The sequence below is a fragment of the Peribacillus sp. NPDC055009 genome (assembly GCF_053608705.1).
In genome coordinates this window covers 1-115,343 of record NZ_JBSGVZ010000011.1, presented here as the reverse complement: position 1 = coordinate 115,343, position 115,343 = coordinate 1, and the positions used below count along the sequence as shown (strand labels likewise).

General features: G+C 41.4%; 113 protein-coding genes, 2 pseudogenes and 1 other annotated feature. Of the genes and pseudogenes, 68 read left to right on the top strand and 47 right to left on the bottom strand.

Annotated elements, in window-relative coordinates:
* Positions 1 to 91: 91 nt before the first annotated feature.
* Entirely contained in the window at positions 92 to 610 is a 519-nt protein-coding gene (locus ACWF5P_RS17315; protein WP_063234974.1) for a gamma carbonic anhydrase, read from the bottom strand.
* 210 nt (positions 611 to 820) lie between these two features.
* On the opposite strand from ACWF5P_RS17315, the gene ACWF5P_RS17310 reads away from it, so the two are divergent.
* The gene (locus tag ACWF5P_RS17310) at positions 821 to 1,624 is read left to right on the top strand and encodes an alpha/beta hydrolase (protein ID WP_101225561.1); all 804 of its coding nucleotides are present in this window, start codon (positions 821 to 823) and stop codon (positions 1,622 to 1,624) included.
* A gap of 68 nt (positions 1,625 to 1,692) precedes the next feature.
* On the opposite strand, the gene ACWF5P_RS17305 is transcribed toward ACWF5P_RS17310, so the two are convergent.
* From ACWF5P_RS17305 to ACWF5P_RS17295, 3 genes are all read right to left on the bottom strand, one after another.
* Entirely contained in the window at positions 1,693 to 2,088 is a 396-nt protein-coding gene (locus ACWF5P_RS17305) for a hypothetical protein (RefSeq protein ID WP_434167966.1), read from the bottom strand.
* A gap of 135 nt (positions 2,089 to 2,223) precedes the next feature.
* Positions 2,224 to 2,796, bottom strand: coding sequence for a class I SAM-dependent methyltransferase (locus tag ACWF5P_RS17300; RefSeq protein ID WP_434167965.1), 573 nt, complete (start codon positions 2,794 to 2,796; stop codon positions 2,224 to 2,226).
* The gene (locus ACWF5P_RS17295) at positions 2,793 to 3,752 is read right to left on the bottom strand and encodes a TIGR01212 family radical SAM protein (RefSeq protein WP_101225558.1); all 960 of its coding nucleotides are present in this window, start codon (positions 3,750 to 3,752) and stop codon (positions 2,793 to 2,795) included. Before ACWF5P_RS17295 ends, ACWF5P_RS17300 begins: the two co-directional genes overlap by 4 nt.
* A 168-nt stretch (positions 3,753 to 3,920) precedes the next feature.
* Here ACWF5P_RS17295 and ACWF5P_RS17290 point away from each other — a divergent pair, with 168 nt between their 5' ends.
* The 10 genes from ACWF5P_RS17290 to ACWF5P_RS17245 all read left to right on the top strand — a co-directional run bounded on the left by ACWF5P_RS17290 (position 3,921) and on the right by ACWF5P_RS17245 (position 15,443).
* A complete protein-coding gene (locus ACWF5P_RS17290) occupies positions 3,921 to 4,427 on the top strand; it encodes an SMI1/KNR4 family protein (protein ID WP_063234889.1) in 507 nt (168 codons plus the stop codon).
* Positions 4,428 to 4,522: 95 nt separating this feature from the next.
* Positions 4,523 to 4,786 (top strand): DUF2524 family protein, encoded by a 264-nt coding sequence (locus ACWF5P_RS17285; RefSeq protein WP_101225556.1) that lies wholly within the window; start codon positions 4,523 to 4,525, stop codon positions 4,784 to 4,786.
* A gap of 153 nt (positions 4,787 to 4,939) precedes the next feature.
* Positions 4,940 to 5,170 (top strand) — a binding site (T-box leader).
* A gap of 53 nt (positions 5,171 to 5,223) precedes the next feature.
* Positions 5,224 to 7,638 (top strand): leucine--tRNA ligase, encoded by a 2,415-nt coding sequence (gene leuS, locus ACWF5P_RS17280; protein WP_434167963.1) that lies wholly within the window; start codon positions 5,224 to 5,226, stop codon positions 7,636 to 7,638.
* Between the two features lie 334 nt (positions 7,639 to 7,972).
* Positions 7,973 to 11,140 carry an Ig-like domain-containing protein gene (locus tag ACWF5P_RS17275; protein WP_434167961.1) on the top strand — a complete coding sequence of 1,056 codons (3,168 nt, stop codon included), beginning with the start codon at positions 7,973 to 7,975 and terminating at the stop codon, positions 11,138 to 11,140.
* A 256-nt stretch (positions 11,141 to 11,396) separates the two neighbouring features.
* Positions 11,397 to 11,888, top strand: a complete 492-nt coding sequence (locus tag ACWF5P_RS17270) for a DUF2712 domain-containing protein (RefSeq protein WP_434167960.1) — start codon at positions 11,397 to 11,399, stop codon at positions 11,886 to 11,888.
* A 70-nt stretch (positions 11,889 to 11,958) separates the two neighbouring features.
* On the top strand, positions 11,959 to 12,723 hold the full coding sequence (locus ACWF5P_RS17265; protein ID WP_434167959.1) for a DUF2705 family protein: 765 nt from the start codon (positions 11,959 to 11,961) through the stop codon (positions 12,721 to 12,723).
* A complete protein-coding gene (locus ACWF5P_RS17260) occupies positions 12,713 to 13,444 on the top strand; it encodes a WxPxxD family membrane protein (RefSeq protein ID WP_452445105.1) in 732 nt (243 codons plus the stop codon). Before ACWF5P_RS17265 ends, ACWF5P_RS17260 begins: the two co-directional genes overlap by 11 nt.
* The gene (locus ACWF5P_RS17255) at positions 13,437 to 14,159 is read left to right on the top strand and encodes a DUF2705 family protein (protein WP_434167957.1); all 723 of its coding nucleotides are present in this window, start codon (positions 13,437 to 13,439) and stop codon (positions 14,157 to 14,159) included. The genes ACWF5P_RS17260 and ACWF5P_RS17255 overlap by 8 nt, the downstream gene beginning before the upstream one ends.
* An 11-nt stretch (positions 14,160 to 14,170) precedes the next feature.
* Entirely contained in the window at positions 14,171 to 14,809 is a 639-nt protein-coding gene (locus ACWF5P_RS17250; RefSeq protein WP_434167956.1) for an ATP-binding cassette domain-containing protein, read from the top strand.
* On the top strand, positions 14,796 to 15,443 hold the full coding sequence (locus tag ACWF5P_RS17245) for a hypothetical protein (RefSeq protein WP_434167955.1): 648 nt from the start codon (positions 14,796 to 14,798) through the stop codon (positions 15,441 to 15,443). Before ACWF5P_RS17250 ends, ACWF5P_RS17245 begins: the two co-directional genes overlap by 14 nt.
* A gap of 652 nt (positions 15,444 to 16,095) precedes the next feature.
* On the opposite strand, the gene ACWF5P_RS17240 is transcribed toward ACWF5P_RS17245, so the two are convergent.
* The 3 genes from ACWF5P_RS17240 to ACWF5P_RS17230 form a co-directional block, all read right to left on the bottom strand.
* Positions 16,096 to 16,695, bottom strand: coding sequence for a hypothetical protein (locus ACWF5P_RS17240; RefSeq protein ID WP_434167954.1), 600 nt, complete (start codon positions 16,693 to 16,695; stop codon positions 16,096 to 16,098).
* Between the two features lie 128 nt (positions 16,696 to 16,823).
* Positions 16,824 to 17,318, bottom strand: a complete 495-nt coding sequence (locus ACWF5P_RS17235; protein ID WP_434167953.1) for a spore coat protein — start codon at positions 17,316 to 17,318, stop codon at positions 16,824 to 16,826.
* 131 nt (positions 17,319 to 17,449) lie between these two features.
* Positions 17,450 to 18,352: a LysR family transcriptional regulator gene (locus ACWF5P_RS17230; RefSeq protein ID WP_076370054.1), complete on the bottom strand. Its 903-nt coding sequence runs from the start codon at positions 18,350 to 18,352 to the stop codon at positions 17,450 to 17,452.
* Between the two features lie 133 nt (positions 18,353 to 18,485).
* Between ACWF5P_RS17230 and gltB the strand changes: the two genes are divergently transcribed.
* A complete protein-coding gene (gene gltB, locus ACWF5P_RS17225; protein WP_434167952.1) occupies positions 18,486 to 23,036 on the top strand; it encodes a glutamate synthase large subunit in 4,551 nt (1,516 codons plus the stop codon).
* Between the two features lie 16 nt (positions 23,037 to 23,052).
* Complete coding sequence (gene gltD, locus ACWF5P_RS17220; RefSeq protein WP_452445104.1) at positions 23,053 to 24,534, top strand: glutamate synthase small subunit; 1,482 nt, start codon at positions 23,053 to 23,055, stop codon at positions 24,532 to 24,534.
* Positions 24,535 to 24,778: 244 nt separating this feature from the next.
* Here gltD and ACWF5P_RS17215 read toward each other — a convergent pair whose 3' ends face one another.
* The 3 genes from ACWF5P_RS17215 to ACWF5P_RS17205 all read right to left on the bottom strand — a co-directional run bounded on the left by ACWF5P_RS17215 (position 24,779) and on the right by ACWF5P_RS17205 (position 26,516).
* On the bottom strand, positions 24,779 to 25,348 hold the full coding sequence (locus tag ACWF5P_RS17215; RefSeq protein ID WP_434167950.1) for an MEDS domain-containing protein: 570 nt from the start codon (positions 25,346 to 25,348) through the stop codon (positions 24,779 to 24,781).
* A 123-nt stretch (positions 25,349 to 25,471) separates the two neighbouring features.
* Positions 25,472 to 26,107, bottom strand: coding sequence for a FusB/FusC family EF-G-binding protein (locus tag ACWF5P_RS17210; protein WP_230178470.1), 636 nt, complete (start codon positions 26,105 to 26,107; stop codon positions 25,472 to 25,474).
* A gap of 145 nt (positions 26,108 to 26,252) precedes the next feature.
* Positions 26,253 to 26,516 carry a CD3324 family protein gene (locus tag ACWF5P_RS17205; RefSeq protein ID WP_452445103.1) on the bottom strand — a complete coding sequence of 88 codons (264 nt, stop codon included), beginning with the start codon at positions 26,514 to 26,516 and terminating at the stop codon, positions 26,253 to 26,255.
* Between the two features lie 359 nt (positions 26,517 to 26,875).
* Between ACWF5P_RS17205 and ACWF5P_RS17200 the strand changes: the two genes are divergently transcribed.
* The gene (locus ACWF5P_RS17200) at positions 26,876 to 27,520 is read left to right on the top strand and encodes an SDR family oxidoreductase (protein WP_101225542.1); all 645 of its coding nucleotides are present in this window, start codon (positions 26,876 to 26,878) and stop codon (positions 27,518 to 27,520) included.
* A 43-nt stretch (positions 27,521 to 27,563) separates the two neighbouring features.
* Here the strand turns inward: ACWF5P_RS17200 and ACWF5P_RS17195 are convergent, their stop codons facing one another.
* Positions 27,564 to 28,130, bottom strand: coding sequence for a maltose acetyltransferase domain-containing protein (locus ACWF5P_RS17195; RefSeq protein ID WP_434167947.1), 567 nt, complete (start codon positions 28,128 to 28,130; stop codon positions 27,564 to 27,566).
* A 348-nt stretch (positions 28,131 to 28,478) separates the two neighbouring features.
* Here ACWF5P_RS17195 and brnQ point away from each other — a divergent pair.
* The 4 genes and pseudogenes from brnQ to ACWF5P_RS17175 all read left to right on the top strand — a co-directional run bounded on the left by brnQ (position 28,479) and on the right by ACWF5P_RS17175 (position 33,953).
* Positions 28,479 to 29,809 (top strand): annotated as a pseudogene (gene brnQ / locus ACWF5P_RS17190) (branched-chain amino acid transport system II carrier protein).
* Positions 29,810 to 30,209: 400 nt separating this feature from the next.
* A complete protein-coding gene (locus ACWF5P_RS17185) occupies positions 30,210 to 31,103 on the top strand; it encodes an AAA family ATPase (protein WP_452445102.1) in 894 nt (297 codons plus the stop codon).
* A 15-nt stretch (positions 31,104 to 31,118) separates the two neighbouring features.
* Positions 31,119 to 33,035 carry a vWA domain-containing protein gene (locus ACWF5P_RS17180; RefSeq protein WP_434167945.1) on the top strand — a complete coding sequence of 639 codons (1,917 nt, stop codon included), beginning with the start codon at positions 31,119 to 31,121 and terminating at the stop codon, positions 33,033 to 33,035.
* A gap of 216 nt (positions 33,036 to 33,251) precedes the next feature.
* Positions 33,252 to 33,953 (top strand): hypothetical protein, encoded by a 702-nt coding sequence (locus ACWF5P_RS17175; protein ID WP_232783026.1) that lies wholly within the window; start codon positions 33,252 to 33,254, stop codon positions 33,951 to 33,953.
* Positions 33,954 to 34,005: 52 nt separating this feature from the next.
* Here the strand turns inward: ACWF5P_RS17175 and ACWF5P_RS17170 are convergent, their stop codons facing one another.
* The gene (locus ACWF5P_RS17170; protein ID WP_048686276.1) at positions 34,006 to 34,125 is read right to left on the bottom strand and encodes a DUF4023 family protein; all 120 of its coding nucleotides are present in this window, start codon (positions 34,123 to 34,125) and stop codon (positions 34,006 to 34,008) included.
* Between the two features lie 286 nt (positions 34,126 to 34,411).
* On the opposite strand from ACWF5P_RS17170, the gene ACWF5P_RS17165 reads away from it, so the two are divergent.
* The 7 genes and pseudogenes from ACWF5P_RS17165 (at position 34,412) to ACWF5P_RS17135 (ending at position 41,803) form a co-directional block, all read left to right on the top strand.
* Complete coding sequence (locus ACWF5P_RS17165; protein WP_434167944.1) at positions 34,412 to 35,785, top strand: histidine kinase N-terminal domain-containing protein; 1,374 nt, start codon at positions 34,412 to 34,414, stop codon at positions 35,783 to 35,785.
* A gap of 9 nt (positions 35,786 to 35,794) precedes the next feature.
* Complete coding sequence (locus ACWF5P_RS17160) at positions 35,795 to 36,379, top strand: ANTAR domain-containing response regulator (protein ID WP_230178460.1); 585 nt, start codon at positions 35,795 to 35,797, stop codon at positions 36,377 to 36,379.
* Between the two features lie 146 nt (positions 36,380 to 36,525).
* A complete protein-coding gene (gene eutH, locus ACWF5P_RS17155; RefSeq protein WP_427575111.1) occupies positions 36,526 to 37,797 on the top strand; it encodes an ethanolamine utilization protein EutH in 1,272 nt (423 codons plus the stop codon).
* 18 nt (positions 37,798 to 37,815) lie between these two features.
* Entirely contained in the window at positions 37,816 to 39,222 is a 1,407-nt protein-coding gene (locus ACWF5P_RS17150; protein ID WP_434167943.1) for an ethanolamine ammonia-lyase reactivating factor EutA, read from the top strand.
* 18 nt (positions 39,223 to 39,240) lie between these two features.
* Positions 39,241 to 40,605, top strand: coding sequence for an ethanolamine ammonia-lyase subunit EutB (locus ACWF5P_RS17145; protein ID WP_101225534.1), 1,365 nt, complete (start codon positions 39,241 to 39,243; stop codon positions 40,603 to 40,605).
* A gap of 32 nt (positions 40,606 to 40,637) precedes the next feature.
* Positions 40,638 to 41,363: pseudogene (gene eutC, locus ACWF5P_RS17140) on the top strand (ethanolamine ammonia-lyase subunit EutC); the annotation flags it as partial.
* A 302-nt stretch (positions 41,364 to 41,665) separates the two neighbouring features.
* On the top strand, positions 41,666 to 41,803 hold the full coding sequence (locus tag ACWF5P_RS17135; protein WP_434167941.1) for a hypothetical protein: 138 nt from the start codon (positions 41,666 to 41,668) through the stop codon (positions 41,801 to 41,803).
* Positions 41,804 to 41,866: 63 nt separating this feature from the next.
* On the opposite strand, the gene ACWF5P_RS17130 is transcribed toward ACWF5P_RS17135, so the two are convergent.
* Positions 41,867 to 42,592: a DUF4261 domain-containing protein gene (locus ACWF5P_RS17130; RefSeq protein WP_101225531.1), complete on the bottom strand. Its 726-nt coding sequence runs from the start codon at positions 42,590 to 42,592 to the stop codon at positions 41,867 to 41,869.
* 262 nt (positions 42,593 to 42,854) lie between these two features.
* On the opposite strand from ACWF5P_RS17130, the gene ACWF5P_RS17125 reads away from it, so the two are divergent.
* A complete protein-coding gene (locus ACWF5P_RS17125) occupies positions 42,855 to 43,574 on the top strand; it encodes a YebC/PmpR family DNA-binding transcriptional regulator (RefSeq protein WP_434167940.1) in 720 nt (239 codons plus the stop codon).
* 100 nt (positions 43,575 to 43,674) lie between these two features.
* On the opposite strand, the gene ACWF5P_RS17120 is transcribed toward ACWF5P_RS17125, so the two are convergent.
* A complete protein-coding gene (locus tag ACWF5P_RS17120; RefSeq protein WP_101225529.1) occupies positions 43,675 to 45,081 on the bottom strand; it encodes a polysaccharide deacetylase family protein in 1,407 nt (468 codons plus the stop codon).
* 185 nt (positions 45,082 to 45,266) lie between these two features.
* Here ACWF5P_RS17120 and ACWF5P_RS17115 point away from each other — a divergent pair, with 185 nt between their 5' ends.
* Both ACWF5P_RS17115 and ACWF5P_RS17110 read left to right on the top strand, forming a co-directional pair.
* Positions 45,267 to 45,782 carry a sigma-70 family RNA polymerase sigma factor gene (locus tag ACWF5P_RS17115; protein ID WP_434167939.1) on the top strand — a complete coding sequence of 172 codons (516 nt, stop codon included), beginning with the start codon at positions 45,267 to 45,269 and terminating at the stop codon, positions 45,780 to 45,782.
* On the top strand, positions 45,767 to 46,636 hold the full coding sequence (locus ACWF5P_RS17110) for an anti-sigma-V factor rsiV (protein WP_260359113.1): 870 nt from the start codon (positions 45,767 to 45,769) through the stop codon (positions 46,634 to 46,636). Before ACWF5P_RS17115 ends, ACWF5P_RS17110 begins: the two co-directional genes overlap by 16 nt.
* Positions 46,637 to 46,723: 87 nt before the next feature.
* Here ACWF5P_RS17110 and ACWF5P_RS17105 read toward each other — a convergent pair whose 3' ends face one another.
* The gene (locus ACWF5P_RS17105) at positions 46,724 to 46,948 is read right to left on the bottom strand and encodes a hypothetical protein (protein WP_434167938.1); all 225 of its coding nucleotides are present in this window, start codon (positions 46,946 to 46,948) and stop codon (positions 46,724 to 46,726) included.
* Between the two features lie 324 nt (positions 46,949 to 47,272).
* Here ACWF5P_RS17105 and ACWF5P_RS17100 point away from each other — a divergent pair, with 324 nt between their 5' ends.
* The gene (locus ACWF5P_RS17100) at positions 47,273 to 48,766 is read left to right on the top strand and encodes an oligopeptide:H+ symporter (RefSeq protein ID WP_434167937.1); all 1,494 of its coding nucleotides are present in this window, start codon (positions 47,273 to 47,275) and stop codon (positions 48,764 to 48,766) included.
* A 395-nt stretch (positions 48,767 to 49,161) separates the two neighbouring features.
* Here the strand turns inward: ACWF5P_RS17100 and ACWF5P_RS17095 are convergent, their stop codons facing one another.
* Both ACWF5P_RS17095 and ACWF5P_RS17090 read right to left on the bottom strand, forming a co-directional pair.
* Positions 49,162 to 49,947: a glucose-1-dehydrogenase gene (locus ACWF5P_RS17095; RefSeq protein WP_434169735.1), complete on the bottom strand. Its 786-nt coding sequence runs from the start codon at positions 49,945 to 49,947 to the stop codon at positions 49,162 to 49,164.
* Between the two features lie 18 nt (positions 49,948 to 49,965).
* Positions 49,966 to 50,826, bottom strand: coding sequence for a GRP family sugar transporter (locus ACWF5P_RS17090; RefSeq protein WP_434167936.1), 861 nt, complete (start codon positions 50,824 to 50,826; stop codon positions 49,966 to 49,968).
* A 203-nt stretch (positions 50,827 to 51,029) separates the two neighbouring features.
* On the opposite strand from ACWF5P_RS17090, the gene ACWF5P_RS17085 reads away from it, so the two are divergent.
* On the top strand, positions 51,030 to 51,590 hold the full coding sequence (locus ACWF5P_RS17085; RefSeq protein ID WP_434167935.1) for a thioredoxin family protein: 561 nt from the start codon (positions 51,030 to 51,032) through the stop codon (positions 51,588 to 51,590).
* Positions 51,591 to 51,734: 144 nt separating this feature from the next.
* Here the strand turns inward: ACWF5P_RS17085 and ACWF5P_RS17080 are convergent, their stop codons facing one another.
* Positions 51,735 to 52,280, bottom strand: coding sequence for a helix-turn-helix domain-containing protein (locus ACWF5P_RS17080; protein ID WP_434167934.1), 546 nt, complete (start codon positions 52,278 to 52,280; stop codon positions 51,735 to 51,737).
* 222 nt (positions 52,281 to 52,502) lie between these two features.
* Between ACWF5P_RS17080 and ACWF5P_RS17075 the strand changes: the two genes are divergently transcribed.
* The 3 genes from ACWF5P_RS17075 to ACWF5P_RS17065 are packed head-to-tail and all read left to right on the top strand — an operon-like array spanning position 52,503 to position 54,429.
* A complete protein-coding gene (locus ACWF5P_RS17075; protein WP_434167933.1) occupies positions 52,503 to 52,742 on the top strand; it encodes a PLDc N-terminal domain-containing protein in 240 nt (79 codons plus the stop codon).
* On the top strand, positions 52,739 to 53,644 hold the full coding sequence (locus ACWF5P_RS17070; RefSeq protein WP_434167932.1) for an ATP-binding cassette domain-containing protein: 906 nt from the start codon (positions 52,739 to 52,741) through the stop codon (positions 53,642 to 53,644). The genes ACWF5P_RS17075 and ACWF5P_RS17070 overlap by 4 nt, the downstream gene beginning before the upstream one ends.
* Positions 53,641 to 54,429, top strand: a complete 789-nt coding sequence (locus tag ACWF5P_RS17065; RefSeq protein WP_434167931.1) for an ABC transporter permease subunit — start codon at positions 53,641 to 53,643, stop codon at positions 54,427 to 54,429. Before ACWF5P_RS17070 ends, ACWF5P_RS17065 begins: the two co-directional genes overlap by 4 nt.
* Before the next feature lie 167 nt (positions 54,430 to 54,596).
* Here ACWF5P_RS17065 and ACWF5P_RS17060 read toward each other — a convergent pair whose 3' ends face one another.
* Entirely contained in the window at positions 54,597 to 55,988 is a 1,392-nt protein-coding gene (locus tag ACWF5P_RS17060) for a hypothetical protein (RefSeq protein ID WP_452445101.1), read from the bottom strand.
* Positions 55,989 to 56,145: 157 nt separating this feature from the next.
* Here ACWF5P_RS17060 and ACWF5P_RS17055 point away from each other — a divergent pair, with 157 nt between their 5' ends.
* The 5 genes from ACWF5P_RS17055 to ACWF5P_RS17035 all read left to right on the top strand — a co-directional run bounded on the left by ACWF5P_RS17055 (position 56,146) and on the right by ACWF5P_RS17035 (position 60,897).
* Positions 56,146 to 57,210: a C45 family autoproteolytic acyltransferase/hydolase gene (locus tag ACWF5P_RS17055; RefSeq protein ID WP_434167929.1), complete on the top strand. Its 1,065-nt coding sequence runs from the start codon at positions 56,146 to 56,148 to the stop codon at positions 57,208 to 57,210.
* A 205-nt stretch (positions 57,211 to 57,415) separates the two neighbouring features.
* Complete coding sequence (locus ACWF5P_RS17050; RefSeq protein WP_034305497.1) at positions 57,416 to 57,706, top strand: DUF3817 domain-containing protein; 291 nt, start codon at positions 57,416 to 57,418, stop codon at positions 57,704 to 57,706.
* A 158-nt stretch (positions 57,707 to 57,864) separates the two neighbouring features.
* Positions 57,865 to 58,632, top strand: a complete 768-nt coding sequence (locus ACWF5P_RS17045) for an ABC transporter ATP-binding protein (RefSeq protein ID WP_260359104.1) — start codon at positions 57,865 to 57,867, stop codon at positions 58,630 to 58,632.
* A complete protein-coding gene (locus tag ACWF5P_RS17040; protein ID WP_434167928.1) occupies positions 58,619 to 60,538 on the top strand; it encodes an FtsX-like permease family protein in 1,920 nt (639 codons plus the stop codon). Before ACWF5P_RS17045 ends, ACWF5P_RS17040 begins: the two co-directional genes overlap by 14 nt.
* 5 nt (positions 60,539 to 60,543) lie before the next feature.
* Complete coding sequence (locus ACWF5P_RS17035) at positions 60,544 to 60,897, top strand: YxeA family protein (protein ID WP_101225513.1); 354 nt, start codon at positions 60,544 to 60,546, stop codon at positions 60,895 to 60,897.
* A gap of 45 nt (positions 60,898 to 60,942) precedes the next feature.
* Here the strand turns inward: ACWF5P_RS17035 and ACWF5P_RS17030 are convergent, their stop codons facing one another.
* A complete protein-coding gene (locus ACWF5P_RS17030; RefSeq protein ID WP_452445100.1) occupies positions 60,943 to 62,331 on the bottom strand; it encodes a sensor histidine kinase in 1,389 nt (462 codons plus the stop codon).
* Complete coding sequence (locus tag ACWF5P_RS17025; protein ID WP_434167926.1) at positions 62,328 to 63,038, bottom strand: winged helix-turn-helix domain-containing protein; 711 nt, start codon at positions 63,036 to 63,038, stop codon at positions 62,328 to 62,330. The genes ACWF5P_RS17030 and ACWF5P_RS17025 overlap by 4 nt, the downstream gene beginning before the upstream one ends.
* A gap of 329 nt (positions 63,039 to 63,367) precedes the next feature.
* Here ACWF5P_RS17025 and ACWF5P_RS17020 point away from each other — a divergent pair, with 329 nt between their 5' ends.
* Positions 63,368 to 64,543 carry an MFS transporter gene (locus ACWF5P_RS17020; RefSeq protein ID WP_434167925.1) on the top strand — a complete coding sequence of 392 codons (1,176 nt, stop codon included), beginning with the start codon at positions 63,368 to 63,370 and terminating at the stop codon, positions 64,541 to 64,543.
* 74 nt (positions 64,544 to 64,617) lie between these two features.
* On the opposite strand, the gene ACWF5P_RS17015 is transcribed toward ACWF5P_RS17020, so the two are convergent.
* From ACWF5P_RS17015 to ACWF5P_RS16980, 8 genes are all read right to left on the bottom strand, one after another.
* Positions 64,618 to 65,355 carry an ATP-binding cassette domain-containing protein gene (locus tag ACWF5P_RS17015; protein ID WP_434167924.1) on the bottom strand — a complete coding sequence of 246 codons (738 nt, stop codon included), beginning with the start codon at positions 65,353 to 65,355 and terminating at the stop codon, positions 64,618 to 64,620.
* A 29-nt stretch (positions 65,356 to 65,384) separates the two neighbouring features.
* Positions 65,385 to 66,089 (bottom strand): amino acid ABC transporter permease, encoded by a 705-nt coding sequence (locus tag ACWF5P_RS17010; protein WP_101225507.1) that lies wholly within the window; start codon positions 66,087 to 66,089, stop codon positions 65,385 to 65,387.
* Entirely contained in the window at positions 66,073 to 66,897 is an 825-nt protein-coding gene (locus ACWF5P_RS17005; protein ID WP_101225506.1) for an amino acid ABC transporter substrate-binding protein, read from the bottom strand. Before ACWF5P_RS17005 ends, ACWF5P_RS17010 begins: the two co-directional genes overlap by 17 nt.
* A gap of 299 nt (positions 66,898 to 67,196) precedes the next feature.
* On the bottom strand, positions 67,197 to 68,786 hold the full coding sequence (locus tag ACWF5P_RS17000; RefSeq protein WP_452445099.1) for an S-layer protein: 1,590 nt from the start codon (positions 68,784 to 68,786) through the stop codon (positions 67,197 to 67,199).
* A gap of 231 nt (positions 68,787 to 69,017) precedes the next feature.
* A complete protein-coding gene (locus ACWF5P_RS16995; RefSeq protein ID WP_452445098.1) occupies positions 69,018 to 69,602 on the bottom strand; it encodes a YjgB family protein in 585 nt (194 codons plus the stop codon).
* A 396-nt stretch (positions 69,603 to 69,998) separates the two neighbouring features.
* Positions 69,999 to 70,469 (bottom strand): DinB family protein, encoded by a 471-nt coding sequence (locus ACWF5P_RS16990; RefSeq protein ID WP_434167921.1) that lies wholly within the window; start codon positions 70,467 to 70,469, stop codon positions 69,999 to 70,001.
* A gap of 280 nt (positions 70,470 to 70,749) precedes the next feature.
* The gene (locus ACWF5P_RS16985) at positions 70,750 to 71,160 is read right to left on the bottom strand and encodes an N-acetyltransferase family protein (RefSeq protein WP_452445097.1); all 411 of its coding nucleotides are present in this window, start codon (positions 71,158 to 71,160) and stop codon (positions 70,750 to 70,752) included.
* Positions 71,161 to 71,280: 120 nt separating this feature from the next.
* Complete coding sequence (locus ACWF5P_RS16980; protein WP_434167918.1) at positions 71,281 to 71,481, bottom strand: hypothetical protein; 201 nt, start codon at positions 71,479 to 71,481, stop codon at positions 71,281 to 71,283.
* A 219-nt stretch (positions 71,482 to 71,700) separates the two neighbouring features.
* Here ACWF5P_RS16980 and ACWF5P_RS16975 point away from each other — a divergent pair, with 219 nt between their 5' ends.
* The 4 genes from ACWF5P_RS16975 to ACWF5P_RS16960 all read left to right on the top strand — a co-directional run bounded on the left by ACWF5P_RS16975 (position 71,701) and on the right by ACWF5P_RS16960 (position 75,211).
* Positions 71,701 to 72,591 (top strand): TIGR01777 family oxidoreductase, encoded by an 891-nt coding sequence (locus ACWF5P_RS16975; protein WP_434167917.1) that lies wholly within the window; start codon positions 71,701 to 71,703, stop codon positions 72,589 to 72,591.
* A 61-nt stretch (positions 72,592 to 72,652) separates the two neighbouring features.
* Entirely contained in the window at positions 72,653 to 73,831 is a 1,179-nt protein-coding gene (locus ACWF5P_RS16970; protein WP_434167916.1) for an LL-diaminopimelate aminotransferase, read from the top strand.
* Between the two features lie 430 nt (positions 73,832 to 74,261).
* Entirely contained in the window at positions 74,262 to 74,534 is a 273-nt protein-coding gene (locus ACWF5P_RS16965; RefSeq protein WP_101225499.1) for a phage holin, read from the top strand.
* Positions 74,535 to 74,731: 197 nt separating this feature from the next.
* Complete coding sequence (locus ACWF5P_RS16960) at positions 74,732 to 75,211, top strand: C40 family peptidase (protein WP_101225498.1); 480 nt, start codon at positions 74,732 to 74,734, stop codon at positions 75,209 to 75,211.
* A gap of 84 nt (positions 75,212 to 75,295) precedes the next feature.
* Here ACWF5P_RS16960 and ACWF5P_RS16955 read toward each other — a convergent pair whose 3' ends face one another.
* Positions 75,296 to 75,832, bottom strand: a complete 537-nt coding sequence (locus ACWF5P_RS16955) for a GDYXXLXY domain-containing protein (RefSeq protein ID WP_434167915.1) — start codon at positions 75,830 to 75,832, stop codon at positions 75,296 to 75,298.
* Positions 75,825 to 76,883 (bottom strand): DUF2157 domain-containing protein, encoded by a 1,059-nt coding sequence (locus ACWF5P_RS16950; protein ID WP_101225496.1) that lies wholly within the window; start codon positions 76,881 to 76,883, stop codon positions 75,825 to 75,827. Before ACWF5P_RS16950 ends, ACWF5P_RS16955 begins: the two co-directional genes overlap by 8 nt.
* A gap of 233 nt (positions 76,884 to 77,116) precedes the next feature.
* Between ACWF5P_RS16950 and ACWF5P_RS16945 the strand changes: the two genes are divergently transcribed.
* From ACWF5P_RS16945 to ACWF5P_RS16920, 6 genes are all read left to right on the top strand, one after another.
* Positions 77,117 to 77,437 (top strand): PadR family transcriptional regulator, encoded by a 321-nt coding sequence (locus tag ACWF5P_RS16945; RefSeq protein WP_101225495.1) that lies wholly within the window; start codon positions 77,117 to 77,119, stop codon positions 77,435 to 77,437.
* Positions 77,434 to 77,988 (top strand): HAAS signaling domain-containing protein, encoded by a 555-nt coding sequence (locus ACWF5P_RS16940; protein ID WP_101225494.1) that lies wholly within the window; start codon positions 77,434 to 77,436, stop codon positions 77,986 to 77,988. Before ACWF5P_RS16945 ends, ACWF5P_RS16940 begins: the two co-directional genes overlap by 4 nt.
* Complete coding sequence (locus tag ACWF5P_RS16935; protein WP_452445096.1) at positions 77,981 to 78,775, top strand: DUF4097 family beta strand repeat-containing protein; 795 nt, start codon at positions 77,981 to 77,983, stop codon at positions 78,773 to 78,775. The genes ACWF5P_RS16940 and ACWF5P_RS16935 overlap by 8 nt, the downstream gene beginning before the upstream one ends.
* Positions 78,776 to 79,015: 240 nt before the next feature.
* Positions 79,016 to 79,978: a diguanylate cyclase domain-containing protein gene (locus tag ACWF5P_RS16930; RefSeq protein ID WP_434167913.1), complete on the top strand. Its 963-nt coding sequence runs from the start codon at positions 79,016 to 79,018 to the stop codon at positions 79,976 to 79,978.
* 138 nt (positions 79,979 to 80,116) lie between these two features.
* Complete coding sequence (locus ACWF5P_RS16925) at positions 80,117 to 81,313, top strand: MFS transporter (RefSeq protein WP_434167912.1); 1,197 nt, start codon at positions 80,117 to 80,119, stop codon at positions 81,311 to 81,313.
* A 168-nt stretch (positions 81,314 to 81,481) separates the two neighbouring features.
* Positions 81,482 to 86,152: a hypothetical protein gene (locus ACWF5P_RS16920; protein WP_452445095.1), complete on the top strand. Its 4,671-nt coding sequence runs from the start codon at positions 81,482 to 81,484 to the stop codon at positions 86,150 to 86,152.
* A gap of 126 nt (positions 86,153 to 86,278) precedes the next feature.
* Here ACWF5P_RS16920 and ACWF5P_RS16915 read toward each other — a convergent pair whose 3' ends face one another.
* Together ACWF5P_RS16915 and ACWF5P_RS16910 are read right to left on the bottom strand one after the other, a co-directional pair.
* Positions 86,279 to 86,527 (bottom strand): hypothetical protein, encoded by a 249-nt coding sequence (locus ACWF5P_RS16915; RefSeq protein WP_434167910.1) that lies wholly within the window; start codon positions 86,525 to 86,527, stop codon positions 86,279 to 86,281.
* 106 nt (positions 86,528 to 86,633) lie between these two features.
* Positions 86,634 to 87,560 carry a glycine-rich domain-containing protein gene (locus ACWF5P_RS16910; protein WP_402944883.1) on the bottom strand — a complete coding sequence of 309 codons (927 nt, stop codon included), beginning with the start codon at positions 87,558 to 87,560 and terminating at the stop codon, positions 86,634 to 86,636.
* Positions 87,561 to 87,809: 249 nt separating this feature from the next.
* Here ACWF5P_RS16910 and ACWF5P_RS16905 point away from each other — a divergent pair, with 249 nt between their 5' ends.
* The 5 genes from ACWF5P_RS16905 to ACWF5P_RS16885 all read left to right on the top strand — a co-directional run bounded on the left by ACWF5P_RS16905 (position 87,810) and on the right by ACWF5P_RS16885 (position 92,396).
* Complete coding sequence (locus tag ACWF5P_RS16905) at positions 87,810 to 88,040, top strand: excisionase family DNA-binding protein (protein WP_048687214.1); 231 nt, start codon at positions 87,810 to 87,812, stop codon at positions 88,038 to 88,040.
* Between the two features lie 721 nt (positions 88,041 to 88,761).
* Positions 88,762 to 89,781, top strand: a complete 1,020-nt coding sequence (locus tag ACWF5P_RS16900) for an AI-2E family transporter (RefSeq protein ID WP_230178816.1) — start codon at positions 88,762 to 88,764, stop codon at positions 89,779 to 89,781.
* Between the two features lie 338 nt (positions 89,782 to 90,119).
* Positions 90,120 to 90,941: a basic amino acid ABC transporter substrate-binding protein gene (locus ACWF5P_RS16895; protein ID WP_101225941.1), complete on the top strand. Its 822-nt coding sequence runs from the start codon at positions 90,120 to 90,122 to the stop codon at positions 90,939 to 90,941.
* Between the two features lie 79 nt (positions 90,942 to 91,020).
* The gene (locus ACWF5P_RS16890) at positions 91,021 to 91,677 is read left to right on the top strand and encodes an amino acid ABC transporter permease (RefSeq protein ID WP_452445094.1); all 657 of its coding nucleotides are present in this window, start codon (positions 91,021 to 91,023) and stop codon (positions 91,675 to 91,677) included.
* Positions 91,674 to 92,396: an amino acid ABC transporter ATP-binding protein gene (locus tag ACWF5P_RS16885; RefSeq protein WP_076371113.1), complete on the top strand. Its 723-nt coding sequence runs from the start codon at positions 91,674 to 91,676 to the stop codon at positions 92,394 to 92,396. Before ACWF5P_RS16890 ends, ACWF5P_RS16885 begins: the two co-directional genes overlap by 4 nt.
* Positions 92,397 to 92,459: 63 nt before the next feature.
* Here ACWF5P_RS16885 and ACWF5P_RS16880 read toward each other — a convergent pair whose 3' ends face one another.
* The 3 genes from ACWF5P_RS16880 to ACWF5P_RS16870 form a co-directional block, all read right to left on the bottom strand.
* The gene (locus ACWF5P_RS16880) at positions 92,460 to 92,831 is read right to left on the bottom strand and encodes a hypothetical protein (RefSeq protein ID WP_101225943.1); all 372 of its coding nucleotides are present in this window, start codon (positions 92,829 to 92,831) and stop codon (positions 92,460 to 92,462) included.
* 158 nt (positions 92,832 to 92,989) lie between these two features.
* Entirely contained in the window at positions 92,990 to 93,874 is an 885-nt protein-coding gene (gene cidR, locus ACWF5P_RS16875) for a cidABC operon transcriptional activator CidR (protein ID WP_434167909.1), read from the bottom strand.
* A 163-nt stretch (positions 93,875 to 94,037) separates the two neighbouring features.
* Positions 94,038 to 94,463: a universal stress protein gene (locus ACWF5P_RS16870; protein ID WP_101225945.1), complete on the bottom strand. Its 426-nt coding sequence runs from the start codon at positions 94,461 to 94,463 to the stop codon at positions 94,038 to 94,040.
* A gap of 164 nt (positions 94,464 to 94,627) precedes the next feature.
* Here ACWF5P_RS16870 and ACWF5P_RS16865 point away from each other — a divergent pair, with 164 nt between their 5' ends.
* From ACWF5P_RS16865 to ACWF5P_RS16845, 5 genes are all read left to right on the top strand, one after another.
* Positions 94,628 to 95,023, top strand: coding sequence for a MerR family transcriptional regulator (locus tag ACWF5P_RS16865; RefSeq protein ID WP_101225946.1), 396 nt, complete (start codon positions 94,628 to 94,630; stop codon positions 95,021 to 95,023).
* 73 nt (positions 95,024 to 95,096) lie between these two features.
* Complete coding sequence (locus tag ACWF5P_RS16860) at positions 95,097 to 95,864, top strand: 3-hydroxyacyl-CoA dehydrogenase (RefSeq protein WP_101225947.1); 768 nt, start codon at positions 95,097 to 95,099, stop codon at positions 95,862 to 95,864.
* Between the two features lie 80 nt (positions 95,865 to 95,944).
* Positions 95,945 to 97,090, top strand: a complete 1,146-nt coding sequence (locus ACWF5P_RS16855; protein ID WP_452445092.1) for an acyl-CoA dehydrogenase family protein — start codon at positions 95,945 to 95,947, stop codon at positions 97,088 to 97,090.
* Between the two features lie 33 nt (positions 97,091 to 97,123).
* Positions 97,124 to 98,275, top strand: coding sequence for a thiolase family protein (locus tag ACWF5P_RS16850; RefSeq protein ID WP_452445091.1), 1,152 nt, complete (start codon positions 97,124 to 97,126; stop codon positions 98,273 to 98,275).
* Between the two features lie 132 nt (positions 98,276 to 98,407).
* Complete coding sequence (locus tag ACWF5P_RS16845; RefSeq protein WP_434167906.1) at positions 98,408 to 99,988, top strand: fatty acid--CoA ligase; 1,581 nt, start codon at positions 98,408 to 98,410, stop codon at positions 99,986 to 99,988.
* Between the two features lie 386 nt (positions 99,989 to 100,374).
* Here the strand turns inward: ACWF5P_RS16845 and ACWF5P_RS16840 are convergent, their stop codons facing one another.
* From ACWF5P_RS16840 to ACWF5P_RS16830, 3 genes are all read right to left on the bottom strand, one after another.
* Entirely contained in the window at positions 100,375 to 100,560 is a 186-nt protein-coding gene (locus tag ACWF5P_RS16840; RefSeq protein WP_101225951.1) for a YfhD family protein, read from the bottom strand.
* Between the two features lie 108 nt (positions 100,561 to 100,668).
* Positions 100,669 to 100,791 carry a YfhE family protein gene (locus ACWF5P_RS16835; RefSeq protein WP_081088510.1) on the bottom strand — a complete coding sequence of 41 codons (123 nt, stop codon included), beginning with the start codon at positions 100,789 to 100,791 and terminating at the stop codon, positions 100,669 to 100,671.
* 53 nt (positions 100,792 to 100,844) lie between these two features.
* Positions 100,845 to 101,765, bottom strand: coding sequence for a TIGR01777 family oxidoreductase (locus tag ACWF5P_RS16830; protein WP_452445112.1), 921 nt, complete (start codon positions 101,763 to 101,765; stop codon positions 100,845 to 100,847).
* Between the two features lie 125 nt (positions 101,766 to 101,890).
* Between ACWF5P_RS16830 and recX the strand changes: the two genes are divergently transcribed.
* Complete coding sequence (recX, locus tag ACWF5P_RS16825) at positions 101,891 to 102,688, top strand: recombination regulator RecX (protein ID WP_452445090.1); 798 nt, start codon at positions 101,891 to 101,893, stop codon at positions 102,686 to 102,688.
* Between the two features lie 75 nt (positions 102,689 to 102,763).
* Positions 102,764 to 103,075, top strand: a complete 312-nt coding sequence (locus ACWF5P_RS16820) for a YfhH family protein (protein WP_063234815.1) — start codon at positions 102,764 to 102,766, stop codon at positions 103,073 to 103,075.
* A gap of 41 nt (positions 103,076 to 103,116) precedes the next feature.
* Here the strand turns inward: ACWF5P_RS16820 and ACWF5P_RS16815 are convergent, their stop codons facing one another.
* Positions 103,117 to 103,272 carry a small, acid-soluble spore protein K gene (locus ACWF5P_RS16815; protein ID WP_034305387.1) on the bottom strand — a complete coding sequence of 52 codons (156 nt, stop codon included), beginning with the start codon at positions 103,270 to 103,272 and terminating at the stop codon, positions 103,117 to 103,119.
* A gap of 113 nt (positions 103,273 to 103,385) precedes the next feature.
* Between ACWF5P_RS16815 and ACWF5P_RS16810 the strand changes: the two genes are divergently transcribed.
* The gene (locus ACWF5P_RS16810) at positions 103,386 to 103,652 is read left to right on the top strand and encodes a YfhJ family protein (RefSeq protein WP_101225953.1); all 267 of its coding nucleotides are present in this window, start codon (positions 103,386 to 103,388) and stop codon (positions 103,650 to 103,652) included.
* 55 nt (positions 103,653 to 103,707) lie between these two features.
* On the opposite strand, the gene ACWF5P_RS16805 is transcribed toward ACWF5P_RS16810, so the two are convergent.
* Positions 103,708 to 104,685 carry a metal-dependent hydrolase gene (locus ACWF5P_RS16805; protein ID WP_260359074.1) on the bottom strand — a complete coding sequence of 326 codons (978 nt, stop codon included), beginning with the start codon at positions 104,683 to 104,685 and terminating at the stop codon, positions 103,708 to 103,710.
* 207 nt (positions 104,686 to 104,892) lie between these two features.
* Between ACWF5P_RS16805 and mutY the strand changes: the two genes are divergently transcribed.
* On the top strand, positions 104,893 to 106,011 hold the full coding sequence (gene mutY, locus ACWF5P_RS16800; protein WP_434167904.1) for an A/G-specific adenine glycosylase: 1,119 nt from the start codon (positions 104,893 to 104,895) through the stop codon (positions 106,009 to 106,011).
* A gap of 163 nt (positions 106,012 to 106,174) precedes the next feature.
* Here mutY and ACWF5P_RS16795 read toward each other — a convergent pair whose 3' ends face one another.
* Positions 106,175 to 106,399: a hypothetical protein gene (locus ACWF5P_RS16795; RefSeq protein ID WP_101225956.1), complete on the bottom strand. Its 225-nt coding sequence runs from the start codon at positions 106,397 to 106,399 to the stop codon at positions 106,175 to 106,177.
* Positions 106,400 to 106,466: 67 nt separating this feature from the next.
* Here ACWF5P_RS16795 and fabL point away from each other — a divergent pair, with 67 nt between their 5' ends.
* The 5 genes from fabL to ACWF5P_RS16770 all read left to right on the top strand — a co-directional run bounded on the left by fabL (position 106,467) and on the right by ACWF5P_RS16770 (position 110,753).
* Positions 106,467 to 107,216, top strand: coding sequence for an enoyl-[acyl-carrier-protein] reductase FabL (gene fabL / locus ACWF5P_RS16790; protein ID WP_230178804.1), 750 nt, complete (start codon positions 106,467 to 106,469; stop codon positions 107,214 to 107,216).
* A gap of 81 nt (positions 107,217 to 107,297) precedes the next feature.
* A complete protein-coding gene (locus ACWF5P_RS16785; protein ID WP_434167903.1) occupies positions 107,298 to 107,573 on the top strand; it encodes a gamma-type small acid-soluble spore protein in 276 nt (91 codons plus the stop codon).
* Positions 107,574 to 107,735: 162 nt separating this feature from the next.
* Positions 107,736 to 107,990, top strand: coding sequence for a YgaB family protein (locus ACWF5P_RS16780; RefSeq protein ID WP_452445089.1), 255 nt, complete (start codon positions 107,736 to 107,738; stop codon positions 107,988 to 107,990).
* Between the two features lie 233 nt (positions 107,991 to 108,223).
* Positions 108,224 to 108,754, top strand: a complete 531-nt coding sequence (gene ntdP, locus ACWF5P_RS16775; protein ID WP_048685440.1) for a nucleoside tri-diphosphate phosphatase — start codon at positions 108,224 to 108,226, stop codon at positions 108,752 to 108,754.
* Positions 108,755 to 109,004: 250 nt separating this feature from the next.
* The gene (locus ACWF5P_RS16770) at positions 109,005 to 110,753 is read left to right on the top strand and encodes an ABC transporter transmembrane domain-containing protein (protein WP_434167902.1); all 1,749 of its coding nucleotides are present in this window, start codon (positions 109,005 to 109,007) and stop codon (positions 110,751 to 110,753) included.
* Between the two features lie 74 nt (positions 110,754 to 110,827).
* Here ACWF5P_RS16770 and ACWF5P_RS16765 read toward each other — a convergent pair whose 3' ends face one another.
* The 5 genes from ACWF5P_RS16765 to ACWF5P_RS16745 all read right to left on the bottom strand — a co-directional run bounded on the left by ACWF5P_RS16765 (position 110,828) and on the right by ACWF5P_RS16745 (position 115,216).
* Complete coding sequence (locus tag ACWF5P_RS16765) at positions 110,828 to 111,748, bottom strand: EamA family transporter (RefSeq protein ID WP_230178800.1); 921 nt, start codon at positions 111,746 to 111,748, stop codon at positions 110,828 to 110,830.
* A 259-nt stretch (positions 111,749 to 112,007) separates the two neighbouring features.
* Entirely contained in the window at positions 112,008 to 112,355 is a 348-nt protein-coding gene (locus ACWF5P_RS16760; protein ID WP_434167901.1) for a hypothetical protein, read from the bottom strand.
* A gap of 13 nt (positions 112,356 to 112,368) precedes the next feature.
* Entirely contained in the window at positions 112,369 to 112,899 is a 531-nt protein-coding gene (locus ACWF5P_RS16755) for an NAD(P)H-dependent oxidoreductase (protein WP_434167900.1), read from the bottom strand.
* A gap of 18 nt (positions 112,900 to 112,917) precedes the next feature.
* Positions 112,918 to 114,537: a DHA2 family efflux MFS transporter permease subunit gene (locus ACWF5P_RS16750; RefSeq protein ID WP_101225962.1), complete on the bottom strand. Its 1,620-nt coding sequence runs from the start codon at positions 114,535 to 114,537 to the stop codon at positions 112,918 to 112,920.
* 40 nt (positions 114,538 to 114,577) lie between these two features.
* Positions 114,578 to 115,216, bottom strand: coding sequence for an HlyD family efflux transporter periplasmic adaptor subunit (locus ACWF5P_RS16745; protein WP_434167899.1), 639 nt, complete (start codon positions 115,214 to 115,216; stop codon positions 114,578 to 114,580).
* Between the last annotated feature and the right edge of the window lie 127 nt (positions 115,217 to 115,343).

The following is a 115,343-nucleotide window of genomic DNA, read 5'->3' as shown; positions in this document are numbered from 1 at the left end:
GAGCGTATACTCGTGAGTTTGGAGTAAATACTCGTGAATTTGTAGCAAATACTCGAGAGTTTGAGTACAATACTCGTAACTTTCAGTCAATTCACTTTATGCGTTCCGCGGTTTTATAGTATTGTCCTTTTTCGGCATATTCGCGAACGATGCGTTCCATATCCTGGCGATCTTCTTCGTTGATTTCGCGAATGACTTTAGCTGGGCGTCCGAATGCCAGCATGTTCGGTGGAATGACTTTACCTTGTGGAACGAGGCTGCCGGCACCGATGAAGGCTCCTTCGCCGATTTCAGCTTCATCAAGTACAATCGATCCCATGCCGATCAGAGCTCCTTTACGGATTTTACAGCTATGTAAAATGACCTGATGGCCAATGGTTACTTCATCCTCGATGATTAATGGATTATTTGGGCTTTGGTGCAGGACGCTGTTATCCTGTATACTGACTTTTTTCCCGATGATGGTTGGGGATACATCACCGCGAATGACGGAATTGAACCAAATTGATGTTTCGTCGCCAATTTTGACATCACCTGTCACGACAGCATTCTCAGCAATATAAGCGCTTTCGGCGATTTCAGGTTCTTTGCCTTTATACGGATAAATAATCATTTTTAATCATTTCCTTTCCGAAGTGAATGTTTTTATGTATTATTTTAATATACCGTATGCAAATACACTTGGCTATTTATAATAGCAATGTACAACTTGTTAGATTTCTTTTTTGTCGAAAATCACGAATATGGTTATAATTTATATATATTATTTTAACTATCATGGATCGTACACAACAAGTTAAAAGTGAAAGGGGGATTTCGAATGTGGAAATGGGAGACAGAAGGAGACGCAAAGGGCGTCATTGTCATCATTCATGGGGCAATGGAACATCACGGACGTTATAAGTGGGTAACACAAATGTGGCTTTCGGCTGGATACCATGTCGTCATGGGCGACCTTCCTGGGCAGGGTATGACAACTCGCGCCTACCGGGGACATATCGATTCCTTTGATGAGTATTTGGACGAAGTGAAAAGCTGGATAGAAGAGGCTTACGAATATTCGTTGCCGGTCTTTTTACTTGGACACAGCATGGGCGGTTTGATTTCGATACGCCTTCTTCAGGAAGAGGAATGGGACATTGCAGGGGTGATTCTTTCTTCTCCATGCTTGGGCCTCGTGACGAAACCGCCGAAGTTCCTGACAACCATCTCGCATGGTTTGAATATCGTGATGCCTAAGTTCAGGGTTGAATCCGGATTGACACCTGAAATGGCGACGAGAAGTGCGGAAATTCGTGAATCCGATAGAAATGATACATTATATATCACAAAGGTTTCGGTTCGCTGGTATCGCGAGCTTGCACAGGCTATGAAGGATGCTTTTGAAGAAATTCCTGATTTCCAGGATGTGCCGCTTTTGGTCATGCAGGGCGGAGATGACCGAGTCGTGAACAAGAAGGCGGTTCGTGAGTGGTTTAATTATAACTTGGCCAGTGAAAAGCAATATAAGGAATGGCCTAAGCTATATCATGAAATCTTCAATGAACCAGAACGTGATGATGTATTTCAATATGCGCTGAGTTTTGTTGAGAACCGTTTAAAAATATTAGGGTATGTCGTTTGATCAGTACATACTTCAGGATAAATAAAAAACTGCCGAGGTTAGACCTTTGGCAGTTTTTTTTATTTGAATCAGCCTGCGCTTTTAAGCAATTCGTTTGACTTGATCACCGGGGCCCAGTAAGTAACCGGGTACATAAATTGGTTCAAGTGTGTAAGTTCTTTTTTATTCGATAATGCGGTGGATAGAAGATAGATGGATTTGAAGGTTAAGTCATTGGCGAATAGGTCCAAAAGCGTCGCTTTCATATTCATGATCGCTTCATGGTTTTGAGTGGAAATCATTAAATCGAGCTGTGGCAGGAACCTATCAAAATGGTGATCGAATTGTTTGAGGTCCTCCATGGTTTTTTGGTTTTCTGTCAACGAGTTAAGCGAGCTGACAAACTCCCCGTATTGTTCACTTGAATCCCTTTTGATTTTTTCAGTTAATATATCCGTCAGTAATGAAGTAGGCAAATGTTCCATTTTCTGCACCCTCTTATCTATTTTCTATCATTATAATCATTATAGACGAAAAATTCAAAATGTTGTGATTGGTAATTCTGCTTCTGCGAGTTGGGATTGAAAAAACACCGTTCGTTCGAACGGTGTCAAAAGTCATCATCTTTTTTCAATCGCGACAATGAATGGCGGATTGTTTGATTGGTTGATGAACCCGTATTTCAGGATATGGGCTTTCTGTTGAGGGAAGTTCTGTACATAATCCATCAATGCATCCCGTTCTGCCGATCCCCCTGGATGACCATGGTAAATGACGAGGATGATGATGCCTTCAGGTGCCAGCAATTCGAATAGCTGTTCAATGGCTGATATCGTCGTATCGGCTTGGGTGATGATTAATTTGTCACCACCAGGAAGGTAGCCCAGGTTGAATATGGCACCCGTGACCTTTCCGGAATGCTCTTTCCTGATGTATTTGCTCAAATGTTGATGCCCATCGTGAATGAGGGTGCAGCACTCTTGTAAATTCTCGGCCTTTAGTTTCGCCGCTGTGGTTTGAATTGCTTCTTTTTGAATATCAAAACTATAGACATGCCCGTTTTCACCTGTAAGTCCTGCAAGAAAGACCGTATCAAAACCGTTGCCCATCGTGCAATCAATGGTTATATCCCCGGGATGGACCGCTTTTTCCAGCAGAATCCTGGCGAATGGCAAAATTCGATCAAGCTTCATGATTGTACCTCCGTGTGATGATTTTTTCCCTGCCAGCTGTTGCGGCGTTTCAATTCGGCGTCAATGGCATTCAAGACATCCCATTTATTGACGCTCCACATTGGACCGATCATCAAATCGATCGGACCGTCACCCGTAATGCGGTGAACGATCATTTCTGGAGGGATTATTTCCAGCTGGTCGCATACCAGGCTGACATAATCGTCACGGTCAAGAAACTCGAGCAGGCCTTTTTCGTATTGTTTGACCATCGGTGTCCCTTTTAATAAATGAAGTAAATGGATCTTTATCCCCTGCACATCGAGTTTGGCAACTTCCCGGGCTGTTTCCAGCATCATGCCGTAATCTTCCTGAGGAAGGCCATTGATGATATGGGAGCATATGCGGATGCCGTGTTTCCGCAGTTTATCGACGCCTTCTTTGTAGCAATCGAAATCATGGGCACGGTTAATCATCGTCGCGGTCTTTTCATGGACCGTCTGGAGACCCAACTCCACCCAAAGGTAGGTCCGTTCGTTCAATTCGGCTAAATACTCGACTACATCATCTGGAAGGCAATCCGGACGTGTCGCAATGGAGAGCCCGACGACACCCTCCTGGGTCAATACACTTTCATATTTTTCGCGAAGTTCTTCCACTGGGGCATGCGTATTCGTGAACGCTTGGAAATAGGCCATATATTTTCCATCTTTCCATTTATGATGCATCCGTTCGCTGATCTTCTGAAACTGAACGTCGAGGGGTTCAACCCTGCTGCCCGCAAAGTCACCAGAGCCTGAGGCACTGCAGAAGGTACAGCCGCCATGCGCGACGGTGCCATCACGGTTCGGGCAGTCAAAACCGCCATCCAGGGCAACTTTAAAAACCTTATGTCCAAAATGTTCCCTCAGGTGGTAATTCCATGTATGATATCGTTTGTTATCCGTTGCATATATAAACGGGTTTGCCTGATTCAAATCAGCAACCTCCTAAATAAATTAAATCGCAACATATATTATACAACATTCTCGCAGCTAGGTCTTTTTTTGAAAAATAAGCGTATACTGTATACTTGAGGGCTAAACATTTTGCTGCTATTTCCAGTATATCTTTGAATGACTATATCCAATCGGGAGCTGATGGACATGACCGGTCAAGTTGAAGAAGCGATTAATCAAATGAAAAAGAAATTAGCCGAAAATAATCAGGTGATCGAAGTAAATGAAGATGGATTCATATACAAAGCCACTTGCACCTTCAATTCACCTGCTTCGGATGAACAAATTCATTCCTTTGAAAAGAAAACCGGACTGCTTCTGCCCGAGGATTATAAGGAGTTTTTAAAAATAACCAATGGATGCCGTCTGTTCGATAATGTGGAATCGGGCGGGGAAAATGATTTATACAGCCTGGATGATATTATTAATTACACATATGAAAATTCCTATGAGGGATGCTATAAAGTGGCCTGCATTTATCAAGATAATATCGTCATTGATGGGGAAGCCGTTGCTAAAGGCGATAAAGAGTATTTAATGGTAAAAGGCCATATAGATGATTTTGAAGAAGGCGAGAAACTCCACATGGGTTTTGCCGAATGGATTGAGCAATTCATTTCCCATCAAGGTGAGAAGTTTTGGGATAAAGGTTGATTGCTCAAAAAAAATGATAATCCACCCGTTATTTGCTCAAACTAGACAAGATGATTCCGAATCATCCAAATGAGACGCGAAGGAGAGGGTTTGAAATGGCAACCAGACAATCCGTCGATCATTTTTTAGAGCAATGTGAAGGTGCTCTCCATTTTGCAGAGTTTGAATTTAACGAGGCTTCACGGCAGGAGCATTATGATGATGAACAATTTCAAAATTCGCAAAGGTATATCGAAGAGGCTTTGACGGACATGGAACGATTGTATGCCAGTTCGAATGACCAGCAACGAGAAATGCTTTCGCGGATGAAGCAGCAGTTGAATCAATTGAGGAATGAAATGACTTTACTGCGACATTAAATGGAAGCAAGGGAGCTATGAATGAATAGCTCCCTTTTTTGCACGAATTTTCCTGAATTCGCATATATAATGAAAAACCTGTCGATAATGTTTATGTACGGCTATTGCAATTATCGGTGAAATTGACTAGAATGAAATAAAATCAATATTCTCATAAAGACTATGATGAGGAATAGTAGCGGTTTAAACCAGTAAAGAGAGTTGACGGGTGGTGCAAGTCAACCTGGGACGGTCGCGAACTCGCCTTGGAGTCCCGGGTGTGAATTAATAAGTAATGCCTGGCGTTTTAATCCATGTTACGGATGTTTTAAGCTGGGCGGATTTTAGCTATCGCCAATGTGGGTGGTACCGCGGGAAGATATACATAATCCTCTCGTCCCTATTTTGGGATGAGGGGTTTTTTATTGTTTTTTATACGGAAATTAGGAGGAAATCATATGAGTTTTGACCATAGAAGCATAGAAACGAAATGGCAAAAGTATTGGGAAGGCAATAAGACATTCAAAACGGGTGAAGAAAGCGGCAAACGCAAATTCTACGCGCTGGATATGTTCCCATATCCTTCAGGGGCAGGTCTTCATGTGGGGCACCCGGAAGGTTATACGGCAAGCGATATCCTGGCACGGATGAAACGGGCGCAGGGGTATAATGTATTGCATCCGATCGGCTGGGACGCTTTTGGACTTCCGGCAGAGCAATATGCGATCGATACGGGAAATGATCCAGCCGAATTCACGGAGCACAACATCAACACGTTCCGCCGCCAAATCAAAGCCCTAGGTTTTTCTTATGACTGGGATCGCGAAATAAACACGACAGATCCCGACTATTACAAATGGACGCAATGGATTTTCTTGAAATTATATGAAAAGGGCCTTGCATATATTGATGAAGTTGCAGTTAACTGGTGTCCGGCACTTGGCACGGTATTGGCTAATGAAGAAGTCATCGATGGGAAAAGTGAGCGTGGGGGCCATCCGGTTGAGCGTCGCCCGATGAAACAGTGGATGCTTCGTATCACTGCGTATGCAGACCGCTTGATCGACGATCTGAACGATGTGGATTGGCCGGAAAACATCAAGGATATGCAGCGTAACTGGATTGGCCGTTCCGAGGGAGCGGAGGTTACTTTCGATATTGATGGCTTTGATGATACATTCACGGTGTTCACGACTCGTCCGGATACGTTATTTGGTGCAACATATGCCGTATTGGCACCTGAACATCCGTTTGTCGATAAAATTACCACGGCTGATCAAAGGGCGGCAGTTGAAGCCTACTTAGATGAAGTGAAACATAAAAGCGACTTAGAAAGAACAGACTTGGCCAAGGATAAATCAGGCGTGTTCACGGGGGCTTATGCCATTAACCCGGTAAACGGCGAAAAAATGCCGATCTGGATAGCCGATTACGTGTTGATCAGCTATGGAACGGGTGCGATCATGGCGGTTCCTGCCCATGATGAGCGTGATTATGAATTTGCAGTCAAGTTCGACTTGCCGATCAAGGAAGTCGTAGCTGGCGGAGATGTGACAAGTGAAGCATATACAGGCGATGGACTTCATGTGAATTCGGAATTCCTTGATGGATTGAATAAAGAAGAAGGCATTTCGACGATGATCAAATGGCTGGAAGAAAAAGAAATCGGTACGAAGAAAATAACATACCGTCTTCGCGACTGGTTATTCAGCCGTCAGCGTTACTGGGGTGAACCGATTCCGATCATCCATTGGGAAGACGGCACGATGTCTGCAGTGAAGGAAGAAGATCTTCCATTGATTTTACCGAAAGCTACGGACATCAAGCCTTCAGGTACAGGCGAATCACCACTTGCAAACATATCGGAATGGGTGAATGTAACGGATGAAAATGGACGAAAAGGGCGCCGTGAGACAAACACGATGCCACAGTGGGCAGGCAGCAGCTGGTACTTCCTTCGTTATATCGATCCGGACAACAAGGAAGCACTTGCAGATCCTGAAAAATTAAAAGAATGGATGCCGGTCGACATTTATATTGGCGGCGCTGAGCATGCGGTGCTTCACTTGCTTTACGCTCGTTTCTGGCATAAATTCCTGTACGATATCGGTGTCGTGCCAACGAAGGAGCCATTCCAAAACCTATTTAACCAAGGAATGATCCTTGGCGAGAATAATGAAAAAATGAGTAAATCAAAAGGGAATGTCGTGAACCCGGATGATATCGTTGAAAGCCATGGTGCCGATACACTTCGCATGTACGAAATGTTCATGGGGCCATTGGATGCTTCGATTGCCTGGTCCACAAACGGATTGGACGGTTCCCGCCGATTCCTTGACCGTATCTGGCGTTTATTAGTCAACGATGATGGTACGATCACAGATAAGATGACCGAAACGGATGACACGGGCAAGCTTGAAAAAGTCTATCATCAAACGGTTAAAAAAGTGACCGAGAACTATGAGGAATTGAAATTCAATACGGCGATATCACAATTGATGGTATTCATTAATGATGCTTATAAAGCGGATTCGCTTCCTAAAGTATATATCGAAGGCTTCGTAAAGCTGCTTGCACCAGTTGCACCTCACATTGCCGAGGAGCTTTGGTCTAAACTGGGCCATTCCGAGAGCATCACGTACGGTACATGGCCGGCGTTCGACGAAGCTAAGTTAGTGGATAACGAAGTCGAAATCGTCATCCAAATCAACGGAAAAGTCAAAGCGAAATTAATGGTGCCGACTGACACTACGAGAGAAAAACTGGAAGAAATCGCGATGGGTGATGATTCCATCAAAGAACAAATCGATGGGAAAACCATTCGTAAAGTGATTGCCGTACCAGGCAAATTAGTCAATATCGTCGCAAACTAAATAAAAATGATTGGAAGCTGTCCCGCATATTTTTCTGCTGGGACAGCTTTTTTTCGTGGCATTGGCTGACCATAGGAATTAGGTCATGTTAGGATTCTCACCGATTTAAATCTAATAGCGATCAATCTACCAATTAGGCATACTATCGTCATGAGAGGAACATCGGAACGCAAATATCTTGCTTAATTGGTTCATGCGAATCATTTTTCAGCTCTATGGCCAAATAAATTAAGCATTTGACATAAAAAAGGGAAAAAATTGGTTGATAAAATTTTACAGTGTGATAGTTTGGTATAGTACTGTTATTTTTTAACCAATTATTGGAGGGAAAACCGTGAAATTTAAGAATGTGAGTCGAATTACGGCGTGTGCACTTATTTTTGCACTGATATTCAGCTTGATGGTTCCACTGAATTCTCAAGCTGCAGCTGCAACACCCATTGAAAATGTAAAAGCGATTAAAAATGGGGACACTCTGGACGGAAAGTTTGAAAAACCGGATGTTCAATGGTACCAAATCAGTCCCACAACAGAAGAAGTACAAAAGTTCTCCCATATTGAGTTCGAAGTCAATTCGGACAAAATCTTGAATATCTCCGTTTATCAAGATAAAGAAAAAGCAGAAAAAGATGAGAGCAATTATATTGTCTCTTCTTATCCTGATGAAAAAGCCGTAGTCGATTTCCCATATGCTTGGGAAGGCACATATTATGTTAAAGTTGAATATTTCGGCGATACGGATGATGAGGGAAATCCCATCCCGGATGCGGAAAATGTAGCTGAATACTCCATCAATGCGCATTCAGTGACATTGCCGCCATCTGCCGGGGACGAAGGGGAGGAGCTAGAATCTTGCCCGGTTGAAGTGAGTGTAAATGATAAGAAAACGGGAGAATCCATGTTGAAAACACTCCGCGTGTTTAGAGATGAAGTTCTCACGAAGTCGTCTGAGGGACGTACCCTTTCCTCTTTATATTATAAAGCTTCGCCATTCCTGGCCCTTCATCTGGCTGGTAATAAAACGGCAAGGGAAGCCGTTTATAATCACTTAGTCGAGATTAAGCCCCTTATCGAGGATCTTAATGAAAATGGAGCAAGCAGTACGGCAGTCATTAGCAACAAGCAGCAAGAGGCGATTAAGGCCTTATTCAATAAATCGGCAGACGTTGCTCCGGCCGGATTGAAAAAGGATATGGACGCCATTGCAAAGAAAATCAATCTTGATAAACTTGCGGGTGAGAGAATCGTCGATATCGCAAGCAAAGCGGGAATCGAACTTCCTGCTTCGAAAAATGTAAAGAATAAATATATCGTCAAACTTAAACCAGGGAAGTCATTAAGCGCTGTCCAATCCAAGATAAGCGGAAAAGGATATGGAACATTATCGGCGCCTAAGCAACAAGAGGTTCTGTATGATGATATGTATGTTGTAGAGTTAAAGAACCAAGCTAAAATGAGCACAGCAGCTCTATCCGGTATCGAAAAACTTCCAGAAGTGGAATATATCGAAGCGGTAAAAACGTACAAAGCACTTTCTGCCGACATTCAATCTCCGTATCAATGGTCTTTAGATAACGCCGGCGGGGAAGAAGGCATTAAGGGAGCGGACATTGATAACGAAAAACTGCAGAACCTTATTAAGAAACGTAATTTAAAAGATACGTTGGTAGCGGTTATCGACACAGGTGTCGATGATTCACTGGCGGATCTACAGAGTGTCGTTGAAATGGAGTCCGGTAAGAATTTCATCGATAAGAAAGAAAAAGCAATCGATGACAATGGTCATGGTACACATGTATCCGGAATCATCGCTGCCAAAGCAGATAACGGTTATTCTATGCAAGGAATCAATCCAGTAGCTAAAATCATGCCTGTGAAGGTATTGGATTCTTCAGGTTATGGAGACAATGAGAAAATTGCTCTAGGCATTAAATATGCCGTGGATCATGGTGCAAAGGTCATAAACCTTAGCTTGGGCGGAGAATATAGCAGGACGATTGAATATGCCTTGAAACATGCCGCTGCCAAGAATGTAATGGTTGTCGTAGCAAGCGGTAATGATGGTATGGAAGGTCTTTCTTATCCTGCATCATCAAAATATGCCATATCAGTCGGTGCAACCAATGCCCTTGATTTAGTATCCGACTATTCCAATTATGGATCGAAGTTGGACATGGTCGCTCCGGGAACAGCCATTCCGAGTCTTGTGCCTAACGGGAATGTTACTTACATGGATGGTACATCAATGGCAGCTCCCCATGTTGCGGCAGCCACGGCCTTATTATTATCCGGAAACCCTGGGTTGAAAGTGAATGAAGTAAGGGAAATCCTTCATGAGACATCGGAATATGTCGCTTTTGAAGAAGAAGATAATGTAGACCCTTATGAGGGCTATGAACCAGAAGATGGAGAAATCATCATACCGGAAGAAGAACTTCCTGTCGGGAAAGATTTAGTCTCCGGATATGGAAGGCTGAATGCTTACAGTGCTCTTAGTGCAGTGGATTTACAAGCTAAAGTCAATCTTGTGATGGATACGCAAACAAAACTGACTGGTTCAGCTAAAAAAGGTTCAATAATCGAAGTGAAAAGCGGAAGCAAAACGCTCGGTAAAGGAACGGCGTCATCCAACGGAACGTTCAGCGTTACGATTCCGGTTCAAAAAGCTGCGCAGCAACTTACTGTGAATATCTCTGACTCTTCAAAACTAGCAGTATCATCAATCAAAGTATTCGTGAATAAGGGTGCAACCCCTAACAAGCCAACTGTTAAAGCTTTAAGTGACAAAGATACGTATGTAACGGGTCAATCGCAAGCGGACATGAAAATCTCGATCAAAAATAGTGCCAAAAAAGTGATTGGTTCAGGTAACACGGACAGCAAAGGGAATTTCAAAGTGAAAATCAGCAAGCAAAAGGCCGGCACTAAACTTTCAGTCACGGCTACAGACTTAGCGAAACGTGAAAGCAAGGCGGCAACCGTGACGGTTCTCGATAAAACCGCCCCGGATGCACCGAAAGTGAATGAAGTAAGCGATAAAGCTACTTCAGTAACTGGTAAAGCGGAAATCGGTTCAACCGTTACCGTGAAGCACAGCAATAAAAACATCGGAACGGCAAAAGCTGATAGTAAGGGGAACTTCTCCATCAAGATCAGCAAGAAAAAAGCAGGCTCCGCATTATACGTCTCAGCAAAAGACAAAGCGGGCAATACAGGAAAAGCAGCAAAAGTAACGGTTAAAGATAAAACCGCTCCAGGTACACCGAAAGTGAATGAAGTAAACGATAAAGCAACAAAAGTAACTGGTAAAGCTGAAATCGGTTCAACGGTTACCGTGAAGTACAGCAATAAAAACATCGGAACGGCAAAAGCTGATAGTAAGGGGAATTTCTCCATCAAAATCAGCAAGAAAAAAGCAGGCTCCGCATTATACGTCTCAGCAAAAGACAAAGCGGGCAATACAGGAAAAGCAGCAAAAGTAACCGTAAAGAAAGCTAAATAGCAACAGGGGAAGGCCGTTTAACTACATGTTAAACGGCCTTTTTTTGTGTGAAAACGAATCAAAACACTGCTCCTCATCGGCGGTGTTTTTGCTATGAGCGTGCCTTTTCCGAGCTGTGATGCTAGAAAATGATTTATCATGTGCATTTTCTTCATGATGTCAGATTTGGGATGTCCCATTTTAATTCTGAAACTTCACATACTTGCCGTTCATATATCATTAATCTGTTCAAAAATAAATTCCAGGAGAAAATATGATGAAAAAAAGAAAGGGAAGAGTAATAGCATTAGGTACTATTTTAGCTTGCTCAATCGGGTTAGGAACGCTTTCAGTTGAAGCTGGGAATGAGAATTCGGAATATTCCTTTAAGATTAAGAAAGAGCAAGGCAACGAATATACACGTACAAAGTATCGCCAAACGACTACGGAACGGAATACATGGAAGGTGAGAATGTATCATTCACAAGAAGGTACGAATACTTATACGACTTATTGGTTGGAAAGAAGCGATGGCACGAACGTATCTCCTTCAGTGAAAGTTACAGCAGGTAGCGGCGGTGAAAAAAGTGGGCGCAACCATTATGTTAAAGGCAATGCAGGTGCGAATGCCGCTAAGGTAAGATTAACGGCAGAAAATAATAATTATAGCTCTAGTACCTATACTGTAGACGGATATTGGGATGAAGAGACAGGGAGAATACTACCTGGACAATATAAGACTTATTACACCACTGAATATAATAAATAAAAAATGATGAATATAGTGAAACCACCTTGGATGATTGTTGATACAAGGTGGCGTCCTAAAGGGAGACAAAATGAATAGTTATTATTATCGATTAACAAATAATAAAAAAACAAAGTTCATCGTGTTATGTATTGTGGCGATTGTTATTATTGACATATTTATCTTGATTGGCAATGTTTTAGAGTCATGGATCATGCCCCATCTAGCCACTTTTTTAGCGGGAAGTTCATTAGGTCATATGATGCAAATACTACTTATTTGGTTTTTGCCTATTTTTCTATTAATTATGTGTGCTGACAGCTATATCCAAGACTATAAAACAGGCTATCGATATATCGTAGCGACCAAAAAAGGGCGATACTCTTATTATAAAACGATGTTATTGGGAAATATGTCATTTTCCTTTTTAGTGATGGTTGGTTGCTTGCTATTAAACATGATTATTGCATATTTTGTATTCATGAATGGTGAATTTGATACAGGGTTGACACCAGATTTATCCCCGGAAAATCCTTTATATACACTCGCCAACAAAATGCCTGCTGTCACCAATGTGGTTTATATCATCATTTTTGGGTTTTACACTAGTTTATGCGCAGGGATGGCGACTGTCCTTAGTTGGTGTTTCCCGGATATAAAGTATACGTATCCGTTAAGCTTTGTTATTTGGTTTTCACAAATTTTAGGACTGAATTATTCATTAGCAATGATTATCCAACCGTTTAACGAAGTGACCTTGGAAGCTTTCGTTTTTATCTTCTTTAGATCGACCATCCTATTTTTAGCGATCATCACGGTCGGGTTCATTTATAAGGTGAAAACTGATGAAGTCTAATCCAAAAAAAGTATATGTATCACTGCTGCTTGTTCTGTTATTTGGATGTTTATGGATGACCTATAATATTCATTATTTAAAAATAAAGCAGCTAGACCCAGCGTATCCATTGATCGGTGATGTAAGTGCGAGTGTAGAAGGCTATCTCTCGGTTAAAAATTTACTGATCACATATATGGTTCCTTTGTTACTATTTTATCGTTTTTTTATTGAAGATGAGCATCCACACATTATCGTTCGCTTAACATCAAGAATCGACATGTATCGGAGACGGACCATCCAAGTTTTTATAAGTTCGTTTATCTTTGCGTTCATCATTTTATTGATTAATTTCGCAGCTGTTTTCATATTCGATAGATTTCACTTTATATCATCAAATTATTGGAACTTATCTCTTCTTAATTTAGCCCTATTGACGTGTATATATTTCTCGATTGGCCTGCTTTATTATTTCATTTTTGATTATTCCAATTCAATCATAGCGACGGCAGCAACCTTTTGTATCTGTTTTCTTTTATATGTGATGAAGAGTCAGCTGAATATTGATTGGGGTCCTGCCAGCTCCGCAAATGTTATCGATCCTTTATTAAGCAGCGGAATTACAGGATATTATTCGCTAATCATGATTGGAAAAGAATTATTTCTATCTCTCGTGATGGTTTTACTTGGGCTATTTGCGATCGAGAAAAAAGATTTCATATTTGGTGTTTCTGATGACTAAACGAATCTTCTTAACGATGTTGATCGTCATTTTGTTGCAAATTTTACTATTTGATTATTTCGATGGCTCTAAAGCCGATTTAACGGGATATATGATCGTTAGCGGAGTTCCGATCAGTAATAAGTTTGTTGTATTGGGAACATGGTATATGTTCTTTTCTGGATTGAGTTTTTTATCGTTAGGTTATTTGCGGCAATATATTTCCGGTTATGGGGTCTACCTCATGATCAGGGAAAAAAGCAGGGTGAAACTTGGGTTTAGAAGAATCGGGAACTTAATAATCCTTATATCTGGATTATCGTTAATTCAACTTCTTTTCTCGATCGTTTTCGCTTTTATAAATAATGAGGATCAGGTTTTTTTTTATGATGATTTTCAATCATTGATTTGTATAGCAGGTCTTTATATGATGTCCAATATTGTCCTGATTTTCATTCAAATGGCACTCGAACTTCATTTTACGGAGGAAGTATCTTTATTGCTGATAAATGTTTATGTGCTTTTTTCGGTTACATTAGGCGGAGTTCTATTATCTACACAAAAGCTGACGTGGATTTTATATTTTTTGCTTCCCAATTTCGGCATGTATGTAAGAAGTGTTGTACTTGAAACTGGCGGAATATCAACAGTAAATGCTTATATCGTTTTAACCGTAATGACGATCATTTTAACTGTTTTAACCTATAGACGATTAAAGAAAATCGATTTAATTTAACGAGGTGCACAATGACAAAAATACGAATTAGCTCTTTACATAAAAAGATGAAGAAGACACTTTTGCATGATATCAATTATGAGTTTAACAGCGGGAAAATTTATGGTTTGTATGGAAGGAATGGCTCCGGTAAAACGATGCTGCTTAGAGCGATTGCAGGATTAATCATGCCAAGCTCAGGAGAAATTGCCATAGACGAAAAAATCCTTCATAAAGATATTTCCTTTCCTGCTAATATTAGTGTCATTATTGAAAACACTTCGCTACTGCACCAATATGACGCTTATACAAATCTGAAGATATTATCAAAAATCAGGAATATCGCCACTGATGAGGATATTGAATTGGCAATAAAAAGAGTCGGTCTTGATCCTGATTCAAAAATGAAGGTCGGAAAGTTTTCGTTAGGGATGAAACAACGTTTAAGTGTCGCCCAAGCTATATTTGAAAAACCGGATATTTTATTATTGGATGAACCAACAAATGCAATCGATGAAGAAGGAGTCACTCAAGTTTATCAAATCTTGAAAGAGGAGAAAGAACGCGGGGCACTCATCATTTTGACAAGTCATCATAAACAGGACCTGGAGGAATTAGCCGATGAGTATGTAAATATGGATAATGGAGGAATCGTTCTTGACTCTAAATAAAAGCATAGCCGCGTTAACTTTACTCGTATTGATAAGCGGATTCCTTATCTATAAAGTGTACATTGTTCCATCAGCGATGAGTGCCGCTAATAGAAATACGGAAAATAATGCTGCTTCCTATAAGGTGTTGGAATCACAAAACATCATTGTCGGGAGAGATATCGATCAGGGTTATTATGATATTAAAGCTCTCGATAGTGAAGCTGTAGTTGCTGGCAATAAAATGCACAAAAATGCTGTACTGCATGCAGAGCCTTCATATATGAATGAAAATTTCTCGATTAAAGGGAAGATTGAATTCAAGCCTTCTGAATTTGAAAAAGTCGTGAAAAAAAATCAAAAAATCATCATGAAAGATCCTGGTCATTATGTGGTCGGTACAGAGATCCCAGCGGGGAATTATGTACTATCAAGAACAAGCGATAAAATTGGAGTGTTTGTCGATATAAAAGATGAAACGGAAACCGAAAGCTTGCAAACGATTCAATGGGATATCGACGAAAAAGTGAAAAAGCCAATCGTGATCGAACTGAAAAAGGGCTATAACGTATATATCGATAAAACGGGAAAAGATGGTTATATATCAAATGAGAGTGACCTGTTATTGGAGAGAAATAATGAGGATAGTGAGTAATTTAATGGGATTAAATACTTCCGAAAATATTAGGAATCCAGCTCAAAAATGGCGGATTCCTTATTTTAAATGTAAATACCTAGGGCGGGATTTTCGAGGGTCCATATATCCGCCGTTTATTTGATGTCCGAGAGAGCTCGCAATGACTACTGCTGCGAAGAGGAGGATGATTTTCTTCAATTAAATATCTTCTTTCCGTTTTTTTATTTTTAAAGATTACACCCAAATGCCTCTTCTTTCAACCCCCTTTTTATGGATGTCGAATTAATTGTGACAAACATTAAATGACCTTTTTTAACTAATGTATCAAAGATAAAGTAGCTGGTATTAATTTAGAAGTGAAAGACTTTAAATAATTCACTAATAGAGATGAGAATAATAAGAGATTGTCAATTTATGGGGGTCAACTCTTAGCGGACTCTCATTTGCTTTTGGATCGCCAAATCCACCACTTCGATCTTGAATTGCTCTTAAAGCATGAGTTTTTCTCTAGCTTGATACAGGATATATGTAATTCGTCGGGCGGCTAATTGGGATTACTATAAGGCTAGGGAGATGACTGAAAGGGGAGGTCTTGATGCGGTAAATAGGGCGGAATGAAAAAAACAATGCAGGTGCAAGTTCGATTCAACTTGCACCTGCATTTGTCAGTTCATTTAGTGAATTCACTTCTCAGGAGGTAGACAACATCGTATTCCTTCAACTCTTCCATATGGCCATCCATATCACCATAAAAATCAGTGGAAAGTGAACGTATGCCTTCATTTCCGCTTGAGTAGCATATACTTGCCAATGCAAGCTTCTTTGTACTGTTTATATTGAGTTGGCCAGCACTGCCCGAAACCATCGAATCCTTTTCATCAATGGTTTCAGGATAAGTAGCTGTAGTCATTCCACCATCGTTTTGAATGCTGATATTGAACATCGATTGATCTTGTTCCTCATCCGTTTTGGAGGTGGTGAAGAGGATTGTCCCATTCTTTTCAACCCCAGTTGTCATGCGGCCTTTTTCATCTTCAACAAGTTTACCAAATTCATATTTTTCGACCCAGACGGACATCTCCTTGTATGTATCGTCAACGTTGAAATCGATAAGAAAGGAATGTTCAGCTGTATTCTCCAGGATGGCTTTTTCCCTTGCTGTCAGCTCAGGAACTGAAAGGTTATTCTCGGATTTTGGATCATTATCCTTACAGGCGACTAAAGAAAGTGAGAGCAGGGATATGATGATGGATAAAATGATCTTTTTCATGATTTTCACCTCTTGAATAATTTCAACCTAATTAAAACCAATTCTTATATATTATAACATTATAATGAAAACTGGAATCGAAACACGGCAAAAAGGCAAGCAATCGTATGCTTGCCTTTTTTTTGCATTTAGAACGGTTGGGAAAGAGCCTTATTAGCAACATCGACGTCACTTTGAAGCAATTGGTTCAAGTCGTAAGCAGGATAGAGGTTTCTTTCATAAAGGTAGTTGAATATCTTGGCATGGGTATCGATGGCTCCATTTAAATGTTTCTTAAATACCTTTCGAAGGGAAGGGGTGGCTGTTTCCGTAATCGCCATTGCGTAATTTTTGATGGATGATTTGGCAAAGCCCAGCAATTCCCCGGCAGCAGCTGCCGATGCGTCATCCCTTAATACATCGTCATCCTGGCCCGTCTTAGGCGTCAATGGGTAAAATTGCAGCAGTTCCATGATGTTTTGGGTAAGGGTATCGATCGTTTGCTTATAAATCGTTTTTAGAATTGGGTCTTTTATTTTTGGGTAAGCTTTTTTAAATTTCATAAGGGCATTGGACTGAGCGGCAACCAACTCATGAAGCTCGAGTGTTTCATGCCAAGCAAGATGTGGATAGGTGGGTTGCATTTAAATTCCTCCTGAACGAATAATCTTGATACATTATTCGTTCAGTGGGCTATAGGCAAGTTGTCTAGAAATATTTATGGGAAGAACTGGTCCCATCTACGATTACCATTAACCGTTTAGAAGGCCATATTTTATTGATATTGCTCGAGAACAGAGAAGAACTTTTTGGCAAATTGGTAAAAAAGTTTTTCTGATGGAGCCAAGTCCCTGTTTTTAGGAGTGATGATGCCGACAGTCCGTTTGACTTCGGGTGTATCGATCGGGATCTTGACAGTCAGTCTTGGAATGACTTCATAAAAAGTACTGTCAGGGAGCAGACTGACTCCGATTCCGGCAGAAACGAGCCCTTTTATGGAATCCATGTCTTCACCTTCCGAGGCGATATTCGGTGCGAAACCGGCTGCTTTGCACGCCTCGAGTGCAATAGTGTGAAAGATGTATCCTTTGGGAAACAAGACGAAGGGATCATTTCTTAAATCACTTAGGCGCAGACTCTTTCTTTCAGCCAAAGGGTGAGTGATGGGAAGTAAGGCCGATATGTTTTCCGTGAACAGGATATGACCTTCAATATCTGGATCGTTTGTCGGAATCGGCCCAAGAAAGGCTAATCCGATTTCGCGATTTTTGACAGCTTCCTTTAAAGAGGAATAAGATCCCTGTCTTAAGTGGAAGCCGATATTTGGCTGCTCATCTTTAAAAGCGGAAATGACGGTAGGAAGTAAATGGGTGGAAAGGCTGGTCGGGAACCCGATTTTAATGCTTCCGTGTTCAGGGTCCAAAAACTCCTCAATTTGATATTTAGCATATTCAATCGCCTGTATCGCCGTTTTGGCATGGATTAAGAAAATTTTACCAATTGGAGTTAATTGGATATTCCGGCCGATTTTCTCGAATAACAGAACGCCAAGTTCATCTTCCAATCTGGATATTTGCCGGCTGATTGCAGATTGTGCGATATGCAGGTGCTCTGCGGCTTCTGAGACGTGTTCTCTCTCGGCGACTTCAACAAAATAACGTAATTGTCGTAGTTCCATTTATTCATCCTCCTGCCATTCATCTCAAATTGAGATGGATTCTACTAGAATTATATATTGTTTATATCGATTTGAAAACCTAGAATAAATGTAAGTGACATAACGGTGTAAGAATACGATGGGGGCGATTAATATGACATACAATCAAATACCAAAAGCACAAGGGCTCTACCATCCTGAATTTGAACATGATGCATGTGGGATCGGTTTATATGCTCATTTAAAAGGGCTTGCTACACATGACATCGTCAAACAAGGACTGAATATGCTGTGCCAATTAGATCATCGCGGCGGACAAGGCAGCGATCCGCTTACAGGAGATGGCGCAGGATTAATGGTACAGATTCCTGATGAATATTTCAGGCTGGCATGCCCGGAAATGAATTTGCCGGCAAAAGGACGCTATGGTGTAGGCATGCTCTTTTTCTCTAACAATGATGATGAACGGAATGAAATAGAAGCTCGTTTGAATGCATTTATCGAACAAGAAGGCCAAACGTTATTAGGCTGGAGAACGGTTCCTGTTGATGCAACGAAAATCGGAGAGGTCGGCAAGGAGACATGTCCGACGATTCGCCAAGTATTCATCGGGGCAAGCGAAGGGATGACTGATGATTTAGCTTTTGAGCGTAAATTGTTCATTATCAGAAAACAAGCTGAAAACTGGGCTCGTGAACGCGGCAATCGTTTTTATTTTGCCAGCCTTTCAAGTGCTACGATCGTATACAAAGGATTGTTGACGCCTGAGCAGGTGGATGCTTTTTATCTTGACCTTCAACAGGAGTCCTTCGTTTCGGCTTTCGCTTTAGTGCATTCCCGCTTCAGCACGAATACATTTCCTAGTTGGGAACGGGCACATCCAAACCGTTACCTGATCCATAATGGCGAAATCAATACGCTTAGAGGTAATGTGAATTGGATGAAAGCTCGTGAGCAGCAGTTTGTTTCGGAAGCATTCGGGGATGACCTGCAAAAGGTGCTGCCTATTCTTGATATAGACGGCAGTGATTCCTCGATTCTTGATAATGCACTTGAATTCTTCGTGCTTGCCGGGCGTAAACCGGCACATGCGGCGATGATGCTGATCCCTGAACCGTGGACGGAAAATCCGCATATGACGAAGGAAAAGAAGGCATTTTACGAATATCATAGCATGCTCATGGAGCCATGGGATGGGCCGACGGCCATATCCTTTACGAATGGCAAGCAGATCGGTGCCATCCTGGATCGAAATGGTTTAAGGCCTGCAAGGTATTATGTGACAAAAGATGATTACATCATTTTCTCCTCTGAAGTCGGCGTGATCGATGTGGAGCCGGAGAATGTATTATATAAAGATCGTTTAAGCCCAGGCAGAATGCTTTTAATAGATTTAGAGGAAGGCCGTATTGTTTCCGATGAAGAGATCAAGTCGGAAATGGCTCAGGAAAACCCATACCAGCAATGGTTGGACGAACAGCTTGTACAATTAAGTGACGAAGAACCTGTGCTCGAAGGGGAGCCATTGAGTGATTTGTTATTCAGGCAAAAAGCGTTTGGATACACGTATGAAGATGTCCAAAAATATTTACTGCCGGTCATTAACGAAGGCAAAGATCCACTGGGCAGCATGGGGAATGACATTCCGTTAGCGGTCTTATCAGATCGCCCGCAATCGCTATTCAACTATTTCAAGCAATCCTTTGCACAGGTAACCAACCCGCCAATCGATTCGCTTCGTGAACAGATCGTCACGTCAACGATGACATTCCTCGGTGCGGAAGGAGATTTGCTGAAACCGGATGAAACGAACAGCCGCCGCATTCAATTGGATTCACCTGTTTTGACGCCAGGTCAAATGCAGCAGTTGAAAGGAAACGCCTATCCTGAATTCAGGAGCAAAGTCATTCACACTTTATTTTCAGAAGATTTAGAGAGTGAACTTGATCGCATCTGTCGTGAAGCGGAACAAGCAATCGCTGATGGAGTAAGCCTTTTGATTTTATCTGACAAGGATATGAGCAAGGAAAAGGCTGCGATACCTTCCCTGCTGGCTGCGAGCGCCCTTCATCAGGAGCTGATCCGTCATGGGAACCGTACAAAAGTGAGCATTATCGTTGAATCCGGGGAAGCGAGGGAAGTCCATCATTATGCGTCCCTGATCGGGTATGGAGTGGATGCGATTTACCCGTACCTTGCTTATGAAACATATAAGCAGGCCGTATTGGAAGGCAGTTTGGCCATCAGCTACGAAGAAACGGTGAGGAAATATGTACGCTCGTTGACGGAAGGCATCGTAAAAGTAATGTCGAAAATGGGGATTTCAACGATTCAAAGTTATCGCGGAGCGCAAATTTTCGAAGCGGTCGGAATCGGTGCTGATGTGATTGAACGCTATTTCAGCGGTACGGCATCGCAGCTTAGTGGGATCGATTTGGAAACGATCGCAGATGAAGCGTTGATTCGTCATAGAAAAGCTGCAGCTGATTCCCTTGACCAAACACTTGAAAGCGGAAGTGATTTTCAATGGAGAAAAACAGGGGAACATCATGCTTTTAATCCGAAAACGATCCATACACTGCAATGGGCCTGCCGGAAAGGCGATTATAATTTATTTAAGCAATATTCAAACTTGGCAAATGAGGAGAGACTCGGTTTTTTACGGAATTTATTCTCGTTCGACCAAAAACGCCAAAGCATTTCTATAGATGAAGTTGAATCCGTGGAATCCATCGTCAGCCGATTCAAAACGGGCGCGATGTCATTCGGTTCATTGAGTCAGGAAGCACATGAAACATTAGCGATTGCGATGAACCGTTTAGGCGGAAAAAGCAATAGCGGTGAAGGCGGGGAGCACCCTAGCCGTTACCAACTGGATGAAAACGGCGATGACCGCCGCAGCGGAATTAAACAAATTGCGTCCGGTCGTTTTGGAGTGAAAAGCCATTACCTTGTTAATGCCGATGAACTTCAGATCAAAATGGCGCAAGGTGCAAAGCCGGGTGAAGGCGGCCAACTGCCTGGAAACAAAGTATACCCTTGGGTCGCAGAGGTCCGTGGTTCCACACCGGGTGTCGGCCTTATTTCACCGCCTCCGCATCATGATATCTATTCGATTGAAGATCTGGCACAGCTGATCCATGATTTGAAAAATGCGAACCGTGATGCCAGAATCAGCGTCAAGCTTGTGTCAAAAGCAGGAGTAGGCACGATTGCAGCCGGTGTGGCCAAAGGAGCCGCAGATGTCATCGTTATCAGCGGGTATGATGGCGGTACGGGCGCATCACCAAAAACGAGTATCAAACATACTGGTCTTCCTTGGGAGCTGGGCCTTGCCGAAGCACACCAAACATTGATGCTGAATGGCCTGCGCAGCCGTGTAGTCCTTGAAACGGATGGAAAATTAATGACGGGACGCGATGTGGTCATGGCAGCTATCCTTGGAGCGGAAGAATTCGGCTTCGCTACAGCACCGCTTGTGGTCCTTGGCTGTGTCATGATGCGTGCTTGCCATTTGGATACATGTCCTGTCGGGGTAGCTACTCAAAACCCTGAGCTTCGCAGCAAATTCACAGGAGATCCGGATCATGTCGTGAATTTCATGCGCTTCATCGCTGAGGAAGTCCGGGAAACGATGGCTGAGCTTGGTTTTAGAACATTGGAAGAAATGGTCGGCCGCACTGATGTTTTACAAGTGAGCGAGCGGGCGCAAAACCATTGGAAAGCGAAGCATCTGGACTTGACGACACTTCTTTTCCAACCGGAGGGGATTCGTACGTATCAACTTCCTCAAAACCATAAAATAGAAGAATCCTTGGATATCCGTGAGATTTTACCTGTTGTGGAGCCTGCTTTAAATGACCAAACCCAGGTGGATGTCAGCTTCCCGATTACAAACGTGAACCGTGTGGTCGGAACGATTGTCGGCAGTGAAGTATCCAAACGCTATGGTGAAGAAGGGTTGCCTGAAGATACGATCACACTTCGTTTTACGGGATCGGCGGGCCAGAGCTTCGGTGCGTTCATTCCAAAAGGGATGTCGATGTATTTGACAGGTGATGTCAATGACTATGTTGGGAAAGGCTTATCTGGCGGAAAGATCATTGTCACGGCACCTTCTGGCAATCAGATCGAGGCCGGGGACAATGTAATTGCCGGAAATATCGCCTTATATGGTGCAACAAGCGGGGAGGCCTACATTAATGGCCGTGCAGGGGAACGATTTGCCGTACGGAACAGTGGAGTCAATGTCGTCGTTGAAGGAATTGGAGACCATGGCTGTGAGTATATGACAGGCGGACGCGTGGTCATCCTGGGCGACGTCGGCAAAAACTTTGCGGCAGGCATGTCAGGCGGCATCGCTTATGTACTTGCTGATGATGCAGAAGAATTCAAGGCATTATGCAATGGTGAAATGATAGAATTCGAGACGCTTGATAATATGGATGATGCCAACGAGGTAAAAGAAATGCTTTACAGCCACCTTCATTATACAGAAAGTGCCAAAGCATCGTATGTACTGGAGAACTGGGAGGATTTCGCTAAGAAATTCGTAAAAGTCATTCCGAAAGATTACAAACGGATGATCAAAAGCATCAATGAGCAGAAGCGTGCAGGGCTGACGGATGAAGAAGCGATCATGAGTGCATTTCAAGCAAATGCCGTTCAAGATAAAAAAATCACTAAACAAGCTGTGATGCAGTAAGGAAGGGGAGAGAAAGATGGGAAAAGCAACAGGATTTATGGATTATCCGCGAGAAAAACCAAAAGACCGGAATCCTCTCACTCGTTTAAACGACTGGAGAGAGTATACAGCTCCTTTCTCTGATGAAAAGTTAAGTACACAGGGAGCTCGGTGTATGGACTGCGCCACCCCTTTCTGCCATATGGGCATGGAATTGAACCGAGTCACAACGGGCTGTCCGATTCATAATCTGATTCCGGAGTGGAATGATTTGGTGTATCGCGGCAGATGGAAAGAAGCATTGGACCGTTTATCGAAAACGAATAATTTCCCTGAATTCACCGGGCGCGTCTGCCCGGCCCCTTGTGAAGGGTCATGTACGGTAGCGATAAGCGATCCTGCCGTTACCATCAAGAACATTGAACGGACCATCATCGATAAAGGATTTGAAAATGGCTGGATCACGCCTCGCATCCCTGAAAGCAGGACCGGCAAGAAAATTGCCATCATCGGTTCAGGGCCGGCAGGATTGGCGAGTGCCGACCAGTTGAATCAAGCAGGTCATTCGGTCACGGTTTATGAGCGTTCAGACCGTGCAGGCGGGCTGTTGACATACGGCATCCCGAACATGAAGCTTGAAAAAGATGTCGTTGCACGCCGGATCAAATTATTGACCCAGGAAGGCATCGATTTCATTACCAATACAGAAGTAGGCAAAGATATAACAGCCGAAGAACTGCAAGATCAGTATGATGCAGTCATCCTTTGCACAGGTGCCCAAAAGCAGCGTGACCTGGAAATTGAAGGACGTGAAGCAACAGGCATTCACCTTGCAATGGATTACTTGACGACTTCGACTAAAAGCCTGCTGGACTCCAATTTTGAAGACGGCAAGTTTTTAGACACTAAGGGGAAGGACGTCATCGTCATCGGCGGCGGGGATACAGGGGCTGACTGTGTCGCGACTGCCCTTCGCCAGGAATGTAAGAGCGTCGTACAATTCGGGAAGCATCCAATCCTTCCGACGGCCCGTACATCTGATAATATGTGGCCAGCCTACCCGAATGTCTTTTCCCTTGATTATGCGTATGAAGAAGCGGAAGCGAAATTTGGTGCAGATCCGCGTCAATATTCAATCCAAACAAAAAAAATCGTCGCCGATGAAAATGGCAACGTAAAAGAACTGCACACAATCTCCATGGAAAAAATCAAAGGCGATGACGGAATGTACATTTTCAGGGAAGTTCCTGGAACTGAAAAAGTATGGCCTGCACAATTCGTTTTCATCGCAATCGGATTTGAAGGAACGGAAATGCCGCTATTAACTCAATTTGGCGTAGAAACAGTCAATCAAAAAATTGATGCCGTCTATGGCGAATACAGAACCAATGTCGAAGGGGTTTTCGCTGCCGGAGATGCAAGGAGAGGGCAAAGCCTCATCGTTTGGGCCATCAATGAAGGCCGTGAAGTAGCTCGAGAAGTGGACCGCTACTTGATGGGCGCATCGGTATTGCCTTAATTTCAAAAAAAGAAGTGCCATTATGGCGCTTCTTTTTTTGTGTGGTGGGAAAAATGTGCTTACGAGTAAAAGCGCCGAATTCACGAGTAAAGCGCCGAAACTCACGAGTAAATGCCCTGATTTCACGAGTAAAGCGCCGAAACTCGCATGTAAAGCACAAAACCCAAAGAGTAGCTAACCCAAAAATTTTCAATAATGTACGGAAACAACACGCTTAGGAGATTCCTAAGCGTGTTGTGTATTATTATTTCAAACTAGGTGGCAAGTATTGTTCACAGATGATGATATCATCGTCTTTTAGGACATAAGGATGTGTTTCCAACAATATGGTTTTAAGGTAGTCTGGCATCCTTTCACCTTTGTACGCACAAATTAATGGAAACGACAGTAGATTTACAGCTTCATCTACTGTTCTCTCAAATTCCTCTATGATGTGCAGCGGCTCTTCCAGGGTTGCCCATTCCACATGTGCCCATGATCGGAAAGAGATTTTATTTTCCACATAGGGCTGTACCATTTTATTAAAGTATTCTTCGATTGCAGGAGGATGATAACTGCCGCTTGAACAATAGAAATCGAAGTTGTTCACAAAATGAAGGAACTCCATTTGATCTTCCGTTAGCCGAGTGCTCAGCTCTTTTTGAATAATGGGGTAAATACGGTCATTTTCAACAAGAATGACGTAATCTCCCGCCATGATGCCATCTTGGATATAACTTAAAACTTGTTTAATGTAATTTTCCATTTCATTATAGGAATACAGCACATGAATGTTTTTTTGATCTTCGAACAACTGATTCATTTTGCTTTTCAATATATCATTCCTTCTTTCATGTATCGCTTCCATTATACTAGAGTTCCATAGGCAGGACAAAATGAGAATTTTTTAACAAGGACAAAAAGCAATCCTTCGCCATTGAAGGATTGCTTTTCAGTATTATTTCAGCCGCTCGATGAGGTCGGTCATTTTATCCAAATTGCTTATGTTCTGGTTGCATTTCATACTGTCCAGGCAAATGTAATTCCCTTTTTTAATGAATGTACCTTGGACGGTTCCTTTTGTTTCAGACATGAACATCCCTACTTCTTCAAAGCGGCTGCATATGGCACAGATCCCTTTTTTGTTGGCAGGTTTAATGGTTCCATGCAATCCGGTGAGTTTATGATGATGGGGGGCAATGATGAATTTCTTTCCGGATCCGACATCATCCCATCCTAGGTATGAGATCTCTCTCAAGTCGATGTTTTCCAACAAAGGGGTTTTTAATTTCTTTGCTTTAGGAAATAGTTTTTTTATCGTTTTTTCGGTTACTTCTTTAAATGGGATCACAAATGGCTTCACCTGTAAGAGAAAGGCTTCGGCTTGTGCGGGATCTTTGATGGTATCCACTGGGTCCAGCAGTTGTTTTTGCTCTTCGTTCAAGTCACTGAATAAGCTTAATACTCTTTCTTTGGCGACTGTTTTCAGGGTGTTGATCACATCCTTATCGTTGGCAGTCGCGTGTCCATTTATGAGAATTTGTGTTTGGGATTTTATGAAGTTATACTGCTCGCTCCTGATAAAAGGTTCCATTTTCTTCACTCCTGTTTCTGCAAGTGTTACCGTTTCTCTTTACTTTACATAAATTGCATCTGCTTTAAAAGGGGGAAAACGGCTAAGAAACATACTCTGCATACAAATAGCACTGATATCATTATCAGTGCTACCCGTGTAATCCTTATTTAGAATATACGATTTTCTTGATGGTTTCCGCGGAGAGAAAATGTTCCTCTGCTAATTGATGGATGGTATGCCCGTCCTTGAATGCATATTTTATACAGGCATTCCGGTCATCGATCAATTCCCTTGATCCCGAACGGGTTCCCCATTTGTGATGGGCCTTTTCGGGTTTAGGGATATATATGGTTTCACCTTGCACATACTTTTGAATTTCAACGATCAGCTTTTCAGGTAAAACGGCCGTCGCTTTTACATATTTCATTTCTGCCAGCCCCTTATTCTTTATTAAGAATGAAATAAGGTGCAAAGCCGAATATTAGAAATGATAAGGCGGGCGATTAAGTTTAGCTTAATTCAACCCCATGCAAAGTATCGCCTCCAATACTAGGCTTTGCATGAGACGCTCCAGAAGGTGGCATTAACATTCTTATTGCCATCTTTACACCTCCCCTTTGTGTTTCCGAAGAACACGTATTGTTCTTATTATAAAATATATAAGGGTGGTTGCCAAACTTTTTCCAATGTTAAAGCAGAATCGGCGGGCTGATTGTTTGATAATGCTCTGAGTCCATGAAATAATTTTAATGGAAACCAAACTAACCATTATGGGAGCTGACCTTTATGAAAGTATTCGTAGTTGGGGCAAACGGGCAGATCGGTAAACAGCTTGTAGATTTATTAAAAGATAGCCGGGATCATAGTGTACGGGCGATGGTTCGCAAAGAAGAGCAAAGTAAGCATTTAGAGAGAAGTGGAATTGAATCTGCGGTCGTCAGTTTAACTGGATCAGTGGATGAGATTGCGAATGCGGCAAAAGGCTGTGATGCCGTCGTGTTTACAGCAGGGTCCGGAGGAAGCACCGGTGCTGATCAAACGCTGTTGATTGATCTGGATGGTGCAGTTAAAACGATTGAAGCGGCAGAAAGCTTGGGAATCGACCGATTCATTATGGTGAGTGCTTTTCAGGCCAATAATCGCGAAAACTGGAATGAAGCGATCAAACCGTATTATGTGGCAAAGCACTATGCGGATAGGGCATTGTTACAAAGCGATTTAAATTATACGATCATTCGGCCTGGCGGTCTGGTCAATGAACCGGGAACGGGAAAAGTGACAGCCGCCGAGGAATTGGAAAGAGGTTCGATTGCCCGTGAAGATGTGGCTCGAACGATTCTTGCGTCATTGACTGAAGAAAATACCTACAAGCGTTCTTTTGATTTAATCTCTGGCGATATTGCAATCGCGGAAGCATTGAAGAAAATTTAACGAAAAAAAGGAGGCAGAGCCACTCAGGGGGAGTGGGCTCTGCTTATTTAATTCCTTCAATATGCTTGATGACCTTCGCTGGGTTTCCACCGACAACAACGCCTTCAGGAACATCCTTTGTTACGACGGCCCCTGAAGCGACGACGGAATGACTCCCTATTGTAACGCCGGGATTGATGATGGCCCTTCCGCCAATCCATACATGATCCCCTATCGTAACCGGCTTTCCGTATTCCACTCCAGAACTGCGTACAAAGGGATCCAGCGGATGTGTGGCTGTATAGATATGCACTCCGGGAGCCAACATGCAGTCCCTGCCAATTTTCACTTCACAAACATCCAAAATGACACAATCAAAGTTAGCATAAAAGTTTTCCCCGACAGAAATGTTGTATCCATAGTCACAACGGAAAGTGGGTTCAATATATACATTTAGCCCAGTGGAACCTAAAAGCTGTTTCAGCAGTGCAGTTCGTTCGTCCCCTTCGCTTTCCGTTGTCTGATTGTATAACCGGGTCAACTTTCTGGCATTTTCCCTATCTGTGATTAATTCCGGATCAGCGGCCATGTAAGGTTTCCCGCTCACCATCTTTTCTTTTTCAGTATTCATGTTTACCTCCTATATTCTTGTTTTTTATAGTTTGGTTAAATATTAAAACATTTTTCCTGCAAAATAAATTGCGGTACTTTTTACTCAAATTTCCTGTTGAATCTAAATGCCTCTCTCGTTTTCTTGGAAAGAAGTAAGAAAAGAAAGATTTTTCCGAATAATGAATGAAATAGCTTTGACAAACGTTCCGCCGAATTTTATAGTAAGAAGAGTTATGGATGATTCATAGTTTCATGAAGGTCCATTTTAACAGATAAGTAGAATGGTTCGAAGTTCATGTCACTTTTTACCGGAAATTGATGGACAACTTTTCTTCGTTAAGATAATCAAATCAATGGAGGGCTCTATATGTCACAGAAAGCACCGCTATCTTTTGTCATTGTAACAGGATTAATGCTTTTTGCTTTATTTTTTGGTGCAGGAAACTTAATTTTCCCTGCCATGCTCGGTCAATCCGCGGGGACCAATTTGTGGTCGGCCAGTTTAGGGTTCATCATTACTGGTGTTGGATTGCCATTCATTACAATATTGGCATTTGGTTTTTCGGGGAAAAATGATGTTCAATCGCTTGCAAGCAGGGCACACCCGTTATTCGGTATCATTTTCACAGTCGTTCTTTATTTATCTTTGGGACCGCTTTTCGCGCTTCCAAGAACGGGGAGTGTGTCCTACGAAATAGGGATTAAACCTTTCCTATCTAATGATGTCGGTTTTTTACCATTGCTGATATTCACGATCATATACTTTGGAATTGCCTGTTTGTTATCCATCAATCCATCAAAAATGCTCGATATCGTCGGAAAAATATTAACACCTTTATTATTGATTTTCATCGGGATTCTCATTGTGGTCGCCATTATTAACCCAATGGGTGAAATCCAGTCACCAGCGGCGGAATATTCAGATAATTCTTTCTTCAAGGGGTTTAAAGAAGGATATTTGACCATGGATACGCTGGCCGGATTTGCATTTGGGATCATCGTCATCAACGCGATCAAAGATAGAGGGATAACATCAAGAAAAGAAGTGTTAGGCTTCTGTTTGAAAGCCGGCTTAATTGCTGCCACCTTGTTGGTGATCGTTTATGCGTCCATAACTTATGTCGGGGCAACAAGTGTGGAAAAACTCGGTCAACTGGGTAATGGCGGAGACGTTTTGGCTCAAGCCTCGAATCATTTTTTCGGACCGGCTGGTGCCGTGTTGTTAGGGTTGATTGTGATCGCTGCTTGCCTGACGACAAGCATCGGTTTGATAACGGCTTGTGCTACGTATTTCAATAAAATACTGCCTGCTGTATCGTATAAATCATATGTCGTCATCTTCTCCGTTTTCAGTGCGGCTGTTGCCAATGTAGGTTTGACAAAGCTCATTTCCATTACAGTGCCTGTGTTAACGGCGCTTTATCCCGTGGCGATCGTTTTGATTGTCCTAACGTTCTTCCATTCCTTATTCAAAGGGAAATCGGAGGTATATTTAGGAAGCTTATTATTAACGGCCATCATCAGCATAATGGATGGAATAGTGGCATCAGGCATTAAAATGGATGCCGTTTCGGACCTTTTCACTCAATACCTTCCACTATATAGTGTAGGGTGGGATGGATAATTCCTGCCATCATCGGCGGTGTATTGGGCTACATGGTATACCTATTGAAAGGTGACCCTAAGGAAGCCTATTAAGGGATATCATTCACTAACATCGATTCTTGAAAGGAGCTGTCTTGCTGACAGCTCCTTAGTTTGTCTACAAAAGTGATACCCCGCCCCTATTTTGATGAGGCTGGGCATCCGCGGAAAGGGAGTGGATTTCAGAAATCAGGCAGGAACGTATTTTACATAAAAAACTGCAGCGAACTAGTTCTATGGTTTTTTATTGTTTTATGAAACTCTTATTGGATTGAAGAAATCTGTGACACGCAATTTGCTTTGATGAGTCTTGGTATCGGAGTAAGGGAGCGGATTTCAGAATGAAAAACTGCAGGGGAAACTCGTTTTATTCCGAGTTTATCCACAGTTTGGGAGCTGTCTTGATGACAGCTCCTTTTCTTAGTGTTTGTTTTTAATGGGAAAGAGCCTTAAAATGTTCAGAAAGGGGTGTATGAACATAATGATCAATCGACTACCAATAGAAATAGCAAATATATTACAAGCAAGCAAAAAGAATCCTTCTCAATTTGAGGAATTGATCAGGAGCGGCGGATATCTGCCTCCCGAGATGGAGTTGATGGTGGATGCCATCACGGCCTTGAGCATGGGAAAGAATATCCTTTTGAAGGGTCCGACAGGGGCTGGAAAGACAAAGTTTGCCGAGACATTATCGAACTTATTCAACCAGCCGATGTTCAGCGTCAACTGCTCAGTCGACTTGGATGCAGAAAGCTTATTGGGCTTCAAGACGCTGGCTTACAAAGAGGAAAAACAAGTGATAGAATTCGTACCTGGACCAGTGACCAATTCGATGAATCACGGTCACTTCCTATATATAGATGAAATCAACATGGCAAAACCGGAAACTCTGCCGCTTATCAATGGCGTGCTTGATTACAGAAGGACGATAACGAATCCGTTCACGAATGAAGTCATAACGGCAAAAGAAGGCTTTAATGTGATTGCTGCAATCAACGAAGGGTATGTCGGAACAGTGCCGCTGAATGAAGCGCTAAAAAATAGGTTTGTCGTCATTGAAGTTCCTTATATCGAAGGGGAGCAGTTAAAGCAATTGATAGAAACCAATACAAAGCTGGAGGACCCAAAAAGTATTGATTTGTTCGTTAAACTGTCGAGTGATTTGATAAATGCCGTGAATCAAGGGAAGGTGGCTGAAGATGCGGCATCGATCAGGGCTTTGCTTGATGCTTGCGATCTGAGTGTGTTGATCCCGGCGAAACGGGCGATTCTTCGTTCCATTGTGGATAAGTTGGACGAGGAACGGGAGCGTGAGTTCGTGAAGAACTTGGCTGACACATTATTCTAACTAGGAGAATGCCTCATGAAGTATATCCGGTTCAATGATTCAATAATAGATACGGCTCTTTTTTTACAGCTTCAGGATCTCTCGACTGTTTTATCCGGCATTCCTGAGCTGGAATTCGAATACAATTATGGCTCCTTCATTGATCTGATCGAGAATAAGGTCACAGCTAGCCATTTTTGGGAAAATGGCAATAAGGAAGTGAAGGAAGCGGGATTGAAAACGGACGTGCTCCTTAGAACGATAGGCACGCTGCATCATACGACAATCCAGAGCATGAAGGAGTACCAGGACAGCATCGGGGAAAGTTCACTTCCGAAGTTTGCAGCCCAATTATTCGCTTTGCTGGAAGATTTGCGATTGGAAGAATTGGTGAAGAAAGAAAGGCCAGGCACGAAAAAATGGTTTTCGGTAAGGGGGGCTTACCTTAAACAATATTTCGAAAGCCAATTGGCGACGAATGTCACAAGAAGTTTTGCACTGGATGAATTATACTGCCTCATATATTTACTGCTTCAATCTGACAGGCCGGATCCGATTTTTCCAAGAGCCAATGAAAGGCAGCTGGAAGAACTGGAGAAGCTCAAACCGTTCATCCATTCGGTCTTTGAAGCTACTAAAACCAGTGATATCACAAGGATTTGCGAGCAAATCGTTTTCCGTATCAATGATGGATACGAGGATACGATGAATGAATATTTCATTTTCCCCATTGCAAGTGTGGAAAAGTATAAAGCAAATACCTTATTTGATGAACTGACTAGAAATGATGAACTGTTGAACGATGATACAGATGATGCAGACGAAGAAAAAAGTGAGTTCATTGATGAAAAATTTTCGACTTGGCATCGGGAGAACAAGAACGGCGAGAGTAATTCGACGTTTCTCCAATTTGAATTGGAGCAGGGAACGAAAACAAGCCTGATGGGCGGAGGTGCCCGGGAAGCGGAAGATGCCGACCAAGCACTGGCTTCGATCCAGGGTTCATCGGGTGAAAGTCAACAAAAGGAATACAATCAGCAAGAAACGCTGGAGAAGAAACAAACCAATATGGGTAAAAGCGGTGAACATCCATTTGGTGAAGAAAATAAAGACGTGGTTCAGGTAATCAAGGAAGCAAAAGTACCAACACTTACGGAAGAGAAGCGCTACCGTGAGTTTGTTGCGGATATCGAACCGTTTAAGAGAAAACTCTCCAGTACAATTGAAAAAACACTGGAAAATAAAAAGAACGCACCTAGAAAAGATTTGGTTTTTGGCCGTTTATCAAAGAAATTACTGCCGCTTGTATTTGAAGAGAATCCTCGGGTTTTTTATAAAAAGAACCAGGATTCAAATGAAATGGATGCCGTATTCACATTGCTTATCGATTGCTCGGCATCCATGCATAACAAGATGGATGAAACGAAACGAGGGGTGGTCCTGTTTCATGAAGTACTGAAGAAATTAAGGATCCCCCACTCGATAGTAGGCTTTTGGGAAGATGCAAATGAAGTGAGAGAAGGATATCAGCCAAACTACTTCCATGTGATTCAATCCCATTCTGATTCTCTTTATCTAAACTCAGGAGCTAAAATCATGCAGCTTGAACCTGAGGAAGATAACCGGGACGGATACAGTATCAGGGTTGCCGCAATGGAATTGGAAAAAAGACGCGAAAAAAACCGTTTCTTGCTCGTGTTTTCCGATGGTGAGCCGGCAGCTGCCGATTATGATCAAAATGGCATTGTCGATACACATCTTGCTGTTTCGGAAGCCAGAAAAAAAGGCATCGAAGTCATCGGCCTGTTTTTAGCCGATGGAGGCATCGATGAAAGTGAAGAGATGACGATGAAAAACATCTATGGCAAAGAACGCCTAATGATTCCGAGTGTAGCTGAATTGCCAGAGCAATTTACACCGCTGTTAAAAAAATTGCTGCTGAAGACCATTTGAGAAATCGGGTTTCCCCTGAAAAGCAAGATTAGAACAGAAATAGGAATCCGATTAGAATAAAGGAATAAAACACAGTAAGATTCAATGGGATCTTACTGTGTTTTTTGTTTTCGTGTCAGTTATTTGCATTAAGTGAATATATTGGTGGAGACTTGAAGAGACAACGAATGCTTTCTTTTGACGGGATTGGGGTAAACCATAGATGAGGAAGTGATCATGTTGATGAATTTACTTTTTATGCTGCTTTATTTTATAATCATTGTTCTTGTTATTGAAATATCGGTCACCTTGATGAAATTGACTGGATTAAAAAGCACAGTGGCAAGATTTCAGGTTATTTCCATGCTGACGGGCACTGGTTTTACAACTGACGAGTCAAAATCCATTATCGATCACCCCGTTCGAAGGAAAATAAGCATGTTCTTAATTTTATTTGGTGCATTCTCGCTTGCTGTCATCATTTCATCGATCAGTACATTGCTTACAGATGATTTACGCTTGATGGAGTTAAGCATCATTATTGGAATACTGCTGGTTTTAACCGTTTTAGTGAAAGTTCCATTCCTGAATAATAGATTATCGAATAAGATGAAAAGTGAAATGTACAATCATTATGAATTATGGGAACACCCGATAGAAGAGGTCCTATTTTTAGAAGATGAAGACGTGGTCATGGAGATCGATATTTATGAGGACTCGGAGTTCATCGACGTCAAAGCCTATGATGTCATATCACATGGAGCCGACATCAATATTTTATTTATTGAAAGCGGAGAAGTGAAAATCAGAAAAGAGCTATATGAGTATAAAATCAAATTAGGGGATAACCTCTTTTTATATGGAAATAAAAATGAGATAGAAGAAACATTTTCTAAAGAAATCGAAGAGATGAAGAAGAAAAAAAGTGCATCGGAGTGAAAGGAATCCCAGCCTGAAATTTAAGGCTGGGATCTTTTGAAGAAGGACTTGATTAATGTTTTTTATTCGGTAATTTCTGAGCGGGATTCCCATTACCTTGACGGCGCATATTGCCTTCTTCCTTTTTTTGCTGCTCTTGAATGCTTTCAACAAACTCCTTTGAACTTTTCATGGAATGTACCTCCTTCGTTATTTTCTTTTTTACTATAACCAGAAGAGGTAGAATTCATGAGGGATCTGAATACCTTGCAAAAAGCAAATGTAGTAATATATGGACTTAAGATGGTAACTATGTTCCACAAGTGAGTTGATAAGAATGTGGATCAATCTTCTTAAATATCGTTATCTATGTTAGAATACATTACATTAGAATATTTTGAATATTGACAAAAATAGGGTCGATATCTATAATAATCAATAATAATATCCATGAATAAACGTTTATTGGAGTTTTGCCTATGGAACGGACAATGACTGTCCGAGATTTATGTGAGTTGCATACTCTTTTACTGGACAGTGATATTCAAATTCTTGAAAACCTATCAACGAATTTATCGTTGATAGCCAATTTGAATAAAGCGAATGTGTTTATTGATTGTCCGGTGCGTGAAGGGAAGCATGCCATTGTCGTGGCAGAGGCATGCGGGCATTCCGTGAATTCGGTTTACGATCATCCGGTTGTCGGAAAATTTGCCTATGAGGCTTTTGAACCGGCCGTATTTTATGTATTGCGTACCGGAAAGGACATGTTCGTGAATCGGGCATTGACTCAAGAGGGAGCAATGGTCCAGCAAAGTGTCGTTCCAATCAAGGGGGAATGCAATCGGGTCATCGCCGTTTTGATCATGGAAAAGGTGATGGATGAAGAACCTGAAACTTCAAATCAGTTTGATAGGCAAGATCAGCAGAATTCCTTAGTTCCTGAATTTATCGAGGAGTCCATTTTCCTGATTAATAATCAAAATCGACTTGTCTATACGAATCCTTCTGCCATTAATCTAGTATCGGAAATATGCATGACGGAATGTGTCTTAGGTGAATCCATTTTCGAATATTTTCCTGGCTTTGCCGATGTTCTTGCTTCAAAAGAGGACATTTTAATGAAGGAAATGAACATTGGTAAAAAGATTTTCCAAATAAAGAAATTCCATTTGGGCAATAAGAATTCCAATGAAACGTTCATCATCATCCGGGACCTGACTGAACTGCGGGATAAAGAGAGAGAGCTGATTAGCAAATCAGTAGCCATTCGTGAAATTCATCATAGGGTGAAGAATAATTTGCAGACAGTGGCCAGTTTACTTCGGCTGCAAATGAGGATAGGGGCCCCTGAAGAAATCAAGCCCCATTTATTGGTCAGTCTGAACCGGGTGTTAAGCATCTCGTCGGTTTATGAAATCATTTTGGCAAGCAGTGAGGTCGAACATGTGGATCTGCTGGAGCTTATTAGGAAAATAGGCGATATGATTGTTCATACGGAGGGTCATGCCCGTCAATGCCTAAGCATTGAATATAATGGTGAGCTTCATTCCATTGATTCCGACATTGGCATATCTGTCGCGCTGGTAGTGAATGAGCTCATCCATAATTGTGTGAAGCATGCTTTCAAGGAAGGGTCGGAAGGGAAGATTACCGTATGCTTGCAAAAGGATGAACCTGTATTGGAAATTCAAGTAAGAGATGATGGCATCGGGTATACACCTGCTATGAAACCTTCTTTGGGGCTGGATATCATCCGAATGACGGTGGAAAACGATTTGGATGGGGAGTTTTCGATTCATCGGATTAAAGAAGGTACCCTGGCTTCTGTAAGATTTCCATACAAGAGGTAGGTGGGAGAAGTGGTCAAGAGGATTTTGGTCGTGGAGGATGAATCGATACTTCTGCTTGATATAACGATCATGCTCAAGGATGCAGGCTTCGATGTGGTTGGACATGCACGTAATGGCGAGAAGGCAATTGAATTGGCACATGCACTACAGCCGGATCTGGTTTTGATGGATATCAAAATGCCTAAAATGAATGGGCTCAAGGCTAGCGATGTGATATCCAATACTTTTCAGATTCCAGTCCTGCTTTTAACCGCATTCAGTCAGCGTGAATATATCGATGAGGCGAAGCGGGCGAATATCGTAGGTTATCTTGTAAAGCCAATTACGGAGGCGAATCTGATTCCGGCAGTGGAGATAGCTTTGCTGCAAGCAGCCAATACAAAGAAGTATCAGGAACGAAATGCTCAATTGGATGAAACTCTCACAAATCGTAAAGTCATTGAAAAGGCAAAAGGTATCATCATGAAAAGGAAGAATGTAACGGAAGAAGTCGCTTACAATAAGCTGAGAAGGCTAAGCATGGATAAGCAGCTTTCCATGGAGACGGTGGCACGACGAATCATTGCAAATGATCAAAAACAAGTAAATAGATGAAGCAATGGCGCTTTGATGGACCAAATTGGTTGTAGGCAGGCATTTCTGCCGGGTAACCTAAGTTTGGGCTATAAGAGGCGTCTTTTTTATACCCTTTTTTTAAAAGTCGATAGGCCAAATCAAATCGGAATTCAGGGGGAATATGTATGGAGATGGTAGGTAAATTCGTTATTTATATCATTATGGTGTGTGCCGTTGTCGGTGCTATTGCATCGATTAAAGACAGTGAGCAAGGCTTGGGGAAACATTTCATGGAAGGTTTGCATACCGTTGGCCATATATTTATCCCGGCAGCTGGAATCATGGCCTCGATCCCTTATTTATCATGGTTCATCAATACAGTATGCGGCCCGGTTTTCGCTGCGATCGGTGCAGATCCCGCCCTCGCCGCAACAACGATTTTGGCGACGGATATGGGGGGCTACCAATTAGCGGCCGAGCTGAAGGAATCGTATGAAGGCTGGATTATGGCGATGATTGTCGGCTTCATGTCTGGGGCAACGATTGTATTCTCAATTCCAATGGGGCTTGCGATGCTGGAGAAGCGTGATCATAAATACATGGCACTTGGTGTCATGTCAGGAATCCTGACGATTCCCATTGGCGCTTTTATCTCAAGCGTGCTGGTGGTGGCAACGAATTCGAAAATCCGCGAAGTGATTTCCACGAATGCGGATTCTACATACGAATTCGCGTTGAGCTATTTGAAAATTGCCCTGAATCTTTCCCCTCTTCTTATTTTTGTGGTCTTGCTCGCGTTAGGCCTTTATTTCCTACCGGATTTGATGATCAAAGGTTTCATGTGGTTTGGAAAAATATTGGACGCCGCGATTAAACTAGTACTCGTGTTTTCGATCGTTGAAATTTTCACGGGATTGTTTTCCAAAGTATTTGGTGCTTGGGGTTTCCATCCGATCATGGCCGATAAGGCAGACCAGTTCCGTGCCCTGGAAACGGCGGGGTATATCGGGATAATGCTGGCAGGTGCATTTCCAATGATTTACCTGATTCAAAAATATGCAGGCAAGCCTTTGGAAGCGATGGGAGGGAAAATTGGGTTGAGTAAAGCTGGGAGTGCAGGGATATTAGCCACGGTAGCCAATATATTAGCAATGTTCAAGCTTGTTAAAGATATGCCGCCGAAGGATAAGGTCATAAACATCTCCTTCGCTGTGTGTGCGGCCTTCCTATTGGGCGATCATTTATCATTCACAGCCAACTTTCAGCCCTCCTTAATATTACCGATCATTGTCGGTAAGCTATCTGCCGGAGCGATTGGAATCGGTCTTGCTTACTGGCTGTCCGTTCCGAAAGCTTTGGAATTAGAAGAAAAGGATCGTGCAGCAGGAGTTATCGGCATTAATGAATATAAAACGAAAAACGAAGAAGAAAACAGTAATGAAATCCAAGTGGTGTAAAACTGGGGTGTGATTTTAATGAATGAACAGGTGGAACGAATCATCAGTGCAGGAATTGATATTGGCACCAGTACGACGAAACTTATTATCAGCGAGCTCTCGCTTAGGAATGTGGCGGGTGGCGGACAGGTGCCAAAAATCGAAATTACCGATAAGGAAATTCTGTATCGAAGTCCCATTTTCAGGACCCCGCTTTTATCCGAGACGGTAATTGACATACCTGCTGTTCAAAGAATGGTGGAAAGTGAATACCAAAAAGCAGGAATCACGATTGAAAACATACAAACAGGGGCTGTCATCATCACTGGGGAAACGGCAACCAAACAAAATGCAGAAGAAATGGTGCACCGGTTATCTAAAGCGGCGGGGGAATTCCTTGTAGCGGCAGCCGGTCCGGATTTGGAGGGAATCATTGCCGCCAAGGGATCCGGTGCCTATCAACATTCCATCAAGACAAGAAAGACTGTAGCGAACATAGACATTGGCGGGGGGACCGCGAATATTGCCGTATACCATTCAGGCATGCTTTGCGGAACTTGCACACTGCATATAGGAGGCCGTTTGGTGGAGTGGGACGGAGCGAAGGTGAAGGTTGCTCCTTCAATAGGAAAATGGCTGAAATCAAAAGGGCACTCTCCTTTGAATGGTGAAGGGTCAATCATCGCAAATGAAATGGCGAAGGTGCTTTCGAGGTTTTTGGCTGGCTCCTTCACAAAAGAAGATGAACTTCTATTAGTTGGGAAGGTGCCATCTTGGACAGAACGAATAGAAGTGTTGATGTTCTCGGGCGGTGTCAGTGATTGCATTTATCATGAAGAACGGGAGGACAAAAGCTTCCGGGATATCGGCATGATGCTTGCGGCCTCTATCAAGGAAAGTGAAGAATTGGCCGCATGGGAGTGGGAACAGCCCGTTGAAACGGTTCGGGCGACTGTACTTGGAGCAGGCGCACATACAACTGAAATCAGCGGAGCAACCATCGAGGTGAATGATTCTCATCTGCCAGTTCGTAATATTCCAGTCTATCGGGTCGATTTTCATGGCGGGCTTGATGATGTAACCGCGAAAATGGCACAAGCTGTTCAGGATGCGATCACAATATACGACGCCTTGCAGGAGGGGCTGAATTTTGCCTTTTATTTAACGAATTTACCTTATCAATCATTTCGGGACATTCACCGGCTCGCAGTCGCTTTCACCGAGGCACTGAAGCAAAAACCGAATCGGCAGCAGCCTCTGATCGTTGTCATGGATAGTGATTATGGGAAGGCACTTGGTCAAACCATTCTAGCGAACCAACCGGATCTGCCGGTCATCTGCATTGATCAGACAGAAGTGGAACATGGTGATTATTTGGATATAGGAAGGCTGCTTCGGACAGGAGTCGTTCCGGTTGTAGTAAAAACGCTAACCTTTCACAGTTAGGAAAAGGAGGATTATACGATGAAATTATCCACTCAATACTTTGGGGAAATCCATCAATTCAAATCGTTGAAAGAAGTCCTGGCCAAAGCGAATGAAGAGAAATCAGGAGATAGACTTGCGGGAATTGCAGCAGATTCTGTCCAAGAACGGATTGCTGCGAAAGCGGTGCTTAGCGAATTGACTTTGGCGGACATTAGGAACTATCCCCTGCTCTCCCCGGAAGAGGATGAGGTGTCGCGGATCATAGATGGTCTCATCAATGGAACCATCTATCAATCTGTGAAGAATTGGAGCGTTGCCGAGCTGCGAGAATATATTTTGAGTGACGACACGACCGGCGAGGATTTAAAGCGATTAAGCAGGGGATTGAATAGTGAAATGATTGCTGCGGCAGCCAAATTGATGTCGAACCTCGACCTTATCCATGCAGCCAATAAAATCGAAGTGCTCACCAAGAATAATAGCACGATCGGATACAAAGGAACGCTTGCTTCGCGCCTTCAGCCTAACCACCCGACTGACAATGTGGATGGCATGCTGGCTTCTTTAAAAGAAGGCCTCTCCTATGGAATCGGGGATGCACTCATTGGAATCAACCCTGTCGATGATTCGGTCGAAAGCGTAAAGCGGCTGCTTCATGCGACACAGGATGTCATCCAGAAATGGAACATTCCGACCCAAAATTGTGTACTTGCGCATGTGACCACGCAAATGAAGGCCGTACAGCAAGGTGCGCCTGCTGATATGATCTTTCAAAGCATAGCCGGAACGGAAACGGCCAATCGCTCTTTTGGAATTAACGTACAATTGCTCGAAGAAGCTAATGAGATCGCGAAGGCCTATGGGACCGGCACAGGCCCGCAGCATCTTTATTTTGAAACGGGGCAAGGCTCCGAGTTATCGGCTGAAGCGCATTTCGGAATCGATCAGGTGACGCTTGAAGCCAGGAACTATGGATTTGCCCGCTATTTTGATCCGTACATTGTCAATACGGTCGTCGGATTCATCGGACCTGAATATCTATATAATAGCAAGCAGGTCATCCGAGCCGGGTTAGAAGACCATTTCATGGGAAAAATGCATGGACTGCCGATGGGTGTGGATATTTGCTATACGAATCATATGAAGGCTGATCAAAATGATATCGAGGACTTGGGTGTACTTTTAACGGCTGCTGGTGTGAATTTCATCATCGCAACTCCGATGGGGGATGACTGCATGTTAAACTATCAGTCTTTGAGTTACCACGATATAGCGACTTTGAGGCAAACGATGGATAAACGGCCTGCCCCATTATATGAAGCTTGGCTGGAGAAGATGGAGATTATGGAGAATGGAAAATTAACGAAGCGTGCCGGTGATCCAACTATATTTAACCATTAGGAGTGGATGATATGGGAATGAATAATAAGGAAGATTTGGATGCCTTGATAGCGAAAACCCCTGCACGCATAGGTGTAGGCAGGTCAGGCACCCGGCCGAAAACGGATTCTTGGCTGAAATTTCGTTTTGACCATGCGGCGGCCGTTGATGCTGTATATGGTGAAGTCAGTGATATTCTTTTGAAGCGCTTGGATTTATTCAAGGTGAAAACGAAGGCCGATGATAAGGAAGTCTATTTACGGCGTCCGGATTATGGCAGAAAGCTTTCGGATGAAGCAAAGCGGGTGATAGAAGCCAAATGCATAAAGGCCCCAACGGTTCAAATCATCATTTCCGATGGCTTAAGTGCCAAGGCGATCGAAGAAAATGTGGAGGACGTCTATTTATCTTTCAAACAATCTTTGGCAGTGGCAGGTCTGGATACGGGTACACCTTTTTATATTGAAAAGGGCCGGGTTGCCGTGATGGATGATATCGGTGAAATCCTAGGACCTGAAGTCATTGTCCTGTTGATCGGTGAACGGCCTGGTCTGGTCAGTGCTGAATCATTGAGCGCTTATATATGCTATAAACCACGTTTGGGCACCATTGAAGCGGAGAGGATGGTCATTTCCAACATCCATAAAGGAGGGATTCCTCCTGTTGAAGCTGGGGCACATCTTGGCACGGTCATTCAAAAGATCCTCAAATACCAAGCGAGCGGCATGTCCCTCGTGAAAAAGGAACATGAAGAAGAAAAGCGTGAAAAACTCGGTTGAAAAAATAAAAATGGAGAAGCGAATCAATTCTCTTAATAGGCAAAGGAGGGTTCGGAATGTTTTCATCCCGAACCTTGATTAAAACAAGGATATACTTTATTGTTTTCAACGTTGATTTCCACTACAGGCACTCGCTTTCCGCGGGCGTTCCGGGAGCCTCCTCGGCGCTCTTTGCGCCTGTGGGGTCTCCCTTAGACGCGCTTTTCCCGCAGGAGTCTCGTACCTTCCGTTCCAATCAAATGAGACGTTTTTTAAAATGAAAACTGCAGGATGGTCTATTCCGAACCAAGCTGGTATTCTTGATGTTTTTTACTGTAATCCTTATTGGATTGAAGAAATTTGCGACACTCCTGCCGAATAACTGGCTAGCAGAGATGCGTCGAGGAGACTTGGCAGACAGGGAGCAGATTCTGAAAACGACTGGAACGTCTTTTAAATAAAAACTGCAGGCATACCCGATCTATTCGAATTTGCCTGCAGTCTGGGGGGAGCGAATCGCTCCTCTATTTACTTGTCCCTAAATTCCATAATCCAAACGGGTTGTAGAAGGGATGGTCTTCTTCATATCTAAAGTCCTGAAGGCCCGTCAATATAAAGTCTGGTGCATCTTGCTGAATGCTAAACGTTTCGCCATTCTTAAAGAGAGGCCGTTCACCTACATGGTAATAATTAAATGTGTTAAGCAGAGCAGCCGCCTCTTTCGGACTCATTGTGTTAAGTGTCACGGCATCCGGAAGACCAAAGGCTTTCATTCCGAATGAACAATAATAGTCTTCCTCTCCGATGATCGTGACAAAATGGGCATATACCGAAAGAATATCCGGGCTATGATGAAGATGCTGCCAATCTTCCTTTGAATGGGCAATTCCAGCTGTTTCTATTTTCACTGCCATTCCGCCTGCCTTTAGGATCGCTGCCCCGGCATCGATCAAATCGATAACAGTTCCGGTATCGGATACATCGGCTATTATATAAACGGTAAAGGTATGGTCATTGATTTCCTCTAATGCATTCTCTGAAAAGGCGTCTTTACTGGCGTAAGAAAAGCTCTCTTTTAAAGTGGGTTCATAATCATGGACCTCCGCCTGAAACGTAATGTTCTTATCACTGTTATGAAAAACATTCCCGGCTAACAGATACCCTTCGCTTTGGGAAGCGACCGTTTGAATCAATTCTGTCCGGTCCTTCCATTTACCGGGTATCCCGATGATGATTTGGTTGTCCTTCATGGATCATCTCTCCTTTCCGATCACTTCATACTATACCACTGCTGATGTTTTCCATAGTATTTCATAAAAAATAGCGCAAAGTACCGATAAATGCCAGTGAGGGATGTGCAGGACTTTTTCAAAATTATACAATTGATGTATAATATAATCTAGTAAACGTATAGCCTATCTTCAAAGGAATTCCCCCTTTGTGGGTTTTCTCCTAGGGCCGTATCTTAATAATCTATTCATATATATCAATGATGAAAGAGAGTGGAATATAATGGGTCGTAAGTGGAATAACATTAAAGAAAAAAAAGCGTCAAAAGATGCTAATACTAGTCGGATTTATGCTAAATTCGGACGGGAAATATATGTAGTGGCAAAACAAGGTGAACCAGATCCAGAATCCAATCAGGCATTAAGGGTCGTACTTGAGCGTGCGAAAACGTACAATGTCCCAAGAGCGATCATTGACCGTGCGATTGAAAAAGCAAAAGGCGGTTCGGAAGAAAACTATGACGAACTCCGTTATGAAGGATTCGGTCCAAATGGTTCAATGGTCATCGTGGATGCATTGACAAACAACGTGAACCGGACGGCATCTGATGTACGTGCCGCATTTGGGAAAAATGGCGGGAATATGGGTGTCAGCGGATCTGTTGCTTATATGTTCGATGCAACGGCTGTCATCGGGATTGAAGGTAAAACGGCTGATGATGTTCTTGAACTGTTAATGGAAGCGGATGTTGATGTACGTGACATCATGGAAGAAGAAGAAAGTGTCATCGTTTATGCCGAGCCTGAACAATTCCATGCTGTACAACAAGCATTCAAGGATGCAGGAATCAGCGATTTTACAGTGGCAGAGCTGACGATGCTTGCACAAAATGACCTAACCCTTCCAGAAGATGCACAAACACAATTCGAAAAAATGATTGATGCATTGGAAGATTTGGAAGATGTTCAACAAGTTTATCATAATGTAGATCTTGGTGAATGAAATAATAAGCAGACCTTTGCTATATGATCAAAGGCCTGCTTTATTTTATTTGAAAGAAAAGAGCCTGTTCCGAATCACGGAACAGGCTCTTTTCTTTTGATTATTCACTTATGGTGATTCCGGAAAGTTCACGATCCTTCTTTACCTTTTCCAATTCCGAGATTGTTACCAGTTGATAGCCTTGGTCATGCAGTTGTTTGATGATTTTTCCTGCAGCCTGGGCGCTAGTTTGGTAGATATCATGCATTAATATGATTCTGCCATCTTTGGCTTTACTCATCACTTTGTTTACGATTTTCTTTTCATTGCGTTCTTTCCAATCTTCGGGATCGACATCCCAAAGTGTGACTTTCATATCCTCCATGTATTCACGCACATTATTGTTAATCGCTCCATATGGGGGACGGACGAGATTTGGCTCAGCACCTGTAGCTTTTTCTACAGCGTCTTGGGTCTTTTCGATTTGATCTTCGATTTTGTTCTTGCTTAAGCGCGTCAGCTGCGGATGATCCCATGAATGGTTGCCGATCTCATTTCCTTGCTGCAGCATTTTTTGAAGAACTTCCGGATAGTGCTGAACGCGGCTTCCAAGCACGAAAAACGTCGCGTGACCATCATACTTTTTCAGGTTCTCAAGAATGGACATGGTATGACTTGGATGCGGCCCGTCATCGAACGTCAAGGCAATGACCTTTTTTGAAGGGTCGATCCATTCATTTTGCACGGGCAGTTTGGCAACGATATGTTTCGGCTGCCATTCCTTTACACGATCCTCATTCAAATCTTGACTTTGATATGAATCTAGCAAACTATCTTTAAAAAGTTCCTTCTTGATGGCTATTGTATGGGTCTTGGTTGAATCATCAGTCTTAACGTAGAATACAAGCGTATTTTTCAAGACTGAAAAAGAATTGAAGTTGGCTGCCTTCAGTTTGTTTTCCTTTTTAATGAGACTGTTTGAAATGCCTTCTTCTTCCTTCTCCGTTAACTCTTCAAAAACAATATCGGATAAAACGGATAAATAATCAGTATCCGTGGCAAAGATGTCTTCTATGGAGAGCTTTTGCTGAGATGGAATATCATAAGTGAAGATCTGGGTTCCAGACTGCTTCTTTCCTTCCACTTGCTCATATTTATCGAAGGAAATCGTAATGGTCTGTTTGCTGAAATGGAGGATCGTATAGGTGAGGTTAAGCTCGGAAGCTTTTCCGTCGGATGCTTTCCATTTCTTTTCATAATCCTTAATTTCTTTCTTTATGTAGGCTTCTAGCTGCTTGTCGATATTTTCTAAATTCAGAACGGGCCTGCTGGCTGAATATCCGCCTTTCGTATTATCTTTCACATACGTTTGAATATCGGCTTCTGGGTAATTCTTATCGGTTGTATAGGCCGAAACGGTTCTTTTCTTATCAAAAGCAAGGCTTTTGATGGCTAACCCCAATGTTCCCACAGCAGCTGTTAGACAAAATAGAAAAATAAAGACTTTTTTATAATTTAATTTTCTCATGATGCACTCCACCTCGATAATCATTCTACTATATAGACGCGCCAAAAGTCTTAAAAGTTTGTAAAAAATTTCATTTTTTTATATTTATATATTTCCTTGCTCATTTTCAAACTTTTATGGCTCCACCAACGTCTATTCTATGTACCTAGGATACGGAATTTAAATGTAAGGAGCTCTATCATGCAATGAAAAATCCAGATATGAATCAATTACTCGCGGCCCGGATAACCGAACGGCAAGATAATTTGTACAGACTTGCTTTTTACTATGTCAAAAACCAAGATGATGCCCTTGATATCGTGCAGGAATCGATCAGGAAAGCGCTAGCCTCCAGCAGCAAAATCAAAGACGCTGCTTCTATAGATAGTTGGTTATATAAGATCATCGTCCGAACGGCACTGGATGTATTGCGGAAGGAAAAGAAACTGACCATCGCCGATGACGAAACAATAGAATACTTACGCAGCGGTGAGGAAGATCACTATCCTGACCTGGATTTGCAAAAGGCCCTGGAAGGACTTTCAGTCAAGTACAAAACGGTAGTCGTCCTCCGTTTCTTTGAGGACCTGAAGTTGGACGAGATAGCGGAAGTGCTGGAAGAGAACGTAAGCACGGTTAAAACGAGATTATATAAGGCGCTGCAACTATTGCGGATCAACATGACTGAACGGGAGGAAACGAAAAGATGGAAAAAAAATTAAAAGATCTGCGGGAAGAATATCTTAAAATACCGATACCAAAGGAATTGAATGATGTCGTTCAAGCAGCCTTGAATGAAAAGCCAAGGAAGAAGCCGAGGGTTGGCAGGAATATCCTCGTGTCAGCGGCTGCAGTCCTTCTGATCGTGACAGCTTCCGTAAACATCAGCCCGGCAGCGGCGAAAGCCATGAGTGATATTCCAATAGTCGAGAAGGTCATCAAAGTGATTACCTTCGTCGAATGGAAAGAAGAAGCGAATAATTCCTCGGCAGTAATCAAAACACCTGCTATATCCGGTCTGGAGAATAAACAGCTCGAAGATAGCTTGAATGATAAATACTTATCGGAAAGCAAACAGCTATATAAGGAATTCACGGACTCCATGTCAAAACTGAAGGATGGGGAAAAGGGCAATATCTCGGTGGAAAGCGGATATGTGATATTGACGGATAATGAAACGATATTATCGGTACAGCGTTATACGGATACGATTCAGGCCTCTAGTTCCACGGAAAGTCAATTCGATACAGTCGACAAGAAGAACGAAGTGCTTTTAACGTTAAATAGCTTATTTAAAGATGATCGTTATCTTCGGGTGATCAGTGAAAACATCAAGGAACAGATGAAGCGGCAGATGGCTGAAGATCCGGAAAAGATATATTGGGTCGAAGATGATGATCTTACTGCATTTAAAGGAATCGATGAAAACCAAAACTTTTATATTAACGAAGATGGCAAGCTAGTCATTGCCTTTAACAGCTACGAAGCTGCGCCGGGATATATGGGGGCAGTCGAGTTCATCATCCCGACAAAGGTGCTGTCAGACCTTCTTGTTGGCGATCAATATATCCATTAAAATGGCTCTATTGTAATTCTTATGACGGGCGGAGGGTTTTTAAAACGGTACAAAACTCATTAAAAAAGACGAACCAACGTTACTTGATTACAGTAACCTTGGCTCGTCTCTTTTTTGTTCGAATTTCATCTGATCCAGTTCCAACCTCATTTTTTCCGTCTCCATAAGAAAGTTTTCATGTTTAAGTTTTTCAAGTTCCAATTCAACTTGCAGTATCTTGTGCTTGGTTTTTGACTGTTTTTCAAAATGGGTTGTCAGTATTCCAAGTATAGGGATGGAAAAAATCATCACGACGGTTATGATCCCGAACATTAAGGTGCCTCCTCGTTTTTATATCTATTATACGGTGTATATAACGGTAATGGTTTGATTATTCAAAATTTGCCATTTTGATTCTCGTTAATATGTGCATGGCTACCAAAGTAATACCATTAGTGAAGTTAGGGTAATATATCATTGATGGCCGCTTTCTATTAGATTATATGGACTGTTTTTTAGTACAAAATTCGGACTTTGGCTTGTCTGGTGGAAGGACACTTCTATTTACTTTGAAATTAATTATTTAAATATACTAAATATTTGTTTACAATAGAGAAAATAAAATGTTATTATACAATAATAAAAGGAGGACTAGGTATGGCAACGATAAATAAACAGAAAATTGTGGATAGTGTACCTCAAAAAGGTTTTTTTGGAAACCCTAAAGGACTATTCACCCTTTTCTTTACTGAGTTCTGGGAGCGTTTCTCCTATTATGGCATGAAGGCCATTCTTGTTTACTATATGTATTACGAAGTTTCTAAAGGGGGACTAGGTCTTGATGAACCCACAGCCCTTGCCCTTGTATCCATATACGGATCTTTAGTATATATGTCAGGTATAATTGGCGGATGGCTCGCCGATAGGATTTTCGGGACTTCAAAATCCGTATTTTACGGTGGTATCTTGATCATGCTCGGGCATATTGTCCTTGCTGTACCAGGCAGTCTCTCCATGTTCTTTGTTTCCATGGTACTTATCGTTCTGGGTACTGGTTTATTAAAACCGAATGTTTCCAGCATTGTCGGTGAAATTTACGCAGAAAATGACGAACGCAGGGATTCCGGTTTCAGTATATTCTATATGGGTATCAACATGGGTGCCTTCCTTTCACCGTTTGTTGTCGGTACAGTCGGAATGGACTATAGCTTCCATCTTGGTTTTGGACTTGCGGCAATTGGTATGTTAATTGGACTCATCGTCTTTGTTACAACAAAGAAAAAGAACCTGGGCCTGGCTGGAACTCTTCCTGCTAACCCATTATCACAGAATGAAAAGAAAAAAGTATTCACTAAATTGGGGATAGCTGCACTAATCATAGCTGCCATTATCGGCGTCACGGCTTCTGCAGGCATCTTAACGATTGAAACCTTCATTAATCTTGTAGGTATCCTAGGGATCGTTATTCCGACACTTTATTTCATTTTCATGTATCGCAGCCCGAAAACGACTTCTGTTGAACGTTCACGCTTGATTGCCTATATTCCTTTGTTTATAGCAGCCGTCATGTTCTGGGCGATTCAAGAGCAAGGTGCAACTATATTAGCAAGCTATGCAGACAAACGGACACAGTTGAATTTTGCTGGAATAGAAATAAACCCGGCATGGTTCCAATCTTTGAACCCTTTGTTCATCATTACCCTTGCACCAGTATTCGCATGGTTATGGATTAAACTAGGAAAGCGTCAGCCGACCATTCCTCAAAAGTTCTCAATCGGTTTACTGTTCGCCGGTTTATCATTCCTGGTGATCCTGCTTCCTGTTTATTTCGGTGGATCGGACGCATTAGTCAATCCGCTATGGCTTGTACTTAGTTATTTCCTTGTAGTACTTGGAGAACTTTGTTTATCTCCTGTAGGACTCTCAGCTACTACAAAATTGGCTCCGGCCGCATTCTCGGCACAAACGATGAGCCTGTGGTTCCTGGCAAGTGCAGCAGCACAAGCACTGAACGCACAAATCGTCAGATTCTACACACCTCAAACCGAAATGGCTTATTTTGGAGTGATCGGTGTTGCCTCAATGGTCCTTGGACTTGTCCTGATGGCCTTATCACCAAAGATTCAAGGCTACATGAAAGGCATTCGCTAACACTTAGCCAGCAGTAAAGGAAAGATGATCTCAGATTAAATGGGATCATCTTTTTTTATTTCGTCCTTGAAATATGATCGATTTTTTTCACGGTTATGATTCAATCCTTTAAATTCTTTTTAATATGATTCATAGTGAACAACTAAGCTTGGGAAGGGCCCGATATCCGTGATAAAGAAAATACAATATCCTAAAATGAAATAAAACGAAATATGATACTGTTGCCAGGTAAAAATAAGCGAATATGAAAAAAAGAGCATCCTTTATAGGATTGCTCTTTTTTCCGGTTGTAAGAACCTTTTCCTTTATTGGGTCAAACGCGTCATTTCACCATTGGTTTTCTTATTGGTTTTATTCTTTTTAGTCATTGCAAGGGTTCTTTTCTTTAGCTAAGTTCAGCCTTTTCCAGCTTGGAATCCTGGGTATTTGGTCATTCCGCCATCAGCATATAAGGTCATTCCCGTTACGTAGCTAGATTCGGAGGAAGCTAGCCAAGCGGCACAAGCCGCAATTTGTTCCGGTTTTCCGATATACCCCATCGGTATCAGGTCGATGACTTCTTGCTTAGCTTTTGGGTCATTGAATTTTTCGGCATTGATGGGTGTGTCGATCGCACCGGGTGAAATATTATTAATGCGAATCCCTTTAGGAGCATATTCAAGTGCAAGGGTTTCTGTCATCATCTTGACTCCGCCCTTACTTGCTGCATAGTGGACAAAATGAGGCCAAGGGATACGGTCATGAACGGAAGACATGTTAATGATATTCCCCCTAATGCCATGATCGAGCATATAACTGATTGCTTCCCTGCTTGCCAGGAACATCCCGGTTAGATTTACATCGATGACTTTCTGCCAATCTTCTAGAGTCAATTTTTCGCTGGGCACTTCATTTTCAATGCCAGCATTGTTGATCATGATGTCGATTGTGCCAAAGGTTTCCACGGCGAATGAAAGCAATTTCTTCACATCCACCTCCTTTGAAACGTCGCCTTGAATGGCTGCGGCTTTCCCGCCTGCCGCTTCAATCGTTTTGATGATTTCCTTATGGTCGCCATTTTCAGTGTGATAATTTAATACGACATGCGCTTTTTCTTTACCGAACCTTTCGGCCATGGCTTTTCCTAACCCTTTTGCCGCCCCAGTGATCACTACCACTTTTTTCTCTAAATCGTCATACATCATTTATCGCTCCTTTGACTATTCTTTTGTAAAGCCGATCATGATTCCGCCAGCAATTACGAGTACACACCCGGTGATGACGAAGACCATTTGCTTTTTGGATTTTTTCTCGCCTAAAAGAAAGATGCCGCCTAAAGTGGAAATGACGATCCCCATTTGGGAAAATGAGAATGCGATGGCAACGCCCACTTTTGGATTGGCGAGCAGGAGGCCGATATTACCGACTGCCCACATCATTCCGGTTAGAATATTGCGCCTAGCATATTTATTAAACGGTTTATGTTTGATGGATAGGAGCAGGGCAGCCAGGAACATGCCAATTGCTTGCGGCAGGATCGCCGACCATCCGTCAACTTCATTCCATCTGACGACAATGACATATGTAACATAACCCACCGTTGATATGGCAAGATAAAAAACCCCTTTTTTCATGCTTCCTGCTTTTTTGTTATCACCATCGCCGTAGCTCGTCAGCAAGACACCTGTAATCAAACAGATTATTGCAACAATGCCGATGATGATTGTCAACTTGTCATTCCATTCCCTGAAAATGATCACTGCAAAAAACGTATTTCCGAGAATTTGCAGTCCTGTTGAGATTGGAACGGTTTTCGATACCCCGATTTCCTTGACGCTGTTGAATTGAAATAACTGCCCGAATGCCCAGCCTATTCCGGAAATGATACCGACAATCCACACTGTACTGCTCCATTCCGGCGGATTGATGAAAGACATCATGATGGCGAACAGTAATGAACCGATTGTAATGCCTAGTGTTTGATTATAAGAGTTGCCTCCGAGCTTTTCGGAAACAAGCACTAAGCTGCCCCATGTCAATGCAGGGAGTAGCGCAAAGAGAAAACCTTCCACAAATTTCATCTCCTAAACTAGAAAACAATGTTCTAATGACTATAAAATAGTTAGTTAGTAAGCTATTGAATGTATTTAGAGTTTTCCCTTTACACGGGAAAGAAAACATGGTTTTAATTTACCAAATTGGAATTTTATTTTTCAGGGTGGAAACAATGAAAAAATAAGGGGTTTATGGTATTTTTAACTTAAAAATAGATAGGAGAAAAAGAATGACGACACTGAATGAATGGTTTGAAAAGGGGATTCCCGCTAAAGAATTTGTATCTTCGATGAAGGTTCATAAAGAAAACTTACAATCGATTCAGGAGGGTTTTTCCGTTTCTGCAGAGGACCAAGGCTTTTTCGATGAATTAATGACGAAGGAACTTCGGGCCATTGTCATTACCGAAGACTGGTGCGGAGATGCAATGATGAACATTCCAATACTGCTGAATATAGCTGAAGCGGCAAATATTGAAACTCGGATGGTTTTACGAGATCAAAATCTTGAACTGATGGATCAATACTTAACGAATGGAACAGCGCGTTCAATTCCCATTTTTATATTCATTGATAAGAATGGTGAAGAAAAAGCTATTTGGGGACCACGTGCACCAAAGGTACAAGAGTATGTAATGGAGTTAAGGTCAGACCTGCCGGCCAAGGATGATGAACGTTTCGAGGCAGCGCAAAAAGCAGTCATCAAAAAGATTACTGCGGCTTTTGCTGAAGAAAAACACCTGTGGGATGAAGTATACAGCAGTATCAAGGAAGCATTGGGAAGCTGCTGACAGCGGGTATATCCCTTTTTAACCTTGGAGTTACTTCCATAATGAAGGGCTGTTTCAAAACGGAGACTACAACCATTTTGGTTGGTGAATCTATAGTATTCATGGTTCTTTTAGTCCTGGTTTGAGAACAGCCTTCCCATTTACTTATGATTCCGGAATGATTGTAACGCCGATTGTTCGAATAGGAGAATCTTGTTTAGCACTCTGATTTGTAGAGTTGTAGTATTTTACCATTAAATCGTTCAATTCATTTTGAAAGTTAATAAAGCTTTCATCATCAAGCTTTAGTTCTAAAAGTGAAAAGGTTGAACCATCTTCTGCGCAGTCTCTTTCTTCCAATTTAGTAAGATAGTTTTGATATTGGGTCATAAGGGATAATTGATAATAAGAAAAATAGTTCACCTTTTTTTCATTAGAGGATTTTTTCCATTCTTCCCCGCTAAGTCGTGCTTCTTCTTCATTTAAAACGTAGTATTTTTCGGAAACGGATCTCACTTTTTTCTCTTTTACAATGCGAATGACACCTGAATCAAATAGAACCTGTATATGTCTATATAATGTTGCTTGGGGTACATCTTTAATGATTTTTAACATTTCTAATGGTGTTAAACCATTTTCCCTGTTTCTCATTAAAGCTTGGGTAATCTTCATTCTTACAGGATGCATTAAAATTTCGCCTTTATTAATCATCTTATTCTCCTCACATTGGAAATTAAATAATTTCAATTGTAAATAATTAATGTCTTCATGCAACAAATCTTAAATGTTATTTATAATGATAATATTATCATTATAAATAACAATAAAACCTCATACAATATTTTATCAAGAAAAAACAGGTGAAAAATCCCAATTCAAATGTTATCATTACTGATAATGATAATAATATTTTGCTATTAAGGAGTGGTATATATGGAATTGCATTACGGATGGAACGAATTGAAAGATATTGATTTCATGTCTATTTTGCCGATTATTTTACCGGTAATTGCTATTGGGATGATTTTAATCCTTATTGCATTAATTGATTTATACAGAAATCGAAAGACGCGGAAAAATGTATTATTGTGGACACTCATCATTATTTTTGCAAATACTATCGGTCCAATTCTGTACTTCGTTATTGGTAGAAAGGACAGTGACAGAATATGAAATTAGAGATTAAAAATGTTACAAAAAAATTCAAAGAAAAAACAGCGGTCAATAATTTTTCAATGAAACTGCAATCTGGGGAATGTGTTGGATTGATTGGGCCCAATGGGGCTGGTAAGTCGACACTAATAAAAGTCATTGCAGATATTATTGATCCAACTAGGGGAGAAGTATTGCTTGATGGTAAGGGAATTTCAAAAATGAAAAAGGAAATAGGCTACTTACCACAATATCCTAACTTCTTTCAATGGATGACTGCCAAAGAAACCCTTACATTCATGGGGCAGCTCTCGGGTATCAAGAGGGAAGAATTATTAAGCGGCATTCCAGAGATATTGTCGAAAGTGGGGTTGAGCGGGGAAGAGAATTCAAAGGTGCGGACTTTTTCAGGCGGAATGAAACAAAGGCTTGGAATTGCACAGGCATTGTTACATAAACCAGCTTTGATTGTCATGGATGAACCGGTTTCGGCATTAGATCCAATCGGCCGGAGAGAAGTGTTGAATATCATAAAAGAGATAAAGAAAGATACGACAATTTTATTATCGACGCATATATTAAGCGATGCAGAAGAAATATGTGAGAGGTTTGTCATTATAAAAAGCGGTAAAAAAATTGAGGACACAACAATATCAGAATTATTAAACAGGGATAGTGGAAATAAAATCAATGTCCACATAACCTCTAAAAGTCAAAAATGGATTGAAAACGTTAAAAGCTTGAACTTTGTCAAAGGTGTAGAGGTAATGGGAAATAAATTGAAGATAGAAGTGGAAGATATTGAATTAAACAAGAATATGTTACTGGCGAATGCTCTGGAGCATAATGTTGATCTTATAAGGTTCGAAATAGATAACGATACATTGGAAGAGATTTTCTTAAAATTGGTGGTGGGAAAATGAGTGATTTTACCGTTTTGGCTAAAAAGGAATTTGTTCAGATGGTACGTGAATATAAAGTGATATGGCTGCCGCTTGTATTTATATTTTTAGGAATAACTCAACCAGTCGTAAGTTATTATTTACCTTCAATATTAGAGGCACTGGGCGGGGCCCAAGGGATCACCATTGATCCAAGCATGGCAGCCCAAAAAGGCGGCGAAGTTCTTGCCAGTACCTTAGGGTCTCAATTTGATCAGCTAGGGGTCATGATCATCATCGTTTCCATGATGGGAGTCGTACAATCCGATAAAGCAAATGGTATGCTGGCTTTCATTCTTACAAGGCCCGTGACGGTTGGATCTTACATAAGCGGGAAGATCATTTCCAATTATCTGTTTGTTGCCTTCAGTGTAGCATTGGGATATTTGGTTTCATATCTGTATGCAGTTTTCTTGTTTACGAGCGTTGACTTTGCGGATTTAATAGTGGCCTTGCTGTTCTATCTGCTGTGGATCCTATTTATCGTTTCATTCACGACGATGATCAGTACCATTTTTAATAGTCAGGGTGTTATTGCATTAATTTCGATAGTATTTCTCCTTGGCTGTAGAATCATAGTTGGATTAAGTCCGGTAATAGACAATGTGAATCCGGCAAGCATGAGTAAACATGCCATGGAAGTACTGATTTTAGGCACAGTCAATTCACAAGCGATTTGGGGTGCATTAGCGGCACTTGAGTTGACGGCAGTAGCGATATTGGTAACGAACATATGGATTTCAAAAAAGAAATTCAATAACGAATAAGTTGGGTATGAAGGAAAAATATATCGACGAAATCTACAGTTATACCTCCGAAAATAGGAATATATCGACGGACTTCCACAGTTATATCGATGATTGAAATGAAAAAGGACTGATTTTTTACTCAGTCCTTTTTCAATGTAAAGTCCACACAAATCGGCGCAAATCGATTAAATGAGAAACATCGCGACAATTGTAGTCACTGCTAAACCAATGGTTACCGGAAGCAGATTCCGGCGGGCAAGTTCAAAGGGACTGACGTTACATATGGCAGCTGCTGGTATCAGTGCCCATGGAATCAGGGTACCTCCGCCAACCCAAATCGCGGTTATTTGCCCGAGTGCAGTCAAGGTGGCGGTTCCTCCACCGATTGCCGTGCCAAAAAGTTTGGCGACAGATCCCGCTAAAGAAATGCCTGAGAAGCCCGATCCATCCAAGCCAGTGATGGCACCGATGCCCGTTAATGTGACGGCGGCTATTTCTTTCGTTAAAGGAACGGAGGCTGCCAAGGCGGCACCAAGGTCATTGACGATGCCGAGGGATGTTTTTGGTAAGTAGTCACCGATGATCTGATTGAATCCAGAATCACCTAGATAGAAGAATGCGGCGATCGGAATGACGGGTCCGAATACTTTAAAGCCAAATTGAAAACCCTGAATCAAATAGGCCGTTGATTTTTCAAGACCTTGTTGTTTATGTGCGACAAGGGATAAAATCAGCAAAATGAAAACGGCAGTACCCCCAACCAATGCCGTTGCATCTCCGCCTTGCAACTTCAAAATCGACAATGCCACAACATCCAACAGAAAGGCAATCGGAATGAAAATGGCAAAAAACCTCTTTTGTCTCAATGTAAGCAAATCTTCATTCATTGTCTGATCTTGGACGATCCCCTCATTATCCGCCGCATTGATTTTTCCCAGTTTCATATCCCGCTTTAAAAGGATAAAGGCGGAGAGGGTGGTGACGACCCCCATTGTAATGACAAGTGGGATGCTCGCAGCGATGACATCACCGACTGGTATGGAAGCCGCATCGCCCGTTAGTTTAGGGGCAGCCTGAATGATGAAATCCCCTGATAATGCTATTCCGTGACCAAATAGGTTCATCGCCATCGCCACACCAAGAGCAGGTAAACCAGCCCGTAAAGCAACAGGGAGCAGAACAGCCCCAAGTAAGGCAACGGCAGGTGATGGCCAGAAAAACCAGGATATCATCATCATGACGATTCCGATTACCCAAAAGGCAAGTGTAGGATTTTTAATGAATTTCGCAAACGGTGCAATCATGACATCATTAATGCCCGACTTCGTTAAAACCGTGCTCATGGCAACTATGATTGAAATGATTAATATCGTGGACATTAATTCCGTGATTGCGAAAATGAAGCTGTTGAATATCCCGCTTATGGAAGAGGCTAAACTGCCTGTAGCCACTAAAGTCAAAAGGAAAATACCAATTATGCAGATGAGGGTAGTATCACGACGTTTTACCATAAACCCGATTATCAATGCAATGAATACAACATAAATCCAATGGAGTGCCGTTAATTCCATCTCCATGATCCGTCCCCCTCATAAATGTGCCTAGTTACAGATTATGAGGGAGGTACTGGGTGGTGAGTTGTTTCATAAATTTAAAGGCTTATCTTCTTTATTTTCAACAATACTTCAAGTATTCTTAACTTGAATAGCAACTACTGTAAATGAGGGATAAGCCGTGAAGCAAATATATAGTGATGTCATACAATTTCGGGGTACACATTATAAGTTTGGATACATGCAAGGGGAGGAATTAAAAGATTCACTAACGGTAAAAAATCGTGAAGATCAGTGGAAGATCAGGCAGCCTCGGTTTACGGTTGAAGAAGAAGAGGTCAAGAAAGCCATTACACAATTCGCCCCTGGAGTTTGGGAAGAATTACTGGGGTTGCAAGAAGCGCTGAAATGGCCAATTGACCGCGTGCTGCAAGAGTTTGGTGGATACCGTTTGGATTATGTTCGGTCGGGCTGTTCCATCATGACAGGCGATGATTATCTCATTCGCAATTATGATTACCACCCAAAGACCTATGAAGGACGCTATGTCTTATTCCAGCCAACCGATCAAGGGTATTCAAGCATCGGCCCGAGTCAGCGAGGGACTGGTCGAATGGATGGAATGAATGAAAAAGGTTTGGTGATAGGCTATAACTTCATGAATCGCAAGAACCCTGGAGATGGTTTCATCTGTTGCATGATTGGCAGACTGATTGTTGAATCTTGTGCGAACGTTCAGGAAGCGGTCGCGATGTTGAAGGAAATCCCGCATCGTCATTCTTTCACTTACGTCGTCTATGATAAAAGCGGAAGTACCTATATCGTTGAAACCTCCCCGAGAAATGTAGAGGTGCGCACGTCAAATGCCTGTACAAATCACTTTGAAATCATGAAAAATGAAAACCGTAACCATCTTATCGATTCAAAACGCCGATTGGAGATCATCCAAGATCAGGAGGGAAGACTTTCATCTGCCTACGATGCTTATAGGTTGTTTAATGATACCAATCAAGGTGTCTTCTCGGATTTATATAGCAGCTGGGCAGGAACGATTCATACATCCGCTTATTTACCTAAGGAGATGAAAGCTTGGATTGCCTTGGGAGGGAACCAGGAGCCGACTTCAATAGATTTTGCAAAATGGCTCGAAGGGGAAGATGTTGAGTTAAAACGAATCAACGGTGTAATTGATACGGATATTCCCTTCGTGCATATGGATGAGGGAGCGAATTGGTTTCGAAATTGAACGTCTTTAAGTAAATTTGAACCTTGCGTTGTTAACAGGCCCAATCCTTGGATTGGGCTTTTGTTGTTCTATTTTTAGGCAAACCTGGTACTATTTATTAGTGGATGTCACAGTAATATAATATGATGAAGTAACAGATTTTGGATTGGGGACAAGAAGCTGGATTTGTGTGCCGTACTTGTACAATGAATAAGGGGATGAGCGAATGTTTTCGACAGCTATTGGTTGGTTTCGGTTTATTACAATAATTGAGGGAATCTCATATGTTTTATTGCTTGCCATTGGTATGCCCATTAAGTACATATTGGATATTGGGGAAGCAACACTCATTTTAGGCAGCATCCATGGTTTCTTATTTGTTGTATTTGGACTTTTATTACTTTATGTGAGCATCATATCAAAATGGTCCTTTTTAAAAATGGCGATGATTTTCATCGTTTCATTCATTCCATTTGGTAATTTTGTAATCGATCGCAGGCTTCTGAAGCAAAGTTAAATACTTTTACTTTCAAAAAATCCATAAAAAAACGTCTTCCTATTTAAATGGCAGGCGTTTTTTTTATGGATTTAAGCTTGCTGTAAGGTTGGCACAAAGATGCTGTAAGAATGGGCATGTAAAGTATAAGTATCAACAATACTGAAGAGGTGAAACAAATGGAACCATTATTAAAAGTGGAAAATATAAAAAAAACATATGGTAAATCAAGCGCTGCCTTCACAGCGTTGGAAAATATATCTTTTGAGATTCATGAAGGGGAGTTTGTAGGAATCATGGGACCTTCTGGAGCGGGGAAATCGACGTTGCTCAATATGTTGGCAACCATTGATTCGCCGACTGAAGGGAAAATTTTCATGAATGATACGAGCATTCACGATATGAAAGGGGCAGACTTAACGGATTTCAGACGTGATAATCTTGGTTTCATCTTCCAGGATTACAATTTGCTTGACTCATTGACTGTTAAGGAAAATATATTATTACCACTGGCGATTGCAAAAATTCCAGCGAAAGAAATTACTAACTTGGTGAATCGTATTGCTAAAGTATTTGGGATTGAAGGCTTATTAGCTAAATATCCATACCAAATCTCCGGCGGGCAAAAGCAAAGGACAGCTGCAGCCAGGGCGCTTGTGACAGAGCCTGCATTGATCCTGGCAGATGAGCCCACAGGTGCACTTGATTCAAAATCAGCAACAGGTCTGCTGGAAAGCTTAAGTGAACTAAATGAAAATAATAATTCCACCATCATGTTGGTGACACATGATGCATATGCCGCAAGCTTCTGCCGGCGGATCATTTTCATCAAGGATGGTACGCTTTCAACAGAAATATATCGTCGTGGCCAATCACGTAAAGCTTTCTTCCAAGAAATTATGGATGTCCTTGCAACAATTGGAGGTGAGGTAGATGACGTTATTTAGTCTGGCGAGAAAGAATATTGCTCGAAATCTCTCCCAATATTTTTTATATATCGCATCCATGGTATTTAGCATTATCATCTATTTTACATTTGTAACATTAAAATATAGTGACACAGTTGCAGAACAAACGGCTTCATCACAGAAATTGGATTCATTAATGAGTGGTGCGGCTGTCATCCTGATTTTCTTCGTTGCCATTTTTATTGCCTATTCCAATTCATTCTTCATGAAAAAACGTAAAAAAGAAGTGGCATTATATGCATTGCTTGGCGTACGTAATCGTCAGATCGGTTTTATGCTCTTCTTTGAAAACCTATTGCTAGGCTTGGTTTCATTGGTTGTGGGGATTTTACTTGGATTTCTTTGTTCAAAAGGGTTCATGACGATTTTGATCTATTTAATGGGCTATGATGTCATAGCACCATTTACATTTTCGGAATCTGCTGCTTTGAACACCTCAATCGTATTTCTGATTATTTTCTTGGTGACATCATTTCAGGGCTATCGGTTGATTTATCAATTTAAACTAATCGATCTCTTCCATGCAACGAAAAAAGGGGAAGCGGCTCCGAAGCCATCGATGATTGTAGCCATTCTGGGAATTTTTCTGATTGTCATGGGTTATTGGTTGGCGATGCAAGATTTATTTACTTCTAAAGTATGGGAAAAAGTCGGCTTTTTGATGACGGCACTCATCATTTTGACAACTGTTATTGCCGGTACGTTTTTATTGTTTCATAGCGTGACAGGCTATGTGTTAGCGGTGATTAAGAAAAATGAAAAATGGCTATGGAAAGGCCTGCATCTGATGACGATCTCACAGCTGCTATATCGTATTCGGGGTAATGCACGGACATTGACCGTAATTGCAGTGTTAAGTGCTACAACGGTAACGGCTGGCGGTGCGGTTTATGGCCTTTATTATAACGCGAATGACCAAGTTATGACCGTTGATCCGAACACCTTCATGTATCAGCAAACGGATGCAAAAAGCGATCAGCAAGTCAGCGCTATATTGCCAGATACAAAGTATGATGAAAATGTCGTAGCACTATCTGTCACATTTAATACAAAAGAACTTAGCGAGGGATCAGCATTCGATAGCTCTGATAAAAGGATTTACACGATAATCGATGAAAGAACATATAACAAATTAGCAGAAGTACAAGGTAAGGATGCATTGCTTGTGAATAATGGCAAAGCAGTCATTTTAGATATTGGATATGACAAAAGATTTTCACCTGAATACAGGGACAAGACTATCAGGACAGAAAACAACACGGCAATCACATTCCAAAGCTTTAAAACACAAACAGTTTTAAATGCCAAAACAGCAGGCATTGCAGTGGTTGTATCGAATGATCAATTTAAATCATTGCAAAAAGAAGGGGAAGCCCTAAACTATCGTGTTATCGGAGTTGATCAAGCTTCCACTGATTTATCGGGGGAAATTGCAAAACAATTGCCTGAAGAAGCGCTATTTTCCAGTGCCCCTCAAGATTTTCAAACAAGCATTGAAGGTGTAGGCTCATTGCTCTTTATCGGAAGTTTCCTTGGTCTTGTTTTTTTAGCGGCAACAGGCAGTATCATTTACTTTAAAGTTCTAACGGAAGCTGAGGAAGATAAATCACAATACAATATGCTCCATAAGATGGGCGTTAACGCAAAAGAAATGCGGAAATCCATTGCATCACAAGTGCTTGTAATCTTTTTCGTTCCACTGGCAGTGGGGTTATTACACAGTGCGGTTGCTTTAAAAGCCTTCTCGGGCTTATTGATGATGGACCTGGAAAAACCTGTGTTGATCTGGATGATCGCCTATACGGTCATTTACGGTCTGTATTATATCTTAACGGTAGCTTCCTATAATCGTATTATCACACAAAATAATAAAACAGAAGGATGATCGAGATGAAGAAATTTATTATGGTAGTTGGCATTTTGTTTATATTGGGAGCGGCAGGTGTCTTCGCACTTACTAAAATGGACTTTAACCGCATGAATGCCGATAATTATTATTTGCAAATTACAGAGGATGGGGTACAACATGAAACCAAACTGGATGATGGTTCAGTGATGACTTACTATTCTTATAAACTGGACGCCAAAAATGCAGATGGTGAAACGATACCACTTGAATTCACGGCACAAAAAAATCTTCGAAAAGACGCTTACTTAAAGATGTACGTGAAAAATGGTGATGAGGTTTCGTCATATGATGAAGTGAAATTTGAGGATATTCCAAAAAAAGCACGAACAAAATAAATGAAAGAAGGGCTGTCTGTAAATTATGGACAGCCCTTTAAATAATTATAAAAGTATCGTAATTGTGGTTCCCTTATTTTCAACGCTAGTCAAATCAAGTTTACCTTTATGAGCCAGAATAATGTCTCTTGCAATGGCCATTCCTAAACCGGTCCCATGTGTACTGGCAGTATTCGTGCCTCGATAGTAGCGTTCAAAAACCTGTTCCAAGTCTTTGTCGGGAATACCGCGGCCATTATCGGCAATGGTAATTTTGGTATGAAGTTCCGATTGTGGACCAATATCATCAATTTGTATTTTCACGACGACATTTTCATCATTATGTACGAGCGCATTGTAGATAAAGTTAAAAATCGCCCGTTTCAGTAATTTTTTATCCACTTTACGTGTTGTTTTATCCACATTTGCCACAAACTCAACCTGTTTATCACCAAATTGTGAATCATTTAAAAGCTCGATCGTCATTTCTCTTATAAACCCAACGATATCAACAACTTCAAATTGCAAAGGAAGTCGTTGGTTGCGCAAACGCATCGTTAAATTGAGGTCATCCAATAAATCTTTCATATATACGGACTGTCTATTAATAATGGATGTAAACTCATACAATTCCTGTGGTGTTAATTCAGTGGCATTATCTTTCATCAATTCTGTATATCCATGGATGGAAGCAAGTGGCGTCTTCATGTCATGAGAAACATTGCTAATCCATTCCTCACGCATTTGGTCGAGTTGATCACGTTCCTTTTCATACTGATCCAACTTTATAGATAGTTCATTCATATTGTGAAATACATCTTCATAAACGCCTTTTGGTATACTCATCTTTTTGAAACGTCTTTCGCGAAGCTGCTGTATTCCTTCTATTAAAGTGTTAAGTGGTGTCGTTAATCTTTTACCAAATAATAGTCCAATGACTAGGGCGATAATAATATCCACGGTTAAAAACAGTAAAAGTATGATGTTGATGTACTTTAAAATGTGAACATAATTATAGGACATTACATATCGGCCTATTCCTCGATCTTTAACCCCTACAAAATAGCTGAAATCTTGAGCTTCGCCGACGAAAACAGTCGTCTCTGCATCAATTTCTTTATACTTATACATTTGGACGATTTCAACAGGAGAATATACGGTTTGCAATTTTTGAGGTGTGTAATAGGCAGAAACTTGTTCACCCTTATCATTCAAAAATTGTATCCAGGCGTTATTGTTCCGCAGTTTTTCCAGCCCATCTTCATTAACCATTGGTTTGTCATCTATCAGTTCTACATATTGTGAAAAAAATCGGCTAAAGTTTTCCGCAGATTCCTCTTCCGTGTCGAAATGAACAAAGAGTAAGCATAAAAGTAAAATTGTATTTACGATCCCTACGATTACAACAATTGTCACAACGGATCCTAAAAAGCGCCGTGTCAATTTCCACTTCATCTTGTTTCACCCTTGGTTTGTAATTTATAACCAAGTCCTTTAACGGTTATTAAAAAAGAAGGGTTTGAAGGATCTGCCTCGATTTTTTCGCGTAAACGGCGAATATGAACCATAACTGTATTATCAGAGCCAAAGTAATCATCGCCCCACACATGTTCAAATAAAGTTTCTTTGCTCAAAATCTGATTTGGATGATGCATAAAACAGCTCATCAGTCCGATTTCTTTAGCTGTGAGCTCTAGCGTTTTGCCATCCTTTTTCACTTCATTTTCATTTGCACTAAGCTCAAAAGGACCAACTTGAAATTTTTTCGGAGCAGCTTTTTCCTCTGAAAAGCCTGCACGCCTCAGCTGCGCCTTTACCCGATATGCCACTTCCTTCGGACTGAATGGCTTGGTAATATAATCATCCCCGCCAATCGCCAAACCTAAAAGCTTATCAATTTCCTCATCCTTTGCCGACAAAAATAGAATGGGCACATTCGACACTTCCCGAATTTGCTTGCATAAATCATAGCCTTCACCATCTGGCAGCATAATATCTAGCAAGACTAGTGATGGATTGAACTTCTGAAACTTTGCCCACCCATCCGCAATCGTCCCCGCCGTAACAATATTCGGGATACCTTCTTTATGTAAAACCGTCTCCATGAGACGTGCCAAATCTTCTTCATCGTCAATAATTAAAATCCACTGATCATTAGACATTCTTTTACCTCCTACACATCAATCATACCCTACAGTATAGAGTACCCTTTAACAAAAAATAAGGGGAGGGAAAGTTTTTCAACGAACCCATCCATTATTTTCACGAAAGTGCGATTACATGAAAAATTTATGTTCAGATCAGGAATCCTGTTATCTGTTCTGTATTTAGTTAAGGTGGTTTGGGTAAGAAGATCGTGCTTCATACTGATTTGGTAAAGGTTGTATGATAAACTGTTTAAAGTATTGTCAGGAAGATTATGCTAAGTAATGTGATTCAGGAATTCATTGCTTATGCAGCGAATGTGGAAGAGTAAAAGGAGAAAAAAATAATGGAAACAAAAAAAGTGTTACCCGTTCTTTTTTTAGTGATGTTTTTAGTCATGGTCGGATTTGGGATCATTATTCCCGTCATTCCGTTTCTTGCAGAAAAGGTTGGTGGCAGTCCTACTGAGCTTGGACTTTTAATGGCTGTTTATTCATTAATGCAATTATTTTTTGCCCCGGTGTGGGGACGTATATCTGACCGGATAGGACGTAAGCCTGTCATGATAATCGGGATTGCTGGCTTGGCTCTTTCGTTTTTTATCACGGCCTCGGCAGATTCCTTATGGGTATTATTTGTAGCAAGGATTATTGGCGGGATATTGTCATCGGCAAACATGCCAACCGCAATGGCGTATGTGGCTGACATCACGACGCCGGAAGATCGCGGAAAAGGGATGGGGATCATCGGGGCCGCTACAGGGCTTGGTTTCATCTTTGGTCCGGCGATTGGCGGGGTATTCTCCAAATCAAGTTTGAATTTACCTTTTTACATTGCTGGAATTACCTCTTTGATTACTTTATTCTTAGTGATTGCGATACTGAAGGAATCACATACAGTTGAAAAGAGGGCCCAGCAGTCAAAAAATAAAGAATCTATGTGGAAAGCCTTTAGAGGGCCACTTAAAACCATGTTCTTTCTGCAATTGATCGTCACTCTTTCTATGGCAGGACTAGAAACGACTTTTGCTTATTTTGCAGCCAAAAAGGCTGATATAAGTCTTGTCCAATTAGGCTATATCTTTATGATAATGGGGGTTGGCAGTGCAATCGTTCAAGGTGGATTAGTGGGGAGGATGACAAAGAAATATGGAGAAGGAGCGGTCATCCGAATGGGAATCATCGTCTCGGCAGCTGGGTTCATACTCATCCTGTTTTCTTCCGGTTTTTGGACATCGGCGATCTTCCTGACGATTTTCGGAGTGGGAAATGGGTTCATCCGTCCGGCAATTTCGGCGTTACTGACCAAAAGTTCCATGACGGGCCATGGCAGTGTCACTGGACTGTTATCTTCCTTCGACTCGTTCGGCAGGATTGCAGGTCCTCCGATCGGCGGTTGGTTATTTTCAATTTCGATTGATTTACCATTTATATCGGGAGCGATCCTTTCCGTTTTTGCTTTGCTTCTTTTTCAGTTATACCATGCACGGACACAGACTAGACAGGTCCCAGCATCTCATTAATTTGATGGTGGGCAAAAAACCCCCATTTCAAAAAATGGGGGGGCTGCGAACGGTGCTTTAATAGCACCGTTTTTTTATTGAATCAGATTGAGGAATTTACGTGTGCGCGCTTCTTTAGGGTTTGTGAAGATCTGCTCGGGTGTTCCCCGCTCCATTATTTTTCCTTCATCCATGAAAATGACTTCGTCGGCGACTTCACGGGCGAAACGCATTTCATGGGTTACCACGATCATTGTCATGCCTTCTTCTTTCGCCAGGTCTTTCATGACCTGTAACACGTCTCCAACTAGTTCGGGATCTAAAGCGGAAGTGGGTTCATCGAATAGCATGACCTTTGGCTCCATGGCCAGGGCCCTTGCAATTCCGACTCGTTGCTGCTGTCCGCCGGACAATTGAAACGGATAAAAATCGATTTTCTCACCTAAGCCGACTTTTGTAAGCAGGGCAGCAGCCGTTTCCTTTGCTTGATGTTTGGCTATGTTTTTTACAATGATGGGTCCTTCCATTACATTTTCCAATGCTGTTTTGTGGGGGAAGAGGTTATAGCTTTGGAAAACCATCCCTGTTAAACTGCGAAAAGATGTAATTGAATTTTTTCTAACGGGTTTTTTGAAGTCCATTATGGTTTCATCAATTTCAATCGTCCCGTCCGTGGGTACCTCAAGGAGATTCAAACACCGAAGAAAGGTTGTTTTACCTGAACCCGAAGGACCGATCAATACAATGACTTTACCTTGCTCCACTTCCAAATCGATGCCCTTTAATACTTCAAGGTCACCAAACGATTTATGAAGATTCTTAATGTTGATCATTTTAAAATCCCCTTTAACTACTGCGGTTCTTATTTTGCCACATAACGATTAAGTCTGTCCTCTAAACTTCCTTGAATGAAAGATAGTATGGTACACAAAATCCAATATAAAGCAGCTGCTTCTATGTAAAGTAGTAGAAATTCATAGTTTTTTGCAGCGATTTCTTGAGCTTTACGAAATAATTCCGTTACCAGAATGAGTGAGGCAAGCGATGTATCTTTTAAAAGGCTAATGAACGTATTGGATAATGGGGGAATGGATACCCGCGCAGCTTGAGGCAAAATGATGCGCTTTAAAGCTTGGGTATATGTCATCCCGATTGAATAGCCTGCTTCCCATTGCCCTTTTGGTATGGATAAAATGGCTGCTCGGATAATTTCTGAAGCGTATGCTCCCACATTTAAAGAGAATCCTATAATGGCCGATATGAAAGGATTGATTGTTACACCTAAATTTGGAAGTCCATAGAAAATGATAAATAATTGCACAAGTAAAGGTGTCCCGCGGATGATTGACACATATACACGCGCAATTATTTGAAGAATCCTTATGGAAGATAATCTTGCCAATGCTGTGAGTACAGCAAGAATAAGGCCGAGAACGAATGTGATCAATGTTAGTGGAATCGTATATTGAATAGCTCCCTCTATCATAGGATAGAGGGAGGTTTGAGCGATGGACACAAGCTGGTTCATACGCTCGGGGTCGGTGAAAATATTACTTAGGAGAAACATCTTCACCAAACCATTTATCCGAGATTTTCGCGTACGTGCCGTCGTCTTTCATTGCTTTAAGTGCTTTGTTTACTTCTTCCACTAATTTGCCACTGTCTTTTCTGAACATTAAACCACTTGCAACTCCGCTTTCTTCCTCATCAGCCACTTTGATAGGTGCATCCGGGTGTTGCTTTTTATAATCAAGGTACGATAATTTGTCATTGATCGTGGCATCTACACGTTTAGAACCAATAAGCTGTACGGATTGAGAAAATCCTTCAATACCTGTAACTTCAGCACCATGAGATTTGGCTAAGTCATTGTAGTTACTCGTTAAAGATTGTGCAGAGGTCTTGCCTTTTAAATCATCGAAGGATTTAATATCCGTATTATCTTTGTGTACCAGTAATACGGCCCCTGATTGAATATATGGGTCAGAGAAATCATATTTCTTTTGACGGTCTTCATCGATGCCCACTTGGTTTGCGATCATATCAAAACGTTTTGCATCCAAGCCTGCAAACATGCCGTCCCATTGTGTTTCCTTGAATTCAGCTTTCACTCCAAGGCGTTTTGCCACTTCTTTAGCAATTTCAACATCAAACCCCGTTAGTTTATCTGAATCATCGTGGAATGTGAAAGGAGGATATGTACCTTCTGTTCCAACAGTTAATACGCCATCTTTTTTGACTTTATCATATAGACTTTCTTGTGAAGAAGATTTATTGTCGGTATCGTTTGCCTCATTTTTTGTATCGGTACCACAAGCGGTAAGTACAACCGTGAAAGCTAACAATAGCGATAAAAGTGCAACCATTTTTTTCATTTGGGTAAACCTCCTAGTAATCTGATAGGGATTGATACTCTGTGATACTATACAAGAAAAGGAAAAAAGTCAATGAAAATAACTTATATCATTAGTGTTAATGAAACTTGGTGAATTATACGGTTTTTCACGCATTGAAGTGAAAATAAAAGTAAAAGAAAGGTGTATCGTCAACCAGGGAAGGAGCTGAACCGATATCCATTCTAAGGAGACAAAAAGCCCCTTATCCACGTCAACTATTAGCTAAGCGGAGAGGGGCTTTTTGGACTGTCCAGAACTATTTCAGGATTCTTTTTAACTTAACGTTTTTTATGATTTTTATCCTCTACACTAACGAAGATAGGGTTCGAATAGAACCAAAGGTCTTTATAGTTACGTTTGTTTATTTCTGAAAAGCGTTTTTCGTTATCCTCGATTTCAGTCTTTGCATCGATCAGCGGTTCACCGTTCATCGTTTCTCCAGAGACATTTTCCCCGAGATTCGTGCCGCGCAAACGGAAATATTGATCCTTATTTGCTCTGACCTTGTAAGTGATGGTATGAAAACCATCGCGATCGGTTTTCCAGTCTTTACTTGTAAAGCGTTTAACCACTTTTGTCGTATCATTGGTGGCTTTATTATAAGCAGGTGTTCCAGGTACTGCTTTCCCGGTTACTTCCCCGGAAATTAGATCCACGTGATCTACCTTGACCTGGTCCCCGTTATTGTTCTTTTGGTGGCTTTTAAATCGGATGGTGATCTTGAACATCTGTCCTTCCTTAACTTTAAGATCCCCACCCATATCTGCCTTGTTGTTTCCGTTTTTAGCTTGGAAATCAAGGGCGTCGATCAAGTCACCAAAAACGGAGAAGGATTTCCCTGATCGCATGCCATCAAGGACGGATTGCATCGATGAACCATTTACCCATGTATAATTCTTGGAATATTGACCTGGCCAGTAGCCGCTTGAGTAAAGGCGGTTTTCACTGATTTCAAAATGGGAGTCTGAATTGGAAAAGTTCCAGAACTTACGACCTTCCCCAAGAAGGGCATCCCAAGCACCTCCTACCTTAGCGAGCATGTGATCGGAACCGCCGTAGGTCCTGTTTTCCGGTGTTGTCAGATTTAAACCGCCTCTATCCGGCTCCATCTGGTTACCTGGCATACCTTCGAACCCGAAAATGACATCCGGGGCTATATTGTTGAAGTCGCGAAAATCAGATATGTTGTACACCCTTTTTCTTGATGGGTGGTTCAATATGGCATAACTTGTATTCTTATAATTTTTCTCGAGCCATGCCAATGCTGTTCGGGCATCCTTGGATGTCTTATTGGCTCTTTGATCCTGTGCTTTCCAGACGGCTACATCATCAGGATCAAACATCTTTTCATCCTGGTTGGTGAACAGATATTCGAACTGATTGCCAGCTTTCAGACTTTTCGGTGAGCCCGGCTTGCCTCCCAAAATTCCTATGCCGACATGCTCGTATGTGGGCATATCCCATTCGAAGCCTGAAAAGATGACTTTACTTTTAAATTTGCCCTCTTTTTGCAATTGCTCCATTTTCGGGGTTTGATATTGTATGATTCCCTGAGATAGCGGTATCGGCCCGCCTGTAATCAAATTTCCCTCAGCATCCCTTGAAGACATCCTCAAGTGGTCGGAAATTCCCATCCAATCCATACCATACTTATCAAATGCGTTATTTAGCAAGCCCTCAAGGCTCTGTGAGCCCTCGGCATCATCGGACTGAGTGGTATGGGCATGATATTCCCCCTTCATCCATCTGCCTCCCGGATTTGTCTGAGTGTCTGCTGAATCATTTGCAGCAACCGCGACCGGAAGACCCTGAAATAGGATGGCTATGCTTAGAACCGTTCCTGTGAAAGCCCTGAACTTATTAATCATCTTACGGAGACCCTCCATATATTGAAATTATGTTGAACAAGCTAATTTTATTGTGAAAATATTAAGTGCCCGTTTGGGGGGAGTATGGATTTTGTAAATTAAATGGCCGGTTTGCTTCCGTAATATGTTACGGGAAGGTGACAGCGGTTTGGAAGAAGAAGAAAGAAGGGGAGGGCATGAAAAAAAAGCTGTAGAGAAAATTTTCTTTCTCTACAGCCTGCGACAACTATATTATTTAGCTTTGAGTAGATTGATATGATCTACAGTTTGATTTTCACCGACAATGAATTGCAGTTCATAATTCCCTGTCTTGTAAATGTAGTTGTCTTCATTCGTACTGGAAATATGGCGTATTTCGTCAGCACTGCCGAGTTGTTTTCCTAAAACTTTAGGAGTGATGCTTCCTAAATTATGGTCCCGTTCTACATTTGTCCCAAAATATCGGATTTGTGAGATGGTTTTGTCATCGTTATAGGCAAATGCAAATCCTGGATGCCCCATTTCTGCATGGTAATAGTCAAAAGTTTCATCTGTGTTACCTGGCTCAGGGGTAGGACCAAATGTGTCATATACTTCTTTTTGGGTGTTTTCATCAATTTTCAAACCCGAGGCAGTATAAGGCATTTCCCCTGAAAAAGCTTTGTTGTAGATTTCGTGTAAGGTGGTAAGAGCGTGTTCCTTAGCTATCCCAGAAGCGGAATCCATTGTGGATGCAGCCCCAACCGGTTCTGTTGGAAACGATGCACCTGCCCCTAAAAGGGAACCGGTTAGAATAACGGCGCTAACCATTCTGGCCGCTGGTTTTTTAGATAACATTTCTTATCCCTCCTATACCATTACTTTTCCACAATTTTCTTACATGAAACATTTTCTTGATGATCAATGATTGTAACACCTGGAAATACACATGACAGTCAAACTTAGAGCCACATGTTGAACAATTGATTGAGAAAGTTGGAAAACCGAATCCTTTGCCGCAGATGCAACTTATATGTTCCCTGATGCTCCATGATAATCAAACTATCCAGTCTATTTTAAAACAATAAAGACTACAGGGAATTTTAAACTAAGTTAATTGGAGCAAGTGCCTGGAGTGGAAATCAACGTCCAAATTGTACAAGCAATAAAAAAACTTTAGGCAAACACGATTTTCATCGAGTTTGCCTAAAGTCTGGGTGCTTCACCGTGATGAATTACCCTATGAAAATGCAGTTAATCCCAAACGCTAATTCTAGGAACTCCAGCAGTTCTTAAGTAGTCCAATAATTGACCAGTATGTACAGACTCATGATAAGCGATCCTTAGCAACATATCTCCTAAATCCCTGATATACCCAATATCGGAGCGGTCAATTTTAATAGTGGATAAGTCGTCCTCGCTGAAGGATAGGATTGTTTCCAAAAAGTCACGCCTGTAAGGTTCCGCATAGTTTAATTCGGCTTCGACAGAGATAAGCGGCTGTTTTTCAAATGGTGATTCATAAACGGGTAAGCTGCCTTGATTTTTAATGGATAAATGGTAGTAATGCTCACTATCAAGGACATGTCTAACCATTTCTAAACAGCTCATTGCCTTGTCGTCTGGCTTCCAATGTAGTGTGCCTTTAGGTATTGAAGTCCATAGTTTAATGTTTCTTCTTCTAACCTCTTCCAGATTCAAGATGATAAGTTCTATCGATTTCATAAAGATCCCCCTTTTTGCAGGTATACATTCACTATACACGAATGGATGGTGAAAATAATGGGATTCATTTGAAAAAATAGAAAATTCAATGAACTACTTGAGGTAGTGAATTTTTTACTATTATTTATGAGAGTACAGGGAAAATGCCCATGAATTCGTGCAGAATTTACAGGCGGTTTCAATCCCTAGTTTTGTATGGAGGAACACATGCTTCATATTAAATCCATGTTTTCACAATCTATCTTCTTAATTACGCAAAGTTGGGGGCAGGAGGCCCTTGTTATATAAAGGATTGAATTAGAATGTCATCTTGATAAGTTAAAATTGGTTTAAAGCCAAAGTCTTTAAATTTCTGCAATGCTTCAGGGTTATTTCTGTTTACCAAACCGGACACTGCAAGGATTCCTTTTTCTCTCGCATGAGCCACTAATTTCGGTAAAAGGGATTGCAGAATTCCCTTTCCTCTATATTTCTTGTCAAGGACTACATAATTAACATGAGCGAATTTATATAAATAAAGATTATAACAAAGAAATCCCATTACTTTACCTTTATCATTACAAATTACAAGTACCTTATGTGACTTTTGCAAAATTTCATGCACTGTATCAGACGAAACCCGAAAATTACTTATTGTAATATCCGTTAAAGTCTTGATATCTTTTTTAGGCTTCCAGTCTCGAAAATACATCATTACTTCTCCTTTTTCTCTATTAAACCAAAAAGCGGAGATCATATTATTGTTTATTAATATAGAAACCCTTTAGAATATTCCAAAGGGTTTCCATGTTAATCTCAAAAAAGAAATCTCTTAATCTCTTCTGAATTTCTTGATTGAAATAGGTTCCTTGATTGAAGTACCTCCATTATTGTTTAATAAATCTTTTAAGATTCTTCTCAAGGCAGTCCTAACACTGCTATTTCCATTTTCTGAATTGCCAATACCTGAACCGCCAGTTGTGGAACCAGCATTATCGGATTCACCAGTTCTTCTTAGTTTTTTGTTTGACACTGCAATCATCCCTTTGTTTTATAAATTTTCACATTACTAATTTATGTGTATTATTCCTTTGTGCTTGGACAAGTTCACCATTTGTTGAACACGTTTACGTTATGTAGTGGTGATACCAGTCGATGTAATAATATGGTATAATTGTGAAGTAATTCACAATAAGGGCTGAACTGGTTATCATTGGACCTATTCACTCATAAAAGAAAGCGGGTTGGATATATGCTAAAGAAAGTGGTTTTAGCTGGCGGGACTGGTTTTGTCGGTCAATACTTTGAAAAGCATTTCAGGAATTTGGGATATGAGGTAAGGATCATCTCCAGGCAAACCCCGCATACTGGCTGGGAAGATATAGAAGGAATAAGGGAAACGATCGATAATTCGGATATGTTAATAAACCTAGCAGGAAAAACGGTCAATTGCCGCTACAATGCCAAGAATAAGAAAGAAATATTGGATTCACGAACCGATACGACTGAAGTGCTAGGTAAGGCGATTGAACAATGTGAAAATCCGCCTTCATTATGGATAAACTCAAGTACTGCAACGATATACAGGCATGCTGAGGATAAACCAATGACAGAGGGGGATGGTGTAATCGGTTCAGGCTTTTCCGTAGATGTGGCGAAAGCGTGGGAGCGCTCATTTTTCGATTTCCGATTACCCAAGACGAGACAAATTGCTTTACGGATCGCCATTGTATTGGGAGATGGGGGAGTGATGACCCCATATAGGAATTTGGTTAAATTTGGTCTGGGAGGCCATCAAGGATCAGGAAAACAGAAATTCAGTTGGATACATTTAGAAGATTTATTTAACATTGTCCTTTTTCTGAGAAAGAATCAGGATTTGAGCGGGGTGTTTAATTGTTCATCTCCGAATCCAGTTACAAATCGTGAATTGATGGCTCATTTGAGAAAGCTCATGAATATTAGGATTGGACTGCCCTGTCCAACACCCATGCTTGAAATGGGGGCTTTCTTTATGGGTACCGAAACAGAATTGATATTAAAAAGCCGGTGGGTCATACCTGAGAGATTGGAAAAGGCGGGGTATGCATTTAAATTCCCTCATCTTGATGAGGCTCTGGAACAGATACTGATGAATTCTTAAAGTACTCGAGATTGATTGCTATAATGATAGATATAAATCATTAATGGAGGGGAATTGTAGAATGAATATGACTCCATCTAAAAAAGTCGGAAGATTCACAACAGGGATATTTTCAGAGTTGGCGGAACGCAAGCAGGATGCAATGAAACGTGGACTGGATGTTATCGATTTGAGTGTAGGAAGTCCGGATTTACCACCGCCTGATTTCGTAGTGGATACGCTTGTGAAGTATGCGCAGGATCCGAGTTCCTATGGGTATACGTTAAAAGGTACGCCTGAATTCCATGAGGCAGTCGGTTATTTTTATCGGAAGCGTTATGGAGTGGAGCTGGATGCAGAAAGGGAAGTCCTCCAACTGATGGGATCGCAGGATGGCCTTGCACACTTGGCAACGGCGATGATAAACCCTGGAGATTATGTGTTGGTGCCAGATCCGGGATATCCAATTTATGAAGCGAGTGTAGAGCTTGCCGGCGGAATCATTTATCCGATGCCGCTTACTGCCGAAAATGGATTCCTTCCGCAGCTCAACGGAATTCCGGAAGAAATATTGAAAAAGACCAAAATGATGATCATCAGTTATCCAGGAAATCCTGTCACCGCCCTTGCTGATGAAGCTTTCTTTGAGGAAGTCATATCGTTTGCGAAAAAGAACGAGATCATGGTGGTTCACGATTTTGCTTATTCCGAATTGATTTTTGATGATCATCCGCAAATTAGTTTTATGTCCATTCCTGGTGCCAAGGAAGTGGGGATCGAGTTTAACTCACTTTCCAAAACTTTTAACATGGCCGGCTGCCGCATCGGGTATGCGGTGGGTAATCAAGAGGTGCTGAACATCCTGGGAACGTTGAAATCACACATCGATTATGGAGTTTTTTATCCTATCCAAAAAGCTGCCGAGATGGCACTGACTTCCAATCTTTCGCTGCTGTCCGAACAGGTTAAGGAATATGAGTCCCGACGTAATGCATTGATATCAGGTCTTGCTAGAGGGGGGTGGCATGTGCCGAAAACCTCAGCTACCATGTTTATTTGGGCCAGAATTCCTGCTGGCTGGAAATCACGTGATTTTTCCTATGCATTGATTGAAAAAGCAGGGGTCACGGTCGTTCCAGGCGATGCTTTTGGGAAGCAGGGTGAAGGGTATGTTCGGATGGCCTTGGTCCAGCCGGCCGAAAGATTGACAGAAGCTGCCGAACGGATCGGATTGTTTTTGGAGGAAAAAAATGGAGTTTGAGATCAAGCTTTCAATATAATCAGGTTATAAATTGCCTCAGCAGTATAATCCGTTTTGGCTGGCAGAGGACTTGCCGCCAGTATCATTTCCGGGGGAGATTGAGAGAAAAGGTAAGCGGACGGTGACTTCCAAATTACCTATAGAGGCAGAAGCTTATTTAAGTAAAGGAAGGAATCAACTGGCACGCAAAGGAGTATATAGAGCTTGAGAAAGTTGTTACTTACTTGTTAAAGTGAGGCGCTCTATCGTTTTTTAAAACTATTTGATAGTTTAAGAGAAGGTCCATCCACTGATGGGCTTTTTCATGTTAATGGGAAACTAGAGAGATAGATTATTTATGGAATTTCCGAACGTAAAAAGGACAAGCCGCATAATATATAGTAAGTCTGCAACTATTTCGGACTTAATATGATAGAGAGGGGGAAAAGCAATGATCAACTGGAAAGTGCGTTTTAAGAATCCGACGTTTATATTCACGGTACTCCTTCCTGGGCTTTTATTATTGGCGCAGATGGTTGCCGCGTTCATAAACAATTTCATTACCCCTATAGGCTTTACCATTACTGATGATGCATTGAACGGGGCTTTAGGCATCATTAACTTCATAGCGCTTACATTCTTTGGGGTCGGCGGTGTGGTCGATCATACTACTAAAGGTCTAAGCGATAGTGAGAATGCACGACAATACGATGAGCCTAAGTAATGGGCACTATTCTTTCATCTATTGAAGAGTAGAATATACCAGATAACACCGTAACTTGCTACACAACGGCGTTATCTGGTTATTTGTTTTTTTTGCAGAAATGATGATCGCACCAATTAAAATGATTTTGGTCTGAAAACCGAAATGCAGCATACATTTAAAATTGTGGTTCATTTTCAGTTTGGGGAGGAAAAAGGATGAGTTATAGTTTACCAGTTTCAAAATGGCTTGCAGCCATAGTTTTGATCGGAGCATTATTGATGGCATTCATATTCAATCCGGCTAATGCTTCAGCCTCTATCAATTATGGTGATGAAGTTGCCGCTTTGGCAAAGAAGCAGGTGGGAAGCAATTATAAATATGGGGGGACGACCCCAAAAGGGTTTGATGCTAGCGGTCTAACCCAGTATGTATATAAAAATGCCGCGACAGAAATGAAGATTCCAAGAACGAGTGCAGAACAGTATAAAATCGGAAAGGCCGTTAAGCAAAAAGATTTAAAAGCGGGAGATTTGGTCTTCTATGCGACAGGTAAGAAAGGGCAGGTTTCTTTTGTAGGAATCTATTATGGAAATGGTACATTTATCGGGACCACCACCAAAGGGGTCAAGGTCGTCAAAATGAGTGATAAGTATTGGAAAGAAAAATATATAGGGGCAAAGCGAGTCATTAAGTAACATCTGATGTTCATATGAAAAAAGTCCAGCAAAAAAGAGCATCGTAAAACCGATGCTCTTTTTGCTAGTCATTTCCGGGTTCATTCATTCAATGATGATATCCGTTAAAACAACATTCCCATTACGAACCTTTACGACGGCGACTGAAGGATTGGCCAATGCTTCCTTCTCCATTTCCTTTGCCTTTTCTTCGGATGCGAAATAATTGTCCAAACCGTATCTGATCTGAATGGTTTTAGCATTGTGCAGGTCATATGGGATTTCCAATTTCCCTTTAAGGTAAACGCCTTTGCTGGGTTTTTCTTTCGTTACGTAATCGACAACATATAGTCCATCCTTATTTTGTTTTAAACGTACATATACCTTTTTAAAATCCCCCATATTTCTTGTATGGAACTCGGTTTTAATCGAGTCATCGACCTGTGATGGCTTAACGGATTCAATTTCGTATTTCAAAGCCACATAGCTTCCCCTAAACAAGTCAGTCGGGTCGACCGGGGCTGTTTTGATCTTGATTACATCTCCTGTCATTGTTGTCCAGACCGGAGGAAACGCCAAGACTAACAGAATCAAGACTGGAATGGAAAATACGATAAGTGGCCGGAATAATGGATTATTCATTGAGCTCCCCTCCTTTTTTTCGTTGATTTTCGAAGAAGAAGCCAAAACCGATAAGCATGATTCCGCCGATGATGAATGTAAGTGATTTTGGCAGGAAGTCAAAAGAATAGATGTAATATCTGAAGATCAGTACACATATTATCACGATACTGGTCAAACTGCCTTTTAGAATGAGATAAAGCAGAAAAACGAAATAAGCTAAAGGGAACCAGATTGAAAAATCAAAGGTAAGGAAGAGTGCAGTAATACCATGTAAGATATGCCCTTGTATGTGGGTGATGTTTTGTAATTTGGCTCTTACCGGAATATAGGCAAGCACGATTCCCAGAACAAACAGAATGGAAAGGACAATCGTATTCGAATTTTCAAACTCCAGCTTAGGCACGAATTCCATAAGAAATAAGGCAATTGTATTGATGGCTAAAGCGTTAATGAAAAAGGTCAGATATTTAGGGTAATCGAATTTCTTTAACAGAATGTATAAAGCCGGCAGAAATACAAGAATGGCAAGCGGATAAGCTGTTTCATCAACGAATATACTTCCGTTAATATAAATGAAAAGCAGGAAAGATGTAAAAAGGAGAACGAAGACATCCTTCAAATAGTATCCAATGAATACCGTACCGATCGCCCATAATAAAAAGGAACTGTTGAAGTTGATGCTGATATTAAACATCTGCTCAATTAGAAAAATCCCTGAACCAAAGATCAGAATACCTGCATAATGCAGACTTCGTGACGTTTTGGGAAAGCGTACCTGCACCTTCACGCCAGCAAAGTTCACTCCGATTAGGCATGCAATGATAAGCAGGAATTTAACCGCTTTACTTAAATAAATCCAGTTGCTGGCTACGAAGGTCAATACGCCTAAACCTAAAAGAAGTGCCCCAATGGATAATAGAATAGTGATGAAGCTCAAATTACCTTTTACGTCATAGGAATCTAACATCCTCACTTTCTCTTGCTGGGAGATGACTCCTTCCTTTTCAAGGTAATTAAATTCATGTTCAAGAAACTCGAATTGCTTTTTCGTTATTTCTTTGTTGGCCAAAGTAACTCCCCCTTCCACATTTTACTATTATACATCGTATTCTCTTGCCGCTTTGAATATAATGCTAATTTTCTTCTACCCTTATTGGAACGCATGTAGTACCAAAAAAATATTTATAGTACCTTGCAATGAACAGTACCGTGTGGTAAATTATTTACATAAGATGTATTGTTCGGTGTTCAGTACTGTTTATTGAACTATACTGAAGAACTCTTGGAAGGAGTGATGGTGCAATGAATGTACAATTTAAGAAAGGTGTCCTGGAGCTGTGTGTCCTGGTCTTATTGGATAAGCAGGATCGCTATGGGTATGAACTTGTACAGAAGATTTCAGATCAAATTGAAATATCGGAAGGGTCGGTATATCCACTTTTACGACGATTGACGAAGGAAGAGTATTTTACGACATATTTACAAGAATCAACAGAAGGGCCTCCGCGCAAGTATTATACTTTAACCGACAAAGGCCGGAGATACCTTCAAGAGCTGTTGACGGAATGGAATGAATTTTCCAATGGGGTCAATCAATTAATCAAGGAAGGTGTGAACCAATGAATAAAGAACAATTTTTAAAACAATTGAATGCCTCTTTAACCAGACTTTCCTTAGAGGAACGGGAAGATATCCTTCAAGATTACGAAGAGTATTTCGAAATTGGAATGGAAGAAGGGAAGTCAGAGCAGGAAATCTCCAAATCTCTTGGGAATCCTAAACAGATTTCCAAGGAACTGATGGCATCCTATCGTCTTGGTCAGGTCGAGCAAACTACTTCAGCAGGTAATGTAATGCGGGCAGTTTGGGCAGTCATTGGTTTGGGATTCTTTAATTTAGTGATCGTTTTGGGACCATTTATAGCATTGATCGGAGTTGTCATTGCAGGATGGGCTTCGGCGATAGCGTTCATTCTAGCTCCGTTTGGCGTTCTTTTTAACCTTGCGATAGGTAATTTTCAATTATTCGATCTTTTCTTCGCATTGGGATTATGCGGGATTGGCATTTTCATTGCCATGGGAATGTTTGTCGCTACGAGTGCTTTAACTAAAGGATTCATTCGCTATTTAAAATTTAACGCTTCTCTTGTGAAAGGCGGTTTGAAAAATGATTAATGTAAAAAAATTATCGATCATTGCACTTGTATTGTTATTGATCGGAGTAATAGGAAGTCTGTTTACGTTTTCCCAAGTGACGGATAAGGAAACGACTACAGAGGAAAAAACAATTTCGGAAATCGTAACGGACATTCAGATCGACACTGACAATGCAGCTGTAGAGATCGTTCCAACCAAGGATAAGGAGACAAGGATAGAGTTGGTTTCAAAAGGGATGGATGTTTCCAAGTTGGATTTCACCGCAGATGTGGAAGGGAAGAAGCTTTCGGTACAATTAAAAGATCGACGTACCTTTAGCTTTGGTTTTCATATTCAATCCTTACATTTAAAGGTGTATGTGCCTGATGAATCTTATAAATCCTTTGTCGTCGAATCCGATAATGGAAAATTGCAAATATCAGGATTGAAAAGTGAAGATCTAAATGTGAGGTCTCAAAATGGCGGGGTAGAATTAAATGATATAATAACCGAAAAAGTTGAAGTGAAATCTGCTAATGGAAAAGTAGAGCTTAATAATGTGGAGGGAAAACTGGTTGGGTCATCGAATAACGGTAAAATCACATTGGTCACGAAAGACTTGGATAGGGAGATCGATTTCGAAAGTAATAATGGTAAAATCATGATCCAAACGGAGAATGAACCGACAAATACAACTTTCGATGTTCATGTTGACAATGGGAGAGTGGATATCCTTGGTAAGTATGAGGGAGATACTGTCATTGGCAAAGGTGAAAACTTAGTGAAATTGGAAACGAATAATGGGAAAATCGAGATAACGAAATAGTCATGAAGCATGAAAAAGCCGATCCAATTGGAAGCGGCTTTTTTCAATTATGCGGCCATTGCTAGAAGCTTTCCCATTTACTTAAGGAGATAAGGAAAAACATTTAAAGTTTTTCCTTTAGATGTTTTGGAATTATAATATATAAAGGATAATTATGTTAAAAGTAATGAGTGTAAGTCCGCCATCAAATCTAAGGAAAGATTTTAATGAAAATGACTTCAAAAGTATGGGGGCTGTGGAATGAAATTCAATAAATTGTCATTGGATATATTTAAACGTACGATCTTCACTCGCAAGAAAAGGGAAAAGGACTATCGGAAGAAAGGATTCGAAGTGCAAAAAAAGGTTTTTAATATAGTGGAAAGTTCTAAGGATATTATCTACTCCTACGAAACAAACCCAAGTTCCAAGTTCAGGTATCTAAGTCCATCCATCAATACACTTTTAGGTCATGGCGTCTTGGAAGAAGCATACAATGACCCTTCCTCCCCTTTCGGAAGGATTCATCCTGATGACTTTGAAATCCTAAATGAAAAGATATATGGTGGGATTGATTATACTAAGCCGGTCATTCAACGTTGGAAAAATATCGAGGGGGATTTTTTGTGGTTCGAGGAATATGCTACACCTATATATGAAAAAGATGAATTGGTAGCCGTTCAAGGAATCATTCGCAATATCGATGAAAGAGTGAGATTCATACAGGATATTGAGTATCAAATGTCCCATGACCCATTAACGAATATCCATAATCGACAGTTTTTTGATAATATATTTGCCAAATCCAATCTGGATTTTGATACTCCGGTTGCCATGATTTTGTGTGATTTAGATGAGCTGAAATATATGAATGATACGCATGGCCATAAGAAAGGGGATGAATTGATTAAAGAAGCGGCAAATCTATTGAAACGGATATTCTCTGACATCGCTGTTTTAGCGAGAGTGGGAGGAGATGAGTTTGCCATTCTGCTAATTGATAGAAGCAAGCAAGAAGTGGAATCTCTTTGTGAATTATTAAAGGAAGAAATCCTTTTGCAAAACGATCTAAAAAAAGGCCCTCACATCAGTATGTCATTTGGGCATGCTTACCGTTCGAATTCAAAAGGAAATATGGATAGTTTATTCATGGAAGCGGATCAAAAAATGTTTCAAGATAAACGGCGAAGAAAAGAACAGAAACTTGTTCGGGCCGGTAGATGAAAGATATAGGGGGGGGCCAGTGTCATACTGGACTTTTATTTATATATATATATTTAGGTACCCGAAATAAATCATTCGCTTATTTTAACCAATTTTAGTAAACTGGCAATGACTATAATAATTAGAAGGTGAAGGGATATGAGGGAAACCTTAGTGGATGAACGGGTAAGAGGGACTGATAAAATCTGGACACGTGATTTCATCATGATCTGTTTGGCAAATATGTGCATCTTCATGGGTTTTCAAATGACGATGCCGACCCTCCCGCTGTTTGTGGAACAGCTTGGCGGTGACGATCGCCTGGTGGGGGCTGTCCTTGGAATCTTCACTTTTTCGGCCTTGCTCGTTCGGCCGATTGCCGGCAGATTATTGGAGACGAAGGGAAGGCGCATGGTTTTTCTTGCCGGTTTAGCCATTTTTGCATTGTCAGTGGGTTCCTTCGGTTTTATGGGAAGCATCGGCTTGTTATTCATGATGCGGATTGTACAGGGCGTCGGCTGGGGATTTTCTTCAACGGCTTCAGGAACGATTGCTTCCGATATAATCCCTGCGAAACGGCGTGGTGAGGGGATGGGGTATTACGGATTATCGGGTAACTTAGCGCTGGCATTCGGGCCATCATTGGGTCTTTTTCTAGTTACGGTCCTTCCGTTTCAAGAGTTGTTTTTGATCTGTTCATTATTGGGATTTTTCGCCATTGTTACAGCATCACTTATTCGGTATCAAAAAGTGGAAAGTGATCCTTCCGCGGCTGTCAGAGCCAAAAGGTTTGATATATATGAAAAAAGTGCCCTTCAGCCATCATTGCTCATTTTCTTCATTTCCGTTACATTCGGTGGAATTGCAACCTTCCTTCCCCTGTATACAGCGGAAAAAGGTGTGGATGGAATTCAGTGGTATTTTTTAGTATATGCAATGGCCCTCATGGTCACGAGATTATTTGCGGGTCGATTATATGACCGAAGGGGACATCGAGCCATATTCGTGCCTTCAACAGTACTCATCATGGCTGGGATGCTCCTGCTTGCATGGATGCCGAGTGAAGTGGTCCTTTACATTGCGGCAGTGCTTTATGGATTTGGATTCGGTTCTGTCCAGCCGGCGCTGCAGGCATGGTCGATTGAAAAGACGGCACCAAATCGGAAGGCGATGGCGAATGCCACATACTTTTCATTTTTCGATCTTGGAGTGGGCATAGGTGCCATCGTGTTCGGGCAGATTGGCTTCCTCTTCGGATATAGGAGCATCTATATCACTGCAGCCGCCTCGATTTTCATTTCAATAATCGTTTATTTATGCATTATCAGGAGCGAGGATAAAGTAAAATCAATATAATAGAAACGTTGGATGGCTTCAATGGAAGTCATTCTTTTTTTTGAGTCAGTAGGAACACCCTTGGTGCATTATCCTAAATATTTTAAAAATGGAAAAACTTTGTTATTATCGAAAAGAGATTATACATAAGATGATAGAAGGTCTATTTGAAGGAAGGGGAAGCTTGGAATGAATGACTCTTCAAACGAAGAAATGACATTAGAAAGAAGGAAGCGTATTTTCCAAGAAGAGCTGGATGTTTTATGGGAAAGGCGGCTCATCCCTAAATCAGAATATATCCGGATTAGCAGGGCATATAATCGGCATTTTCAATTAGCCCTCCATAAACAAAAGCGCTTAGAGCAAGAAAAGAAGAAATCCACCCATGGAACTGAAACGGTAATCGGTGAAAGTGCCGATAAGAGGATTCAGGATAGCCTGATCGAAGAATCTTCATTGCAATTTCAGGAATCCAGTGGATTGAACGAATCGATAATGAAAGATGAGAAGGCCGGGTATGCTCACATTGAATCCGGTTTAGAGGAGAGCCTTGAACCTGTCAAGGAGATCACTGATAGGAAACCGGTTATTCAAAAGCAGGCCATCAAGCGGGAGAAACCGGTAAAACCGGCAAGGCCGAAGAAAACACCTGAGCAAATCAGGGAACGGAATATTTCTGTCATCCTGCTCACTGGGGTCATATTGCTTCTGTTTGGCGGGTTGATTTTAGCAACCACTTCATGGGGGGATCTGAATGCGGTCCTGAAAGTTCTCTTCATTGGAATGGTATCCGTCATTTTTGCAGGGATGGCCTTCATCGCTTCGAAACTGAAAATTGAACAGACCTCTTTTGCATTCCTGACGCTAGCGGGTTTATTCATTCCGATTACGATTTTATCAGCTTCATATTATCGGATTTTTGGAGAGTACCTTTCACTTAATGGTGGGGGGCGGGGGCTTCTGGGGTTTCTTGGGGGATTACTCTGCTTAGCCATTTATTGTAAGATTGCTGACTACTTCAAGTCGAAAATATTCATTTTCATTTCAATATTCACGTTTGCCATTACCTGCTATTTCGGATTGGCTTTTGTGACGCCGACTATTGCGTGGATGTTTTTGGCGATTGGCGTTCTTAATTTAATGCTATTATGGAATATTGAGCAATTGAAAAATCAAAAAGCACTAACGTTATTTAAACCATTCATTTTTCAATTTATCCAGTTTAAGATTATCGTGGAGACCTTTGTGATCCTGACGTTATTTTCAAGCAACTTGGTGTATTCGCTAACGTTGATGGTCTTTTCTGTTTTGTTTTTAATTATTTCGGTCAAATTCCAAAAAAAATATTATGAAATGGCTTTTAGCGCCGTTTTCACGTATGGATATATCCATCTTGTTTATAACTCGTTTTTAAGTGAGTACATGATCACCGCATTTGCATTTGTACCAATCATTTTTACCCTGCTATCGAAATATCTGGTTAAATCAAAAATGACTAAGCTTTCCAAGAACTTCATGTTCACCAGTTTGATTGGGAGCGGGATCGTTTTCTTATATAGTAACGCGATGGTGTACCAGGAGAACTATGCGCAAATATTCGTCGCGCTCATGTTAGTATCCGCTCAGCTTGCCTATGTTTCCCTTCAATCGAGAAATTCAAGTCTCACGTACCCGGCTGTTGTTATTTTCGACTTAGCGTTACTATACCTTTTCTTTGCATTGCCAGTCTCTTTTTCTACCATCTTAAATCTGATTTTTGTTATTCAGGTCATTCAATATCTTGGAGTATATTTATATAATCGTCACCCAAGGTACATCCTGTTTAGGAAAAGTATCTTACTTATCTCCCCAATGATCATGTTAGTGATACTGACCATTAAATTCAGCGAAATGGATTGGCTTGCAGTTAGTGTGGCGCTCGCCATGATCTCTGGGCTTTTCTTCATCACATTTATAAAAGACGAAACAAAGCATATGAAGGAAAATGCCTTATACGGATTTCCAATCACTTTCGTACTGGCTTTGGTTGCTTTCTATCCATATTTGATGGAGAGTTTAGAATGGGTTCGGTCAAATATCTCGCTCAGCGTCTATTTAATGGGTGTTTCACTGATTTCCATCGGTGCAGCTTACACATTTAAAAAGGGATACCATAAATTATTTCCAGTTTTTGTATATAGCGGACAGATTCTTTCCTTCCTTTCCTTGATATCGATTCCATTCGATTCACAGAATCCTTTGGAGGCAAGCGGAGTGATTGCCGTAGCTACCGCAATAAACGGCTGGTCCGTCCATATCCATCGGAAGCACATATTCTGGGTGCCTGTCGTGATTACAAGTGCCAGCTTATATGCTTCACTCTACGATGTTTTTGATTTTGCTTCAATGGTGCTGAGGATTGCGTTCGTGTTGCTCGGCCCCATTATCTTTTTCATATTAGGAGAATGGCTTGGGAAATATTCAAAAAATGGGAAACTGTATTTCATTTACGCAAGTCACCTTGCCAATTTACTGGCGATTCCTGTTGGATATTTGCTCATTATTTTTACGGAAAGCTCACCGTTACTATATGTTGCACAACTGTCGATTTATATTTTAAGTGCTTTAAGGGCGCATGTGAAATGGGAAAAATACGTTTTTACGTACCTAGGGTTTTCAGTCCTTTTCCTACAGGTCCATTTATTTGTGGTAAACATGGAGCAAATGGTATTCATTACATCAATATGCATGATGATTACAGCAGGACTCATAACCATTCTGTGGGCGTTATCCAATAAGAATTGGAAAGGCATCATTGAGTATTACCTTATTCCATTCATTCATTTAGGGATAAGCATATCCATTTTGGAAACGGCAATCCGGGACTTTCCACTTAACCGCGAGTTAGTCTGGGTAGGAGTGATGACTGTACAGCTCTTGTTTGCCTGGTATCTGCTCATGCAAAGGAATTGGCGGAACTATGTTGCGGTTCCTCTAGGCCTGGCGTTCATCTTCTATAATATGTATGTAAATACATTAGCTCTGGTTATGGCGATTATCGTATTGCTTGTATGTATGGTTGTGATGATGATGGCTAGCAGACGCCTTTTCAAAGGATTGCTCAACCAAGAGGGAACGAAGAGAGTCATTGATTATTATCGAATTTTTGGCTTGTTATATCTGTGTACTCTGAATCTGGAAGTGTTTATGAGCGATACAGATTCTGCGATTTTGGGGATTTTTGTTTCCCTGCTGTTGCCTAGCTACTTCATTCTGATGGGAAGATTCACGATCTATAAGAAAGAAAAAAGCATTTACTCGGGAATAGCGGCAATCATCGGCCTTTTCCCGTTCATCAATATCATAGTTTATGCCCATACACTCCCAATCGTCACGAGTTTGGCTGTTCTTTTTGGCTGTATGGCAGGAATGTTGTTGTTAAGCAGCCTGTATTCCAGCGGATTACTCAAGAAAAACGGATCAGGCATCATCAGCTTTGATCCTTTCAGGATTTATGGTTTATTCTTTTTGATCGATATGAATGCGGAGGTTTTTAATGATACTAAGCATCAGTTACTCCAAGTCTTTGTATCTCTGCTGTTAACCGCTTATTTCATTTTCCTGAGAAGCTTGACAGCGGAAAAGCTAGAAAGGAAAATCTATTCCAATATTGCTGCACTAGTCAGTCTGTATCCCTTCTTAATCATAGTCGGCTATGCCGACAGCTTATCTGTTGTAATGGGATTGCTATTCCTTTTTGGCTGTATGTCAGGGATGCTGCTTTTAAGCCGGCGTTATTTCGATGGTTTAATCAAAAAAGAAGAAACAGGAATCACCTTCGATGCATACAGGATATATGGCCTGCTGTTTTTACTGGCCATGAATCGGGGATTTCCAGCAACTGAAACATTGACCCAGTTACTCGAAGTTTTTGTATCGCTCTTGATCACGGTTTACTTCATCTTGATTGGAAGTTTCACAAAGGATGTAAAAGAAAAGGGCATCTACGTTTGGCTGACGGGAGTTCTCAGTTTGTATCCGTATTGGATCATCATCATGTACGCGGGCACATTACAGTCTTTCGTTGGAACGGCAGTCCTTTTTGGGTGTACGGCCATAATGGTCCTGCTAAGCAGGAAATACTTTAAGGGCTTGCTAGATAAAGGCGGGGCAGGACTTCAATTGGATTTTTACAGAGTCTATGGTCTGCTGTTTCTTCTTGCCATGAACATGGATGTTTTGACAGGGGGACCGGCACATTTCATTTTGGAAATCATCGCGGCACTTCTGATTCCGGCCTATTTCATTTTGATGAGAAGCACGACGACAGGCATGTTGGAAAGAAAATCCCAGTTGGCAGCAGCGATTTTGTTCAGCCTATATCCGTATTGGGTCATTGTCGATCAGCTCACGATCCCTCCTGTACTTGAGGAGGAGGTGAATATTCTGCCGCTGTTCATTGTCAGCACCACTCTGCTGAGGAAAATCTTTGTTAAAGGCAAAATCACACAATATATCGAAAGCGGGATTGTTTTCCTTTTGTTTTTAGCCCTGATCATTGATGCAATGGCAGGAAACACCTTATATGATGCCCTCATTATCGGAACCGTGTCATTGGCAGCAATGCTCTTTGGATTCATGATGAAATACAAATCCTATTTCATCGCTGGAACTGGGACGATTTTATTCAATGTCTATATGAATACCAATTCTATGTGGAGCGAGATGCCATGGTGGCTGTATTTAATCATCGGTGGAGGGCTGCTTATCGGAATTGCATCTTTCTTTGAATGGAAAAAACAAAAAGACAATCGGACATCGAAGGAGGTTCTTGAGAAAAATAAACAAAGGATCAAGAATTGGTTCAATCGGTGGAATTAATGAAGAAGGAAATGGAATGCGTCAAATACCCAAGCTCTTAACCTTGGACGAAAATTCAAAGGAAATCTCAAAAAGGGTTCGGAATTTATAAATTCCGAACCCTTTTTGTCTGCAAACCGAGAGTACTTAAAAGCTCTCTTTCTCTGCTTCTACTTTCTTTATTTCTTCCTGCCAATCATGAATTTCTATTTCCCACTGATCTATATTAGTTTGCAAAACATTAATTAAAAATGGTGAAAGGGCATTTCTATATTTTTTTAATTCTTGAATTAATTTCACTCGATCTTCAGTTAAACCTTGTACTAATTTTTTCTTATTTTCCAAATTTGCATAGACAAAAACTGGTCTGAATTTTCGTATCTCATTATCATGCATATCAGTTGTAACTCCTTTAAAATTGAGTGAAAAATTAAGCTTCATCAATCCAGTTCATCTAATTCTTGTGTATACAAAAACGCTTGGATTTCTCCAAGCGAAAAGCTCAAGACGAACAAGAACTGCATGAAGAACAGCTTGAAGAGGAATCAGAACTGCTGTCATGGGAACCGTTATGGCCACCATGATCTGCATGGCCGGATCCAGTGGAAACTGTGTTCGGTTCATTACCGAAAATATCTTTAAATTCGCTGTCGAAATCATCGGTGCTTGCATAAGTGAAATAGGCGGGAGCTGCGTAGTCAGTCTGATCGTACGTTTTCCGCCAATTCAATTCTGTCATGGGGCGATTTTCTTTAAATTGGGAAGTGAAAGATTCAAAGGTCCGTTCCGCCTGTATACTTGTCGGTTTCCGCATATATTTCTCTTTTAACTGCTCCAGCTCCAACGTTTCAAAATCTCGGAGAAGCGTTAGCCCTTTATCATGTTTGAAAAATTTGCCCCATTTTTGAATGGAATGGGAGTCCACCGTAAATAGCTGTACATAGTAAAAGTCAAAAAGAGTGCGCTCATCGGGTTTGAAAACAGGTTCTGAATGAGGATGGTGCTGAATGGTCCTACCGATGAAAACCTGGCAAAACTCATCATATTCCTGTCTATAGTTCAGCATGATATGCCATAACTCATCGATGACTGAATTAAACATTTCAACTTTTCCAAACACTGCAGCCATAATCAAATAGCGTTTCAATTCACGCCAAGCCTGATTGACCTTTAACTGTGAGTCCCGAGGATGCTTCAGGCGGAATTCAGTATTGACTTTTTCCATATAATTGAAATCGAGTGCTTTATTAAGCTTTTCTATCAATGCTTCTGAAACGATTTCCGTTGCATGCAGATCTAAAGTTTCACCATGGTATTTACGGAATTCATTTTGATAGCGTTCTAATTTAGCTGGTTCACTTAGCCCTTTAACGAAATTGACCAGGAAAACAGCAAAAATTGCCGCAAGAATGACATAAAAGAAGGTCATCTTTGTCCACTCCTCTTAATCTATGGATATATTGCTTTAACATTATCTTACATGTTAATGGAAGGGATTGTAAGTTGTTTTATCTAAAATGTTCCATTGGCGGAAAATGATTAAGCTGGTGAGGTTGCATGACAATACCCCGAATCGGTATCGTCCTTTCCTTGGCATGTAAGGGGTTTTTAGTTAAAAATCAAGCGCTTCAAATAATGCCTCATATCTAGTATAGTAGAGAGGAAAAGGGGTGAAGGCATGTACTTGACAGTAAAAGAGACTGCGGAATATCTATCGATGCCGGAATCTTATATAGAAAGTTTGATCGTTCAAAATAAAATTCGCACCGTTCATGATGGTGAGCAGCATTTGATTTTTAAAGATCAGTTTAATATGCATCTTGAACAGATGGAGAAATATAAGAAGGATTTAGCGGATTATTATAACGAACCCATTCCCGAAGATATCGATGTGAAGGATGAAGATTAACATCTGCCCATTTGGTTGATTGGAGCGGAAGGTACGAGACTTCTGAGGGAAAAGCGCGTCTAGAGGAGACCCCGCAGGCGCAAGCTGAGGAGGCTCCGCGACCGCCCGCGGCAAGTGCCTGGAGCGGAAATCAACGTCCAAATTGTACAAGCCATAAAAAAAGCTGAGGCCTTATGCCTCAGCTTTAGTTTGTAGATAAAAGGTGTCCGGAAAACATAGCTTTCATCAAGTGGACTTCCCGAACCAATTGACCCAAAGTACCACCTTCAACTCCATAGGTATGGTTCTATCTGAATTTTATTCAGAGTTGATTGGAGCGGAAGGTACGATACTTCTGAGGGAAAAGCGCGTCTGGAAGACCCCGCAGGCGCAAGCTGAGGAGGCTCCGCGACCGCCCGCGGAAAGCGAGTGGCTGGAGCGGAAATCAACGTCCAAATTCTAAAAAACAATAAAAAAGCTTAGACATACTCGATTTTCATTGAGTTTGTCTAAAGTCTGGCATCTGCCGATTTGGCAGATGTTTTTTCATGCAGAAAGAGCTGAGAAATTAATGGTCGAATTTTCGAAAACGGTCTTAACTACGTCTTCATCCTGAGTCTTACCGATTATTCAAATAATTTTGTTGTCAATGGAAGGTAATTGTAGTAGAATTCCTCAATTCCGTGTAAAATGAAAGGTAGATGGAATTATCACGGCAGAATGGTAGTTAGGAGATAGGTAAGTGGTAAAAGAGTATTTGCAAAGCGAAGGTTTTTCAAGGTTAATTACATTAATTGTATTAGTTCTCTTTTTAATTAGCATCGGCAGTATGGTTAATATCGTGTTATTCACATTTGTTTTCACTTTCCTGATGGGAAGGCTGGAGCAATTTATCATGATTCGGCTGAATAAAGTGATGCATATCAACTCTAAGGTTGTTATAAGCTTTTTATATGCAGTCGTCATTTCTTGTTTAGCCATCGTTCTTTATAAATATCTACCGGTCATTACGCTACAATTCACGGAATTAGTGACACAGATCGTTTTCTTCTTTCAACATCCACCAGATAGCAGGGTCATTCAATATGCCATTAATATAATGAACGAGCTGCGATCGCCGCTCGATCTTCAAACACAGATGAATACACTCTATCTTTATATATCCGATTTCGGTAAACTGGCATTTCAAATTTTCATTTCCATGTTGCTTAGTCTATTTTTCTTATTGGAAAAAGATAAAATCATTCGTTTCACTTCTAAATTCAAGCGGGCCAAATTTAAATCTTTCTTTATAAACTTAAGCCACTTTGGCGTCAAATTCATCAATTCATTCGGAAAGGTGATTGAGGTCCAGTTCTTGATAGCCATTACGAATGCTGTCCTATCTGTAACTTTCTTATGGATTCTTGGCTTCCCGCAGTTGCTCGGTCTAGGGATCATGATTTTCTTCCTGGGGTTGATTCCGGTTGCAGGGGTCATCATCTCCCTCATTCCACTTAGTATGATTGCCTATAGTATCGGCGGCATGCCCAAAGTGATTGCTGTATTAATCATGATAGTTGTAATCCATGCAATTGAAAGCTATATTTTAAATCCGAAATTCATGTCGGCAAAAACAAATCTTCCAACATTTTTCACCTTCATCATCCTATTGTTTTCCGAGCATTTCCTTGGGATATGGGGATTGATCATCGGAATACCGATTTTCATCTTCCTGTTGGATATGTTAGATATTGAAGAGGGGAATAAGGAAGTTCCATAATAATCATTTGAGCAGCGGCCACGCTAATATGGCCGCTGCTTATTTTTGTTCTATTAAACCTTTTGAAAGGTGGCACTATCTATTTTCAATATAATATCCATTAATTCGAATAAAGGGTAAAAGGGTGCATCTTTCCCCATTGGAGCTTAGCTGCGTATTTGATTTACCAAGTTAATTGATTAAAATTTTATTTTACTAAAGTTATTTGTCGACTTTTTATTGCATAAAAAAACAAATAAACGTATAATATTCTTAAAAGAATATACTGAATGTTCTCTAAAGTTAGATTTATCTGTTTTTTTAAAAAGAGAGTTTACGAGAGAGAAGAGGGGATTATTTTGAAAAAGGTTTCTTTTTTAGTGTTTGCCATGGTAGCTTCTTTGTTACTAGTCATGACAGGATGCGGGAAGGGTAAGGAAGTCTCGACAACTGGTAATGAAGAAGAGTCCAATGGAAAAACACTCAGGATCGTGACGGACGCCAACTATGCTCCATTTGAATATCTTGAAGGCGATAAGATTGTAGGATTCGATGTTGATTTCATCAATGCCGTTGCAAAAGAAGCGGGTTATGAAGTTAAATTGGAAACTGTTGGTTGGGATCCGATTTTTGTTGAAATCGAAGGTAAGAGAGCGGATGTCGCCATATCTGCGATTACAGTGAATGACGAAAGAAAACAATCTTATGACTTCTCGGTTCCGTATTTCTTATCCACAAACAAGATTCTCGTTCCTGAGAATAGTGATATAAAATCTGGAGATGAATTGAAAGGAAACGTCATTGCCGTTCAGACCGGTACTACTGGACAGGAAGCGGTAGAGAAACTCCTTGGAAAGAATCACAAGGATATCAAAAAATTCGAAAATAATAACCTGGCCATTCAGGAATTACTAAAAGGCGGAGCTGCGGCTGTCGTAGCTGATAATACGGTTGTTGAAGAATATGTGAAAAATAACCCCGATCAAAAACTGAAAGTCGTTGAAGATAGCAAAAGTTTCAATGAGGAGTTTTATGGTCTTATGTTCCCAAAAGGCAGTGAATTGAAATCGGAGTTCGATAAAGCCGTGAATGCCATTTATGAAAATGGGAAATATGCAGAAATATATAAAGAGTGGTTTGGTACTGATCCAGATATAGAAACATTGAAATCACAACAATAAAAATAAATGGATAGTAAAAAGATTGCGTAACTTTACGTGTGAAGTTACGCAGTTTTTTTGGCCTTAGGAGGGAAACAAAATGAGTTTTCGCTGGGATATTATTTTTGAATATGCTCCTTTCTTATTAAAAGGAACATTGCTTACTATAGGGCTGTCAGTTTCCTCCATCCTCATCGGAACCTTTTTGGGGTTATTGATCGGTTTAGGGAAAATCATGGGAAACAAGGTGCTTGCCTTTCCATTTTACTGTTATGTCACGGTTTTTCGCGGAACACCGCTTTTAGTTCAAATCTTTTTAATTCATTTTGGAATCGTGCCCTTTTTTACCGGGGAAACGAATGCAGTAACTGCCGGTGTCATTGCTTTATCTTTAAATGCAGCTGCATATATTGCCGAAATTTTCCGGGCGGGCATTCAATCCATCGATAAAGGGCAAATGGAAGGGGCCCGTTCATTGGGAATGACCCATGTCCAAACAATGATACATGTTGTATTGCCTCAAGCCTTCAAACGGATGATTCCTCCGTTAGGAAATGAATTCATCGTATTATTGAAGGATTCATCACTGCTTTGTGTCATTGCTGCCCCGGAATTGATGTATTGGGGGAAAGCGATGGGGAGTCAGTACTTTAAAGTGTGGGAGCCATACTTGGCGTGTGCCTTCATCTATCTATTCCTTACCCTCATCTTAAGTTTTGTATTAAATAGACTCGAAAGTAGGTTGAAAACAGAATGATAAAGGTGGAGAATCTTAAGAAGTCATTTGGCGATAATGATGTATTGAAAAATATCAATGCAATCGTTTCCCCTCGGGAAGTAGTCGTGGTGATTGGTCCTTCTGGGTCGGGAAAATCCACTTTCCTAAGGTGCATCAATCAACTTGAAACGATAACGGGAGGCCATATTTTCATTGAAGGGCTTGATACGACAGATAAGAAGGTCAATATCAATAAAGTCCGGACGGAAGTTGGCATGGTATTTCAGCATTTTAACTTATTTCCACATAAGACTGTTCTTGAGAATATAATGCTTGCGCCGATAAAGGTCCGCAAGATATCCAAAGAACAGGCTTCCCAAAGAGGGATGGAACTGCTTAAGAAAGTAGGACTTGCCGAGAAAGCGAACGCATATCCGGATTCATTATCGGGGGGACAAAAGCAGCGCGTCGCAATTGCCAGGGCGTTGGCGATGGAACCGAAAATCATGCTATTCGACGAGCCGACTTCCGCTCTAGATCCGGAAATGGTCGGCGAAGTCCTTGAGGTCATGAAGCAGCTGGCTAAGGAAGGCATGACCATGGTAGTTGTGACCCATGAGATGGGGTTTGCAAAAGAAGTTGGAGATCGTGTGATTTTCATGGACGAAGGTTATATTATTGAAGAAAATATTCCTAGTGAGATTTTCAATAATCCCCAGCAGGAAAGGACTAAAGCCTTTTTGAGTAAAGTGCTTTAATTACACGTAAAGAAAAAAACCTTCCATAAAAGGGAGGTTTTTTTTCGGGTATATCAGGGGGCTTCATTTGATGCATGAGGCGCCTAAAAGCGATTCAGGGCTTTTACCGAGCACAAGCATACTGATTTTGGCATATCCAATATTTTTATTTTGGGAGAAGGTCTGAAGTAATGCCTGGATATTCGGATCATCCTTTAACTTTTGAACTTCCTCTATATATAATCCGATAACGGAGGGCATAACGAATTCAGGGGTGTATTCGTTAGGGTTTTCATCCATGAGTAATGTGCCCATATATTGATATTTAAATTGAAGAGCCCGTGTTAAGGCAACGACATGGAGCAGTTTATCAAATAGTTCGGGGTATGAATATTTAATTTTCTCCAGCGCTGCTTCTGTTGCCTGTAACTCATCGACACTAGATAAAGTGATCATGAATATCTCCTTTTTAGAATATGTGGATCCATCAGCATTTACCGTGCTTTTTACTTATACTAGTCTAACCCCGCTGTAACTCATTGTAAAATGGTTAGATGTTATCATGTGCATAACCTAAAGCTATGATAGTGCTTACATCAATCATGCTAGATAATTCACTGCTTATGTGATAACGCTTCCCTCGTATATTTCAGCCATTCTTTTGCAGCGTATGAAAGGTAATGGTCCTTACTCCAAATAAATCCTAAATTCCAACTAATAGAGGGGTTTTTAACCTTGATTGTCTTTACGCGATCATCATGACGACATAAACTTTCAGGTAATAGAGCAACGCCAAGTTTACAGTAAACCATTTCCTCAATAAAATCCCATCGTGAACTTTCCGTGACGATATGTGGAGAAAAACCAGCTTCACTACAGGATGAAATGATGAGATCTCGAAGGACGTAATCTTTATTGAATAAGATGAAAGATTCCTTTTCCAGGTCGGCCAAATCAATTTCTTCCACACAAGCATGCGGATGGGAGGGATGGACAATCAAGTTGATGTCTTCTTCCAAAAAAGCAAAATGATGAAAAAGTGCGGTGTTGGTTGGCAGGACTATTACGCCTATATCAATTAAGTCACTTTGAACGGATTCTTCTATTTTCTTTGAACCATCCTCTACTAATTGAAAGGTAATATTAGGATAATCCTCGTGAAAACGGCTAAGTATCCGGGGGAAGAAAGAAGCGTCTATTATCGGCGGAAGCCCGATGCGTATATGTCCTTTTTTCAAACCTAATAAATTGTCCATTTCCGTTTCTAAATTGTGGAAGGCTTTATCGATCAATTTTGCCTGCTCTAAGACGACCCTGCCTGCATCGGTCAAAATCAGTTGCTTGCGTGAACGATCAAAAAGCTCAACTCCTAGCTCGGCTTCCAGGTTTTTAATCATCTTGCTGATGGTCGGCTGGGTAATGAATAAATGGTCGGCAGCCCGAGTGAAGCTATTGAAATTGGTTACCTCTATAAAGTATTGCAAATGTTTAATATCCATTGCGTCACCTGTTATCCTCGTTTAAATTAGTTTCATTTTACCTGTAAACGGAAGTGTTTGTAAAACATGATAAGTTTGGATTTCATGCACGCATAAATAGGCTGGATTCCAAGGGGAACCCAGCCTAGGAAAGGGCTGGTCATAAAGAGTACTGCCGTGAATTTTATTTGACCAGCAAGACAGGAACTGGGGAATGTTGAACGATATAGTGGCTCACGCTGCCAAGGAATTCCTTGAAGCCACTCAATCCGCGGCTGCCCATGATGATAAGGTCGCAATTCTGGGATTTTGCATGTTCCAATAAAGCCGTGATGGCTGAACCCTCTATGACAAATGTTTGGGATGCATTCGGGATTTCGGATAAAAGCGCTTCCGCTTTTTTAATCACTTCCTTGCCATACTTGAGCATGGATTCTTCAATTTCCTGAAAGGCATTGCCATATATATTTGGTTTGATTGGCAGCGTAACAGCGTGAAGCACCTGGATTTCGATAGCGGGATCCAGCTTCGCTAATTCAATCGCTTTTTCTAAAGATTTAAGTGCCAATTCGGATTCATCATAAGCAACTAATATTTTTGAACATAGCATTGAGCGATCATTCCCTTCTTTAAAAGAATATACCCTTAGTATATCAATTTAAATCTTTCATACAGTTTCATATATTATAAATTTTGTGAATAATTATTGAAGTTTACGTTAACGTCAATGTTAAAATGAAGGTAAATAATCCCTTTGCAAAGTGTGGTTTTAACATGTACACCATTTCTGATTTAGCAAAAGAATTCGGATTGACGACAAGGACCCTCCGATATTATGAGGAACTGGGTATGCTTAAACCAAAGCGTACCGAAACGGGAAAAAGGGTTTATGGAAAGAAGGAATATGCGCAGCTCAAAATCATAATGCGCGGTAAGAAGTATGGTTTTTCGTTAGTGGAAATAAAAGATATCGTCCTTTTATTCGATAAGGATAGGACAGGCATAAAGCAATTGGAAAAAACGATTGAAACTGCAGGACAGAAGCTGAACGAAATAAATGAACGCATTAAAGAGCTGGATGGGCTGAAGCAGGATTTTGAACAGGTAATCAAAGGCTTTACCGAAACCCTTCATGACTTGAAAGTGAACGATAAAGCAGGCAAGCGGTGAAATAAATCTTGAAAATAGGTTTTGATGATAGTTAAAGATGAATATATATTCTAGAAACAAATGGGGTGAGGATTTGGAAATTCAAGAAACGATTGCAGTTGTGACAGGAGGAGCTTCAGGTCTTGGAGCCGCGACAGTAAGAAACATCATTAAAAAAGGTGGAAAAGCGGTCATATTTGACCTTTCTGAGGAAAAAGGCGCTAAAATGGCTCAGGAATTGGGAGATTCAGTCCTATTTATTAAAACGGATGTAACAAGTGAAGAAAGCGTATCGGTGGCGTTGGATGAAGGGATGAAAAAATTCGGGAGCATCAATGCGGTCATCAACTGTGCAGGCATTGCAATTGCAGAGAAGGTCATAGGCAGAAAAGGTACGCATGAATTGAAAGCGTTCTCAAAAGTCGTGCAAATCAATTTGGTCGGTACGTTTAACGTAATCCGGCTTGCCGCGGAAAAAATGGTCGAAAATGAGCCGAATCAAGAAGGGGAGCGTGGCGTCATTATCAATACTGCTTCGGTCGCTGCCTTTGAAGGACAAATCGGACAAGCCGCATATAGTGCCTCCAAGGGTGGGATTGTTGGTATGACTCTGCCAATCGCAAGGGAGCTTGCCAGCAAAGGGATACGTGTCGTATCGATTGCACCGGGTCTATTCCATACTCCGATGTTCGATTCGTTACCTGATGAAGCTAGGACGTCATTAGGGAAAACCGTACCATTCCCATCAAGGCTCGGGTATCCAGAAGAGTACGCTAAACTAACGGAAAGCATCATAACGAATCCAATGCTGAATGGGGAAACCATCAGACTGGATGGGGCCATTAGAATGTCACCCAGGTAAGTTGTTAATTCCTTCAGGGCAATCCATTCTAAATCCAGGAAAAGAGCCTCCGACAAAGAATTGGAGAGGAGATAAAACAGATGAAACATCCATACCTAAGTGAAGATCATGAGATTTTCCGTAAGTCATTCCGAAAGTTTTTAGAGAAAGAAGCAGTTCCCCACTATGAACGATGGGAAGAAGAGAGGATCATTCCCCGGTCATTTTGGGTGAAAATGGGGGAACAGGGTTTTTTATGTCCGGACCTAGGAGAAGATTATGGGGGTTCAGGGGTAGATTGGGGCTTTGCAGTCATAATTAATGAGGAATTGGAAAGAGTCGGTTCTGGTTTCATTGGTTTCGGACTTCACAGTGACATCACCGTTCCGTATATTTCCGCATACGGAAATGAGTCACAGAAACAGCGCTGGCTTCCCAAATGCACGACGGGGGAAGTCATTACAGCCATTGCCATGACAGAGCCTGGTACAGGTTCGGATTTGGCCAATATTAAAACGACTGCCATTTTGGATGGAGATCATTACATAGTAAATGGCCAAAAGACATTCATCACGAATGGCATACATGCGGATTTGGTCATCGTTGCCTGTAAAACGGATCCAAATGCAGTTCCGAAACATAAAGGCGTTAGCTTAGTCGTGGTCGAAAGGGATACACCCGGGTTTTCCAGGGGTCGAAAACTGAAGAAGCTTGGTTTGCACAGTCAGGATACAGCAGAGCTCATCTTCGAGGATTGCCGTGTTCCAAAGGAAAACCTGCTTGGTGAAGAAGACAAAGGGTTTAATTACCTAATGGATAAACTGCAGCAGGAGCGACTTGTGGTGGCAATTTGTGCTCAAACCGCATCTGAGGATATGCTGGCCGATACGATTGAGTATGTGAAGGGCAGGGAAGCGTTCGGAAAATCCGTAAGTCAGTTTCAAAATACTCAATTCAAAATCGCGGAAATGGCAACGGAAATCAAAATGGGGCGTGCCTTCCTAGATCAATTGATCACCAAACATATGGCTGGTGAACAGGTTGTAACTGAAGTTTCGATGGCAAAATGGCGTTTGACGGAGACTGCCAGAAAAATATCCATTGAATGCATGCAGCTTCATGGCGGCTATGGATATATGGAGGAATACAAGATTGCCAGAAGGTATCGGGATGTTCCGGTAGCGAGCATCTATGCCGGGACAAATGAAATCATGAAGAAGATCATCGCTAAGAATATGGGTCTTTAATTTAATAAAAAGGTTGAGAAGGGAAGAGAGTATATGCGGGAAGTGGTTATCGTTGAAGGGATTCGCACGCCAGTAGGCAGAAGGAACGGTGTTTTGAAAGACGTCCGCCCTGATGATCTGGCAGGGGAAGTATTGAAGAAGCTGATTGAAAAGGCGGGCATCGATCCGGCTATTGTCGATGATGTCATTTTAGGCTGTGTTTCACAGTCGGGCGAACAGGCCGGTGATATAGCAAGGGTTGCTGCACTGATTGCCGGATTTCCGATTGAAGTGCCGGGAACGACGATTGACCGTCAATGCGGATCAAGTCAGCAGGCAGTCCACTTCGCTTCCCAGGCCATCTTGTCGGGTGATATGGATGTGGTAGTGGCAGGTGGAGTGGAAAACATGTCACGAGTTCCCATGGGGTCTAATTATCAAGGTGCTGTAACAAGCCAAAAGTATATGGACCTTTATGAGGTGATCAACCAAGGATTATCAGCTGAGAGAATTGCCGATAAGTGGGGAATAACACGTGAAGATTGTGATCAGTTTTCCGTGGAGAGCCATGCCAAGGCAATACGTGCTCAAAAAGAAGGACATTTTAATCGTGAAATGATATCAGTATCGGGTACTGATAAAGAAGGAAATCATATCGAAGTTACGGAAGATCAAGGCCCAAGGGGTGGAACTACGCTTGAAGTACTTGCTGGATTGAAACCGGTTTTCCAAGAAGACGGTTTAATCCATGCGGGGAATTCAAGTCAAATCAGTGACGGTGCTGCCGCTTTATTATTGATGGAACGCAGTAAAGCCGAAGAGCTTGGATTGAAACCGCGCTTTAAAGTGCATACACGGGTTGTTGTCGGGTCAGATCCCACCCTGATGCTTACGGGGCCGATTCCCGCCACCCAAAAAGCTTTGGAAAAAGCAGGTCTTACAATTGATGATATCGACATCTTTGAAGTGAATGAGGCTTTCGCTCCTGTACCGATTGCCTGGCTAAAAGAAACGGGGGCAGACCCGAAGAAACTGAATCCAAATGGCGGGGCGATTGCCTTGGGTCATCCTCTTGGCGGCAGCGGGGCCAGATTGATGGTGTCAATGATCCATGAGTTAGAAAGGACTGGCGGCCGTTATGGGCTGCAAACAATGTGTGAAGGTCATGGGATGGCGAATGCGACCATCATAGAAAGATTGGACTGAATCTGGACATTCCATTTATGAATATTCGTAATTCGCACGAAAGTAAAAGCTGAAAAGGGATGAAGCCGACCATCGCAGGCTTTGCCTGAACTCTTCCTGTTGATGGTGGGCCTACTTGAGGAGGAAAATGATATGTCAGTGACGATTAAAAATATCTTTGATCAGACGGTTCAGGAATTCCCCATTAAAGAAGCTATCTACGACGTGAGAAGAAATATCCGCTATACGTACATTCAATGGAATGAGCAGGTGAATAGGTTGGCGGCGGCCCTTCAAGCGGAAGGGGTGCGGAAAGGGGACAGGGTCTCTACGTACCTTTACAACAATGAAGAGCTTGCAACAGCATTCTTTGCCTGTGCAAAAATCGGTGCAATCTTTAATCCAATCAATTTCCGGTTAATGCCGGAAGAGTTGGCTTTCATCTTGAACGACGCTGCTCCAAAGGTCGTTTTATTCGAACACGAATTGGAAGCGAACGTTGCCGCGGTTGAAAAGCGTTTTTCGGAAACGGCCTTTTGGTATATTGATGATGATGTACCTGGATATGCCAAAGGTTACCGCCAGAAATTGGCCAGCATCTCATCAAAGCCAGAAGAAGTGGATGTTCACGAGGATGATATCTATGCCATCATGTATACGAGCGGGACTACCGGACGGCCCAAAGGGGTCATCCACCTTCATAAAGATATGGTCAAACAAGCAGAGATTTTAATAAAAGCAATGAAGTACGAACGCTCTGATATCGGTTTGATTACTGCACCGATGTTCCATTGTGCCGAATTGCACTGTTCCTTTTTACCTCGCGTACAGGTCGGTGCCGCAAATGTCATATTACATCAGTTTAATCCCAAAAAGGTAATGGAACTGATTGAATCCGAGGGGATCACCAAGTTTTTTGCTGCTCCGACGATGTGGAACATGCTCATTCAGGAAAACTTGGATGATTATAAATTCCAGAGTTTGAAGCTTGGGCTTTATGGAGCAGCCCCGATGGCCCCCTCACTTGTAAGGGCCTGTCAGGAGAAACTCGGCATGCAGTTCATCCAAGCTTATGGAATGACTGAAATGGGTCCCGCCATCACTCTCCTATTGGAGGAAGATCAAATTAGGAAAGCGGGTTCTGCCGGCAAGGCATGCTCCGAACATGAAATCATCATTGTCCGCCCGAATGAAGAAGGGCCATCGGATCCCGAGGATATGCTTGAACCTGGGGAAACAGGGGAGATCCTTGTGAAGGGTCCATGTATCATGCGGGGTTACTTTCAAAAAGATAGAGAGACCGAAACGGCGCTTTACAAAGGCTGGTACCATTCCGGTGACATCGGTTTCCTGGATGAGGATGGATATCTGTGGGTCAAGGACCGGGTGGACGACATGATCATTTCCGGTGGGGAAAATATATATCCACGGGAAGTGGAGGATACATTATATGAGCATCCAGGAGTTCTCGACTGTGCAGTCCTTGGTCAGCCAGATGATCATTGGGGGGAAATGGTAACGGCCTTCATCGTAGCCAAAGACCCAACGCTAGCGGAATCCGACTTAGAAACCTGGTGTAAGAACAGTGAAACACTGGCGAACTATAAACGTCCAAGAAGATATATCTTCAGTAATGAGCTGCCTCGAAACGCAAGTGGGAAGATGCAAAAATTCATGCTTCGTAAACAGTTGGAAGAAAATGCTGATGGAAAAAGTTTGGGGAACCTTCTTTAATGCTGGGGTCAATAGCAATAAGCCTACTGACAAGTTAGGGGTGGAAAAGTCATTTGGCATACAATAATACTTGGAGGTAAGACATAATATAGACCGTAACAGATAGTTATTATATAAATAATAATCCTGTGGAACAATTCAAGGAGAGAGAATAGTTATCCACAATAATAATGCTGAGTGGTTAGCTTAAAATCTACTTTATCCACATAATCCACAGGGTTATCCAGAAATAACATTATTTTCATGTTGATAAGGTGATTTATTGTACTTGTTTTTTATCAGTATTTTCTGAATATATCCACAATATACACAGGGCTGTGGATAAGCTATGTAAATAAAGAAAACATAAGAGGCTGATTAACAGCCCCTTGGTTGGTTTCTCCTGCTTATAAGCGGCGATTATGAGCACGGCGGTCAGCCGCATTTGCCCGGGCTTGTGCCTCGATGTCTTCCTGGTCAGCCAGTTCGGAAGAATATTCAACGTCAAGTCCATCACTTTTCAGGTTTTTAGGAACCTGAGGAAGTTTCTGTTTGTTCTTATCTCGATTATGGTGTATGTTATTGCGTCCCATGTTAGCGCCCCCTAGAATAAAAAATAAGCTGGAGATGAATTCATTTATCATCTCCAGCTTATTTTGTGTTGAGTGGCTGTTCAAAATGTACGGGAAAAAACTCCAAACTTAACGACGGGATTTCTTTTCGGTATATCCACCAGCCCGATCTGCTTTTTTAAATTCGCGAGCATAAAGAATCGCTTGTGTACTAGTCAAGTTACTTTTCTCTTTATCGTGTTTTTTAAGCAATTAGATCATCTCCATTCCACTTAATATCCCTATTTTTTCCTAAAATGACCCTTTCATACGTGAGAATCTTCTTTTAAGATATTTTGTAAAGATTCTTTAAGGGTTGGAAAGGAGAAGGTGAATCCTTCCACTTTAAGTTTAGCGGGAAGTACATTTTGCCCTTCAAGTACAAGTATGCTCATTTCCCCAAGCAGTTTCTTGAGGAAGAAGGGAGGTACGGGCAACCAATGGGGCCGGTGCAGGACAGCTCCTATCGTTTTCCCGAATGTATCCATCTGAACGGGGTTCGGTGCAGTAAAATTGACTGGACCTTCTATCCGAGCATCGTTCATGCAAAAGATGATTGCACGGACCACGTCATGGATATGAATCCAGGAAAGCCACTGATTCCCTTTGCCCATCTTTCCTCCGCCGAATAGTTTATAGGGGAGGACCATCATTGGCAGTGCACCGTCTTTTTCTCCAAGAATCACCCCGAATCTTGTCAGAATCAACCTTTTACTGTAAGAGCGTGATTTAGCCGCTTCCTTTTCCCATAGTTGAACAGTAAGGGCCAAGAAATCATCACCAATTGATTCAGAGGTTTCGGTAAAGGTTTCATCGTCCGAAATACCATAATATCCGATTGCACTTGCATTAATGATGACGGACACTTTATCGGGCAGTATGGAAATGATCCGGTTCATCTCTTTGGAAGCTTCGACCCTGCTTTCGACAATCCGGCGTTTTCGTTCAGGTGTCCAACGCCCGCTGTTTAAAGATTCACCAGCAAGGTTAATGAAAACATCGAGCCCTGCCAATTGTTTTTCCGGCTTTGCGTCCTTGGTCAACCAGCCGATATATGTCAAATTAGTCTGTTTATTAAATTTTTCGGGATGACGCGTCAAAATATATATATCATGATTTTCTTTTGATAATTCATCAATAAGGGCTGTGCCGACAAAACCGCTTCCACCAGCAATGGCTATTTTCATGAAAACCACTTCCTTTCCCTTTCTTTCCTTCACTTTAACATGCCCATGTTCTTTTTTCATTTTTAGACATGCTATATATAGAAATGGTAAACGTAAAGGGGTAAAGTAGTGGAGGGGGTGGATTTATGCCAAACATAACAAAAATAACAACCCAAAAGAAACGTAAAGATCGTTATAACATTTTCGTTGACGAAAAATATGCCTTCAGTGTAGACGAAGAAGTGCTATTTAAATTTCACTTAAAAAAGGGTATGGAACTTGATGACCTGCTTTTGGCTGAAATACAATTCCATGATGAAATCCAAAAAGCATTTACCGATGCACTTAATTATTTATCATACCGGATGCGCTCGGAATCGGAAATTCGCCTTTATTTAAAAAAGAAGGAAACGGAAGAGCCGATCATTAAGGAAGCGATACATAAACTTTACAGCTTTAACTATTTAGACGACCTTGAATTTGCCAAGGCTTACGTACGGACCCATGTGAATGGCGGCAATAAAGGGCCCACTACCCTTAAGCTCGAGCTTAAGGAAAAAGGGGTGCAAGAAAAGTTGGTTGTCGAGGCATTGAAGGAATACCCCTATGATATTCAGATTGAACATGCAAGCAAACTTGCTGGAAAAGCGGTCAAAAAGGAAAAAAACATTTCCGAACGAGCTTTAAAGCTGAAGGTTGAACAAACCTTGTTACGGAAAGGCTTCCCAAGAGATGTCATCCATGAAGCACTTGAAGATGTGACGGTTGAAAAGGATGAAGATGAACAATGGGATTCTCTTTGCCACCATGCCGAAAAAATGCAACGTCGATATAAAAACCATGAAGGCTTCGAATATGAACAAAAAATGAAGCAGGCATTATACCGAAAAGGTTTTCCAATAGAATTGATTGAGCGTTATCTTTCCAATCCTGATGGGGATTAAGTGCATCGATAGCCAAATCACAAAATTTTGTTTAATATAGAGGTAAATTAATATTTCATTTAAGGAGTCATATATATGAGCGACGTAAGATACAGCAAGTTGTCCGCCTATGAACTACAGCAGGAAATTGCAGCGTTGACTGAAAAAGCGAGAAAAGCAGAGCAATTGGGAATGGTTAATGAATTTTCAGTATTGGAACGAAAAGTGACGATGGCAAAGGCCTATTTGTTAAATCCGGATGATTTCAAAAAAGGTGAAATATATCAAATTGACGGAGATCCCGGTGTCTATTTCAAAATTGATTATATGAATGGCGTATTCGCCTGGGGATACCGCTTAGGCGGAAGCGGTAAGGAAGAAGCACTGCCGATTTCAATGTTAAAATAAAAAGGAACCGGGGAACTACCCGATTCCTTCTGGTGCATCTTTTAATTCGATCGCTCGTTTGAGGCTTTCATTCTTTCTTGAGGGTGTGTATTTATACTGCCATCTGCACGCTTTGAAGCATACCTTGCTTTGGCACGAGGCTCGCCTTGGAATTTATTATTGTTTTGGTTGGGGAATCCTTTTTGTTTATTTCGCAAATTTTTCTCCTCCAAGCATCAGATTAAAGACAGAAGCGTTTCCGCTTACCACTAGTATGGGTATGGAACAGTATAGTTCATTCTGTAAAAATATTGGCAATGAGGTGGTTCTAATGAATGATTACCATGAAAGATTAACCAAGATACTGCTTGAGAAAAATGAACACATCACGTATGAGCAAGCTTTGACTTGGGTGGAATTATTATGGGAAGATTTCGAGGCGACCTATGCAAAGGCCGGGCATGAATATGCCGGAGAAGAAATGACATCGCGAGTTGTAAGGACCTGGATTGATAACTACGGTGAGCAATTCCACGAATTCATTGCAAAAAACCCTAAATATCAACAGTTATTAAATCAGCAGAATCGAGTGCATTAAAAAAGCTGATTCCAGAGGGGTTCCCTGGAATCAGCTCTTTTTCAATACGCAGTGACTACAAAATAATATTCAATTTCTTCTGCAGTTTCGCTTCGCTAAAGATCCAGCCGGTATAAGAATTCAAGATATTCAATTCGCTGTCTAAATGGACCACTGCCACAAACGGGTAATATCCATTGCTGCGGTATCTTAAATCGATAAAACGGACTTCATAATATTCTTTAATCTGTTCGATTTCAAATCGGTAAACCGGCGAAAAGGACAGAAAGGCTGCCAAGTTGATATCCTTTTTGGCGGCTTCAAGAATTTCACTTTCAGGCAATGGCACTCGATCGAAGGTATCTAGAATCGTCACATATCCATTATCGGCCCGTGCCACATAATAATTCTTTTCGGTAATCACCGCAATTTTCCAGCGATGAAAACGCATGGTCGGTGATAATAGGATTTTCCTTGCTCCTGGAATTTGCTTTTTGACCACTTTTTTTATAAAAGCTTGTTCCCTGAACCTGGAAATATAATAAATGACGAGTATTCCGTAAATGGAAAGAAATAAATAGCCTGGAGGAAATCCAAAGCCCCATAATATCAGGCCGGCAACATGTATTCCAAAAATGAACGGGTCAAAGGTATTGATGACCCCTAAAGCTACCCATTTTGACGAAATCGGCCTGAGAGCCTGGGTCCCATAAGCATTGAATATATCCACGAACACGTGAAGGAAAACGGCTAAAAAGGTCCAAAGCCAAAGATGAAGGTAATTTGCTTCAGGTAAGATGGCGAAAAGTGCTCCGCTGATAATCAAGGGCCAGAGTAAAACAGCGGGAATGGAATGCGTGATTCCACGGTGGTTTCGTATATATACAGCGTTATTCCTTAATTTTAAAACAGTGTCAATGTCCGGAGCTTGTGATCCCAATATCGTACCTGCTATGACTGCACTTGCAGTGACTGGGCTCTGCGCAATGACAGGATCTAATGTGGCAAGACCTCCAAGAGCAATTCCCATGACAAAGTGAGTACCTGTATCCAAAAAACTAACCTCCCTGCCACAATTTGAAAAAAATGGTCTTCTTTCATCATACCGTATTTATATATTAACCATCAAATGAATATAATTTTGATTTATTTCCGTGAATCTTTACAAATAAATGAATATGAACATGATATTAAAAAAAGAATGGCCTACTATAGGTATTCCCAATTTTGATAAGAGTGTAACATCTTTGGAGGAACTGATGTGAAAGAAATAACGATCCCGACAATAGAAAAAATAAAAATCGATGAATTTCAAAAAGATTTGGTTTCCTGGTTTCTCGAAGAACAAAGAGAATTGCCATGGAGGGAAAATAAGGACCCGTACCGTGTTTGGGTTTCTGAAATAATGCTGCAGCAAACGAGAGTGGACACGGTGATTCCTTATTTCAACCGGTTTGTGGAATGGTTTCCTACACTCGAGGATTTTGCCAATGCCGATGAAGAGAAAATCCTAAAAGCATGGGAAGGGCTGGGATATTATTCACGTGTAAGGAATCTGCATAGTGCCGTTCAGGAAGTGAAGGCATCCTATAATGGGATTGTACCGGATGATCCCGATGAAATATCCAAATTGAAAGGTGTCGGCCCTTATACAGCTGGTGCGATACTTAGTATCGCATACGGTAAGCCGGAGCCAGCCGTTGATGGAAACGTCATGCGTGTTTTATCAAGGATATTGATGATATATGAAGATATTGCAAAGCCGAAGACAAGAAAAACTTTCGAAGCAGCCGTCAGAAAGCTGATCGATCATGAACATACCTCTGCCTTCAATCAAGCGTTGATGGAACTTGGAGCATTGATTTGTACACCAGGTAAGCCTGCCTGCCTATTATGTCCCGTCCAAAGTCATTGTCTAGCATTTGAAGCTGGGGTTCAGTCGGAATTGCCGGTGAAAATCCAAAAGAAAAAGACGCGGGATGTACCAATTGTAGCTGCCGTTTTAACGAATGAAAAAGGTGAGTTTTTAATTCACAAGCGAGCACCAGAAGGATTGCTTGCAAATCTTTGGGAATATCCGAATTTCGAAAACCATTCATCCCTTTTGCATAAGAGGGAGTTCTTCGAAAGTAGGTTTCAGGAAATGTATGGCGTCAAACCGGAAATCACTGAATCACTTGTAAGAATTGAACATGTTTTCTCACACCTCGTTTGGAAAGTGGACACGTATATCGGAGTGGTCAAAGAAGCCATCAGTGAAGAGACATTAAGAGAACAGCAACTTAAGTGGGTGAGTGAGGCAGAGATGGAGGAGTTGGCATTTCCGGTTTCCCACCAAAAAATGATGAGAGCGTATAAAGAAAAAGAGAGTATCGAATAAATCTTTATAGTATTCAAGCATTCGTGGGTTCAATCATATTACATTCTTTATTTTTTGGGTGCGATTTGTATTTCCGTGGGAACAGGGATATTATGCTAAAAGAGGATATCCGCTAAGATATCCTCTTCCTTTTGTTGATTATTAAAGCGATATCCGTATAAAATCAATCGTAAATGGTTTTCGTTCCATGGGTATAATCTGCTTCTTGTCTATTAAGTCCGCCTCTATTTTCAATTTCTTTGACAATTTCGCTATGGATACTCTGTCCTTCTTGGTTTAAATAAGGTACCATTTGTTGAAGGGAGTGATGAAAATAGGCAAGTTCACTATTTTCCCAATCCGATTTTTGCATCATCGATAACTCTGTCATATCACGTCCAACATACATAACAGTAACACTCCTTAAAAAATGATTTTTATTACTAGGTGTTTACTCAGAAAGGATGAATAAACGTATGGAACAAAAAGTGGCACTCGTTACAGGTAGCAGTAAAGGTTTAGGCAGAAGCACGGCAATAAGGCTTGCAGAGGAAGGTTACGACCTCGTTATTAATTATGCCCGGAGCAAGTCGAAAGCATTAGAAGTGGCGGCCGAAATTGAAGCGTTAGGGCGCAAAGCCCTTGTAGTTAAGGCAAATGTCGGTGACGTTGCGAAAGTGAAAAGCATGTTCGAGGAAATCGATGCTTATTATGGACGTTTGGATATTTTCATTAATAATGCGGCCTCTGGAGTGCAGCGCCCATTGATGGAGCTGGAGGAATCCCATTGGAACTGGACCATGGACATCAATACAAAAGCCCTCCTTTTCTGCGCACAGGAAGCGGCGAAATTAATGGAGAGGAACGGCGGAGGGAAAATTGTCAGCATCAGTTCACTGGGCTCCATTCGCTATTTGAAAAATTATACAGCTGTTGGAGTTTCCAAGGCTGCACTTGAAGCACTGACAAGATATTTAGCGGTCGAACTGGCTGCAAAAAATATTTGTGTCAATGCCGTATCAGGCGGTGTGATCGATACGGATGCCCTGAAGTCTTTCCCGAATCGGGATGAAATGCTTGCTGAGGCGGCAGATCAGACTCCCGCTGGCCGGATGGTCGAGGTGGAAGATATGGTGAATACCATCCTGTTTTTAATTTCCGATGGAGCCAGTATGATTCGTGGACAAACCGTAATTGTTGATGGAGGCATTTCATTGCTTGTTTAATGTAACTGGAAAAATTTAAATGATTTTTGTTGGATAGCACTCCTGGATAATGGTTATCTTATTATCGTGGAGGTGATATCAATGGCTAAAAACATGAATAAATCACAAGCAGGTACAAATGTTCAACAAGTGAGACAACAAAACGCGCAATCTCAACAAGGTCAAGGCCAATTCGGTACAGAGTTTGCTTCTGAAACTAACGTTCAAGAAGTGAGACAACAAAACGCGCAATCTCAACAAAGAAAAGGCCAAGGTCAAGCACAAGGCCAATTCGGTACAGAGTTTGCTTCTGAAACTAACGTTCAAGAAGTGAAACAACAAAACCAAAAATCTCAAAGCAATAAAAACCAAGGCTAATTGCCGATGAAAAAGCATCCTTCTTATGAAGGGTGCTTTTTTTTGCCTTTCATTGTATTCGACAAATGTTTCGTTGTGTTTACATTTTATGTCAAAGGAAAAAGCTGATTAAAATAGAATATACATACTTATAGAAAAAATACAGATTAGGAAGGTGCATTCATGGAGGAATTTAACCGGCTTATTAACGACCAGTTGAAAACGATGGATAAGCTTTTACTTTTACAATCCGAAATCGAAAGATGCCAAGATATAGAGAAGCAACTCCTTGCCCTGGAAGAGGAGAGTGAAGCGGTCACCATTCAGGAAGAGATTCAACTCAAAAAGCAGGAATTGAAAAGTATCCATGATATGTTCGAGAAGCAAACGGAAGAAGTCATCCGTTATTTTCAGCAAGGACAGGCTGCCATACGATAAATAACCGGCTAATTTCTTAGTTAAAATGGGTGGATGGTCAGACTTTTTCGACTTATTTACACATTTTCACTGGGAGATTAGCCACTTTTGTTTTAAATTTGTGAATAAATCGCTATAATATAGGAATATAGGGTAAATGGAAAAAAGTATATATTTTAAATACACACAACAACTGCAAACGGAATAGGGCACAGTACGCTGTCAGGGTGTCTATAGAAAGTAGGGAGAGATAAATGGGGATTGTTCCTGCCGAAGGAGGAAAAATCCAAATCCACAGCTATAAACATAATGGACATATCCATCGTATCTGGGAAGAGACAACCGTTTTAAAAGGGACCCAAAATCTGGTGATAGCAGCGAATGACCGTACTATGGTAACGGAATCAGATGGAAGGACCTGGATTACGAGAGAGCCGGCGATTTGCTATTTTCATTCAAAGTATTGGTTTAATGTTATTGGTATGTTGAGAGAGGACGGGGTTTATTATTATTGCAATATCAGTTCGCCGTTCACATACGATTCGGGAGCATTGAAATACATTGATTATGACCTGGACATTAAAGTATTCCCAGATATGACGTTTAATTTGCTGGATGAGGATGAATATGAAAGGCATCGGAAAGAAATGAATTACCCGGATGCCATCGATTCAATATTGAAACAGAACGTAGACTATTTGATTTATATGATACGCCAGCGAAAAGGACCATTCTCCGCAGAGTTTATTGATAGTTGGTATGAACGCTTTTTAACCTATCGATGATAGAAAAGGCCTGCTGCTTAATTGGCAGGCTTTTTCATTGTGTAACATATATCTACACAACTGTTTCAATCTATCACGATGCAGGAACCATTAAACCTCCTTTAAATGTGTTTGAAAGTTAGTGAATGAAATCCTTTTGATACTTAATCATCGAAAAGGAAAATATAATTGAACAGTGCATATAAGATTCCAAATTGCTGTTATGGACTTTTTTCATTTGGATTTAATGATTCAGAAAAGGAGGTATTCCGTGGGGAGCATTAAGAGATATTTGCAATTCGTCAAACCATATAAATGGCAGATAATCGGAACGGTACTGATTGGATTGCTAAAGTTCGCAATTCCGCTTCTGCTTCCATTGCTCAGTAAGTATATAGTGGATGACATCATCGGAAATGGTGACCTGTCCAAAGCCGTGAAATCCGAACGCCTTTTATGGGCAATGGCCATCATGATTTTCATTTTCGTTGCAGTTAGACCGCCGATTGAGTATTACAGACAATATTTTGCGCAATGGACCGGAACGAAAATCTTATATGATATTCGTAATGATTTATTTACTCATATACAGAAACTGAGTTTTAAATATTATTCCAATACAAGGGTGGGCGAGGTCATTTCGAGGATGATCACGGATGTGGAACAAACGAAGAACTTTGTCATCACGGGTTTGATGAACCTTTGGCTCGATATAGCAACGATCATCATAGTGATAGTCATCATGTTTACAATGGACGTGAAGTTAACCGTTGTATCGATCATCATGCTTCCTTTTTACGCATTTTCGATTAAGCATTTCTTTGGCAAGCTGAGAACCTATACAAGGATTCGATCCCAAGCGTTAGCTGATGTACAGAGTCACCTTCATGAACGGGTTTCAGGGATGTCAGTCATCAAAAGCTTTGCGATAGAAGACAGGGAACAGGAATTGTTTGCGAAGCAAAACAAGAATTTCCTCGATAAGGCCCTAAAGCATACAAGCTGGAATGCCAAGTCATTTGCCGTCGTGAATACGATCACGGATATTGCCCCCTTGCTCGTAATAGGATTTGCCGGTTATCAGGTCATTCATGAACAATTGTCACTGGGTACCATGGTTGCCTTCGTCGGTTTCATTGACCGGCTTTATAATCCCCTCAGACGTTTAGTTAACTCTTCGACGACAATGACCCAGACATTGGCGTCCATGGACAGGGTTTTTGAGTTTGTGGATGAGAAGTATGATATCGATGACGAACCAGGGGCGAAAGAGCTTAAGCATGTGGAAGGCAGAATAACCTTTCAGGATGTATCGTTTGCTTATGACGAAAAAGAGGCACCCGTTTTGAAACATATAAACTTGGATGTCAAACCAGGGGAAACCATTGCACTTGTCGGGATGAGCGGCGGCGGGAAATCCTCGATCGTCAGTTTGATTTCCCGTTTCTATGATGTGACGGAGGGAAAGGTATTATTGGATGGGACGGATATCCGTAAGTATCAAGTCCGCTCTCTAAGAGATAAAATAGGAATGGTTCTACAGGATAATATCTTATTTAGCGAATCGGTTAAGGCCAACATCCTTATGGGACGACCTGATGCAAGTGATGAAGAAGTATTTGAAGCGGCAAAGGCGGCGAATGCCCATGACTTCATCATGGGTCTGAAAGAAGGATATGAAACGAAAGTCGGGGAGCGGGGAGTTAAATTATCCGGAGGCCAAAAGCAACGAGTGGCCATTGCGAGGGTATTTTTGAAAAACCCGCCAATCCTTGTACTTGATGAAGCCACATCCGCATTGGATTTGGAAAGTGAACACTACATCCAGGAGGCGCTGGATATTTTAGCGAAAGACCGGACAACCATCATCGTGGCCCATCGGTTATCCACCATCACCCATGCCGATCGGATCGTTCATATCGATAATGGGGAAATTACGGAAATGGGAACACACGAAGAACTTATGAAAAAGCAAGGGCATTACTACAACCTATTTCAAGTACAACAATTGGATTCTTAAGAAGAAAAGGAAAAACAATATACAAAAGAAGACCATTCCTCTAACGGGAATGGTCTTTCTTGTGCGCATGCACGTTATGAAATCCTTTTTTCATGCATCGTTTTTTTTCTGTCAGGAAGGAAATGCGGCAGATGCTTTATTCCCTCAGGCAAGGCGATGCCTACGATGATCAAGCACATCCCGAACCATTGCAGTGACGTAACCTGTTCATGCAAAAAGATGACGGAAACGACCATCGCTGAGGGCAGTTCCGCAGCACAAAGAATCGTTCCAAGGCCGACACCCACTTTGGGCAAACTGACAGCAAAGAAAAAGAAAGGAACTAAAACACCCAATGTGCCGAGCAGCAGACCGTAGTACCATAGGTTCGTTTGGACAAGATTCGTCACAAGTGTGACGGGATTAGTTGTGAATACAGCAGTCAGCATACCACCTGTTGCAATGTAAAACAGCCGTTTCATTGAAGATTCCCCAACTGCGAATTGAGAGTTGCAATACATATATAGCGCAAAAAGCAAGGCAGACAATAGACCGAACAATACGCCTTTTAGGCTTAGGCCGGATAGAGGCTGACCAAAGATCGCGCCTGCCAATAATGTTCCGATGAAGAGAACGAAAATGGCAATGAGTTTATTTTTATCCGGGCGTCTTTTATTTATGAAACTTTCAATGAGGACGCCTATCCAGGTAAATTGAAATAAAAAGACAACGGCAATGGAAGCGGGAAGCTCGGATACGGAAACGGCATATGCCTTTCCGACGAAAGTGGACATCATGCCCGTGATTAAAAGTAATCCGGCACTCTTCCATGAAACTTTATATTTAAACGAAAAAAGAAATAACACGGAGACAATCAGCCAACCGACGAGGTATTGACTGCCGACCAGTTCTCCGGATGAATGGCCATCCATGAATCCAAACTTCATCATGGTGGATAATGTGCCATATGAGATCGAACCGATTAAGACCATTATGGAATACTTCAAAAGTTGCATATTTTTCACCCCTGTAAAAATAAAAATCGCCACCTGCCAAAAAGGCAAGTGACGAACGAAAAAAGGAAATCCTTTTAAAATTCCGTCTCTCAACAAAAGCTGAGTTTAAAAAAATGTTTGTGTTACATTACCTTAGCTTAAAGTCTTTGTGAATATTTGTCAACCAGAAAAATAAGTTAAGCCTGCAGGTCTATCTTTAAGCTAAAGGCAGTGTGGAAAACCCCAAAAGAGGCGAATATGCCGAATGGGGTGACGTGCTTCAATCGCCATTTTGCCGGAAGTCTTCCAATGTACCACGGTATTCCTTGTCTTTCATTTTGCGAAGATTAGGCTTTTTTTCTGCAGTTGGCTTATCATTTGGCTTTTGATTGTGAAGCTTGGAAAGTGCCAAACGATAATCCTGATCTTTCATTTTCAATTCATCATTGTCTGCTTGGGAGATGATTTCGGTTACGGAATCATCAGCCGAAGAGAAAGCGGACTCTTCCAACGAGTTCTCTTCCTCGACACCCGGCGGCTTACCTTCAGGGGATAAGGCTTTGATATTGTATGTGATCAAGCCCGTAACCGCTAATATGGCAACGATGATAATTAGAATTATGCCCATTGAATCAAGCCTCCTAGAGCTCGTTTATGAATGAACAGGTGACATGGGCAACCCGTTTTCCTAATGCTTCTCCAAGCTGCAAGTCATTTTTGGTGATGTTGTCATCCACACCGGGCGGACAGCTTATTCCTACTCCATAGTAGGAGCCATATAAGGCGTTTTCCGGGACAGTGCCGGGCAAGCCAACTATGATCATGCCTTGATGAAGCATAGGGGTGATTAAGTTCAGCATTGTAGCCTCGAGTCCGCCATGTACGGTGGCCGTCGTACAGAACACAGCACCCACTTTATTGATCAGCGCACCTTCCGCCCATAGATACCCAAGTTTATCAATCCATGTTTTCAAACTCGAACTGATGGTGCCGAAATGACCGGGACAGCCCCAAATGATGGCATCCATTTCCTGGAGCTTATAAACATCCGCCTCGTTCACATGGTCAATGAGAACCTCAGCGCCGGGGACCGCGGCGGCCCCATGAGCTATTGATTCGGCAAGTGCTTTCGTATGGTTGCCTTCACTGTCGTAAACAACATAGATCTTCATTTTTATTCCCCCATTTAATTAAACCGATTTTTTTACTGGTGAAGGAAGCAAAGGTACATCCAAGTGTTCTTGTTTAGCTTTTTTCATTGCTTTGTCCTTCCGAACGTCACGTAAAAACAGTGAAAGAACGATACCGGCAATTGCAAAGCCTGTTGCCCAAAAGAATGCATCATTGATTCCCATCACATTTGCTTGACCCTGGATTTGTGAAGAAATCAGCGACATGGCAGTTTCCTGTGCCTGTTCACTAGTTTGATTCATCGAACTCATGATGGATTGAACGATTGTTTGGAAATTCTGAACAAAACCGGGATCACTCGTACTCATTTCCGTTCCTAAAGCAGTTCCATGGAAAGATGCACGGGTTGTATAAATGGTTGTGACGAAGCTCGTACCAATGGCTCCGGTCACTTGTTTAAGCGTATTGCTCATTGCCGTACCATGTGTATTCAAATGCTTGGGAAGCTGATTCATCCCAGCAGTCATGATCGGCATCATCAGTAAAGACATTCCAAGTGCGCGGATGGCATAGATGATGACCAAAGTCGAATAGGTAGTTTCCGTAGTCAATTTAGCAAACTCAAAGGTTGTGACGGCAGTAATCGCTAAACCAATTAGTGCTAATGGACGAGGTCCGATTTTGTCAAATAATGCTCCTGAAATGGGTGACATCACCATCATCACAAGGGCTCCGGGTAACATCAATAGGCCGGATTGAACTGGTGTGAAGCCTCTTAAAGTCTGTAAATATATAGGTAATAAGAATATCCCGGTAAACATGGCCACTGTGACGATGGCGGAAATGATATTCGATAATACGAACATGTCATACTTAAATACACGGAAGTCGAGCATAGGTGTTTCCGATTTAAGCTGTTGAACCACAAAAAGCGTCAAAAGGATCAGCCCGATGATGATCGTTCCCAGAACGATGGGATCCGTCCAGCCTTTGGAACCCGCTTCACTGACACCGTATAGTAAGGATGCAACTCCCAGCAAGGATAGAGACGCACCCAACAAATCCAATTTGATTTTCTTTGGTTCTGCTACATTACGCATACTTAAAAAGGCGAGTGTCATGACTATCATGCCTAATGGCACCATTGCGTAGAACATGACCCGCCAGCTATATTCCTGAATGACCCAACCAGATAAAGTCGGGCCGATTGCAGGGGCAAACATAATGGCAAGTCCAAAGATTCCCATGCCTTTCCCGCGCATTTCCGGAGGGAAGATGAAAAGAATGATCGTCATGACCAATGGCTGCAGGATCCCGCCGCCAGCCGCCTGAATCAGCCGGCCTGTAAGGATGACGGGGAAATTTGGTGCGATGCCGCAGATGAATGTCCCGATGGTGAATAAAAACATGGCAGCAAGGAATAAAATGCGCGTGCCAAACCGTTCAATTAAAAAAGCGGACAGTGGGATCAAGGCTCCATTCACGAGCATGAATCCAGTTGATAACCATTGAATCGTAGTCGCAGCTACATTGAATTCTGCCATCATCCTGGGCATGGCGACACTAAGCAGGGTTTGATTCAAAATGACCATGAACAAACCTAGCATTAAGATAATTAACATGGGGGCAAACTGCTTCATTCCCTTGTTTTCATTTACTGTGATGGTTTGAGAAGCCATTTAAAGAAAAGCCTCCTTTCTGTATAACTGTGTAGCCATTTTATTTAGTTGAAATTTTCACTTCTGCGTTCATTCCAGGCAGAACTTTATCGGATGGTGCTTTGATGGAAATTTTAACTGGTACTTTTTGAGTGACTTTCGTATAGTTTCCGCTGCTGTTTTGATTGCCCATCACTGAAAAGACGGACGTTGTAGCATAACCGATCTGTTCCAATGTACCTTCGAAGATAGTATCGGGATCTCCATCGATGATAATATCTACGCTGTCACCTTTTTCGATATCCTTTAATTTATTTTCTTCAATATTAGCCGTTATGGACAGATCATCCATATTGATGGTCTGAGCCAGCGTTTGACCCGCTTGAACAAGCTGCTCATCATGCACTTGTGTTTTAACGATAGTACCCTGTGCTGCGGTTTTTACCGCTTCTTTTCCATCTAAAGTGGTTACATTGGCAACATTGTCATCCTTACTTACACTGTCTCCTTCATGTAAGTCCCAATCTGCTAATTTACCGGCAGCGGGGGCAACGATGGTATATAGCTCTCCTGAAACCTTCGCTTCATCCGTTTTAATGAAATTCGTGCTTTCATAATAGTAAAAAGCCCCACCGGCTAATACCGCTATGATAATAACCAAACCAATGACATTGATTAAAACTAAACGTCCTCTATTCACTTGTTTCGCCTCCAAAAAATATTGATGATGTATTCCTTTTTTTCGATACTGTTCACTAGCCAGAAATGACTACGCCTCCTATTCTAATGTTTATTTGTTAAATTAAATAAATATTAACTTTTATAAG

Coding starts and splice junctions, on each gene's coding strand:
- ACWF5P_RS17125 (WP_434167940.1), top strand. CDS start 42,855: ATGGGTCGTAAGTGGAATAACATTAAAGAAAAAAAAGCGTCAAAAGAT.
- ACWF5P_RS17235 (WP_434167953.1), bottom strand. CDS start 17,318: ATGCAACCCACCTATCCACATCTTGCTTGGCATGAAACACTCGAGCTT.
- ACWF5P_RS16965 (WP_101225499.1), top strand. CDS start 74,262: ATGATCAACTGGAAAGTGCGTTTTAAGAATCCGACGTTTATATTCACG.
- ACWF5P_RS16870 (WP_101225945.1), bottom strand. CDS start 94,463: ATGCTATGTTCAAAAATATTAGTTGCTTATGATGAATCCGAATTGGCA.
- ACWF5P_RS16995 (WP_452445098.1), bottom strand. CDS start 69,602: ATGTTATCTAAAAAACCAGCGGCCAGAATGGTTAGCGCCGTTATTCTA.
- ACWF5P_RS17005 (WP_101225506.1), bottom strand. CDS start 66,897: ATGAAAAAAATGGTTGCACTTTTATCGCTATTGTTAGCTTTCACGGTT.
- ACWF5P_RS17045 (WP_260359104.1), top strand. CDS start 57,865: ATGGAACCATTATTAAAAGTGGAAAATATAAAAAAAACATATGGTAAA.
- ACWF5P_RS16905 (WP_048687214.1), top strand. CDS start 87,810: ATGTACTTGACAGTAAAAGAGACTGCGGAATATCTATCGATGCCGGAA.
- ACWF5P_RS16915 (WP_434167910.1), bottom strand. CDS start 86,527: ATGCATGATAATGAGATACGAAAATTCAGACCAGTTTTTGTCTATGCA.
- ACWF5P_RS17240 (WP_434167954.1), bottom strand. CDS start 16,695: ATGAAAAAGATCATTTTATCCATCATCATATCCCTGCTCTCACTTTCT.
- ACWF5P_RS16750 (WP_101225962.1), bottom strand. CDS start 114,537: ATGGCTTCTCAAACCATCACAGTAAATGAAAACAAGGGAATGAAGCAG.
- ACWF5P_RS16910 (WP_402944883.1), bottom strand. CDS start 87,560: ATGACCTTCTTTTATGTCATTCTTGCGGCAATTTTTGCTGTTTTCCTG.
- ACWF5P_RS17135 (WP_434167941.1), top strand. CDS start 41,666: ATGTTTTTTACTGTAATCCTTATTGGATTGAAGAAATTTGCGACACTC.
- ACWF5P_RS16885 (WP_076371113.1), top strand. CDS start 91,674: ATGATAAAGGTGGAGAATCTTAAGAAGTCATTTGGCGATAATGATGTA.
- ACWF5P_RS17030 (WP_452445100.1), bottom strand. CDS start 62,331: ATGAAGTGGAAATTGACACGGCGCTTTTTAGGATCCGTTGTGACAATT.
- ACWF5P_RS17060 (WP_452445101.1), bottom strand. CDS start 55,988: ATGGAGATGGAATTAACGGCACTCCATTGGATTTATGTTGTATTCATT.
- ACWF5P_RS17250 (WP_434167956.1), top strand. CDS start 14,171: ATGACAAAAATACGAATTAGCTCTTTACATAAAAAGATGAAGAAGACA.
- ACWF5P_RS17075 (WP_434167933.1), top strand. CDS start 52,503: ATGGAATTGCATTACGGATGGAACGAATTGAAAGATATTGATTTCATG.
- ACWF5P_RS17265 (WP_434167959.1), top strand. CDS start 11,959: ATGAATAGTTATTATTATCGATTAACAAATAATAAAAAAACAAAGTTC.
- cidR (WP_434167909.1), bottom strand. CDS start 93,874: ATGGATATTAAACATTTGCAATACTTTATAGAGGTAACCAATTTCAAT.
- recX (WP_452445090.1), top strand. CDS start 101,891: ATGCCAAACATAACAAAAATAACAACCCAAAAGAAACGTAAAGATCGT.
- ACWF5P_RS16880 (WP_101225943.1), bottom strand. CDS start 92,831: ATGATCACTTTATCTAGTGTCGATGAGTTACAGGCAACAGAAGCAGCG.
- ACWF5P_RS17260 (WP_452445105.1), top strand. CDS start 12,713: ATGAAGTCTAATCCAAAAAAAGTATATGTATCACTGCTGCTTGTTCTG.
- ACWF5P_RS16985 (WP_452445097.1), bottom strand. CDS start 71,160: ATGTATTTTCGAGACTGGAAGCCTAAAAAAGATATCAAGACTTTAACG.
- ACWF5P_RS16940 (WP_101225494.1), top strand. CDS start 77,434: ATGAATAAAGAACAATTTTTAAAACAATTGAATGCCTCTTTAACCAGA.
- ACWF5P_RS16990 (WP_434167921.1), bottom strand. CDS start 70,469: ATGAAATCGATAGAACTTATCATCTTGAATCTGGAAGAGGTTAGAAGA.
- ACWF5P_RS16925 (WP_434167912.1), top strand. CDS start 80,117: ATGAGGGAAACCTTAGTGGATGAACGGGTAAGAGGGACTGATAAAATC.
- gltB (WP_434167952.1), top strand. CDS start 18,486: ATGACATACAATCAAATACCAAAAGCACAAGGGCTCTACCATCCTGAA.
- ACWF5P_RS16830 (WP_452445112.1), bottom strand. CDS start 101,765: ATGAAAATAGCCATTGCTGGTGGAAGCGGTTTTGTCGGCACAGCCCTT.
- ACWF5P_RS17035 (WP_101225513.1), top strand. CDS start 60,544: ATGAAGAAATTTATTATGGTAGTTGGCATTTTGTTTATATTGGGAGCG.
- ACWF5P_RS17195 (WP_434167947.1), bottom strand. CDS start 28,130: ATGAATACTGAAAAAGAAAAGATGGTGAGCGGGAAACCTTACATGGCC.
- ACWF5P_RS17115 (WP_434167939.1), top strand. CDS start 45,267: ATGAAAAATCCAGATATGAATCAATTACTCGCGGCCCGGATAACCGAA.
- ACWF5P_RS17305 (WP_434167966.1), bottom strand. CDS start 2,088: ATGGAACATTTGCCTACTTCATTACTGACGGATATATTAACTGAAAAA.
- ACWF5P_RS16930 (WP_434167913.1), top strand. CDS start 79,016: ATGAAATTCAATAAATTGTCATTGGATATATTTAAACGTACGATCTTC.
- ntdP (WP_048685440.1), top strand. CDS start 108,224: ATGGGGATTGTTCCTGCCGAAGGAGGAAAAATCCAAATCCACAGCTAT.
- ACWF5P_RS17105 (WP_434167938.1), bottom strand. CDS start 46,948: ATGTTCGGGATCATAACCGTCGTGATGATTTTTTCCATCCCTATACTT.
- leuS (WP_434167963.1), top strand. CDS start 5,224: ATGAGTTTTGACCATAGAAGCATAGAAACGAAATGGCAAAAGTATTGG.
- ACWF5P_RS17165 (WP_434167944.1), top strand. CDS start 34,412: ATGGAACGGACAATGACTGTCCGAGATTTATGTGAGTTGCATACTCTT.
- ACWF5P_RS16785 (WP_434167903.1), top strand. CDS start 107,298: ATGGCTAAAAACATGAATAAATCACAAGCAGGTACAAATGTTCAACAA.
- ACWF5P_RS17080 (WP_434167934.1), bottom strand. CDS start 52,280: ATGATTAATAAAGGCGAAATTTTAATGCATCCTGTAAGAATGAAGATT.
- ACWF5P_RS17185 (WP_452445102.1), top strand. CDS start 30,210: ATGTTCAGAAAGGGGTGTATGAACATAATGATCAATCGACTACCAATA.
- ACWF5P_RS17065 (WP_434167931.1), top strand. CDS start 53,641: ATGAGTGATTTTACCGTTTTGGCTAAAAAGGAATTTGTTCAGATGGTA.
- ACWF5P_RS17180 (WP_434167945.1), top strand. CDS start 31,119: ATGAAGTATATCCGGTTCAATGATTCAATAATAGATACGGCTCTTTTT.
- ACWF5P_RS17290 (WP_063234889.1), top strand. CDS start 3,921: ATGACCGGTCAAGTTGAAGAAGCGATTAATCAAATGAAAAAGAAATTA.
- ACWF5P_RS17210 (WP_230178470.1), bottom strand. CDS start 26,107: ATGGAACCTTTTATCAGGAGCGAGCAGTATAACTTCATAAAATCCCAA.
- ACWF5P_RS16865 (WP_101225946.1), top strand. CDS start 94,628: ATGTACACCATTTCTGATTTAGCAAAAGAATTCGGATTGACGACAAGG.
- ACWF5P_RS17270 (WP_434167960.1), top strand. CDS start 11,397: ATGAAAAAAAGAAAGGGAAGAGTAATAGCATTAGGTACTATTTTAGCT.
- ACWF5P_RS17110 (WP_260359113.1), top strand. CDS start 45,767: ATGGAAAAAAAATTAAAAGATCTGCGGGAAGAATATCTTAAAATACCG.
- ACWF5P_RS17120 (WP_101225529.1), bottom strand. CDS start 45,081: ATGAGAAAATTAAATTATAAAAAAGTCTTTATTTTTCTATTTTGTCTA.
- ACWF5P_RS17050 (WP_034305497.1), top strand. CDS start 57,416: ATGTTTTCGACAGCTATTGGTTGGTTTCGGTTTATTACAATAATTGAG.
- ACWF5P_RS16780 (WP_452445089.1), top strand. CDS start 107,736: ATGGAGGAATTTAACCGGCTTATTAACGACCAGTTGAAAACGATGGAT.
- ACWF5P_RS16945 (WP_101225495.1), top strand. CDS start 77,117: ATGAATGTACAATTTAAGAAAGGTGTCCTGGAGCTGTGTGTCCTGGTC.
- ACWF5P_RS16935 (WP_452445096.1), top strand. CDS start 77,981: ATGATTAATGTAAAAAAATTATCGATCATTGCACTTGTATTGTTATTG.
- ACWF5P_RS17095 (WP_434169735.1), bottom strand. CDS start 49,947: ATGTATGACGATTTAGAGAAAAAAGTGGTAGTGATCACTGGGGCGGCA.
- fabL (WP_230178804.1), top strand. CDS start 106,467: ATGGAACAAAAAGTGGCACTCGTTACAGGTAGCAGTAAAGGTTTAGGC.
- ACWF5P_RS16840 (WP_101225951.1), bottom strand. CDS start 100,560: ATGGGACGCAATAACATACACCATAATCGAGATAAGAACAAACAGAAA.
- ACWF5P_RS17300 (WP_434167965.1), bottom strand. CDS start 2,796: ATGAAGCTTGATCGAATTTTGCCATTCGCCAGGATTCTGCTGGAAAAA.
- ACWF5P_RS17255 (WP_434167957.1), top strand. CDS start 13,437: ATGACTAAACGAATCTTCTTAACGATGTTGATCGTCATTTTGTTGCAA.
- ACWF5P_RS16760 (WP_434167901.1), bottom strand. CDS start 112,355: ATGGGCATAATTCTAATTATCATCGTTGCCATATTAGCGGTTACGGGC.
- ACWF5P_RS16795 (WP_101225956.1), bottom strand. CDS start 106,399: ATGTATGTTGGACGTGATATGACAGAGTTATCGATGATGCAAAAATCG.
- ACWF5P_RS16765 (WP_230178800.1), bottom strand. CDS start 111,748: ATGCAACTTTTGAAGTATTCCATAATGGTCTTAATCGGTTCGATCTCA.
- ACWF5P_RS16955 (WP_434167915.1), bottom strand. CDS start 75,832: ATGAATAATCCATTATTCCGGCCACTTATCGTATTTTCCATTCCAGTC.
- ACWF5P_RS16975 (WP_434167917.1), top strand. CDS start 71,701: ATGCTAAAGAAAGTGGTTTTAGCTGGCGGGACTGGTTTTGTCGGTCAA.
- ACWF5P_RS17010 (WP_101225507.1), bottom strand. CDS start 66,089: ATGTTTCTCCTAAGTAATATTTTCACCGACCCCGAGCGTATGAACCAG.
- ACWF5P_RS17015 (WP_434167924.1), bottom strand. CDS start 65,355: ATGATCAACATTAAGAATCTTCATAAATCGTTTGGTGACCTTGAAGTA.
- ACWF5P_RS17200 (WP_101225542.1), top strand. CDS start 26,876: ATGAAAGTATTCGTAGTTGGGGCAAACGGGCAGATCGGTAAACAGCTT.
- ACWF5P_RS17175 (WP_232783026.1), top strand. CDS start 33,252: ATGTTGATGAATTTACTTTTTATGCTGCTTTATTTTATAATCATTGTT.
- ACWF5P_RS17170 (WP_048686276.1), bottom strand. CDS start 34,125: ATGAAAAGTTCAAAGGAGTTTGTTGAAAGCATTCAAGAGCAGCAAAAA.
- ACWF5P_RS17205 (WP_452445103.1), bottom strand. CDS start 26,516: ATGAAATATGTAAAAGCGACGGCCGTTTTACCTGAAAAGCTGATCGTT.
- ACWF5P_RS16920 (WP_452445095.1), top strand. CDS start 81,482: ATGAATGACTCTTCAAACGAAGAAATGACATTAGAAAGAAGGAAGCGT.
- ACWF5P_RS16810 (WP_101225953.1), top strand. CDS start 103,386: ATGAATGATTACCATGAAAGATTAACCAAGATACTGCTTGAGAAAAAT.
- ACWF5P_RS17000 (WP_452445099.1), bottom strand. CDS start 68,786: ATGATTAATAAGTTCAGGGCTTTCACAGGAACGGTTCTAAGCATAGCC.
- ACWF5P_RS16960 (WP_101225498.1), top strand. CDS start 74,732: ATGAGTTATAGTTTACCAGTTTCAAAATGGCTTGCAGCCATAGTTTTG.
- ACWF5P_RS17230 (WP_076370054.1), bottom strand. CDS start 18,352: ATGGAACTACGACAATTACGTTATTTTGTTGAAGTCGCCGAGAGAGAA.
- ACWF5P_RS17090 (WP_434167936.1), bottom strand. CDS start 50,826: ATGAAATTTGTGGAAGGTTTTCTCTTTGCGCTACTCCCTGCATTGACA.
- ACWF5P_RS16970 (WP_434167916.1), top strand. CDS start 72,653: ATGAATATGACTCCATCTAAAAAAGTCGGAAGATTCACAACAGGGATA.
- ACWF5P_RS17100 (WP_434167937.1), top strand. CDS start 47,273: ATGGCAACGATAAATAAACAGAAAATTGTGGATAGTGTACCTCAAAAA.
- ACWF5P_RS16755 (WP_434167900.1), bottom strand. CDS start 112,899: ATGAAGATCTATGTTGTTTACGACAGTGAAGGCAACCATACGAAAGCA.
- ACWF5P_RS17145 (WP_101225534.1), top strand. CDS start 39,241: ATGAAATTATCCACTCAATACTTTGGGGAAATCCATCAATTCAAATCG.
- ACWF5P_RS16845 (WP_434167906.1), top strand. CDS start 98,408: ATGTCAGTGACGATTAAAAATATCTTTGATCAGACGGTTCAGGAATTC.
- ACWF5P_RS16850 (WP_452445091.1), top strand. CDS start 97,124: ATGCGGGAAGTGGTTATCGTTGAAGGGATTCGCACGCCAGTAGGCAGA.
- ACWF5P_RS17150 (WP_434167943.1), top strand. CDS start 37,816: ATGAATGAACAGGTGGAACGAATCATCAGTGCAGGAATTGATATTGGC.
- ACWF5P_RS17130 (WP_101225531.1), bottom strand. CDS start 42,592: ATGAAGGACAACCAAATCATCATCGGGATACCCGGTAAATGGAAGGAC.
- ACWF5P_RS16890 (WP_452445094.1), top strand. CDS start 91,021: ATGAGTTTTCGCTGGGATATTATTTTTGAATATGCTCCTTTCTTATTA.
- ACWF5P_RS17085 (WP_434167935.1), top strand. CDS start 51,030: ATGACGACACTGAATGAATGGTTTGAAAAGGGGATTCCCGCTAAAGAA.
- ACWF5P_RS17310 (WP_101225561.1), top strand. CDS start 821: ATGTGGAAATGGGAGACAGAAGGAGACGCAAAGGGCGTCATTGTCATC.
- ACWF5P_RS17285 (WP_101225556.1), top strand. CDS start 4,523: ATGGCAACCAGACAATCCGTCGATCATTTTTTAGAGCAATGTGAAGGT.
- gltD (WP_452445104.1), top strand. CDS start 23,053: ATGGGAAAAGCAACAGGATTTATGGATTATCCGCGAGAAAAACCAAAA.
- ACWF5P_RS16820 (WP_063234815.1), top strand. CDS start 102,764: ATGAGCGACGTAAGATACAGCAAGTTGTCCGCCTATGAACTACAGCAG.
- ACWF5P_RS17070 (WP_434167932.1), top strand. CDS start 52,739: ATGAAATTAGAGATTAAAAATGTTACAAAAAAATTCAAAGAAAAAACA.
- ACWF5P_RS17025 (WP_434167926.1), bottom strand. CDS start 63,038: ATGTCTAATGATCAGTGGATTTTAATTATTGACGATGAAGAAGATTTG.
- ACWF5P_RS17040 (WP_434167928.1), top strand. CDS start 58,619: ATGACGTTATTTAGTCTGGCGAGAAAGAATATTGCTCGAAATCTCTCC.
- ACWF5P_RS16855 (WP_452445092.1), top strand. CDS start 95,945: ATGAAACATCCATACCTAAGTGAAGATCATGAGATTTTCCGTAAGTCA.
- ACWF5P_RS17020 (WP_434167925.1), top strand. CDS start 63,368: ATGGAAACAAAAAAAGTGTTACCCGTTCTTTTTTTAGTGATGTTTTTA.
- eutH (WP_427575111.1), top strand. CDS start 36,526: ATGGAGATGGTAGGTAAATTCGTTATTTATATCATTATGGTGTGTGCC.